This window comes from Pseudomonas lini, from assembly GCF_030812475.1.
GTDB classification, from domain to species: Bacteria; Pseudomonadota; Gammaproteobacteria; order Pseudomonadales; family Pseudomonadaceae; genus Aquipseudomonas; species Aquipseudomonas lini_A.
Genome location: NZ_JAUSSR010000010.1, coordinates 115,344 through 229,940 on the forward strand (window position 1 = coordinate 115,344; position 114,597 = coordinate 229,940).

At 60.3% G+C, this 114,597-nt stretch carries 104 protein-coding genes (2 of these 104 running past the window's edge); 58 read left to right on the top strand and 46 right to left on the bottom strand.

What is annotated here, in order from left to right; translation table 11 throughout:
* From J2W17_RS19845 to J2W17_RS19860, 4 genes are all read left to right on the top strand, one after another.
* On the top strand, positions 1-221 hold the 3' portion of the coding sequence (locus tag J2W17_RS19845; protein WP_033059567.1) for a translation initiation factor Sui1. Its footprint begins 151 nt before the window's first position; the window shows 221 of its 372 coding nt (coding positions 152-372); its start codon lies off the left edge, out of view; it ends in the stop codon at positions 219-221.
* Positions 222-435: 214 nt separating this feature from the next.
* Positions 436-2,349, top strand: coding sequence for an arginine decarboxylase (gene speA, locus J2W17_RS19850; RefSeq protein WP_307337980.1), 1,914 nt, complete (start codon positions 436-438; stop codon positions 2,347-2,349).
* A gap of 231 nt (positions 2,350-2,580) precedes the next feature.
* Positions 2,581-3,891 carry a type VI secretion system Vgr family protein gene (locus tag J2W17_RS19855; protein ID WP_307337983.1) on the top strand — a complete coding sequence of 437 codons (1,311 nt, stop codon included), beginning with the start codon at positions 2,581-2,583 and terminating at the stop codon, positions 3,889-3,891.
* Positions 3,888-4,670 (top strand): DUF4123 domain-containing protein, encoded by a 783-nt coding sequence (locus J2W17_RS19860; RefSeq protein ID WP_307337986.1) that lies wholly within the window; start codon positions 3,888-3,890, stop codon positions 4,668-4,670. The genes J2W17_RS19855 and J2W17_RS19860 overlap by 4 nt, the downstream gene beginning before the upstream one ends.
* 27 nt (positions 4,671-4,697) lie before the next feature.
* Here J2W17_RS19860 and J2W17_RS19865 read toward each other — a convergent pair whose 3' ends face one another.
* Entirely contained in the window at positions 4,698-6,047 is a 1,350-nt protein-coding gene (locus tag J2W17_RS19865; protein WP_307337989.1) for an MATE family efflux transporter, read from the bottom strand.
* Positions 6,048-6,208: 161 nt separating this feature from the next.
* Positions 6,209-6,502 carry a hypothetical protein gene (locus J2W17_RS19870; RefSeq protein WP_307337993.1) on the bottom strand — a complete coding sequence of 98 codons (294 nt, stop codon included), beginning with the start codon at positions 6,500-6,502 and terminating at the stop codon, positions 6,209-6,211.
* Positions 6,503-6,769: 267 nt separating this feature from the next.
* On the opposite strand from J2W17_RS19870, the gene J2W17_RS19875 reads away from it, so the two are divergent.
* Genes J2W17_RS19875 through J2W17_RS19890 form a run of 4 tightly spaced genes read left to right on the top strand, consistent with a single transcriptional unit; the run spans position 6,770 to position 9,065 of the window.
* Positions 6,770-7,072, top strand: a complete 303-nt coding sequence (locus J2W17_RS19875) for a MazG-like family protein (protein ID WP_307337996.1) — start codon at positions 6,770-6,772, stop codon at positions 7,070-7,072.
* Entirely contained in the window at positions 7,072-7,821 is a 750-nt protein-coding gene (locus tag J2W17_RS19880) for a methyltransferase domain-containing protein (protein WP_307337999.1), read from the top strand. The genes J2W17_RS19875 and J2W17_RS19880 overlap by 1 nt, the downstream gene beginning before the upstream one ends.
* Positions 7,822-7,833: 12 nt before the next feature.
* Positions 7,834-8,457, top strand: coding sequence for a DUF4136 domain-containing protein (locus J2W17_RS19885; protein ID WP_307338002.1), 624 nt, complete (start codon positions 7,834-7,836; stop codon positions 8,455-8,457).
* Between the two features lie 53 nt (positions 8,458-8,510).
* Positions 8,511-9,065, top strand: a complete 555-nt coding sequence (locus tag J2W17_RS19890; RefSeq protein ID WP_307338005.1) for a DUF4136 domain-containing protein — start codon at positions 8,511-8,513, stop codon at positions 9,063-9,065.
* A 153-nt stretch (positions 9,066-9,218) separates the two neighbouring features.
* On the opposite strand, the gene J2W17_RS19895 is transcribed toward J2W17_RS19890, so the two are convergent.
* On the bottom strand, positions 9,219-10,073 hold the full coding sequence (locus tag J2W17_RS19895) for a MaoC family dehydratase (protein ID WP_307338008.1): 855 nt from the start codon (positions 10,071-10,073) through the stop codon (positions 9,219-9,221).
* A gap of 2 nt (positions 10,074-10,075) precedes the next feature.
* Positions 10,076-11,428 carry a 3-oxoacyl-ACP reductase gene (locus tag J2W17_RS19900; protein ID WP_307338011.1) on the bottom strand — a complete coding sequence of 451 codons (1,353 nt, stop codon included), beginning with the start codon at positions 11,426-11,428 and terminating at the stop codon, positions 10,076-10,078.
* 299 nt (positions 11,429-11,727) lie between these two features.
* On the opposite strand from J2W17_RS19900, the gene J2W17_RS19905 reads away from it, so the two are divergent.
* On the top strand, positions 11,728-13,005 hold the full coding sequence (locus tag J2W17_RS19905) for an acetyl-CoA C-acetyltransferase (RefSeq protein ID WP_307338014.1): 1,278 nt from the start codon (positions 11,728-11,730) through the stop codon (positions 13,003-13,005).
* A 201-nt stretch (positions 13,006-13,206) separates the two neighbouring features.
* Positions 13,207-13,998: an AraC family transcriptional regulator gene (locus J2W17_RS19910; protein WP_307338017.1), complete on the top strand. Its 792-nt coding sequence runs from the start codon at positions 13,207-13,209 to the stop codon at positions 13,996-13,998.
* A gap of 12 nt (positions 13,999-14,010) precedes the next feature.
* Here J2W17_RS19910 and holA read toward each other — a convergent pair whose 3' ends face one another.
* From holA to leuS, 3 genes are all read right to left on the bottom strand, one after another.
* Positions 14,011-15,048 (bottom strand): DNA polymerase III subunit delta, encoded by a 1,038-nt coding sequence (holA, locus tag J2W17_RS19915; protein ID WP_307338020.1) that lies wholly within the window; start codon positions 15,046-15,048, stop codon positions 14,011-14,013.
* 39 nt (positions 15,049-15,087) lie between these two features.
* Entirely contained in the window at positions 15,088-15,693 is a 606-nt protein-coding gene (locus J2W17_RS19920; RefSeq protein ID WP_307338023.1) for an LPS-assembly lipoprotein LptE, read from the bottom strand.
* Positions 15,694-15,781: 88 nt separating this feature from the next.
* Complete coding sequence (gene leuS, locus J2W17_RS19925; RefSeq protein ID WP_307338027.1) at positions 15,782-18,388, bottom strand: leucine--tRNA ligase; 2,607 nt, start codon at positions 18,386-18,388, stop codon at positions 15,782-15,784.
* Between the two features lie 278 nt (positions 18,389-18,666).
* Here leuS and J2W17_RS19930 point away from each other — a divergent pair, with 278 nt between their 5' ends.
* Together J2W17_RS19930 and J2W17_RS19935 are read left to right on the top strand one after the other, a co-directional pair.
* Complete coding sequence (locus tag J2W17_RS19930) at positions 18,667-19,005, top strand: hypothetical protein (protein ID WP_307338031.1); 339 nt, start codon at positions 18,667-18,669, stop codon at positions 19,003-19,005.
* An 89-nt stretch (positions 19,006-19,094) separates the two neighbouring features.
* Positions 19,095-19,919 carry a YdcF family protein gene (locus tag J2W17_RS19935; protein WP_307338036.1) on the top strand — a complete coding sequence of 275 codons (825 nt, stop codon included), beginning with the start codon at positions 19,095-19,097 and terminating at the stop codon, positions 19,917-19,919.
* 57 nt (positions 19,920-19,976) lie between these two features.
* Here J2W17_RS19935 and lnt read toward each other — a convergent pair whose 3' ends face one another.
* The 5 genes from lnt to miaB form a co-directional block, all read right to left on the bottom strand.
* Positions 19,977-21,500, bottom strand: coding sequence for an apolipoprotein N-acyltransferase (gene lnt, locus J2W17_RS19940; RefSeq protein ID WP_307338039.1), 1,524 nt, complete (start codon positions 21,498-21,500; stop codon positions 19,977-19,979).
* 15 nt (positions 21,501-21,515) lie between these two features.
* Complete coding sequence (locus J2W17_RS19945) at positions 21,516-22,355, bottom strand: HlyC/CorC family transporter (RefSeq protein WP_307338042.1); 840 nt, start codon at positions 22,353-22,355, stop codon at positions 21,516-21,518.
* A 5-nt stretch (positions 22,356-22,360) separates the two neighbouring features.
* Positions 22,361-22,855 carry an rRNA maturation RNase YbeY gene (gene ybeY / locus J2W17_RS19950; protein ID WP_307338045.1) on the bottom strand — a complete coding sequence of 165 codons (495 nt, stop codon included), beginning with the start codon at positions 22,853-22,855 and terminating at the stop codon, positions 22,361-22,363.
* Positions 22,848-23,852 (bottom strand): PhoH family protein, encoded by a 1,005-nt coding sequence (locus tag J2W17_RS19955; RefSeq protein WP_154848066.1) that lies wholly within the window; start codon positions 23,850-23,852, stop codon positions 22,848-22,850. The genes ybeY and J2W17_RS19955 overlap by 8 nt, the downstream gene beginning before the upstream one ends.
* Before the next feature lie 206 nt (positions 23,853-24,058).
* Positions 24,059-25,387, bottom strand: a complete 1,329-nt coding sequence (miaB, locus tag J2W17_RS19960) for a tRNA (N6-isopentenyl adenosine(37)-C2)-methylthiotransferase MiaB (protein WP_307338049.1) — start codon at positions 25,385-25,387, stop codon at positions 24,059-24,061.
* Positions 25,388-25,522: 135 nt separating this feature from the next.
* On the opposite strand from miaB, the gene J2W17_RS19965 reads away from it, so the two are divergent.
* Positions 25,523-25,852, top strand: a complete 330-nt coding sequence (locus J2W17_RS19965; RefSeq protein WP_007894425.1) for a DUF1820 family protein — start codon at positions 25,523-25,525, stop codon at positions 25,850-25,852.
* A gap of 137 nt (positions 25,853-25,989) precedes the next feature.
* Here the strand turns inward: J2W17_RS19965 and J2W17_RS19970 are convergent, their stop codons facing one another.
* From J2W17_RS19970 to J2W17_RS19985, 4 genes are all read right to left on the bottom strand, one after another.
* Positions 25,990-26,544, bottom strand: a complete 555-nt coding sequence (locus J2W17_RS19970; RefSeq protein ID WP_307338053.1) for a tetratricopeptide repeat protein — start codon at positions 26,542-26,544, stop codon at positions 25,990-25,992.
* Between the two features lie 226 nt (positions 26,545-26,770).
* Complete coding sequence (hemL, locus tag J2W17_RS19975) at positions 26,771-28,054, bottom strand: glutamate-1-semialdehyde 2,1-aminomutase (RefSeq protein WP_307338056.1); 1,284 nt, start codon at positions 28,052-28,054, stop codon at positions 26,771-26,773.
* Between the two features lie 17 nt (positions 28,055-28,071).
* Entirely contained in the window at positions 28,072-28,695 is a 624-nt protein-coding gene (thiE, locus tag J2W17_RS19980) for a thiamine phosphate synthase (RefSeq protein WP_307338059.1), read from the bottom strand.
* Positions 28,696-28,727: 32 nt separating this feature from the next.
* Positions 28,728-29,525, bottom strand: a complete 798-nt coding sequence (locus J2W17_RS19985; RefSeq protein ID WP_307338062.1) for a hydroxymethylpyrimidine/phosphomethylpyrimidine kinase — start codon at positions 29,523-29,525, stop codon at positions 28,728-28,730.
* Between the two features lie 301 nt (positions 29,526-29,826).
* Between J2W17_RS19985 and J2W17_RS19990 the strand changes: the two genes are divergently transcribed.
* From J2W17_RS19990 to J2W17_RS20005, 4 genes are all read left to right on the top strand, one after another.
* Complete coding sequence (locus J2W17_RS19990) at positions 29,827-32,211, top strand: hybrid sensor histidine kinase/response regulator (RefSeq protein WP_307338065.1); 2,385 nt, start codon at positions 29,827-29,829, stop codon at positions 32,209-32,211.
* 75 nt (positions 32,212-32,286) lie between these two features.
* The gene (locus tag J2W17_RS19995; RefSeq protein ID WP_307338068.1) at positions 32,287-33,936 is read left to right on the top strand and encodes an acyl-CoA dehydrogenase family protein; all 1,650 of its coding nucleotides are present in this window, start codon (positions 32,287-32,289) and stop codon (positions 33,934-33,936) included.
* A 208-nt stretch (positions 33,937-34,144) separates the two neighbouring features.
* A complete protein-coding gene (gene amn / locus J2W17_RS20000; protein WP_178114332.1) occupies positions 34,145-35,644 on the top strand; it encodes an AMP nucleosidase in 1,500 nt (499 codons plus the stop codon).
* Positions 35,645-35,719: 75 nt separating this feature from the next.
* The gene (locus J2W17_RS20005) at positions 35,720-36,364 is read left to right on the top strand and encodes a pseudouridine synthase (RefSeq protein WP_307338074.1); all 645 of its coding nucleotides are present in this window, start codon (positions 35,720-35,722) and stop codon (positions 36,362-36,364) included.
* On the opposite strand, the gene J2W17_RS20010 is transcribed toward J2W17_RS20005, so the two are convergent.
* Both J2W17_RS20010 and J2W17_RS20015 read right to left on the bottom strand, forming a co-directional pair.
* A complete protein-coding gene (locus tag J2W17_RS20010) occupies positions 36,356-36,565 on the bottom strand; it encodes a DUF2788 domain-containing protein (RefSeq protein ID WP_064675738.1) in 210 nt (69 codons plus the stop codon). The genes J2W17_RS20005 and J2W17_RS20010 overlap by 9 nt on opposite strands.
* Before the next feature lie 306 nt (positions 36,566-36,871).
* On the bottom strand, positions 36,872-37,351 hold the full coding sequence (locus tag J2W17_RS20015) for an Lrp/AsnC family transcriptional regulator (RefSeq protein ID WP_007937367.1): 480 nt from the start codon (positions 37,349-37,351) through the stop codon (positions 36,872-36,874).
* Between the two features lie 594 nt (positions 37,352-37,945).
* On the opposite strand from J2W17_RS20015, the gene J2W17_RS20020 reads away from it, so the two are divergent.
* Positions 37,946-38,968, top strand: a complete 1,023-nt coding sequence (locus J2W17_RS20020) for a DUF6515 family protein (protein WP_307338078.1) — start codon at positions 37,946-37,948, stop codon at positions 38,966-38,968.
* On the opposite strand, the gene J2W17_RS20025 is transcribed toward J2W17_RS20020, so the two are convergent.
* Together J2W17_RS20025 and J2W17_RS20030 are read right to left on the bottom strand one after the other, a co-directional pair.
* Entirely contained in the window at positions 38,962-39,858 is an 897-nt protein-coding gene (locus J2W17_RS20025) for a cation diffusion facilitator family transporter (protein ID WP_307338081.1), read from the bottom strand. The two genes, J2W17_RS20020 and J2W17_RS20025, sit on opposite strands and share 7 nt — an antisense overlap.
* A gap of 30 nt (positions 39,859-39,888) precedes the next feature.
* Positions 39,889-40,308, bottom strand: coding sequence for a hypothetical protein (locus J2W17_RS20030; protein WP_064675741.1), 420 nt, complete (start codon positions 40,306-40,308; stop codon positions 39,889-39,891).
* A 110-nt stretch (positions 40,309-40,418) separates the two neighbouring features.
* Here J2W17_RS20030 and hrpB point away from each other — a divergent pair, with 110 nt between their 5' ends.
* The 5 genes from hrpB (at position 40,419) to argE (ending at position 46,985) form a co-directional block, all read left to right on the top strand.
* A complete protein-coding gene (gene hrpB / locus J2W17_RS20035) occupies positions 40,419-42,941 on the top strand; it encodes an ATP-dependent helicase HrpB (RefSeq protein ID WP_307338086.1) in 2,523 nt (840 codons plus the stop codon).
* 156 nt (positions 42,942-43,097) lie between these two features.
* Positions 43,098-44,117, top strand: a complete 1,020-nt coding sequence (locus J2W17_RS20040; protein WP_307338090.1) for a hypothetical protein — start codon at positions 43,098-43,100, stop codon at positions 44,115-44,117.
* A 557-nt stretch (positions 44,118-44,674) separates the two neighbouring features.
* Positions 44,675-45,034: a DUF6124 family protein gene (locus tag J2W17_RS20045; RefSeq protein WP_307338094.1), complete on the top strand. Its 360-nt coding sequence runs from the start codon at positions 44,675-44,677 to the stop codon at positions 45,032-45,034.
* Positions 45,035-45,151: 117 nt separating this feature from the next.
* Entirely contained in the window at positions 45,152-45,829 is a 678-nt protein-coding gene (locus J2W17_RS20050) for a DUF1028 domain-containing protein (protein WP_307338096.1), read from the top strand.
* The gene (gene argE / locus J2W17_RS20055; protein ID WP_307338099.1) at positions 45,822-46,985 is read left to right on the top strand and encodes an acetylornithine deacetylase; all 1,164 of its coding nucleotides are present in this window, start codon (positions 45,822-45,824) and stop codon (positions 46,983-46,985) included. The genes J2W17_RS20050 and argE overlap by 8 nt, the downstream gene beginning before the upstream one ends.
* Before the next feature lie 344 nt (positions 46,986-47,329).
* Here argE and J2W17_RS20060 read toward each other — a convergent pair whose 3' ends face one another.
* Entirely contained in the window at positions 47,330-48,250 is a 921-nt protein-coding gene (locus tag J2W17_RS20060; RefSeq protein WP_307338101.1) for a LysR family transcriptional regulator, read from the bottom strand.
* 229 nt (positions 48,251-48,479) lie between these two features.
* Here J2W17_RS20060 and J2W17_RS20065 point away from each other — a divergent pair, with 229 nt between their 5' ends.
* From J2W17_RS20065 to J2W17_RS20090, 6 genes are all read left to right on the top strand, one after another.
* Positions 48,480-49,970 carry an aldehyde dehydrogenase gene (locus J2W17_RS20065; RefSeq protein ID WP_307338104.1) on the top strand — a complete coding sequence of 497 codons (1,491 nt, stop codon included), beginning with the start codon at positions 48,480-48,482 and terminating at the stop codon, positions 49,968-49,970.
* A 148-nt stretch (positions 49,971-50,118) separates the two neighbouring features.
* On the top strand, positions 50,119-51,174 hold the full coding sequence (locus J2W17_RS20070; RefSeq protein ID WP_373459999.1) for an ABC transporter substrate-binding protein: 1,056 nt from the start codon (positions 50,119-50,121) through the stop codon (positions 51,172-51,174).
* A 101-nt stretch (positions 51,175-51,275) separates the two neighbouring features.
* Positions 51,276-52,721: an APC family permease gene (locus J2W17_RS20075; RefSeq protein WP_307338107.1), complete on the top strand. Its 1,446-nt coding sequence runs from the start codon at positions 51,276-51,278 to the stop codon at positions 52,719-52,721.
* 28 nt (positions 52,722-52,749) lie between these two features.
* Positions 52,750-54,132: an aspartate aminotransferase family protein gene (locus J2W17_RS20080; RefSeq protein WP_307338110.1), complete on the top strand. Its 1,383-nt coding sequence runs from the start codon at positions 52,750-52,752 to the stop codon at positions 54,130-54,132.
* A gap of 562 nt (positions 54,133-54,694) precedes the next feature.
* Complete coding sequence (locus tag J2W17_RS20085; protein WP_307338114.1) at positions 54,695-55,960, top strand: flavin-containing monooxygenase; 1,266 nt, start codon at positions 54,695-54,697, stop codon at positions 55,958-55,960.
* Between the two features lie 142 nt (positions 55,961-56,102).
* A complete protein-coding gene (locus J2W17_RS20090; protein ID WP_128874422.1) occupies positions 56,103-56,528 on the top strand; it encodes a RidA family protein in 426 nt (141 codons plus the stop codon).
* Positions 56,529-56,655: 127 nt separating this feature from the next.
* Here J2W17_RS20090 and J2W17_RS20095 read toward each other — a convergent pair whose 3' ends face one another.
* Together J2W17_RS20095 and J2W17_RS20100 are read right to left on the bottom strand one after the other, a co-directional pair.
* The gene (locus J2W17_RS20095; protein WP_307338121.1) at positions 56,656-57,732 is read right to left on the bottom strand and encodes an endonuclease/exonuclease/phosphatase family protein; all 1,077 of its coding nucleotides are present in this window, start codon (positions 57,730-57,732) and stop codon (positions 56,656-56,658) included.
* A gap of 75 nt (positions 57,733-57,807) precedes the next feature.
* On the bottom strand, positions 57,808-58,482 hold the full coding sequence (locus tag J2W17_RS20100) for a YciC family protein (RefSeq protein ID WP_307338124.1): 675 nt from the start codon (positions 58,480-58,482) through the stop codon (positions 57,808-57,810).
* 176 nt (positions 58,483-58,658) lie between these two features.
* Here J2W17_RS20100 and J2W17_RS20105 point away from each other — a divergent pair, with 176 nt between their 5' ends.
* The 3 genes from J2W17_RS20105 (at position 58,659) to J2W17_RS20115 (ending at position 60,765) form a co-directional block, all read left to right on the top strand.
* Positions 58,659-59,420, top strand: a complete 762-nt coding sequence (locus J2W17_RS20105; protein ID WP_307338126.1) for a DUF2076 domain-containing protein — start codon at positions 58,659-58,661, stop codon at positions 59,418-59,420.
* 231 nt (positions 59,421-59,651) lie between these two features.
* Positions 59,652-60,131 carry a LabA-like NYN domain-containing protein gene (locus J2W17_RS20110; protein ID WP_064675757.1) on the top strand — a complete coding sequence of 160 codons (480 nt, stop codon included), beginning with the start codon at positions 59,652-59,654 and terminating at the stop codon, positions 60,129-60,131.
* Positions 60,132-60,153: 22 nt separating this feature from the next.
* Entirely contained in the window at positions 60,154-60,765 is a 612-nt protein-coding gene (locus J2W17_RS20115; protein ID WP_307338133.1) for a 3'-5' exonuclease, read from the top strand.
* 257 nt (positions 60,766-61,022) lie between these two features.
* On the opposite strand, the gene J2W17_RS20120 is transcribed toward J2W17_RS20115, so the two are convergent.
* On the bottom strand, positions 61,023-61,478 hold the full coding sequence (locus tag J2W17_RS20120) for an Lrp/AsnC family transcriptional regulator (protein WP_307338136.1): 456 nt from the start codon (positions 61,476-61,478) through the stop codon (positions 61,023-61,025).
* 163 nt (positions 61,479-61,641) lie between these two features.
* Between J2W17_RS20120 and yedA the strand changes: the two genes are divergently transcribed.
* Together yedA and J2W17_RS20130 are read left to right on the top strand one after the other, a co-directional pair.
* On the top strand, positions 61,642-62,568 hold the full coding sequence (yedA, locus tag J2W17_RS20125; protein WP_307338140.1) for a drug/metabolite exporter YedA: 927 nt from the start codon (positions 61,642-61,644) through the stop codon (positions 62,566-62,568).
* A 78-nt stretch (positions 62,569-62,646) separates the two neighbouring features.
* Positions 62,647-63,981: a DEAD/DEAH box helicase gene (locus tag J2W17_RS20130; protein WP_307338143.1), complete on the top strand. Its 1,335-nt coding sequence runs from the start codon at positions 62,647-62,649 to the stop codon at positions 63,979-63,981.
* A gap of 125 nt (positions 63,982-64,106) precedes the next feature.
* On the opposite strand, the gene J2W17_RS20135 is transcribed toward J2W17_RS20130, so the two are convergent.
* On the bottom strand, positions 64,107-65,348 hold the full coding sequence (locus J2W17_RS20135; protein WP_307338146.1) for a TIGR03862 family flavoprotein: 1,242 nt from the start codon (positions 65,346-65,348) through the stop codon (positions 64,107-64,109).
* 281 nt (positions 65,349-65,629) lie between these two features.
* On the bottom strand, positions 65,630-66,550 hold the full coding sequence (locus J2W17_RS20140; protein WP_307338149.1) for a histone deacetylase family protein: 921 nt from the start codon (positions 66,548-66,550) through the stop codon (positions 65,630-65,632).
* A gap of 85 nt (positions 66,551-66,635) precedes the next feature.
* On the opposite strand from J2W17_RS20140, the gene J2W17_RS20145 reads away from it, so the two are divergent.
* From J2W17_RS20145 to J2W17_RS20155, 3 genes are all read left to right on the top strand, one after another.
* The gene (locus tag J2W17_RS20145) at positions 66,636-67,205 is read left to right on the top strand and encodes a GNAT family N-acetyltransferase (RefSeq protein WP_307338152.1); all 570 of its coding nucleotides are present in this window, start codon (positions 66,636-66,638) and stop codon (positions 67,203-67,205) included.
* 104 nt (positions 67,206-67,309) lie between these two features.
* Positions 67,310-68,179 (top strand): acyl-CoA thioesterase II, encoded by an 870-nt coding sequence (gene tesB / locus J2W17_RS20150; protein ID WP_307338154.1) that lies wholly within the window; start codon positions 67,310-67,312, stop codon positions 68,177-68,179.
* On the top strand, positions 68,176-68,769 hold the full coding sequence (locus tag J2W17_RS20155; protein WP_307338157.1) for an HAD family hydrolase: 594 nt from the start codon (positions 68,176-68,178) through the stop codon (positions 68,767-68,769). Before tesB ends, J2W17_RS20155 begins: the two co-directional genes overlap by 4 nt.
* Before the next feature lie 71 nt (positions 68,770-68,840).
* Here J2W17_RS20155 and J2W17_RS20160 read toward each other — a convergent pair whose 3' ends face one another.
* From J2W17_RS20160 to ypfJ (J2W17_RS20170), 3 genes are all read right to left on the bottom strand, one after another.
* Positions 68,841-69,800 carry an alpha/beta hydrolase gene (locus J2W17_RS20160; protein WP_307338162.1) on the bottom strand — a complete coding sequence of 320 codons (960 nt, stop codon included), beginning with the start codon at positions 69,798-69,800 and terminating at the stop codon, positions 68,841-68,843.
* Positions 69,800-70,690 (bottom strand): KPN_02809 family neutral zinc metallopeptidase, encoded by an 891-nt coding sequence (gene ypfJ / locus J2W17_RS20165; RefSeq protein ID WP_307338165.1) that lies wholly within the window; start codon positions 70,688-70,690, stop codon positions 69,800-69,802. Before ypfJ (J2W17_RS20165) ends, J2W17_RS20160 begins: the two co-directional genes overlap by 1 nt.
* Positions 70,691-70,838: 148 nt before the next feature.
* Entirely contained in the window at positions 70,839-71,705 is an 867-nt protein-coding gene (gene ypfJ / locus J2W17_RS20170) for a KPN_02809 family neutral zinc metallopeptidase (RefSeq protein WP_307338168.1), read from the bottom strand.
* A gap of 216 nt (positions 71,706-71,921) precedes the next feature.
* Between ypfJ (J2W17_RS20170) and J2W17_RS20175 the strand changes: the two genes are divergently transcribed.
* Complete coding sequence (locus tag J2W17_RS20175) at positions 71,922-72,698, top strand: IclR family transcriptional regulator (protein WP_307338171.1); 777 nt, start codon at positions 71,922-71,924, stop codon at positions 72,696-72,698.
* Between the two features lie 171 nt (positions 72,699-72,869).
* Positions 72,870-73,748, top strand: a complete 879-nt coding sequence (locus tag J2W17_RS20180; protein ID WP_307338174.1) for a DMT family transporter — start codon at positions 72,870-72,872, stop codon at positions 73,746-73,748.
* 150 nt (positions 73,749-73,898) lie between these two features.
* Here J2W17_RS20180 and J2W17_RS20185 read toward each other — a convergent pair whose 3' ends face one another.
* Positions 73,899-75,233: an MFS transporter gene (locus J2W17_RS20185; protein ID WP_307338177.1), complete on the bottom strand. Its 1,335-nt coding sequence runs from the start codon at positions 75,231-75,233 to the stop codon at positions 73,899-73,901.
* 591 nt (positions 75,234-75,824) lie between these two features.
* Here J2W17_RS20185 and quiC point away from each other — a divergent pair.
* Together quiC and J2W17_RS20195 are read left to right on the top strand one after the other, a co-directional pair.
* Positions 75,825-77,726: a 3-dehydroshikimate dehydratase QuiC gene (gene quiC, locus J2W17_RS20190; protein WP_307338180.1), complete on the top strand. Its 1,902-nt coding sequence runs from the start codon at positions 75,825-75,827 to the stop codon at positions 77,724-77,726.
* Between the two features lie 102 nt (positions 77,727-77,828).
* Positions 77,829-78,506, top strand: a complete 678-nt coding sequence (locus J2W17_RS20195; RefSeq protein ID WP_307338183.1) for a TetR family transcriptional regulator — start codon at positions 77,829-77,831, stop codon at positions 78,504-78,506.
* Between the two features lie 149 nt (positions 78,507-78,655).
* Here the strand turns inward: J2W17_RS20195 and J2W17_RS20200 are convergent, their stop codons facing one another.
* From J2W17_RS20200 to J2W17_RS20210, 3 genes are all read right to left on the bottom strand, one after another.
* Positions 78,656-79,510 carry a shikimate dehydrogenase gene (locus J2W17_RS20200; protein ID WP_307338186.1) on the bottom strand — a complete coding sequence of 285 codons (855 nt, stop codon included), beginning with the start codon at positions 79,508-79,510 and terminating at the stop codon, positions 78,656-78,658.
* Positions 79,511-79,515: 5 nt separating this feature from the next.
* Positions 79,516-79,956, bottom strand: a complete 441-nt coding sequence (aroQ, locus tag J2W17_RS20205) for a type II 3-dehydroquinate dehydratase (protein WP_307338190.1) — start codon at positions 79,954-79,956, stop codon at positions 79,516-79,518.
* A gap of 332 nt (positions 79,957-80,288) precedes the next feature.
* Positions 80,289-81,200 carry a LysR family transcriptional regulator gene (locus J2W17_RS20210; RefSeq protein WP_307338193.1) on the bottom strand — a complete coding sequence of 304 codons (912 nt, stop codon included), beginning with the start codon at positions 81,198-81,200 and terminating at the stop codon, positions 80,289-80,291.
* A 215-nt stretch (positions 81,201-81,415) separates the two neighbouring features.
* Between J2W17_RS20210 and J2W17_RS20215 the strand changes: the two genes are divergently transcribed.
* Complete coding sequence (locus tag J2W17_RS20215; protein ID WP_307338196.1) at positions 81,416-81,844, top strand: DUF4160 domain-containing protein; 429 nt, start codon at positions 81,416-81,418, stop codon at positions 81,842-81,844.
* A complete protein-coding gene (locus tag J2W17_RS20220) occupies positions 81,841-82,287 on the top strand; it encodes a DUF2442 domain-containing protein (protein WP_307338199.1) in 447 nt (148 codons plus the stop codon). Before J2W17_RS20215 ends, J2W17_RS20220 begins: the two co-directional genes overlap by 4 nt.
* Before the next feature lie 54 nt (positions 82,288-82,341).
* Here the strand turns inward: J2W17_RS20220 and trmA are convergent, their stop codons facing one another.
* Entirely contained in the window at positions 82,342-83,421 is a 1,080-nt protein-coding gene (trmA, locus tag J2W17_RS20225) for a tRNA (uridine(54)-C5)-methyltransferase TrmA (RefSeq protein WP_307338202.1), read from the bottom strand.
* A complete protein-coding gene (locus tag J2W17_RS20230; protein WP_307338206.1) occupies positions 83,418-84,713 on the bottom strand; it encodes an NCS2 family permease in 1,296 nt (431 codons plus the stop codon). The genes trmA and J2W17_RS20230 overlap by 4 nt, the downstream gene beginning before the upstream one ends.
* 223 nt (positions 84,714-84,936) lie before the next feature.
* On the opposite strand from J2W17_RS20230, the gene J2W17_RS20235 reads away from it, so the two are divergent.
* From J2W17_RS20235 to J2W17_RS20255, 5 genes are all read left to right on the top strand, one after another.
* Positions 84,937-85,383: a DUF4879 domain-containing protein gene (locus J2W17_RS20235; RefSeq protein ID WP_373460002.1), complete on the top strand. Its 447-nt coding sequence runs from the start codon at positions 84,937-84,939 to the stop codon at positions 85,381-85,383.
* A gap of 66 nt (positions 85,384-85,449) precedes the next feature.
* The gene (locus J2W17_RS20240) at positions 85,450-86,001 is read left to right on the top strand and encodes a DJ-1 family glyoxalase III (protein ID WP_307338212.1); all 552 of its coding nucleotides are present in this window, start codon (positions 85,450-85,452) and stop codon (positions 85,999-86,001) included.
* Between the two features lie 134 nt (positions 86,002-86,135).
* Positions 86,136-86,669 carry a (2Fe-2S)-binding protein gene (locus J2W17_RS20245; protein WP_307338215.1) on the top strand — a complete coding sequence of 178 codons (534 nt, stop codon included), beginning with the start codon at positions 86,136-86,138 and terminating at the stop codon, positions 86,667-86,669.
* Entirely contained in the window at positions 86,666-87,658 is a 993-nt protein-coding gene (locus J2W17_RS20250; RefSeq protein ID WP_307338218.1) for an FAD binding domain-containing protein, read from the top strand. Before J2W17_RS20245 ends, J2W17_RS20250 begins: the two co-directional genes overlap by 4 nt.
* Positions 87,651-89,852, top strand: a complete 2,202-nt coding sequence (locus tag J2W17_RS20255) for a xanthine dehydrogenase family protein molybdopterin-binding subunit (RefSeq protein WP_307338221.1) — start codon at positions 87,651-87,653, stop codon at positions 89,850-89,852. The genes J2W17_RS20250 and J2W17_RS20255 overlap by 8 nt, the downstream gene beginning before the upstream one ends.
* Here the strand turns inward: J2W17_RS20255 and J2W17_RS20260 are convergent.
* Positions 89,849-91,087, bottom strand: coding sequence for an MFS transporter (locus tag J2W17_RS20260; RefSeq protein ID WP_307338225.1), 1,239 nt, complete (start codon positions 91,085-91,087; stop codon positions 89,849-89,851). The two genes, J2W17_RS20255 and J2W17_RS20260, sit on opposite strands and share 4 nt — an antisense overlap.
* A 359-nt stretch (positions 91,088-91,446) precedes the next feature.
* Here J2W17_RS20260 and J2W17_RS20265 point away from each other — a divergent pair, with 359 nt between their 5' ends.
* The 3 genes from J2W17_RS20265 to J2W17_RS20275 all read left to right on the top strand — a co-directional run bounded on the left by J2W17_RS20265 (position 91,447) and on the right by J2W17_RS20275 (position 94,161).
* Positions 91,447-92,889 (top strand): cytochrome ubiquinol oxidase subunit I, encoded by a 1,443-nt coding sequence (locus J2W17_RS20265; protein ID WP_307338227.1) that lies wholly within the window; start codon positions 91,447-91,449, stop codon positions 92,887-92,889.
* A gap of 3 nt (positions 92,890-92,892) precedes the next feature.
* Positions 92,893-93,900 (top strand): cytochrome d ubiquinol oxidase subunit II, encoded by a 1,008-nt coding sequence (gene cydB / locus J2W17_RS20270; protein WP_307338230.1) that lies wholly within the window; start codon positions 92,893-92,895, stop codon positions 93,898-93,900.
* Positions 93,901-93,993: 93 nt separating this feature from the next.
* Positions 93,994-94,161, top strand: coding sequence for a DUF2474 domain-containing protein (locus J2W17_RS20275; RefSeq protein ID WP_307338233.1), 168 nt, complete (start codon positions 93,994-93,996; stop codon positions 94,159-94,161).
* Positions 94,162-94,236: 75 nt separating this feature from the next.
* Here J2W17_RS20275 and J2W17_RS20280 read toward each other — a convergent pair whose 3' ends face one another.
* Positions 94,237-95,361, bottom strand: a complete 1,125-nt coding sequence (locus J2W17_RS20280; RefSeq protein ID WP_307338236.1) for a methyltransferase — start codon at positions 95,359-95,361, stop codon at positions 94,237-94,239.
* 179 nt (positions 95,362-95,540) lie between these two features.
* Entirely contained in the window at positions 95,541-96,272 is a 732-nt protein-coding gene (locus tag J2W17_RS20285; protein WP_307338239.1) for a helix-turn-helix transcriptional regulator, read from the bottom strand.
* Positions 96,273-96,592: 320 nt separating this feature from the next.
* On the opposite strand from J2W17_RS20285, the gene J2W17_RS20290 reads away from it, so the two are divergent.
* Complete coding sequence (locus J2W17_RS20290) at positions 96,593-97,369, top strand: ferredoxin--NADP reductase (protein WP_307338242.1); 777 nt, start codon at positions 96,593-96,595, stop codon at positions 97,367-97,369.
* A gap of 199 nt (positions 97,370-97,568) precedes the next feature.
* On the opposite strand, the gene mscL is transcribed toward J2W17_RS20290, so the two are convergent.
* Both mscL and J2W17_RS20300 read right to left on the bottom strand, forming a co-directional pair.
* Positions 97,569-97,985, bottom strand: a complete 417-nt coding sequence (mscL, locus tag J2W17_RS20295) for a large-conductance mechanosensitive channel protein MscL (protein WP_307338245.1) — start codon at positions 97,983-97,985, stop codon at positions 97,569-97,571.
* 333 nt (positions 97,986-98,318) lie between these two features.
* Positions 98,319-98,672 (bottom strand): hypothetical protein, encoded by a 354-nt coding sequence (locus tag J2W17_RS20300; RefSeq protein WP_307338248.1) that lies wholly within the window; start codon positions 98,670-98,672, stop codon positions 98,319-98,321.
* Here J2W17_RS20300 and radA point away from each other — a divergent pair.
* Entirely contained in the window at positions 98,653-100,020 is a 1,368-nt protein-coding gene (gene radA, locus J2W17_RS20305; protein ID WP_064675792.1) for a DNA repair protein RadA, read from the top strand. The genes J2W17_RS20300 and radA overlap by 20 nt on opposite strands.
* A 130-nt stretch (positions 100,021-100,150) precedes the next feature.
* Here radA and J2W17_RS20310 read toward each other — a convergent pair whose 3' ends face one another.
* Entirely contained in the window at positions 100,151-100,519 is a 369-nt protein-coding gene (locus J2W17_RS20310) for a PilZ domain-containing protein (RefSeq protein ID WP_307338255.1), read from the bottom strand.
* A gap of 158 nt (positions 100,520-100,677) precedes the next feature.
* Between J2W17_RS20310 and J2W17_RS20315 the strand changes: the two genes are divergently transcribed.
* From J2W17_RS20315 to yjiA, 3 genes are all read left to right on the top strand, one after another.
* The gene (locus J2W17_RS20315; RefSeq protein ID WP_307338258.1) at positions 100,678-102,744 is read left to right on the top strand and encodes a carbon starvation CstA family protein; all 2,067 of its coding nucleotides are present in this window, start codon (positions 100,678-100,680) and stop codon (positions 102,742-102,744) included.
* A gap of 15 nt (positions 102,745-102,759) precedes the next feature.
* On the top strand, positions 102,760-102,957 hold the full coding sequence (locus J2W17_RS20320) for a YbdD/YjiX family protein (protein ID WP_054616680.1): 198 nt from the start codon (positions 102,760-102,762) through the stop codon (positions 102,955-102,957).
* A 119-nt stretch (positions 102,958-103,076) separates the two neighbouring features.
* A complete protein-coding gene (gene yjiA, locus J2W17_RS20325; RefSeq protein ID WP_307338262.1) occupies positions 103,077-104,048 on the top strand; it encodes a GTPase in 972 nt (323 codons plus the stop codon).
* Positions 104,049-104,180: 132 nt separating this feature from the next.
* On the opposite strand, the gene glyA is transcribed toward yjiA, so the two are convergent.
* Both glyA and J2W17_RS20335 read right to left on the bottom strand, forming a co-directional pair.
* Positions 104,181-105,434 carry a serine hydroxymethyltransferase gene (gene glyA, locus J2W17_RS20330; protein ID WP_307338265.1) on the bottom strand — a complete coding sequence of 418 codons (1,254 nt, stop codon included), beginning with the start codon at positions 105,432-105,434 and terminating at the stop codon, positions 104,181-104,183.
* Positions 105,435-105,684: 250 nt separating this feature from the next.
* Positions 105,685-109,533: a sensor domain-containing protein gene (locus J2W17_RS20335; RefSeq protein ID WP_307338268.1), complete on the bottom strand. Its 3,849-nt coding sequence runs from the start codon at positions 109,531-109,533 to the stop codon at positions 105,685-105,687.
* Between the two features lie 284 nt (positions 109,534-109,817).
* Between J2W17_RS20335 and ettA the strand changes: the two genes are divergently transcribed.
* Together ettA and gdhA are read left to right on the top strand one after the other, a co-directional pair.
* Complete coding sequence (gene ettA / locus J2W17_RS20340; RefSeq protein ID WP_307338271.1) at positions 109,818-111,482, top strand: energy-dependent translational throttle protein EttA; 1,665 nt, start codon at positions 109,818-109,820, stop codon at positions 111,480-111,482.
* A gap of 415 nt (positions 111,483-111,897) precedes the next feature.
* Positions 111,898-113,235 (top strand): NADP-specific glutamate dehydrogenase, encoded by a 1,338-nt coding sequence (gene gdhA, locus J2W17_RS20345; RefSeq protein WP_307338274.1) that lies wholly within the window; start codon positions 111,898-111,900, stop codon positions 113,233-113,235.
* Here gdhA and J2W17_RS20350 read toward each other — a convergent pair.
* The 3 genes from J2W17_RS20350 to J2W17_RS20360 form a co-directional block, all read right to left on the bottom strand.
* The gene (locus J2W17_RS20350) at positions 113,232-113,726 is read right to left on the bottom strand and encodes a GreA/GreB family elongation factor (RefSeq protein WP_307338277.1); all 495 of its coding nucleotides are present in this window, start codon (positions 113,724-113,726) and stop codon (positions 113,232-113,234) included. The two genes, gdhA and J2W17_RS20350, sit on opposite strands and share 4 nt — an antisense overlap.
* A 70-nt stretch (positions 113,727-113,796) precedes the next feature.
* Positions 113,797-114,153, bottom strand: a complete 357-nt coding sequence (locus J2W17_RS20355; RefSeq protein WP_307338281.1) for a hypothetical protein — start codon at positions 114,151-114,153, stop codon at positions 113,797-113,799.
* Positions 114,154-114,376: 223 nt separating this feature from the next.
* On the bottom strand, positions 114,377-114,597 hold the 3' end of the coding sequence (locus tag J2W17_RS20360) for an Lnb N-terminal periplasmic domain-containing protein (protein ID WP_307338284.1). The gene runs 1,633 nt beyond the window's last position; 221 of the gene's 1,854 nt are visible here — the last part of the coding sequence; the start codon falls outside the window, past its right edge; its stop codon occupies positions 114,377-114,379.

Below are 114,597 nucleotides of genomic sequence, written 5' to 3' on the forward strand. Positions count from 1 at the left end.
GTCGCGAAAGCAAGGGGCGTGGCGGCAAGACGGTGACGACCATCACCGGCGTGCCGTTGGCCGAGGACGCGCTCAAGGACCTGGCGACCACGTTGAAAAAACGTTGCGGGACCGGCGGAGCGTTGAAAGACGGCATCATTGAAATCCAGGGCGACCATGTCGAGCTACTCTTGGCCGAACTGATCAAGCACGGTTTCAAGGCAAAGAAGTCCGGCGGCTAGCAGCTTCTGTGAAAACCACCCTTGGCTGGATCCGGTCCTGACAGCAGGTCTGGCGTCGTCTACATGGTTTTCACAGAGCCTGTTCTGACCGGTTTCTAAACTCACCGCGATCAGCGAGGTCTATCCCCTCGTTGACGAACCGTCATTTTCATTCTTTAGACTGCGCCGGCCTGAACCCAGGCGACGCTCTATGACTTCTTTATAGGGGACTTCAATGTCCGTACGACGCACACGCAAAGACGATGGCAGCCAATGGACAGTTGCGGACAGCCGCAGTGTTTACGGGATTCGCCATTGGGGGGCCGGGTATTTCGCGATCAATGATGCCGGTCGCGTCGAAGTTCGTCCGAACGGTCCGGCCAGTTCGCCTATCGACCTGTTCGAGCAAGTCGACCAGCTGCGTAAAAGCGGCCTGTCCTTGCCGTTGCTGGTGCGTTTTCCTGACATTCTGCAAGACCGCGTGCGTCAGCTGACCGGTGCCTTCGACGCCAATATCGAGCGCCTCGAATACCAGAGCAAGTACACCGCGCTGTACCCGATCAAAGTGAACCAGCAGGAAGCGGTGATCGAAAACATCATTGCCACCCAGAATGTTTCCATCGGCCTTGAAGCCGGCTCCAAGCCCGAGCTGCTGGCGGTGCTGGCGCTCGCACCGAAAGGCGGCACCATCGTCTGCAACGGTTACAAGGACCGCGAGTTCATCCGTCTGGCGCTGATGGGCCAGAAACTCGGTCACAACGTTTTCATCGTCATCGAGAAAGAATCCGAGGTCGAGCTGGTGATCGAAGAGGCCGCCTCTTTGAAGGTCAAGCCTCAAGTCGGCCTGCGTGTACGCCTGTCGTCCCTGGCGTCGAGCAAGTGGGCGGACACCGGCGGCGAAAAATCCAAGTTCGGGCTGTCGGCGGCGCAACTGCTGTCGGTGGTCGAGCGTTTCCGCGCCGCGGGCCTGGATCAGGGCATTCGCCTGCTGCACTTCCACATGGGTTCGCAGATCGCCAACCTGGCGGACTACCAGCACGGCTTCAAGGAAGCGATCCGTTACTACGGCGAGTTGCGCAACCTCGGCCTGCCAGTGGACCACATCGACGTCGGCGGCGGTTTGGGCGTGGACTACGACGGTACCCATTCGCGTAACGCCAGCTCGATCAACTACGACATGGACGATTACGCCGGTGTCGTGGTCGGGATGCTCAAGGAATTCTGCGATGCGCAGAGCCTGCCGCACCCGAACATCTTTTCCGAGAGTGGCCGGTCCCTGACCGCGCACCACGCCATGCTCGTGGTGCAGGTGACCGACGTCGAGAAACACAACGACGACGTGCCGCAGATCGAGAACAAGGAAGCACTGCCGGAAACCGTACAGTGGCTGGTTGACCTCCTGGGGCCGACCGACATCGAGATGGTCACCGAAACCTATTGGCGCGCCACGCACTACATGAGCGACGTCGCCACCCAATACGCCGATGGCAAGCTGACCCTGGCCGAGAAAGCCCTGGCCGAGCAATGCTACTTCGCCGTGTGCCGTCGCCTGCACAACTCGCTGAAGGCCCGTCAGCGTTCGCACCGTCAGGTGCTCGACGAGCTCAACGACAAGCTGGCCGACAAGTACATCTGCAACTTCTCGGTGTTCCAGAGCCTGCCGGACACCTGGGCCATCGGCCAGGTGCTGCCGATTCTGCCGCTGCACCGTCTCGACGAAGAGCCGCTGCGTCGCGCGGTGCTGCAGGATCTGACCTGCGACTCCGACGGCAAGATCAAGCAATACGTCGACGAGCAGAGCATCGAAACCAGCCTGCCGGTTCACGGTTTGAACGAAGGTGAAGACTACCTGCTCGGTATCTTCCTGGTGGGTGCCTATCAGGAAATTCTCGGCGACATGCATAACCTGTTCGGTGACACCGACTCGGTGAACATCTACCAGAACGCCGACGGCAGCGTGTATCACGCGGGTATCGAAACCCACGACACCATCGAAGACATGCTGCGTTACGTGCACTTGTCGCCGGAAGAGTTGATGACCCACTACCGCGACAAGTGCGCCAGCGCCCGCATCACCGCCGCCGAGCGCACTCAGTTTCTCGATGCACTGCGTCTGGGTCTGACCCGTTCGTCTTACCTGTCCTCTTGAGGTAAGTCGTCGTTCTTATCGGGTTGTCTGAAAATGTTCCGCGCGCTGCGGAAATTTCGGATGACCTGGTAGGACGGTTCTTTATCCTCGAAGGAAATTTCCCCGCTTTTGGCTATTAAAGGTATTTGGTCTTCTTTTCGCGTAGGCCATTTCCTAAGTTGTATTTCGCCTCTCTACTCGGCCATGTCTCTCGGCGAGAATCCCCGGCCGCCCTCCTGTAGAGAATCGCCGATGTTCGATCCAGTCAACGAGCCTTCATTTCGTCTGGATGTAGCAGGTCTGTCCGACGCCTTCGAAGTCCTGGCCTTTACCGGTAGAGAAGCCATCAGCGAGCCTTTTGCGTTCGATGTGGACCTGCTGATAGATGACCCGACGCTTGACCTTGCCAGCCTCCTTTACCAACCGGCTTCTCTGCACATCGGGCCAGCGGAACACGCCATCCATGGACAACTGCACGAAATCGTCCAGCGTAACCATGGTCCGGGTGTCCGGCTCTGTCGCGTGCGGCTGGGGCCGAAACTGGCCTGCCTGTCCCAGCGTTTCAGCCAGCGAATTTTCAGCGCCCGCTCGGTGCCGCAGATCCTCAGTCAAATACTCCGGGAGCATGGCATCGCCGACAAGGATCGGCGCTTCGAGCTGAGCGGCGATTACCCGCCCCGTGATTTCTGTACGCAATACCGGGAATCGGACCTGCAGTTTCTCCAGCGTCTGTGCGCGCAGGAACGGCTTAACTATCATTTCGAGCACCATGCGGATGGGCACTGCGTGGTCTTCGGTGATGGTCAGGCGCATTTTCGCCTTGGCGAACTGGCGAATTTTCGCGTCGACAGCGAGCAACCGGCAGTGCGGCAGTTTCAGCTTCAGGGGCAACGAACCGCCCAGGGTGCCGCAGGCCTTACCGACCTGTCGGCGCTGCGCAGTGGTCAACTGATGTCGCTGTCCGGCCACCCGGTCGCCAACTGGAATCAACTGTGGCTATTGACCCACATCGAACATCAGGGAAGCCAGGATCCAGTGGCTCCCTATGGCAATCATTTTCGCGCAATTCACCGGGAAGCGCCCCTGGTGTCGCCCCCTTGCGCGGCGAAACCACGCATGCACAGCCTGCAACGGGCCTGGGTCGTCGATGTCGAAGAGCCTCGACCGGATCCGTCCAGGCCGGTTGCCGTCCAGTTCGATTGGCTTTACCAGGGCGAGGGCGCGATCCCCAACCACTGTTGGCTGCCCTTGGCAAATGAACTGAACGCAACGGATTTGCCGCTGAGCGAGGGGACCGAGGTGGTGGTGAGTTTCATCGAGGGGGACCCGGATCAGCCGCTGATTACCGGTTTTCTTCACCTGCCAAAAGCTGTCGAAGAGTCTCCGCAGCCCCCTGCCACAGAGGACTGTCCGGCCGACGAAGGCTTACTTCGAATGCTTCGCTCCGGCGAGCCCTTGACGCTGCTGTGCCTGCTACCGGGTGGCGGAAGTTTCACGCACTGCGCTGAAGTGTTCTGTACCTGCCGCGTGGCGACGCGATTTGGCCGGAGCGGTGCGGCATGATTGCCGCGAGCCCGCAATGGCTATTGCTGGATGTGCCAGGTGCGCCACTGGCGCGGGCGACACTGCGGCAAACGTTTGGCCACGCGCAGTGGTTCTGGCTGTTCGAAGAGACGGAACTGCACGCATCTCGTGAACAGGGTCCGGTTCTGGTCGACCTGGGCTCATGCCCGGCGCTGACCGAGTTGTGCTACAGCGAAGCGCAAGACTGGCGTGGACTGTTGGTCTTCAGTGGGGCGTCGTCGTCGCCGTTGCTGGCGCATTTGCGTCGTATGCTCACGGTGTCGGTCGGCTTGCATCACCGTGCTTTGTTGAATTACTACAACCCCAACACCGCCAGTTATTTTTTCGATGCCTGCGATGCCCGGGAGCTGAGTCGCTGGCTGGGGCCGATCAGTCAGTTGCACTGGTTCGGCGGAACCTGGGCGGATCGCGCGATCGGCTGTCAGAGTTGGCAACAGCTGCACAACCCAGGGCTCGCCGTCAGCCCTTTAGCTGTAGAAGAAAGCCTCAGCCCCGGTCAACAGGGAAAGCTGCAAACCTGTCTGCTGGAACAGCACGCCTGGCACTGGAGCCAATCCACCGGGACCGATTACCACCACCTGTGGGAGCATATGCAGGACGGGCTGGCGCTGGGTTTCAACGAACGTGCGGTGCTCGATGACTGGTTATGGCTGCGCTTGCAATACCCCCGCGCGGCGCTGGTGCTGCCTTTGTCGGGGCAGACTCAGCGGGAGCGTCTGGACAGCCTGCGCGACCGATGGCAGGCCGATCAACGCTGACCAGGCGTTGGTCATGGCCGCGCCGGATCAGTGAGTCCGGCCCGCAAACCAGCCGTCGTTCTTGCGCAGGAACCAGGCAAAAGCGCCAAGGGTCAAGCTGCGCAAGGCCATGAACCACAGGAACGTTATCCACAGACCATGGTTGCCCAGGTCCTGGAGCGCCCAGGCGAACGGCAGTAACAGGATCATCGTCAACAACATGCCGTTGCGCATTTCCCTGGCGCGGGTGGCACCGATGAACAGGCCGTCGAGCAGGTAACTCCAGACCGCAATCAGCGGCAGGGCGGCAAGGTAAGGCAGATAGATGAACGCGGTGTCACGCACGCTTTGAATGTCGGTTTGCATCTCGATGAACAGATGGCCGGCGAATAGAAACAGCGCGGCGAAACCCAGGCTCGCGAGTAAAGACCAACCACAGGCCACCACCAACGAGCGGCGCAGGGCGTCGCGGTCGCGAGCGCCGATGGCGTGCCCGCAAAGAGCCTCCACGGCGTGGGCCAATCCATCGAGCGCGTGGGCAGTCAGCAGCAGGCCGTTGAGCAATAGCGCATTGGCGGCGACTGTGGCATCGCCCAGTCGCGCGCCTTGCACGGTAATGAGAAAAAATACCGATTGCAGGACCAGGCTGCGGATGAAGATGTCGCGGTTGACCGCCAGCAGCGGTCGCCAGCTCTGCCACAGCGCCAGCGCAGCCCAGGCGATATGGCCAGGGAAGGCGCGCAGGGCGTTTCGGGTCATCAGCAGGCCGACCACTGCGCCAGTCCATTCGGCGATCACCGAGGCTCGCGCAGCGCCGACCACGCCCCATTCCAGCCCCAGGACAAACCACAGGTTCAAGGCGATGTTGACCAGGTTGGTGCTCAGCAGAATCGCCAGTGGCGCCCGGGCGTTCTGGGTGCCGAGGAACCAGCCGACCAGGGCATAACTGGCCAGTGCCGCCGGCAGGCCGAACAGCCGCGTGTGGAAAAATTCGCGGGTCAGCTGATCAAGTTCGGCCGAGGGTTGCATGAAGTGCAGCGCGACGCCGCTCAACGGCACACCCAGCGCTCCCAGGACAATGGCCAGCCCCATGGCCAACAGCAAGCCCTGCAACAGGATTTGCCGCAACGCCGCGCCATCCCCGCGCCCCGCAGCCTGGGCGGCAAAGCCGGTGGAGCCCATGCGCAGGAAGCCCATGGCCCAGGCGAGAACGGTATACAGGCTGGCCCCGACCGCGACGGCGCCCAGTTGATGGGCGTGGGGCAGGTGACCGATGACCGTACTGTCGACCAGTGCCACCAGCGGGACGGAAATGTTCGACAGAATCATGGGGGCGGCGAGCGCCCAGACCTTGCGGTGAGTAGGGCGGTCGCGCCAGTCGGCGATCAGGTTGGACATGCGGGCTCCTTGGGGGAGCGGGCATTGTAGCGATACATTCGGAGTCTGCCGCGATCCATGTGGGAGCGAGCTTGCTCGCGATGAGGTCGGCACATTCAATATCCATGGTGACTGTCACGCCGCCATCGCGAGCAAGCTCGCTCCCACAGGGTTTGGTGGTGTCAGTGGATAATCCAGCTCAACAACCAAAGCCCCAACAGCAACCAGATGATCCCCATGATGATCGATGCGCTCATGAAGGCGCGAATCGCCGCCCACAACAGCATCAACCCCACGATCAATGCGAGGATGCTGATGATCGACGCATCCATGCCCAGCGCCCGGGACAGTCCTTCGACAAAGTTGCTGCCGGCATGGCTTAACAGATTGAACAGCCCGCTGAGGGCATCAACGATGAACCGGATGATCGAACCGAGTACCTGGCCGAGCCATTCGAAAAAGCTTTCTACCTGCATGTCGTGAACGTCCTGTTGAAGTGGTTGAGCCTTGGGCCAGCGATCACAGTGGCGAGTTCCCTGAAGCCGGAATCGTTTGAGTATGACGCAAAGTTTCCAGTCTGTTGATGAACCCCCTTGTAGGAGCTGGCTTGCCAGCGAAAGCGGCCTCAAGCCTTGCACCGCCCATGAAGACGCCTTCGCTGGCAAGCCAGCTCCTACAGGGGGCTAACGCCCCTTGCCATCCCCGGCCATCCACCGGAAGCTATACGCCTTCAGGAGAGCCCGATGAACCTTGTTGAACTGACCGAACGCCTGCACACCATCCGTGACCGCAATGACTGGCGGCAATTTCACAGCCCGAAAAACCTGGCCATGGCCGCGAGCGTGGAGATGTCCGAACTGGTGGAGATCTTCCAGTGGCTGACCGAAGACCAGTCGCGCCAGCTGCCGGCGGACAAACTCGCCCATGCCGGGCAGGAAGTCGGCGATATCGTGCTCTATCTGTTGCTGCTGTGCAGCGAGCTGGGGCTGGACATGAATGAGGTGGTGAGCAGCAAGCTCGCCGACAGCGAACGGAGGTTCAGCTGATGAGTGACCGTCATTTCGATCAACTGGCTACCCGTTTCGCCGAAAAAATCTATGGCGGCGCCAAAGGCGCGATCCGTCTGGCCGTGCTTCAAGCGGACCTGGCCGAAACCCTGCCGGAGCGGCCATTACGGGTGCTCGACATCGGTGCGGGCCTGGGTCACATGTCGTTGTGGCTGGCTCAGCGCGGCCATCAGGTGACGCTCGCCGAACCCGCCGGGCCGATGCTTGAAGGCGCCCGCCAGCGCTTCGCCGACGCCGGGCAGACCGCGACCTTCATTCAGGCTCCCTGGCAGGAGTTGCCCGGACAACTCACCGAGCCCTACGACCTGGTGCTGTGTCACGCCGTACTGGAATGGCTCGCCGAACCCCACGCGATCCTGCCGGTGCTGCATCAGCTGACGCGACCCGAAGGCTGGTTATCCCTGGCGTTCTACAACCGCGATGCGCTGATTTACCGCAATCTGCTCAAAGGGCATTTTCGCAAGATGCGCAAGAACGACATGGCCGGTGAGAAGCAGAGCCTTACCCCGCAGCAGCCCCTCGATCCGCGTGAACTGGCGGCGCAACTTGAAGGCCTGTGGCGGGTCGAAACCCAGAGCGGGGTACGGGTTTTCCACGACTACATGCCGGTGGAATTCCAGGCCCGCGCCGAACTGGTGGACTTGCTGGAGATGGAGCTGGCCCACCGTCGCCACCCAAGCTTCGCCGGGCTTGGGCGCTACTTGCACTGGATCTGTCGGCCGGTCTGATCGGAGCTTGAAATGAAAAGTCGTTCAGGGTTACTGGTGATCTGTCTGGGGTTGGCGGCCTGTCAGGGCAGCAATCCTTATGTGGCGACATCCAACCCCTTGCCGCCGGCGCCGCCCCAAGCGGCCAACACCTTCGACCGCAGCGCTTACCCGGCGCCACCGCGTGACTATGGGCGCTACCGCAGCTGGGCCTGGCTCGATGGGCGACTGCCGCCAGGTACCGCCTGGGCGGACTCGGCGCAGGTGGCCGAAGCCGTCAGCAGCGCCCTCGACCAGCGCGGTCTGCGCCCCTTGCATGACAATCGCCAGGCTGACCTGTTTGTCAGCGCCGATCTGCGCCTGGAAACCCGCTTGCGCCAGGTCCGCGATGACTACGGTTACTACGGCGGCGGGTATGGCGGCTACGGCGGTTACAACCGCTACGGCAGCGGTTATGGCATGTACAACACGGTGCCGATCGTTCGAACGTATCAGGAGCAAGTCGTGGTGGTACGGGTGGATCTGTTCGATGCCCAAAGCGGTCAACCGGTGTGGAGTTCCAGCGCCGAAACCAGCCAGCGCGGCAGCCAGGGTGCGCAGACCGACGCCATACGGGAGGCTGTGGAAAAGGCAATGTCGGCGTATCCTCCTGATTAGCTTCGTCACCAAGAAGCCTTGCGCAGGTTCATGTCTTCAACCGGAGAAATATCATGTTCCGCCGTCTCGCTTTACTGGCCGTGGCCGCGCTGCTCAGCGCCTGCGCCTCCCAGGTCAATCATGACTTCGATGCCAGCCGCGACTTCTCCGCCTATCGCAGCTGGAGCTGGAAAGAACCCGCCCTGCAATATCGGCCCGATGATCCGCGGATCAAGAGCGACCTGACTGAACAACGCGTGCGCCAATCGGTCGCCGATCAGCTCGATCAGCGCGGCTTGCGTCCGGCCGCCCCCGGTACCCGGGGTGACTTGAGCGTGCAGACCTATCTGATCGTCGAAGAGCGCCAGCAACTCGTGACCACCAACTATGGCGGCGCTTGGGGCAACCCATGGAATGGCTACTGGGGCGGGCCGATGTACAACGAAACCCGCAACGTCAGCTACAAGGTGGCGACCATCCAGATCGACCTGCTCGATGGCAAGGACGGCAAGCTGGTGTGGCGCGGCAGTGATGAACAAATGCTCAGCCGTTCACCCAACCCCGCTGATCGCAGCGCGGCGATACGAGAAACGGTTGGACGGGTGCTGGCCAACTATCCGCCCAGATAACCATCACGGCGTTTCCGGGAGGGGGGCGCCTCACGTTGCGCAGGCGCCGCTGTTCACCGATCTGCGTGGCGAGTTGCCGGCGCGCATGGGCGATAGTGGGGGTTCGAGCATCAATCGCCGATGTCCGGCACCTGCATCAGTGCAACGATCGAGTCAGGCAACAGGCCGCCAATGCCCGACCATATGCTCAAGATCCCCCGCACCCACCAGTTGAAAATCGCCACTGGAGCCGGCCGCGCTGGACAGCAGCGTCACCTCGCTCGGCAACCGCACCGGCTTCCTGAACTGCACCGCCAGCTCGACATTCGATGCCGGCAGGTGCTCATTCAGCGCCGCGAGTGTCCGGGCCTTGTTCCACAACCCATGGGCGATGGCGGTCGGGAAGCCGAACAGCCTGGCGCTGACGGCACTCAGGTGAATCGGGTTGTAGTCGCCGGACACCTTGGCGTACTGCCGGCCAATGTCCGCCGGCGCTTGCCACCGGGCCACCTCCATCAATTCCAGCGTCGATGCCAACACTTCCTCGACAGGCTCGCCATCCAGTTTTACGCCCCGGCACAGCATCTGGCTTTGCGCTTCCCACAACACGCCCAACTGATCGTCGAGGGTCGTCACCAGGTCGAACGTTGCACCTTTGGCATGGGGTTGCAGGTTCTGTACCTGCACGCTGACCCGCGCGCGATTGACCCCGCCCATCGGCCGCAGGATGCGGATGCGGTTGCTCAGGTGTATCAACCCCAGCAGTGGAAACGGAAATGCCTTGTCAGTGAGCAATTGCATCTGCAAGGCAAACGCCAGGATGTGTGGGTAGGTGGGGGGCAGCAAACCGTTGTCGGCAAAGCCGCAGACCTTGCGATAGGCCGCCAGGCGCTGCGGATCGACCGTGATCCAGCAGCGCAGACCTGCAGCCGGCAGCGTAGTGCCGGTGATTTTGCGTCGAGTCGCGGCCTTTACATAGAGGTCCGGCAGACTAGGTTCGCGGTTGAGTGTGTGCCATTCGATGATCATGCCTAAGCCCCCAGAACACTTTGGCCACAGACGCGCAATGCTTGCCCGGTGAACGCCCCGGTGCCGGGTTGCGCGAGCCAGGCCACCGCTTCGGCGACGTCTTGCGGCAAGCCGCCCTGGCCGAGGGAACTCATGCGTCGCCCGGCTTCTCGCAGACCGAATGGCAGGTGCGCGGTCATCTGGGTTTCAATGAAGCCTGGCGCCACCGCGTTGATGCTGATGCCGCGCGCCTTCAACAGCGGCGCCCAGGCCTGAGCCAGGCCGATCAGCCCGGCCTTGCTTGCCGCATAGTTGGTTTGCCCGCGATTGCCGGCGATGCCACTGATGGAGGCCAACAGGATCACCCTGCCGTCGTCCTGCAAGGTGCCGCTGTCGAGCAGCGCCTTGGTCAGCACCTGCGGCGCATTGAGATTGACCGCCAGCACGGCATCCCAGAATTCCGGGGTCATGTTGGCCAGGGTTTTGTCCCGGGTGATGCCGGCGTTGTGCACGACAATGTCGATGCCGTCGGGCAATTGCTCGATCAACTGCGCGGCGGCGTCTTCGGCGCAGATGTCCAGCGTGATGCCGCGCCCGCCGAGGCGGGCGGCGAGGGCCTCGAGATCGGTCTTGGCCGTCGGCACGTCCAGCAGAATCACGTCGGCGCCGTCACGGGCGAGGGTTTCGGCAATGGACGCACCAATGCCGCGTGCCGCGCCGGTGACCAGCGCCTTGCGACCCGACAGCGGGCGAGTCCAGTCCGTCACCTGCGTATTGCAGGCGTCCAGGCGAACGACTTGTCCGGAAACGAAAGCGCTTTTGGGCGAGAGGAAAAACCGCAACGGTCCTTCCAGTTGATCCTCGGCACCATCACCGACCTGGATCAGTTGCAAGGTGCCCCCGCCGCGCATTTCCTTGGCCAGCGACCGGCTGAAACCTTCCAGGGCCCGCTGGGCGCTGGCGGCGAACGGGTCGCTCAAAGACTGCGGTGCCCGCCCCAGGATCACCAGATGGGCGCCGTGATCAAGGTTTTTCATCAGCGGCTGGAAGAATTCGCGCAGCTGTTTGAGCTGGTCGGTCTGTATCAGATCGCTGGCATCGAACACCACGGCCTTGAGTTTCGGTCCGTGACCGGGAATCCACGCCGTGGCCATTGAAGGGTCGGTGCCGTAACTGTAAATCGCGTCGGTCAGGCGGTTGGCGAAGGCACCGACTTTTTCCGCCAGCGGCCCGCCGCCGATCAGCAGCGCCCCCTCGATCGGGCGCAGCCGCCCGGCTTGCCAGCGCTCCAGTCGTACCGGCGACGGCAGACCCAGGGCCCCGACCAGACGATGGCCGATGGACGAATTGGCGAACTCGATATAGCGGTCAGACATGGAACGCGCTCCAGCGGCTGGGGTTCAAAATGTGGACCACGAATGGCAATCAGTCGTTCGATCCACGGGATTAGGCCTACGCTTGATCACAGCAGAATAGTTGAAGCTGGGATTAGGTCTCGCGGGTGAATGCAGACAGTGTGGGAGCGGCGGTGCGACGATTCGACTTGCTCGCGAAGACGGAGTGTCAGGCGACTTAGATTGAGAATGTGCCGGCCCCTTCGCGAGCAAGTCGAATCGTCGCACCGCCGCTCCCACAGTGTTCAGTGTTCACCTTGGATATTTTGAAGGAGCTTTTCATGACTCAACCGCGTCGCGTCGCGATTATCGGCGGTAACCGTATCCCTTTCGCCCGCTCCAACGGGCCCTACGCCACCGCCAGTAACCAGGCGATGCTCACCGCCGCGCTCGAGGGCCTGATCGAACGCTACAACCTGCACGGCCTGCGCATCGGTGAAGTGGCAGCCGGGGCGGTGCTCAAGCATTCCCGGGATTTCAACCTGACCCGCGAGTGCGTCCTCGGCTCGCGGCTATCACCGACCACCCCGGCCTACGATATCCAGCAAGCCTGCGGCACCGGCCTTGAGGCGGCGCTGCTGGTGGCGAACAAGATCGCCCTCGGGCAGATCGAATGCGGTATTGCCGGTGGCGTCGACACCACTTCGGACGCGCCGATCGGCGTCAACGAAGGCTTGCGCAAGATTCTGCTGCAGGCCAATCGCGCCAGGACCACGGGCGACAAACTGAAAACCTTTCTACAGGTGCGCCCCCATCATTTGGTCCCTGAACTGCCGCGCAACGGCGAACCGCGAACCCGCCTGTCCATGGGCGAGCACTGCGAGTTGATGGCCCAGACCTGGGAGATTCCACGGGAGGAGCAGGATCAACTGGCCCTCGAAAGCCACCAGAAACTGGCCGCGTCCTACAGCGAAGGCTGGCACAACGATCTGATGACCCCCTTCCTCGGCCTGACTCGCGACAACAACCTGCGCCCGGACCTGACCCTGGAAAAACTCGCCTCGCTCAAACCGGCGTTCGAGAAAAGTGCCAGGGGCACCCTGACCGCGGGCAACTCCACCCCGCTCACCGATGGCGCGTCGCTGGTGCTGTTGGGCAGTGAGGAATGGGCGAAGGAACGTGGGTTGCCGATCCTCGCTTACCTGCGCGATGGCGAAGCGGCGGCGGTGGACTTCGTCAAGGGTGCCGAAGGGCTGTTGATGGCGCCGGCCTATGCCGTGCCGCGTTTGTTGGCGCGCAATGGCCTGAATTTGCAGGACTTCGATTACTACGAAATCCACGAAGCCTTCGCCGCTCAGGTGCTGTGCACATTGAAGGCCTGGGAAGATCCACACTATTGCCAAACCCGCCTTGGCCTCGCCGCGCCGCTCGGTGCCATCGACCGCAGCCGACTCAACGTCAAAGGCAGTTCACTGGCGGCCGGGCATCCGTTTGCCGCCACCGGCGGGCGCATTGTCGCCAACCTGGCGAAATTGCTCGATGCCGCAGGCAAGGGGCGGGGCTTGATCTCGATTTGCGCCGCGGGTGGTCAGGGCGTAACGGCGATTATCGAGCGCTGATGAAGTGTGGGAGCGGGCTTGCTCGCGAAGGCGGTGGGTCAGTCGACATCGATGGCGACTGACCCACCGCCTTCGCGAGCAAGTCGAATTGTCGCACCGCCGCTCCCACATTGTACTGCGACCGACTTAAATGCGTTTGTAAGAAGGTTAGACTTGGCATAACGTTGGCTTTACTACCGTCTTGCGACATAAGGCCAGTCAATGCCGACTAACGGACAGCATACCCTCGAGCGGACGATCCCCACCCTGACAGCATTGCCCCGTCCGCTGTTCGCCCGGGCGGAAAGCCTCAATGCCGGTTCCTGGACTCCGTCCCATCGCCACGACTGGGTGCAGTTTTCCTACGCCATCAGCGGCGTTCTAGGGGTACACACCGCCGAGGGCAGTTTCTTTGCGCCGCCGCAGTGGGGCATCTGGATTCCAGCGGATCTCGAACACCAGGTGGTGACTTCGATGCGCGCCGAAATGCGCAGCCTCTATGTGCGCCGCGAGGATTGCCTATGGGCTCACGGGCGTTGCCGGGTGCTCGAGGTGACGCCGCTGGCCCGGGAGCTGATCAAGCATTTTTGCCTGCTGCCGGTGGAATATCCACAGGGTGACAGCCAGGAAACGCGGTTGGTGAATGTGCTGCTGGATCAGTTGGCGAGTCTGCCGGAAGTGGAGTTCTCTCTGCCGTTGCCGCGCCATCAACGGCTGCTGGGGTTGTGCAACGAGCTGCTTGAAAACCCTGAGCAAAACGTGACCTTGCAAGAATGGGCGCAGCGGTTGGGCACATCGGAGAAAACCCTGATGCGGCTGTTTCAGCGGGAAACCGGGCTGAGCTTTCGAGGGTGGCGCCAGCGGATGCGCTTGCTGTCGTCGTTGAAATGGCTGGAGGAGGGGAATAGCGTGACCAACGCCGCGCTGTCCTGCGGGTATGACTCGACGTCGGCGTTCATTGCGGCATTCAAAGGGTTGTTCGGGTTTACTCCCGGCGAGCTCTTCAAGCAGTGACGATGTTTGAGCTTATTCAGCAGGCAACAACAACCGTTGGCCCGCCATCAACAATGACAACCGACTCAAACTCATCCACGGTGAACCCGCGGCCTGGCCCTTGATCTGCGCATCGATGCGCTGCGCTTCCAGCAACAACTGCGCCCAGCGTTGCGCCGGGTAGCGTTGCAGGGCTTTGCTCATCAGAGGTTTGCGTTTATCCCAGATCGGCGGTCGCGCAGCGCTGAAAGCCTTGTCCAGCGGAACGCCCTGGCTGTATTGCAATGACAGGTTGGCCAGCACGCGCAGCTCCCGGGCCAGGGCCCAGAGAATCACCGGTGGCTCGACGCCTTCACCCCGTAGTCCTTCAAGCATGCGCAAGGCATGTGCCGCTTCACCGTTGAGAATGGCGTCGGTCAGACCGAAGACATCGAAGCGCGCACTGTCGGCCACCGCCGCTTGCACGGTTTCAACGGTGATCTGCCCGCCCTCGGCCATCAGCTTGAGTTTTTCGATTTCCTGGGCGGCCGCCAGCAAGTTGCCCTCGACCCGGGCAGCGATCAGTTCCACTGCGTCCTGGCTGGCGGACAGCCCGGCCTGGGACAACCGTTGACGGATCCAGCTCGGCAGCTGGTTGGCATCCACCGGCCAGATTTGCACGAACTGGGTGTGCTGGCCTTCGACCAGTGCCTTGCCCCACTTGGTTTTCTGTGCACTGCCGTCCAGCTTGGGCAGGCTGATCAACAACACCGTGTCGTCGGCCGGACGCGAGCAGTACTCGATGAACGCAGCGGCCCCTTTGTCACCGGGTTTACCAGATGGCAGGCGCAATTCAAGCAGGCGTTTTTCGGCGAACAGCGACATGCTCGCGCCGGCCTGCAACAACGTCCCCCAGTCGAAACTGGCATCGGCGGCAAAGACTTGACGTTCGTCGAAGCCCTGTTGGCGAGCGGCGGCACGAATGGCGTCGGCGGCTTCCTGACACAGCAAGGGGTCGTCGCCACTGATGATGTAGACCGGCGCGAGGGTGCCTTGCAGGTGCTTGGCGAGTTGGGCGGGAGCGAGTTTCATAGAAGAGGGCGAACGGGGCGCCGGGACGCCCCGTAACGCTTACTGCTGCGGCAGTTCGACAGGCGACTGACGCGGCGTTTGCGCTTCAGCCTTCTGCGCCGCTTCCAATGCCGCGGCTTCAGCCCTGGCGCGGGCCTCGGCGGTCTGTTGCAGCTGCTCCAGTTGGGTCGGGGTCAGCTGCTGCAGGCGCAGCATCATGCGTTGAACCAGTTCACGACGTATGTCCTTGCGAGCGTCATTGGCTTCCTGGTCGGAACCCACCAGGTTGTTGCCGTCGTGGATGAAGACTTTCTGCACTTCGAGCTTGTCGCTCATCAGTGGCAAGTTGCCCTGGCCATTGATGTCATAGCTGAGCACAGTGCTCAGCTGATACTCGCCAGTGCGGCCGGCGCCTGCGTAGCTGAGGATGCGCTGGCTTTCCTGCTCGCCGGTCAGCACCAGTTTGTAAGGGGCGCCGCTGTAGAGCTTGACGCCGCTGCTTTCCAGCACCTGACGCATTTGGGTCACGGTCGGGCCGTAGGCATCGCGGGCGCTCAGGTCGAGTTCCTTGATCGCCAGCTCGGTGGTGCCGGTGCCGCGCAGCTGGAAACCGCAGGCGCTCAGCAGAACGGCGAGGCCCATCACCAGCAAATTGCGTTTGATCATCTTGTTGTTCCCCTTGAAACCAGGTGGGCCGATCATGCGACCCGAAAGGTTTTGTTCGGCGCCAGGCTGGGCCTGGCGCCTGATCCACTTAGCTGGCGACGATATTGACCAGTTTCCCGGGCACTACGATCACTTTACGAATAGTCAGGCCGTCGACGAAGCGCAGCACGTTCTCGTTGGCCCGTGCGGCGGCTTCGACTTCTTCGCGGCTGGCGCTGGCCGGCATTTCGATGTGGCCACGCAACTTGCCATTGACTTGAATGACCAGCTGCAGGCTGTCCTGCACCAGGGCACTGTCGTCCAGCACCGGCCAACCCGCGTCGATCACCGGGTCGGCGTGACCCAGGCGATGCCACAGCTCGTGGCTGATGTGCGGGGTGATCGGTGCCAGCAACAGAACCACGGTTTCCAGGCCTTCGTGAATCAGTGCGCGATCCTGTTCGGTGCCTTGCGGGGCCTTTTCCAGCACGTTCATCAGCGTCATCACCTGGGCGATGGCGGTGTTGAATTTGTGATTCTGGCCCACGTCGTGGCTGGCCTGCTTGATGGCCTGGTGGATCGAACGGCGGATGGCTTTTTGCTCGTCGTTCAGGCCGGCGACGTCCAGTTTGCCCGGCAGGCCTTGCGTGACGTGCGCTTGAGCCAGACGCCAGACGCGCTTGAGGAAGCGGTGTGAACCTTCCACGCCGGAGTCGGACCATTCCGCGCTCATGTCGGGCGGGGAGGCGAACATCATGAACAGGCGGCAGGTGTCTGCGCCGAACTGGTCGATCATCGACTGTGGGTCGACGCCGTTGTTCTTCGACTTGGCCATCTTCTCTGTGCCGCCGATTTCCACCGGCAGGCCGTCCGCGATCAGCTTGGCGCTGATGACCTTGGCCTTGCTGTCGCGTTCGAGTTCGACGTCCGCCGGGTTGAACCAAGTGTAGGCACCGTTGGCTTCGCGACGATAGTAGGTCTCGGCGATCACCATGCCCTGGGTCAGCAGGTTCTTGAATGGCTCGTTGGAACTCACCAGGCCTTCGTCGCGCATCAGCTTGTGGAAGAAGCGCGCGTAGAGCAGGTGCAGGATGGCGTGTTCGATGCCGCCGATGTATTGATCCACCGGCAACCAATGGTCGGCCGCGGATTTTTCCACCAGGCCGCCTTCATAGTGCGGCGAGGCGTAACGGGCGTAGTACCACGAGGACTCGACGAAGGTGTCCATGGTGTCGGTTTCACGCTTGGCAGGCTGGCCGCATGTCGGGCAGCTGCATTCGTAGAACTCGGGCATGCGCGCCAGTGGCGAACCGGCGCCGTCCGGTACGACGTCTTCGGGCAGTACCACAGGCAGTTGATCTTCAGGCACCGGCACATCACCGCAGGTATCGCAGTGGATGATCGGGATCGGGCAGCCCCAGTAGCGCTGGCGGCTGATGCCCCAGTCGCGCAGGCGGAACTGGGTGCGGGAGGCACCGAGGTTTTTCTTTATCAGGGCGACTTCCATGGCATCGAAGGCGCCTGGGAAATCGAGACCGTCAAACTCGCCGGAATTGATCAGCGTGCCATGTTCGCCGTAGGCGTCCTGCCACGGTGCCGGGTTGGTGTCACCGGAACTGGTGCGCACCACGGACTTGATAGGCAGATTGTATTTGGTGGCAAATTCGAAATCGCGCTCGTCGTGCGCCGGAACCGCCATGACCGCGCCGTCGCCGTAATGCATCAGCACGTAGTTGGCGACCCATACCGGGAGTTTTTCGCCGGTCAGCGGGTGTTCGACGAACAGCGAAGTCGGCAGACCTTTCTTCTCCTGGGTGGCGACGTCGGCTTCGGCCACGCTGCCGCCCTTGCATTCAGCGATGAACGCTTGCAGCTCAGGATTGTTCTGTGCGGCCAGGGTCGCCAAGTGGTGTTCGGCGGCCACGGCAACGTAGGTCGCGCCCATCAGGGTGTCCGGACGGGTGGTGAAGACTTTCAGTGCGCCGGTTTCGCCGATGGAGTCGACGTTGTACGGGAACTGCACTTCCATGCCGCGGGATTTGCCGATCCAGTTGCGCTGCATGGTCTTGACCTGTTCAGGCCAGCCAGTCAGGTCGTCGAGGCTTTCCAGCAGCTCATCGGCGTAAGCGGTGATCTTGAAGTAGTACATCGGGATTTCGCGCTTTTCGATCAGCGCGCCGGAACGCCAGCCGCGTCCGTCGATCACCTGTTCGTTGGCCAGCACGGTCTGGTCGACCGGGTCCCAGTTCACGGTGCCGCTTTTCTTGTAGATCACGCCTTTTTCGAACAGGCGAGTGAACAGCCATTGTTCCCAGCGGTAGTAATCCGGCTTGCAGGTCGTCACTTCGCGCGACCAGTCCACCGCCAGGCCCAGGCTGCGTAGCTGGGTTTTCATGTAAGCGATGTTTTCGTAGGTCCACTTGGCGGGCGCTACGTTGTTTTTCATCGCGGCGTTTTCCGCCGGCATGCCGAAGGCGTCCCAACCCATGGGTTGCAGGACGTTCTTGCCTTGCATGCGCTGGTAGCGGGAGATCACGTCGCCAATGGTGTAGTTGCGCACGTGCCCCATGTGTAGCTTGCCGCTGGGGTAAGGGAACATCGACAGGCAGTAGAACGTCTCCTTGCCTGGCTGTTCACTGACTTCAAAGGACTTTTGCTCGTCCCAGAACGACTGGGCGGCGGCTTCGATTTCACGGGGCTGATATTGTTCGTGCATGGCTACTTTTGAACTGAATAGGGGTGGCCTAATCCTCTTCAATACACGCTGGACGGTGATTGCGCCAGATCGGCGCTTCGGTGTCCAGACGAGCTGGAAGTGGAGTTACAGGAAGCGCCGTAGCATACATGACCGCACTCTACCGAGGGAAACCCTGATTACTGCCCAAAGCCTTGCAAAACCCGCTGCGAGGGCCGTTGGTCGCGGCACCCAGCCGGTTTGTCGATGGAAGCTAAGCTCTAAAAGGGGAGCGAGTCTTATCTTCAATGAGGTGAGGGATGGTTGAGTCACGGCAAAAAGTTACAAAACCGGAGCTGTACGAACGACTGATCGATCGTCTGGGAATGGCCCTGGACGCGGCAAAAACCGCCGACCGGCTGCTCGATGAACGTCCCTTGGAGCTGGAACTGCGTGGCCTGAGCCCCGCAGAGTTTGCACTGGTCAAAGCGTATCTGGATCGCAGTGAACGTGAATCACACGGATACTTGTCAGAGGCAGTGAAGCAACTCGACGCACCACGTTCGGCCAAGATCATCTGGCTCAAGGACAAGGCACCCGGCAGGGACGCGGTAAAGGTCCGGTCTTTGCAATTCAGGCAAGGTCACTTGAAGCCATGAAATATGGTTTTTTCGAAGCATAGTCCTTCCGTATTTGTTGTCGCATTGCGTCAACCCACCTAGGCTTCGGGCATCTCTGGAGATGCTCGATGCCTTTTCGTTACTTCGTCAAACAACTGTTGCTGCCTCCCGGCATTTTATTTCTGCTATTGCTGCTTGCCTGGTGGTTGCGCCGCTCGAGGCCGCGACTGGCAGGCCTGTGTTTTGCCTTGGGCGCCGGCGGCTTCTGGCTGATGAGCCTGCCGGTGGTGGTGGAGTGGAGCGCCAGGGCGCTTGAGCGTGAACCGCCGCTGGCTCGCAATGAATGGGCGACATTGGGTCGGCACGCGGATGCGATCGTGGTGCTGGGTTCGGGGCGCGAGCGTGGCGATCCGGCCTGGGGCGCCGACCAGCCGACCGGTATAGGCCTGGAGCGCCAGCGCTATGCGGCGCGGCTGGCCAAGGCGTCGGGCTTGCCGATCCTCACCAGTGGTGGCCTGCATTACGGTACCCCGCCGACGGAAGCCAGGTTGATGGCGGACTCGTTGCTCGATGATTTCGGCGTGACCGTGCGCTGGCAGGAAGGGCGTAGCCGCACGACTTGGGAGAATGCGCAGTTCAGCGCCGAGGTGTTGCTGGCCCAAGGTATCAAGCGTGTCGTACTCGTGTCGCACGCCTCGCACATGCCGCGCGCGGTCTGGAGTTTCCAGCAGGCGGGATTCGAGGTGGTGCCGGCACCGATGGGGTTTCTAGGGGTGGACAACGCCCGGCCACTGGGCGGCTGGCTGCCGGAGTTCAAGGCGCTCTGGCAGAGCGGGCAGTTGATGAATGAGGCGGTGGGGCAGATCGGGTATTCGGTGTTTTATCGAGGGGGGGCGCGGATTAATGCGGTTTCAGTGACGACGCCTTCGCGAGCAGGCTCGCTCCCACAGTGATCGCGTTCTTTCATGGAAACGCGGTCGAATGTGGGAGCGAGCCTGCTCGCGAAGCTTTTAAACGGTTTTTGCCATCCGGCCAGCCACCAGCGCCCAGCCAAACAACAACACGCAAACAACGATCAGCGGCCACGAACGCCATTGCAGGTAAGGCGTCAGGTTGTGCATCGGCACCACTTCACCATACAAAATGCCGCGTTCGAACTGCGGGATCTGCACGGTGATCTGCCCGAACGGGTTGATCAGGCCGGTCACGCCGTTGTTGGTGGCGCGGATCATCCAGCGTCCGGCTTCCAGTGCGCGCATCTGCGCCATCTGCAAATGTTGCAGCGGGCCGATGGAGGTGCCGAACCAGGTGTCGTTGCTGATGGTCAGCAGCAAATCGCTACGGGCCGCGAGGCTGGCGGCGAATTCCGGATAAACCACTTCGTAGCAGATGTACGGCGCGATTTGATAACCCTTCGCCTGCAGCATCGGCTGGTCGGCAGGGCCACGGGCAAAGTCCGACATCGGCAAGTCGAAAAAGGCGATCAGCCCGCGCAGCACTTCCTGCAACGGCACGTATTCGCCAAACGGCACCAGTTTCTGCTTGAGGTAAGTGCCATCGCCTTCGCCGACTACGGTGATGCCGTTGAAAAAGCGTTTCTGTTGATGCATTTCCTGGCGGATCGGTACGCCGGTTATCAGTGCGGAATTACGTTGTGCAGCAAAGTCTCCCATCATGTTCAGGTAGCCCTCGGCGGACTCCTTGAGCACCGGGACCGCGGTTTCCGGCCAGATCAACAGGTCGACCGGTTTGGAGCTGAAGCTCATGTCGCGGTACAGCGCCAGCTGTGCATTGAGCTGTGCCGGGTCCCACTTCATGCTCTGTTCGACATTCCCCTGGATTGCCGCGACGCTCAGCGGTGCCCCCGCGGGGCTGGTCCAGGCATGCCCCTTGAGCGCCATGCCGGCGACCCATGGGCCGATCAACAGCAGCACGCCCGCGGCGATGAAGCCTGTGCGCCGGGCTTTCACCAGGGGCAATGCGTTGTAGAGCAGCGCGGCCGTCAGGGCCAGGGTGAAGGAAATCAGCCACATCCCGCCGACAGGCGCGAGCCCGGACAGGGGGCCATCGAGTTGGCTGTAACCGGAGTAGAGCCACGGGAAACCGGTGAGAAACCAGCCACGAAAGGCTTCCTGGGCGACCCACAGCGCCGCGAAAGCCAGGGCATCGGCCAGTGGCGCTTCGTTGCGGCGCAGCCAGCGCACCCAGATCCAGGCGGGCAGGGCGAAGAACCAGGCGATCGCCGCAGTGAAGATCAGCATCAGGAAGCCGGCCAGCAGCACCGAAGCGCCACCGAAGTGGTGGATGCTGTAGTAAATCCAGCTGGTACCGGCGCCAAACAGGCCGAAACCGAAGCACCAGCCACGGCCCAGGGCCTGGCGAGGATTCAGTTCACGCAAGCCGGCATAGAACAAGCCGACCGCCAGCAACGCCAACAGCCAGATATCGAACGGCGCCAGGGCCAGGGTGGTGATTGCACCGGCCGCCACGGCCAGCAGGTTACCGGGCCAGCCGGGGCGGGTGATCCAATGCATTTCTATCCTTGGTTGTTACCGGGCAATAGGCGTCAGGCGCAGCAAGTGAATCCGACGGCTGTCGGCGTTCAGGATGCGGAAGCGATAAGGGCCGATCTCAGTGATTTCGTTGCGTTTTGGCAGGTGCCCGAACGCACTCATCACCAGACCGCCGACCGTGTCGAACTCGTCATCGGAGAATTGACTGTCGAAGAACTCGTTGAAGTTCTCGATCGGCGTCAGGGCCTTGATCAGGAAGTCACCGCTGGGCAGCGGCTTGATATAGCTGTCTTCTTCGACATCGTGCTCGTCCTCGATGTCGCCGACGATCTGTTCCAGCACGTCTTCGATAGTCACCAGGCCCGCCACTCCGCCATATTCGTCGATGACGATGGCCATGTGGTTATGGTTGGCGCGGAACTCGCGCAACAGCACATTCAGGCGCTTGGACTCGGGCACGAAAGTGGCCGGACGCAACAGATCCCTGATGTTGAAGTTGTCGCCGTTCTCCTTGAGGATCAACGGCAGCAAGTCCTTGGCCAGCAACACGCCCATCACGTCATCGTGGCTTTCGCCGATGACCGGGTAGCGCGAGTGCGCCGAGTCGACCACGGCCGGCAGGAACTCGCGGGGTGTCTGGGTCGCCTTGATGCTGATCATCTGCGAGCGCGGGACCATGATGTCCCGTACCTGCAGGTCTGCAACCTGGATGGCGCCTTCGACGATGGCCAGCGCTTCGCTGTCCAGCAACTTGTTTTGATGTGCATCGCGCAGCAGCTCCAGCAGCTCCTGGCGGTTCTTCGGCTCGTGGGCAAAAGCCTGGGTGAGCTTACCCAGCCATGACTTCTGCCCGTTGCTCGATCGATCTTCGCTCATAGCGATTACTCTGAATCCTTTGTTGTAACGATAGGGGATGCGTCTGTTTCGTCGTCCGCATAAGGGTCCGGATGACCCAACTCTGCAAGCAACGTTCGTTCCAGTGCTTCCATTTCTTCGGCTTCGTCATCATCTATATGGTCGTAACCCAGCAGATGCAAACAGCCGTGAATGACCAGATGGGCCCAGTGGGCCTTGAGATCCTTGCCTTGCTCGGCGGCTTCGCGTTCGACCACCGCCACGCAAATCACCAGATCACCCAACAGCGGAATATCCAGAAATTCGTCGGGGACATCGGCGGGGAACGAAAGAACGTTAGTGGCGTAATCCTTTTGCCGCCAGGTGTGATTCAGCTCGCGACCTTCCTCTTCATCAACCAGGCGAATGGTCATTTCGGAGTCGGCAGTGCGCTGGCGCAGGGCGAGTTCGCACCATTGGCGGAACTCGGTCTCGCTTGGGAAAGAAGCTTCAGTCGCCCGTTGCAGATCAAGCTCAAGCATCGCGGCGACTATCCTTTGGCGTTTCGTCCGCCACACGATTCTCGAAACGCTCGTAGGCTTCGACGATGCGCTGCACCAGTGGATGGCGCACGACATCTTTGGGCATGAAATGGGTAAAGCTGATGCCCGGCACGTCCTTGAGCACTTCGATCACATGGTGCAACCCGGACTTGGTGCCTTTCGGCAGGTCGACCTGGGTGATGTCACCGGTGATGACCGCCGTGGAACCGAAGCCGATCCGGGTCAGGAACATTTTCATCTGCTCGACGGTGGTGTTCTGGCTTTCGTCGAGGATGATGAAGCTGTTGTTCAGCGTACGACCGCGCATGTAGGCCAGCGGTGCGACTTCAATGACCTGGCGCTCGATCAGCTTGGCCACGTGTTCGAAGCCGAGCATCTCATAGAGTGCGTCGTAGAGCGGGCGCAGGTACGGGTCGATCTTCTGCGACAGGTCGCCGGGCAGGAAACCGAGCTTTTCGCCCGCTTCAACCGCCGGACGCACCAGCAGGATGCGGCGAATCTGCTCGCGTTCCAGCGCGTCCACCGCGCAGGCAACGGCCAGGTAGGTCTTGCCGGTACCCGCCGGGCCGATGCCGAAATTGATGTCGTTACCGAGGATTTCCTTCACGTAGCGCAGCTGATTCAAGCCGCGAGGGCGAATCATGCCTTTCTTGGTGCGCAGGGCGACGGACGGTTCGGCGGGGGAGTGGTTGTCCAGCTCTTCCACGGCCGATTCCTGCAGGAACAGGTGAACCATGTCCGGCGACAGCTCGGTACCCTTGGTTTCCCGGTACAGACGCCGCAAGAGGTTTTCCGCGGAGGTGGTGTGTTTGGGCTCGCCGATCAGTTCGAACTGGTCTCCGCGGTTGCGGATCTCGATATTCAGGCGCTGTTCGATCAAGCGCAGATGCTCGTCGAACTGCCCGCACAGATTGGCGAAGCGGCGAGCTTCAAAGGGCTCGAGGATAAAACGATGTGGTTCTATGGGTGCGTTCAAGGTCGTATTTAGCCGCCCTGGGGCAATTGAGATGAAATCAAGGATAACGCCAGTGGGCTGGGTGCGAAAGCTCTTAAATATCTCGACCTCAACCACCATCCCCTGTGGGAGCGAGCCTGCTCGCGAAGGCGGCATGACAGACGACTCATAAGTTGGCTGTCAGATCGCATTCGCGAGCAGGCTCGCTCCCACAGGGTTACTCAGCGTCAGGAGATCAGCGAGCCCCGCAGCGAGTGCGGTTGCGCGGCGTCGATGTGCACGTCGGCGAACTGTCCGATCAAGGTTGGCGTGTCGCAACGGAAGTTGACGATACGGTTATTCTCGGTACGGCCCTGCAGTTCGCCGGGGTCCTTTTTCGAATAATCGGTCACCAGAATCCGCTGAATGGTGCCCACCATTTGTCGGCTGATCTCGAAGCCTTGTTGGTTCAGGCGATGTTGCAGCGCGTTGAGGCGCTCTTTTTTCAGTGCTTGCGGTGTTTCGTCGGCCAGATCGGCTGCCGGAGTGCCCGGGCGCTGGCTGTAGACGAACGAGTAAGAGAAGTCGAAACCGACGTCTTCGATCAGCTTCATGGTCTGTTCGAAGTCCTTTTCGGTCTCGCCGGGGAAGCCGACGATGAAGTCCGAGCTGATGCAGATCCCCGGCACGGCGGCCCGCAGCTTGCGCAGTTTGGATTTGTATTCCAGCGCGGTGTGGTTGCGCTTCATTGCCGACAGAATGCGGTCAGAGCCCGATTGCACCGGCAAGTGCAGGTGCTTCACCAGTTCCGGTACGTCGGCGTGCGCCTGGATCAGGCTGTCGGAGAACTCCAGCGGGTGTGACGTGGTGTAGCGGATGCGGTCGATGCCATCGACGGCGGCCACCACCCGGATCAGTTCGGCCAGATCCGCCAGGCGACCATCGTGGGTGGTGCCGCGATAGCCGTTGACGTTCTGCCCCAGCAAGGTCACTTCACGTACGCCGTTTTCGGCCAGGTGGATGATCTCGGCAATCACGTCGTCGAATGGACGGCTGACTTCTTCACCGCGGGTATAGGGCACTACGCAGAAGGTGCAGTACTTGCTGCACCCTTCCATCACCGATACGTAGGCGCTCGGGCCATCGATCCGTGGTTCGGGCAGGTGGTCGAATTTTTCGATTTCCGGGAACGAGACGTCCACTTGCGGCAACTTGGTGGCGCGGGCGGCGTCGATCATTTCCGGGAGGCGGTGCAGGGTTTGCGGGCCGAACACCACGTCGACGTACGGCGCCCGGTCGCGGATGGCGGCGCCTTCCTGGCTGGCCACGCAACCGCCGACGGCGATCACCATGTCCGGGTTGGCCAGTTTCAGTTCGCGCCAGCGGCCGAGCTGAGAGTACACCCGATCCTGGGCGCGTTCGCGAATGGAGCACGTGTTGAGCAGGATCACGTCGGCGTCTTCGGCGCGGGCAGTGACTTCCAGGGCCTGGTGTTCACCCAGCAGATCGACCATGCGCGAGCTGTCGTACTCGTTCATCTGGCAACCGTGGGTTTCGATGTAAAGCTTCTTGGCCATGGATAGAGTCATCACGTGATTCAAAGAACCGCGCATTATAGGGAACATGTCCCAAGGTTCCTACCGCTGTGCGTCCGGCGGCTATGCTATAGTTCGCGCCCTAATTTTTATCTCCCGATGTGTTGCTCGCCCACCATGACCAAACGTGAAGCTCCAATCTACAAGGTGATTTTCCTCAATCAGGGCCAGGTGTACGAAATGTATGCCAAGCAGATCTATCAAAGCGATCTGTGGGGCTTCCTGGAAGTGGAAGAGTTCGTCTTTGGCGAGCGCACGCAAGTGGTCGTCGACCCGAGCGAAGAGAAGCTCAAGGCTCAGTTCGAAGGCGTTGTGCGCAGTTTTGTGCCGATGCACTCGATCGTGCGAATCGATGAAGTCGAACGCCTGGGCACACCGAAAATCAGCGAAGCCCGCGGCGCGGTCGGCAATGTCATGCCGTTTCCGATGCCGATGCCTGAGAAGTAAGTCTTAAAACCGAGTCGTCCCTTTCGCTGGCAAGCCAGCGCCTACAAGGGATTTATGTGTTCACAAATTGTGTACGCCGAAAATCTACTGTAGGAGCTGGCTTGCCAGCGAAGGGGCCAGTCAGAACAACGCAGAATTCAGGGAAGAGGCGAGAAAGGCGTACGCCCATCCGCGCTCTGCAATTCCATCAAATATTTGCGGAAAATCTGCCCCAGCACCTGCGTCGCCACCTCAAGTTCTTCCCGAGGCATCTTCTCGGCGACTTCATCCGCCGTATCCAGGGCATCTTCAGCACCATTGACCGCCGCCATTTTCAGCACGATATACGCCTGAACGTTATTGGCCGGCACGCCTTCGCCGTGGAAAAACATGGTGCCGAGTTTGAATTGCGCCTGGGCATGGCCTTGCAGCGAGGCTTTTTCAAAATAGCTCAGCGCTTTATTGAGGTCGCGCGGCGCATTTTTGCCCTCGTAGTAGAACTCGCCCAGCTCGTATTGCGCTTGCGCATCCCCTTCATCCGACGCTTTTTGGCAGGCGGCGAGTGCCTGTGCCAGATCTTGCGGCTGAGTATTGAGGGTGCAGCGACCCATCGCTGGGATTAACAACGAGTTGCCGCCTGCCTGTGCGAGCGCGAGCAGGGGCTGAAGGAGCAACAGGCAGCCCAATGCAAGGGTGCGGCCGGTGCGGTTCATGGGAATCGACTTACCTCTGGAGGGCGCGCGGACCCATCGAGGGGGATCCAATAAGCGCGCATTATGAAATAAGCAGGGCCATCCTTACAAAGTCTTTACTCGTTTTTCTGCTGCGCGGGGAATATATCGATCACTTTGCCGGGGATTATTAGCAGCTACGTAGGAAAAAGGCTGCGAGTGTAGGAAAAAGCTGACGCTGGCAATGGCCAACGTCAGCGGCACCGGGTTATTTCAAGGCGGCGAATGCGCGCTCGGCAGCATCCAGCGTCAATTTCAGCTCGGTCTCGCCATGGGCTATCGAGGTGAAACCGGCTTCGAAAGCACTCGGCGCCAGGTACACGCCACCTTCCAGCATCAGATGGAAGAAGCGCTTGAACAGATTGGCGTCGCTGGACATCACGTCATCGAAGGTCACGATGTCATCGGCGCCGCTGAAATACAAACCGAACATGCCGCCGGCCTGGGTGGTCACGAACGGGATGCCTGCTGCATCGGCGCGCTGTTGCAGGCCGTCGAGCAGGCGGCTGGTGTAGTCGGTCAATTCATCGTGGAAGCCAGGACGGCTGATCAGGCGCAGCGTCGTCAGGCCGGCCGCCATCGCCAAAGGATTGCCCGACAAGGTGCCTGCCTGATAGACCGGGCCCAATGGCGCGATGTGCGACATGATTTCGCGTTTGCCGCCGAAGCAACCGACCGGCATGCCGCCACCGATGATCTTGCCAAAGGTACTCAGATCTGGCGTTACGCCGTAGTGGGCCTGGGCGCCGCCGAGGGCAACACGGAAGCCGGTCATCACTTCGTCGAAAATCAGCACCACGCCGTGCTTGTCGCACAGGGTCCGCAGGCCGTCGAGGAAACCCGGTGCGGGCGGTACGCAGTTCATGTTACCGGCCACGGGCTCGACGATGATGCAGGCCACGTCCTGGCCGACTTCGGCGAGCATGGTTTCAACGGCGTCGATGTCGTTGAACGGCAGGGTCAGGGTGTGTTTGGCGAACGCTGCCGGCACGCCGGCGGAGCTCGGCACGCCCTGGGTCAGCGCGCCGGAGCCGGCCTTGACCAGCAGGCTGTCGGAGTGACCGTGGTAGCAACCTTCGAACTTGATGATGCTGTCGCGACCGGTGAAACCACGGGCCAGGCGAATGGCGCTCATGGTCGCTTCGGTACCGGAACTGACCATGCGCACCATTTCCATCGATGGCACGATCGAGCAGACCAGGTCGGCCATCTGGGTTTCCATCTCGGTCGGAGCGCCGTAGGACAGGCCGTGTTCAAGCTGTTTACGCACCGCGTCCAGTACATCCGGGTGGCTGTGGCCGAGAATCATCGGGCCCCAGGAGCCGACGTAATCCACATAACGCTTGTCGTCTTCGTCGGTGACGTAGGCGCCTTCGGCGTGTTTGAAGAACAGCGGCGTGCCGCCAACGCTCTTGAACGCACGAACAGGCGAGTTCACGCCACCGGGAATGTGTTTCTGGGCATTGGCAAACAGCGTTTCGGAACGAGACATGAGTGGGCTCTCAAAAATCAGGATTTGAACAATTCGTTAAAGGCGCGGGCGCGGCGGGTCACTTCAGCCGTGCTCTGGGCACCAAACAGGCCATGGACCACCGCCAGCAGGTCGACCCCATGGGCCACCAACGGGGCGGCGTTGTCGAGGGTGATGCCGCCAATCGCGCAAATCGGCAAGTGCAATTTGCTGCGGGCCTGGTCGAGCAATTCGAGGCTGCAGGTCGGCGCGCCGGGTTTGGTGTTGGAGTTGAAGAAACGACCGAAGGCGACATAACTGGCGCCTTCCTTCGCTGCTTGCTCGGCGAGCTCGAGTTGCCCATGGCAGGTCGAACCAATGATCGCCTGGCGACCGAGCAGGGCGCGGGCCGGCGTCAGCGGTCCATCGGTCTGGCCCAGGTGCACGCCGACGTTCAGGCGTGCGGCCAGTTCGGCGTCGTCATTGATGATCAGCCGGGTCTTGTAGCGCTCGCACAGATCGCGCAGGGCCTGGGCCTCGCGCAGGCGGCGGGCCTCGTCGCTGCTTTTGTCGCGGTATTGCAGCAGGGTGACGCCGCCTTCCAGCGCCGCCTCCACGTACGACAGAAATTTACCTGCCAGCAATTGGCTGTCGGTGATGGCGTAAAGGCCACGTAGTTTCATCGGACAAGCCTCTGCGCTTCACGCATCAAAAGTTACGAACAGAAATCCAGCGGCAGGCGACGCGGTACAAATTGACCTTTGCCCAGTTGCTCCGCGTCACGCAGGGTACGCCAAGTGTAGTCAAGCGCGGTTTTCACGGCGCTGGCGAGGTTTTCACCCAGGGCCAGACGACCGGCCAGGGCGCTGGCCAGGGTGCAACCGGAACCGTGGTAACTGCCGGGCAGGCGCTGGCAGGTAAAGGTTTCGCTACGGCCATCACGGCTGTACAGACGATTGTGGATTTCGTCTTCATCGCCATGACCGCCGGTGATCAGCAGGTGCTTGACGTACGGCAGGAGTTTTTCGGCGCACTGATCCGCAGTGCCTTCGGGCAGTTCGGCGAGAATGCGCGCTTCGGGAAGGTTGGGGGTGGCAATGATAGCCAGCGGCAACAGACGTTCGCGCATGGCGTAACCGACTTCATCCTTGCCCAGGCGTCCGCCGCCGCCGGCGCGCAGCACCGGGTCGCAGACCATCGGCAAATGCGGATGCGCCTGCAGCAGTTCAACCACGGTGTCGACCATTTCCAGGGAACCGAGCATGCCCAGTTTGACTGCCGCGACTTCGGAATCGTTGAGCACGGCATTGGCCTGGGCCAACACCCACTCACGGTCGAGGACGCGGAAATCCGTCACGTTAACAGTGTCTTGCACGGTCAGGGCGGTGACGGCCGGGGCCGCATGACAACCCTGGGCGAGCAGGGCTTCGATATCTGCCTGCAAGCCGGCGCCACCACTTGGGTCGTGGCCGGAGAGACAGAGGACAACGGGGCGAGAGCTGTAGATATTCATGGTGCGCGAGCTTACCACCAAACAGCGTTTTTCGGGTGTAGTCCGGTTAACCTTGCACAAGGACAGCCATGCGCTTTCGAGGCAAGGCCACAAGCTCGCCGGGGCAACGGCTCTAAGTCGGGGGTTGCGGTTGGAATGCCCGTGCTAGAGCCTTTGCAGGAAAAATTTACATGGTGCTCAATAGCCATCAACCGCTATGCTAGAGTGGATCCAAGCCAATACAGGCAATACCGGTTTTACGTCTGCTCAAAGGGAATGAGGGGCTTCCTGAGATAACCGGACTGGCCACGCTGGGGCTTAAATGCGCTATTTGCTGATGTTGCTGTTGTGCCTGCCCCTCATGGCGAGCGCCCTCGAGTTCGATGAATACACCCAAAGCCTTCCCCTGGGCCGAACCCTGCAAGTGTTCGAAGATGCAAGTGGTCAGGCGAGCATTGCCGATGTCCTTGCGCAAGCCGCTGCCGGGCATTTCAAATCCCACGATAAAGACACCCTCAACGCCGGTTATTCCCGTTCGGCATTCTGGCTGAAAATCGACCTGCATTACCGCCCGACCCATCCGGCGGCGCAGCGGACCTGGCTGCTGGAACTGGCCTATCCACCTCTTGATCACCTTGACCTGTACGTGCCCGATACCACCGGGGGCTACCACCTGGCCAGGCAGACCGGCGATGCCTTGCCGTTCGACAGTCGCGAGATTCGCCAGAACAATTACTTGTTCAATCTGGGTTTTACGCCTGATCAATCGCAAACCGTCTATCTACGCCTGGAAAGCGAAGGCTCGATCCAGGCGCCGGTGACCTTGTGGTCGAGCACCGCTTACCTCGAAGACCAGCCGGTGCGCCTTTATGTGCTGGGTGTGATCTATGGTGTTTTACTTGGGATGCTGGTCTACAACCTGTTCATCTACCTCAGCGTACGTGACACCAGTTACCTCTATTACATCTTCTATATTGCTTCGTTCGGCGTGTACCAACTGTCGGTGAACGGCGCGGCGGTGGAGTATTTCTGGCCGAACAATCCCTGGTGGGCCAACGCGGCGACGCCCTTCTTCATCGGTTGTTCCGGGCTGTTCGGCAGCCAGTTCGCCCGCAGCTTCCTGCAGACCGCGACCTGCAGTCGCTGGCTCGATCGCTTGCTGGTGGCGCTGATTGCGTTCGGCGCGGTGGTGGTCGGGTTATCGTTGCTGGCCAGTTATGCCCTGGCCCTGCGCCTGGCAACGGCCCTGGCGCTGACATTCACCCTGGTGATTTTTGCCGCGGCAATTTTCGCCTGGTTGCGTGGCCTGCGAGTGGCGCGGTACTTCATCATCGCCTGGTCGGCGTTTTTGCTCGGGGGCATCATCAATACGCTGATGGTATTGGGGTATCTGCCGAACGTGTTCCTGACCATGTATGCCAGCCAGATCGGCGCGGCGATTGAGGTGGCGCTGTTGTCACTGGCCCTGGCTGACCGCATCAATGCCCTGCGCGAGCAGCAGGCGCAGACGTTGTTTGATGCCGGGCAGTTGCTCGAAGTACTGAACCAGCAACTGGCGCACAGCAACAAGCTCAAGGATGAATTCCTGGCGACCCTGACCCACGAACTGCGCACCCCCATGAACGGTGTGATCGGATCGCTGGAGTTGATGGAAACCGTCGAGATGGACGCCGAGCTGGAGCAATACCAGCAAACGGCGGCGGGCTCGGCGCGGGAGATGATGCGCATGGTCAATGGCATCCTGACCCTGACCGAACTGCAGGCCGGCAAGCTCAAGGCGGTTGCAGCCACCTTCAGTCTGCGCGGTGTGGTCGACGCCTTGCGAGTGCAATTCGAGGGCAATGCCTCGGGCAAATCGCTGGATTTCAAGGTCGATGTGGTGCCGGGGCTGCCGGACCGTCTGCACGGTGACGGTGCCAGATTGACGCAATGCCTGGAATGTCTGTTGGATAACGCCATCAAATTCACGCGGATCGGCGCAGTGGCGCTGCGGGTGACGGGTAAGCCCGTGGGAGCTGACCGCCTGGCGTTATCCTTTGCGGTCATCGACACCGGCATCGGTTTCACAGACTTGGGGGAGGCGACCCTGTATCAGCGGTTTTTCCAGCTCGACGGTTCAATGACCCGTGAATACGGTGGCCTGGGCATCGGCCTGGCGATCTGTCGGCAACTGATCGAATTGCTGGGCGGGCGCTTGACTCACTGCTCCGAGCCCGGCCGTGGCAGCCGCTTTCAGCTCGACGTCGAATTCGAACTGCCCGTGGTGGAGCGGTCATCAGCGCCTTCGATGGCTCGGTCACTCCCTCGCCTGCGACTGCCCCAGGACTGCACCGTGCTGCTGATCGATGACAACAGCCTCAATCAACTGGTGATGCGAGGCATGTTGCTGAAGTTGGGATTCAGGGTGCGCACGGCCGACAACAGTAGCGTTGCGCTCGATCAGTTGCAGGGGGAAGCCTTTGACGCCGTATTGCTCGATAGTCAGTTGCCGTTACTGGATGGCCTGTCCGTGCACTGCCGGATCCGTACAGTGTCCGGTTGCGCCGAACTGCCGGTATTCGTGGTTGCCCTGGGCGCAGATCGGGAACGTTGCCCGAACGGCGCTGCGATCGATTATCTGAGCAAACCGGTGAAGTTCGAAGACCTGCAAGCCGCGCTCTATCGCCGAGTATTGTGTCCGCAGCAAGGCGAAAGCGCCGATATTTAGGCGGATATGACACTTTGATCAGCCGTGGGGCGGTGCTTAACTGAAAATCCCTTGGCTGACCAAAGGAGCCCCGTCATGAACCTGCATCAGTTCGCCGAAACCCACGAAGTCACCAACCAGCCACCCTCGCTGGACGGCACCAACCTGTATCGCATCGACCTGCCCCTGCAGGAGTGGTCGCGGCGTTTTGGCGCCGGTTGGGCAGAGTCGCGGATCGACGCTTACGGCGCACTGGCCGGCGGGCCACTGATGGAAGCGGGCTTCCTGGCCAATGAGAACAAACCGGTGTTCAGCAGTCACGACCGTTACGGGCACCGCATCGATCTGGTGGAATTTCACCCGGCGTATCATCAACTGATGCGCACGGCGGTCGAGCACGGCTTGACCTCATTGCCCTGGGCGCATCCGCAGTCCGGCGCCCATGTCGCCCGCGCCGCCATGACGTATCTGCACAGCCAGGCCGAAGCCGGCAGTGGCTGCCCGTTGACCATGACGTTTGCCAGTGTCCCGGCGATGCGTCTGCAACCGGATCTGGCCGGGCAGTGGTTGCCGAAAATCCTTTCTACCGAGTACGACCCGCGTAATGTCGGCATGGCCCACAAGGCTGGGGTCACCATCGGCATGGCGATGACCGAGAAGCAGGGCGGCACCGATGTGCGGGCCAATACCACCAAGGCCTATCCGGTCGGTGCCAGCGGGCCGGGCCAGGCCTATGAACTGGTGGGCCACAAGTGGTTCTGTTCGGCACCGATGTGCGATGCCTTCCTGACGCTCGCCCAGACTGACAAGGGTTTGACCTGTTTCCTGCTGCCGCGCCATCGCCCGGACGACACACGCAACCAGTTTTACATCCAGCGTCTGAAGAACAAGCTGGGCAATTGCTCCAACGCCTCCAGCGAAGTTGAGTTCCGTGGTGCCCTGGCCTGGATGGTCGGCGAAGAAGGTCGAGGGGTCCCCACCATCATCGAAATGGTCGCCATGACCCGGTTCGATTGCATGGTCGGCTCCAGCGCCTTGATGCGCCAGGCGTTGACCCAGGCCAGCCATCACTGCGCTCATCGCCGGGTAGGTGGCAAGCTGCTCAGCGAACAGCCTTTGATGCAGAACGTATTGGCCGACCTGGCGCTGGAAAGCGAGGCCGCCTTGGCCTTGAGCCTGCGCATGGGCCGGGCGCTGGATCATCTGGATGACAGCCATGAGGCGAAATTCGCCCGGCTGGTCACGGCGGTGGGCAAGTACTGGATCTGCAAGCGCGCGCCCGCCATGATCAATGAAGCCGCCGAATGCATGGGTGGCGCCGGTTATGTCGAAGACAGCATCCTGCCGCGGTTGTACCGCGAGGCGCCGGTCAACTCGACGTGGGAAGGCTCCGGCAACGTGCAGTGCCTCGATGTGCTGCGCGCGTTGTCCAAGGAACCGGGTGTGCTTGATGTGTTGTTCAGCGAATTGGGTGATGGCCATGGCGATAAACGCCTGGCCGCGCATATCAGCCAATTGCAGGCTGCGTTCAAGGACACCGATGACATTCAGTACCGCGCCCGGCAGTTGACCGAAGATATCGCGCTGGGGCTTCAGGCCAGGCTGTTGCTGGAGGCGGGTAATGCAGCGGTAAGCGACGCCTTCATCGCCAGCCGCCTGGGGTCGGCGGGGCGGGTGTATGGCGCGTTGCCACGAGGGCTGGATGTGGAAGCGATTGTGGCGCGGTCGACTCCGCAAGGCTTCTGACCTGATTCCGTAAACGACAAGGAACCCATATTGAGCACTGAGCCAATGTGGGAGCGAGCCTGCTCGCGAATGCGGTAGCACATCCGCCATCAATGTGACCGGCAGACCGCTTTCGCGAGCAGGCTCGCTCCCACAGTGGATTTCTGTGTCTCAGGATTGATGTGTAGCCAACACGCCACTGTTTCCGTCCGGCAGCGATACAGGCAAGATGAAGCTCTGCAAGTCAGAACACAGGATGCTGATCGTGACCGAAGCTTTTATTGTCGTTCAAACCGCCGAGCAAGCCGTGGATCGGCTTGCGCTCTTGCACAATCGTGCAACCACCGCGCTCAACCAGGCGCTCAAGCGTTACCTCAAGGATCGAGTCGAACCGGACGCCGAACAGCGTGCAATGTTTCGTTATCCCGAGCTGCGTCTGACCTACCACTGCCAGGGCGAAGTCCCGCAGACCACGCGCGCTTATGCCAAGGTTCAGTTGCCCGGCACCTACAGCGTCACCGTCACCCACCCGGCCGCTTTCCGCAAATACCTGCTGGAACAACTCGTGCCCCTGATGCACGACTTCACCGTGACCGTGGAAGTCGGCGTCAGCCAACAGAACATTCCTTATCCCTACGTGGTCGAGCAGGGCGATGAGTTGGCCGGCTCCGGCGTCACTGCCGCCGTGCTGGCGCGGGTCTTCCCCAGCACCGACCTGTCGGCCGCGACCGACGGCATCGCCGATGGCCTGTACGACTGGGAAAACACCGACCCGCTGCCGCTGGCGCTGTTCGATGCCGCGCGGGTGGATTTCTCCCTGCGTCGCCTGGTGCATTACACTGGCAGCGACTGGCGTCATGTACAGCCGTGGATTCTGCTGACCAACTACCACCGCTACGTCGACCAGTTCATCGTCCATGGCCTGGAGCAGCTGCGCAGTGATCCGCGTTTCGTGCGCATGGTCTTGCCGGGCAACGTGATCATCGAAAAGAGCATGGACCACGGCGAAGCCTCGGCGATTGCCGCGGGTGTGGTCTGGCACCGTTACCAGATGCCGGCCTACCACCTGATCGCCAGCGATGGCCACGGCGTGACCCTGGTGAACATCGGCGTAGGCCCGTCCAACGCCAAGAACATCACCGACCACCTGGCCGTATTGCGCCCGCATTGCTGGCTGATGATCGGTCACTGCGGCGGCTTGCGTCAGTCCCAGACCATTGGCGACTACGTGCTGGCTCACGCCTACATGCGCCGTGACGGGATTCTGGACCGTGTGGTGCCGCCGAACATTCCGATTCCGGCCCTCGCCGAAGTGCAGATGGCCTTGCAGCAAGCCGCGGCGAATATCACGGGCGAGAAGGGCGACGAGCTGAAGAAACGCCTGCGCACCGGCACCGTCCTCACCTATGACGACCGCAACTGGGAATTGCGCTGGGCGCAGGAACGGCCGCTGATCAACCTGTCCCGCGCCGTGGCGGTGGACATGGAAAGCGGCACCATTGCGGCCCAGGGTTATCGCTTGCGGGTGCCATACGGCACGTTGCTCTGCGTGTCCGACAAACCGCTGCACAGCGAAATCAAGCTACCGGGTTCGGCTAACGCCTTCTATGAACGTGCGGTCAGCCAGCACCTGAAGATCGGCATCGAGGCGGTGGATCTGTTGCGCACCGAGCTCAACTCGCTGCATTCGCGCAAATTGCGCAGCTTCGACGAGCCGCCGTTCCGCTGATAGCGCGTTGTCATGGTCATTTGGCGGTCAGGGCACTAGCATTAGCAGCCCTGACCGTTAGATGTTCACTTCGCCATGTCCCGTCCGCCTCGTCCCGTTTCCCGTCGCCCTGGCGTGAAACCCACGCCATCTCCATCAGCCCCGCGCCGTGTCGCCAAGGTGCCGCCGGCCGAACCGAAGCTGATTCTGTTCAACAAGCCGTTTGATGTGCTGACGCAATTCAGCGACGGCGAGGGGCGGGCAACGCTCAAGGATTTCATCGAGATTCCCGGGATCTACCCCGCAGGGCGGCTGGACCGCGACAGCGAAGGCCTGTTGTTACTGACCAACGACGGACAGCTGCAGGCGCGGATCGCCGACCCGAAACACAAGCTGGCCAAGACCTATTGGGTGCAGGTGGAAGGCGAGCCAAGCGCCGGGCAGTTGCAGCGTTTGCGCGACGGCGTCGAGTTGAACGACGGCATGACCTTGCCCGCTGAAGCGCGGCAGCTGGAAGAGCCGCAGTTATGGCCGCGCAATCCGCCGGTACGCTTTCGCAAGAGCGTGCCCACCAGCTGGATTGAGCTGGTGATACGCGAGGGGCGCAACCGTCAGGTACGCCGCATGACAGCGGCGGTCGGCTTGCCGACGTTGCGCCTGGTGCGGGTCAGGATCGGCGACTGGTCGATCGAAGGGCTCGATCAGGGCCAGTGGAAGGAAGTGCCGGCGCGTTTAAATTGAGCCGGATTCGATCAGGCCGATGACCACGCTTTTGATCACGAACGCGGCCACGCCCAGGCCAAGCACAAAGAACAGGATGAACGAGCCAAAGCGTCCGGCCTTGGATTTTTTCGCCAGATCCCAGACGATGAAACCCATGAAAATGATCAGGATGCTGACCAGTCCGGTCATCATCCACTCTTCGAATACTGCAGGATCCATTGGACATCTCCAGTGCGGGCGGGGCTAAAAGGCGCTGGAGTATACGACATGGGGGAGGGGTGGTGGATTGACCTGCGGCAGTGTGTCGCAGCTATTCGTCGCCTTTGCCGGCCCCTTCGCTGTAGGAGCGAGCTTGCTCGCGAACAACCTGAGAACGCCGTGGGGTGTCAGGTCCACAGCGTTATCGTTGACGACCATCGTCGGAACGCCGCCCGGAGCAAGCTCTCTCCCACAGGGTTCAGTGCCGATCACAATATCGTGAACGATACAGAACCTGTGGGAGCGAGCTTGCCCGCGATGGCGTCCTCAGCTACGCAGATGAGTCAAAGGTAATTCCGTACTATTGAGCACCTGATTCAACACAAAACTCGAGCGCACACTGGTCACCCCTTCAATCCGCGTCAGATGCCCCAGCAGCAGTTTCTGATAGTGATCCATATCCGGCACCACCACCTTGAGCTGGTAGTCCGCATCCATCCCCGTCACCAGGCTGCACTCCAGCACCTGAGGCAACGTCCGGATCGCTGCTTCGAAATTCTCGAACCGCTCCGGCGTATGCCGGTCCATGCCGATCAGTACATAAGCCGTCAGGCTCAGGCCGAGCATTTTTCGGTCCAGCAGCGCCACCTGACGGGAGATATAGCCGTCGTCTTCCAGTTGCTTGACCCGGCGCGAGCAAGGCGAGGGTGACAGGCCGATGCGTTCGGCCAGCTCCTGGTTGGAAATGCGCGCGTCGCGCTGCAATTCCGCCAAAATGCTCAGGTCGTATCGGTCGAGTTTGCTCATCAATCAGGCCTTTGTCATATCAATTGCGGCAGATTATCTATCCAGGGTTAAAAATTGCGCAAGACATGTTTATTTGAGCAATCTTCGCAATCATCTGCCAAGGCCTCCAGCCTATTATTATTACCAGAATCACTGCTCGGACAAACAGTCCACAGCGGCTCGCCCAATCAGGCCAGCCGCGGTCGCCACCCCCACAGGGGATGAGCCGGCCCCCGAGCTGCACACTGTCCAGAAGACGGCGTGAGGTGAGCCGACGTCAAAAGCGTCGAGCACGGACGAAGTTCTCAAGGGGAGGCCGACGGGTCTCCCTTTTCTTTTGCGTGCCATTTACCTTCCGTCCCTCCCCCCTGTAGGAGCTGGCTTACCAGCGAAGGCGTCAGACCAGTCACCACAAGATCGTGCCCCCCTAATGAAATAACTACCCCCGCCGCACCGCAGCGAAAAGCGCCCTAAAGATCAATACAAATTCCCAAGGTACCCTCACCAGCAAGCCAGCAAGCCAGCAAATAAGTCGCGTGACTGATAACCTGTCGCAGAACCGGCCGCTGCTTTCCCAGTCTCATGTACAGGCCCTGACCCGCAGTGAGGAAAAGCATGAAGTCGCGCATCTGGCGTTTGGCCGGGGTTGGTTTGCTGTGTGTCAGTGTTACCGCGCAATCGCTGGCCGATGAGCCGCAAAACCGTGGTCCCGACGGCGGGCAACGGGGTTCGGACGGCCATCAGGGCAACAATCAGGGCCGGGTCGGCAACAATCAGCCTAATCAGCAACAGAATCAGCCGCGTGGGCAAAGCAGCGACATCATTCGAGGCGACAACAGTCGTCAGTTCGAGCACAACGGCCAGAATCGAACAAACCGTCAGCCGCCCGACTACAACAGCCCGGTGCGGCCGCCACCACCGCCGCCGCAGCTACCGGCCAATGACCTGCCGATCCAGGGCCGGCCCGACAGCGTGCACCAGACCCGGCAACCGCAGCGCGGCTACTATCAGGGTGCTCCGCGGTACAACGACAACAACCCGCATTGGCAAAATAACGCTCCGCGCCCCGATGAACGTCGCTGGCCCGGCCGGCCGGACGGACATGGCAACGGCTGGGGCCCGGGTCCGCAATATCGCCCTGGTCATGTGGTCGAACGCTTCCCGGACCGCGACTACCGGGTGCCTTATGGTGGTCGGGACTATTACTATTCCGGTGGCTATTGGTATCGCCCGCAGGGGCCGCGTTATGTCGTGGTGCAACCGCCGCGCGGCATTCGTGTCAGCTACCTGCCCGATTACGCCCGTGAAGTGTGGATCGGCGGTGCGCTGCTGTTTTTGGCGGCCGGTTCCTACTACGCCTATCAGGAAACCACCCAGGATTACGTGGTGGTCGAACCACCTGTGCAGCCGCAACCGCAACCGGTCAGCAATGGTTACGACGTGGAGGCCTATCCCGCCAACGGCCAGTCGCCGGAACAGGTCAACCAGGACGGTTACGAGTGCTACCAATACGCGGTGCAGCAAAGTGGCTTCAATCCCCGGACGGCCACCTACCAACCGGACCCTTCGGTGGTGCAAGACTACCGCCAGGCACAAGGCAATTGCCTCAGCAGCCGCGGTTATCAGGTCAATTACTGAGCCCTGGCTGTCAGCACCACTTCCTGCGGGTCGGCGTGCACCAGCACTTCGGCTCGCGGATAAGCCGCGTGAATTGCATCGGCGGCTTGATCACTGATGCCGTGGGCGACTGACAGTGTCAACTCGCCCGGCAATTCCAGATGCAATTGTACAAACCACTGGTTACCGGACACTCGTGTGCGCAGGTCATGCGCACCCAAAACACCCGGCACGCTGCAAGCCAGTTCGAGCATGTGCTGGCTGACATCCGGCGGCAGTTCCTCATCCATCAGCACTGTAAAACTTTCCCGGGCGATCTTGACCGCGCTCCAGAAAATGTAGGCGGCGATACCCAGGCCGAACCAGGGGTCAACCTGATGCCAGCCAAACCCGGCCAGCACCAATGCCACCAGAATGCTGCCGTTGAGCAACAGGTCAGAGCGGTAATGCAGGGAGTCGGCACGCACCGCGTTGGAACCGGTGGCCTTGACCACCCGATGTTGCAGCATCAGCAGCGCCAGGGTCAGCGCCAGGGAAAACACGATAACCCCGATGCTGATCCACGGCGCGCCCACCGGTTCCGGATGTTTCAAGCGGTCGACGGCCTGCAAGGCAATCAGCACCGCGCTACCGCCGATGAACAGCGCCTGTGCCATCCCCGCCAGCGACTCGGCCTTGCCATGCCCGTATCGATGATCCTCATCGGCGGGTCGCAAGGCGTAGTGCACGGCCAGCAGATTGAGCAACGAAGTGACACCGTCAAGTGCCGAGTCGGTCAGCCCGGCGAGCATGCTCACTGAACCGCTCAACCACCAGGCGATGGCCTTGGCGACCATCAACGTACAGGCCACCGCCACCGAGGCACGGGTCGCCAGCCTTAGCAGGCGGGCGTGTTCGGAGCTGGAGATCATAGGTGCGGCGTGTCCTTTCAATGCGCGAATTTACGCGGCGGGTTGCAGGCCGAACATCGCCAATTGCTGCGCGCTGCCCTTGTGCTGGATCAGACGCGGGTCGTCCAGCGGGAAGCTGCGGCCCAGTTCGGTTTCGAGAATGGTCTGCAACTTGTGGTTATCGACCTTGCCGTCGGCACCGATGGCTTCCTGGAGTTTTTCCGGGGCCACTTGGGCGGTCTTGCCTGGCTCGAAATAAATCGCGCCGGTGGCGAAGTCAACGGCAAAGGCGATCAGGCCGGGGATGATGTAGAACAGCAGGCCCACGGCATCCAGCGCGGCGATGGCCGGGTCGATCTTGCCGTCGATCTGGCCACGACGGTCAGGGTAGAAAATCGAACCGCAGGCGGTGACCTGGGTCAGCAACGTCGCGATCAGTACACCGCCAATCAAGCGAAAGGGAGCACGCATAAGGAAATCTCCTGGGTAATTACACAACGAAAAGGCGCCTATATGAATTAGGACCCTGATAAACGCCGGGCAGTTCGCCGTTATACTCGGCCCTCTGTTTGGGAGCCAGCATGATTTCTTTGCCGATCGATGAAGTTTTACCCGCCCTGCGTGAAGCCTTGGCTACACGCCACGAAGCCGTGCTCGAAGCACCGCCCGGTGCCGGTAAGACCACCCGCGTGCCCCTGGCCTTGCTCAACGAGCCCTGGCTGGCCGGGCAGACCATCCTGATGCTCGAACCGCGTCGGTTGGCCGCGCGGGCGGCGGCGGAGCGGCTGGCCAGTGAGCTGGGTGAGAAAGTCGGTGAAACCGTCGGTTATCGTATTCGGCTGGACAGCAAAGTCGGGCCCAAGACCCGCATTGAAGTGGTCACTGAAGGCATTCTGACCCGCCGTTTGCAAGACGATCCGGCGCTTGAAGGCGTGGGCTTGCTGATCTTCGACGAATTCCACGAGCGCAGTCTCGATGCCGATCTGGCGTTGGCCCTGAGCCTGAATGGCCGGGAATTGTTTCGCGACGATCAGCCGCTGAAGATCCTCTTGATGTCGGCCACCCTGGAAGGCGAACGCCTGGCCGGACTGCTCGATGACGCGCCGATCCTGCGCAGCGAAGGCCGCATGTACCCGGTGGCGATGCGCTGGGGGCGGCCGTTCCAGCCCGGTGAATTCATCGAGCCACGCCTGGTGCAAACCATTCTCGATGCCTTGAACGATGAAACCGGCAGTGTGCTGGTGTTTCTGCCGGGCCAGGCGGAAATCCGTCGAGTGCATCAGCAACTGGCCGATGCGCTGGGTGAGAGCACGCAGGTGTTGCTCTGCCCATTGCACGGTGAACTGGACCTGGCGGCCCAGCGCGCTGCAATCGATCCCGCCCCCGCAGGCCAACGCAAGGTGGTACTGGCGACCAACATCGCCGAGACCAGCCTGACCATCGACGGCGTGCGCGTGGTGATCGATGCCGGGCTGGCGCGGGTGCCGCGTTTCGATCCCGGCAGCGGCATGACCCGGCTCGACACCCAGCGCATCTCCCGTGCCAGCGCCACGCAACGCGCCGGCCGGGCAGGGCGGTTGGAGCCGGGGGTGTGTTATCGGTTGTGGTCGCAGGATCAGCATGAACAATTGGCGGCCTATGCCAGTGCGGAAATTCTCTCGGCGGACCTCGCCGGCCTGGCCTTGCAACTGGGTCGTTGGGGCGTGGCACCGGGGCAGCTGGTGTGGCTCGATGTGCCGCCGGCCGCCGCTTATGCCCAGGCTCAGGATTTGCTTGAGCGCCTGGGCGCCCTCGACGGAGAAGCCCTGACCCGTCACGGCCAGGCCATGGCCGAACTGCCGGCGCATCCGCGCATCGCGCATTTGCTGTTGCGCGGTCAGGCACTCGGCCTGGCGGACATGGCGTGCGATGTCGCGGCACTGCTCGGCGAGCGGGATATCTTGCGCGGCGCCGGGGCGGATCTGCACAGCCGGTTGGCGCTGTTGTCCGGCGAAGAACGCGCCGCACGCGGCGCCCAGGGCGGGGTGCAACGGGCCCGGCAACTGGCGCGGCAGTATCGCGGTTACCTGCGGGGCAAAGCAGCGGAGCCGGTCAGCGATCCGGACCATCCGCGCTGGCTTGGCGCGCTGCTGGCGCTGGCTTATCCCGACCGCGTCGCTCAACAGCGTCGTGCTGGCGGCGCCGAGTATCGCTTGGCCAACGGTCGCGCCGCATTGTTCGCTGAAGCAGACAGCCTGATGAAGCAACCGTGGCTGGTGATCGCCGATCTCGGAAGTCGTCAGGGCCAGCGTGAGGAGCGGATTTACCTGGCGGCAGATTTCGATCCGGCGCTGTTCGATTCGGTGCTGGCCGAGCAGGTGCGTTGCGTCGATCAGCTTGATTGGGACGAGCGCGAAGGCGTGTTGCGCGCCGAGCGACAGCGCAAGGTCGGTGAATTGATCCTCAGCCGTGAACCGCTGACCGGTCTCGATGAAACCGCTCGCAGCCAGGCGCTGGTGAATCTGGTGCGACGTAAAGGTCTGGAGCTGTTGCCGTGGACGCCGGAGCTGCGGCAGTGGCAAGCGCGGGTGGAGCTGCTTCGTCAGCAGGAGATCCAGAATAGCCAGACCTGCAGTAAATGGCCTGATCTGAGCGATGCAAACCTGCTGGCAACCCTTGAGGAATGGCTCTCGCCGTACTTGGGCAAGGTCACCAGGCTCAGTCACTTCAGCCAGTTGGATCTGTCTTCGATAGTCAGGAATCTGCTCCCTTGGCCGCTTCCGCAGGAATTGGAAGCCCAAGCACCGCAGACGATCCAGGTGCCGTCCGGTTCGAGCATTCGTGTCGACTATTCGCAGTACCCTCCTGTTCTCGCAGTGAGACTTCAAGAGCTGTTTGGCCTGTCTGAAACACCTCGTATTGCTCAAGGCAAGCAGTTGCTCACGTTACATCTCTTGTCACCAGCTCGGAGGCCAGTGCAGGTCACTCAGGATCTGGCCAATTTCTGGCGGAGTACCTATGCGGAGGTGAAGAAGGATCTCAAAGGGAGATACCCCAAGCACTACTGGCCAGATGACCCTCTAGTTGCCGAGGCCACGGCCCGAGCCAAGCCAAGAAAGAGCTGATTTTTTTCAGGATTGTGCTGCAGTCACCCTATCGCGAAAAGTGGAATATGATGGCACCGCTCCGCCGTTGGTGGCGGACAGGGGCCCCTCTTCTGCAGTCTGGTAACTGTGGCTTGGATCCGGGCACGCCATAGACATACAGCTACGGGATGTTTAATGCAGACGATCATTGTTCGGTACTTCGAGACCGTGATCGATCAGGCGTCAGGGAATGAGGTTTCCAGACTGCTTGGAGGTGAATCCTACGAAGGTATTCGTGAGGCACTCATCCCTGGCATACCCACGGCGAAGACAGGGAAGACGCCGCCTCCAGTCTTCGTCACCAAGTGCTTCTCAACCTCCCCATGCCACCGCTGGGAACTGGTGTCGGTTGCCAGTACGCCGGCTACTGGCTCCGAGCCGGCTGTTTTCACGATCTTCCTCAAGTCTGTCGATGTTTCCAACGAGGTGTTCCTCTACCAGACGCTGAAGAAGGACAAGAACCAGACGTTGAATAGGCTGTTGTGGCCTGGCACTTTGGTCGAGGTCGATTACGGCTTCGTTCAGCACACGGGTCGGACGGATGCGAGCACGAAGACCAACAAGCGATACAGCGATACCCTCCTGGCCGGAGAGATGTACAAGCGTCGATTGGCTGTCGTAGTGAAAGTGGTGTCGAGCAATCTGGTTCAGGTTGCTCCCGTGACATCCGTCGCTCCGCCGCCAGGTGACAAATCGATCTTCCAAATATCACAGGCCACTTTGGATCGGATGCCGCGCTATAAATTTAGCGGTAAGTCCAGCTACGTGTTGTGTGGCAGGACGGAGGCTGTGTCGATCCAGCGTCTGTTGCCGCCTGTGAGCTTCGGCACGAGTATCCCTACGCGGAACGTGCGTTACACAGTCAAGCTTGCGAGAGGCGAGGAAAAGCTTCTCAAAGCAGCACTGATGCACGCGGTGGGCGTCACTAACCATGTGCCTCACAACCAGTTCCTTCAGGAAAAAATCAAGACCGATCAGCTCCAACAGGATGTTGAACGTCTCAATCGAGAGCTCGAGAGATCTCGTGCTGCCCTGGCAGCGCTGAAGACAGTCGAGAACATGGCAAAACGGTGGGCGTCGGAGTGGGAGCTGGACTTTGACCAAGATCTCGATATCCAGCGGGAGCTGGACGCAGGAGTGATGGCAGAAGCGTAAGGAAAGGTTTTGTCAACCGATTCAGGTTGACACCTGTGCCACGACTTCCCTAAGATTACTCCACATGGTCGAGCTAAGAGTGCAGGACTCCACCTCGGCGACACGGCTAAAACCGTCTCCTGTGAAAGTAACATGTTCAAAAAAACCGCCCCCAAAGGCGGTTTTTTTGTGCCTGTCGTTCAGGCTCGCTCCCACAGGATTTACCTGCAGAGGGCGTGTGTTTAAAGGTGTTTAAGGATACTTCCTGCAAGCTACAAGACCTTGCGCCGTTGCCTACGGGTACGCCAGAATCCGCCGGCTTGTGCGCTTTGGAGGCCATCGGTAACTTGATTCTTGTCACTGCTCATCAGTGATCGGGTTTAGTCGCTCGAGGGTATATCAACGCGCATATGCGATCAGACAGTCAGGTTCATGCCTGCACTCCATGGTAGCTGTGCGCAGGGCGCCTTCGGGCGCGCCGGTTTGATACTCCCCCGGTCGACTAACCTGCGTACAGCTGCCACCCCCTGTTTAGTCGCAGGTCGGTGACGGCTCCATATATTTGGGAGTTTCAGTCTATGATCAAGCCTTCACCTAATCCGCCGGACACCGATCCGGCATCCCCATACGAACCCTATTCCAAAAAACTCAACGAGGCCGCCGAACGCGCCCTCAACTTCCACTTCCCCTCGATGGCCGACATCAAAGCCACGCCGCGCACACCCAACAACCTGTTTACCGTCGACCCAGAGGCCACAACCGAAACCCTTGTGGTGTATCTGGTCGAAACCCTGGCCTCGGTGGATGTGATGGTCCATCAATTGGTCGATCACCTCGACGGCGGATCGCGCAATGCGCTGCTGGGTATTTCCAACAGCGTGATGCTGGCGGAGATCACGGCGAATCGGGTACTGGATCAGATTGATCCACCCGGGTAAGCCTGCGGGGCTGACCAGTTTTTTCCTTCCCCAAAGCCACAAAAAACCTGCTTTCTCCGATTCCAGTGCATGCACAGAATGCAATGGCGCGTGCATTGGAATTTTAAGGAGTGAGTCATGACGTTCTCGATTATCGGACGCTGCCCTGAAACCGGGCAGCTCGGTATTGCCATCAGTTCTTCGAGCATTGCGGTCGGCGCACGCTGCCCTTGGGCGAGGGCGGGTGTGGGTGCGGTGTCCACGCAGAACATTACGCTGCCGGCGTTAGGCCCGCAGATCCTGGACCTGCTGGAGCATCAGCATCTGGAACCTGACGCGGCACTGGACAAGGCACTCACGTCCAACGGCTGGAGCCAGTACCGACAGGTCACGGTGATCGATGCGTCAGGCCGGATTGCGCTGTTCAGCGGCAAGGAGTCGTTGGGCGTGCACAGCGCAGTGAAAGGCGAGCAATGTGTCGCGGCGGGTAACCTGCTCAGCGATGTGCGAGTCATCGAGGCCATGGTCGAGGCGTTCGAGGCCGAGCCGGGTCAGTTGGCGGACCGTTTGCTGGCGGCCATGCACGCGGCCATGGCGGCCGGTGGCGAGGCGGGACCGGTTCACTCAGCCGCGCTGAAAGTGGTGGGTGACCACACCTGGCCGATCATCGACTTGCGGGTGGACTGGGCCGAGGAAGATCCCCTCGGGCAACTCGCTGGTCTCTGGCAGGCGTACCGGCCACAAATGCAGGACTACCTGACTCGCGCGCTCAACCCGACGACGGCGCCGAGCTACGGAGTGCCTGGGGATGAGTGATGCATCCAGTCGCGAGCTGCTGGAGCGCCTGATTGGTTTTGCCACTGTCAGCCGCGATTCCAACCTTGAGTTGATTCGTTTCATCGAGGCTTATCTGGCCGACCACGGGGTTCAGAGTGAGCTCTTCTTCAACGAAGAAGGCACCAAGGCGAATCTGTTTGCGACCATCGGCCCGCTTGCCTCGGGTGGCGTGGTGCTCTCCGGTCACACCGATGTGGTGCCGGTTGACGGGCAGGCGTGGACGGTCGATCCGTTCCGGCTGACTGAAAAGGATGGGCGCCTGTACGGACGTGGCACCGCAGACATGAAAGGCTTTATCGCCTCGGTCCTCGCGGCGGTCCCGACCTTTGTGCAGCGTGCGCTTCTGACGCCGGTGCACCTGGCCTTTTCCTATGATGAAGAAGTCGGTTGCCTGGGTGTCAGGCCGATGCTGGCCGAGCTGGAGAAGCGGCCATTTAAACCCCGATTGTGCCTGATCGGCGAACCGACAGAGCTCAAGCCTGTGCTCGGCCACAAGGGCAAACTGGCGATGCGCTGCGAAGTGCTCGGTGCGGCGTGCCATTCGGCGTATGCGCCTTACGGGGTGAACGCGATCGAATATGCGGCACAGTTGATTGGCCGGCTGGGTGTGATCGGTGAGCAGCTGGCGCATCCCGACAACCACGATCAGCGTTTTGATCCGCCGTTTTCTACGGTGCAAACGGGTGTGATCAAAGGTGGCCGGGCGCTGAACATTGTTCCCGCAGAATGTGAGTTCGATTTCGAGGTCAGGGCGCTGCCGGACTTCGATGCTCAGGACGTGGCGGATCAGTTGCAAGCGTTCGCCCACGAGCATGTGTTGCCCAAGATGCGCGCGGTGCAGGCGGACACCGACATTCGCCTGCGGCCACTGAGCGCTTATCCCGGCTTGGCAACCCCGCCCGAGAGTGAAGCGGCGCGGCTGCTGGCGCTGTTAAGCAACTCTTCAGCGTTTGGAACGGTCGCGTTTGGCACCGAGGGTGGGCTGTTTGATCAGGCTGGCATTCCCACGGTGGTCTGCGGTCCGGGCAGCATGGATCAAGGGCATAAGCCTGACGAGTTCATTGCGCTGGATCAGTTGAATGGCTGCGATGGGATGCTGCTGCGCTTGGCCGACTACTTGTGTGGCGACATCTAACTGTAGGAGCGAGCTTGCTCGCGATGGTCGTTAACGATAACGCGTGCTGTCTGAATAAACGCGGCGCCTGCAGGTTTTTCGCGAGCAAGCTCGCTCCTACAATCTGTGCGCCGACGCGAACTAACTGTAGGAGCGAGCTTGCTCCCAATGGTCGTTAACGATAACGCGTGCTGTCTGAATAAACGCAGCGCCTGCAGGTTTTTCGCGAGCAAGCTCGCTCCTACAATCTGTGCGCCGACGCGAACTAACTGTAGGAGCGAGCTTGCTCGCGATGGTCGTTAACGATGACGCGTGCTGTCTGAATGAACGCGGTGCCTGCAGGTTTTTCGCGAGCAAGCTCGCTCCTACAGGGGGGCTGCGACTTTCTGGCTCAGTTGTTCGCGGCAGAAGTCCACGAACAACTGCGCGGGCTTGGTCAGTTGACTGCGTTTTAGATGGGCCGACGCCAGGCCGGACATTGTGACCGGCTCTTTGATGTTCACCGAGATCACCTTCTTTCCATCGTAAGTGCACTCCGAATGCGGTCGGGTGACCAGGATCGAGAAGCCGAACCCCTGGCCGACCATGCCGCGCACCATTTCGATCGAGGGCGAGCTGAACACGATGTTGGGCGTCAGCTCCAGTTCGTGGAACAGGCTGACAAAGTAGGTCCGGCTAGGTTGCACATCCAGAAGAATCATCGGCTCGCTGCACAGGTCCCGTAGCGATACCTCCTTCTGGTCGGCAAAGCGATGCCCTTCAGGCAACAGGACGTAAGGCTTCTGCGGTGGCATCAGCGGCGTGGTCTGGATGGTGCCGTCCAGCCCGTGATCGTAGAGGAACGCCACATCGAAAGTGCCAGCGGTCAAGCCCTGCACCAGCTCCTGTTGCTCGCCATCGCGAATACGAATGTCCACGCCCGGGTAAAGCTTGCGAAAGCCGGCGATCAGTTGCGGCAGGTACAGCGGGGCGACGGTCTCGAAGCAGCCGATATCGATCTGCCCGGACACCGTGTCGTTATCGGCCAGCGCATTCTGTTCAAACTCCCTGGCCATGCGCAGCAGCTCTTGCGCCTTGTGATAGAAGCGCGTGCCGGTGGGCGTCAGCGAAACGCCCTGGGCGTGGTGGCGGATGAACAGCTGGACGTTGAACGACTCTTCCAGACCCTTGATCGCCGTCGAAACCGAGGGCTGCGCGATATACAGCTGCCGCGAGGCCTCAGCGACGCTACCGGCTTCTACCGTTGTGACGAAATACTTGAGTTGCCGCAATGTATAGGAAGCCACACGCACCTCGTTCTGCTCTGTTTTGCGCTGAAAGACCGGATGGCCATCGCACAGATTGTTGACTGAACCTTACCCTATGCGGGATCCGGACTGGGTTAGCGCTTACCCAGTTTTTTCTTATACCCCGAGCACATTTTTAATAATTTTCCTCTGCGCACGGTTGCCGCACTATCTCTACAACCTCTGATAACAACCCCGACCACCCTGGCGGTCGTAAAGGGAGCGTAGCGTGTTCGACCTCGACTATTGGCAGCAACGAGCTGCCCGGCAAACCTTCCCTGACAACGCCTTGATCGATGGCCGGCAGGTGGCTGCGTCTTCGGGCGCGACATTCGACTCGATGAACCCGGCGACCAATCAGCTGCTTGCCCGTGTCGCCGCGTGTGGCGAAGTGGAAGTGGAACTGGCCGTGCGCAGTGCGCGTCGTGCTTTCAACGAAGGCCCTTGGGCGCGGATGGCACCGATTGAGCGCAAGCGGGTGATGCTGCGTCTGTCCGAACTGGTGCTGACCCATCGCGAAGAGCTAGCCTTGCTCGACTCGCTGAACATGGGCAAACCGGTGATGGATGCCTACAACATCGACGTCCCCGGCGCCGCCCATGTGTTCGCCTGGTACGGCGAATCGCTGGACAAGCTTTACGATCAAGTCGCGCCGACGGCGTCCTCGGCGCTGGCGACCATTACCCGTGAAGCGCTGGGCGTGGTGGCGGCCGTGGTGCCGTGGAACTTTCCGCTCGACATGGCGGCCTGGAAACTGGCACCGGCCCTGGCGGCCGGCAATAGCGTGGTGCTCAAGCCCGCCGAGCAATCACCCTTTTCAGCACTGCGTCTGGCCGAGTTGGCGCTGGAAGCCGGTTTGCCGCCCGGCGTGCTGAACGTACTGCCCGGACTCGGCGAGTCCGCCGGCAAGGCGCTGGGCCTGCATCCTGATGTCGATTGCCTGGTGTTCACCGGTTCCACTCAGGTGGGCAAATATTTCATGCAATACGCCGCGCAATCGAACCTCAAGCAGGTCTGGCTTGAGTGCGGCGGCAAGAGCCCGAGCCTGGTGTTCGACGATTGCCGGGATCTTGATCTGGCGGCGGAGAAAGCGGCATTCGGCATCTTCTTCAATCAGGGCGAGGTCTGCTCGGCCAACTCACGGCTGTATGTGCAGCGTTCGATCAAGGATGAATTTATCGAGCGTCTGTTGGAAAAAGCCAAAGCCTGGATGCCCGGCGATCCACTGAATCCCGCGAGCGCCGCTGGCGCCATTGTCGATTCGGCACAGGCCTCGCGGGTGATGAGCTTTATCGAACGCGCCCACGCAGACGGGGCCCGACTGCTCACCGGCGGCCGTCGCTTGAGCTTCAACGGTTCCGACAACTTTATCGAGCCGACCATTTTTGCCGACGTCGATCATGATTCGCACCTGTCGCGCGAAGAGGTGTTCGGGCCGGTGCTGGCGATTTCCACGTTCGACACTGAAGAGCAAGCGGTGCGGCTGGCCAACGACAGCATCTATGGGCTGGCCGCCTCAGTGTGGAGCGATGACCTGAATCGCGCGCACCGGGTTGCACGGGCGCTGAAGGCCGGCACCGTTTCGGTGAATACCGTGGATGCCCTCGATGTCAGCGTGCCCTTCGGTGGCGGCAAGCAATCGGGTTTTGGCCGGGACCTGTCGTTGCACTCGTTAGATAAATACACCCAATTGAAAACCACCTGGTTTCAATTGCGTTGAGCGTCTCCTGAACAATTAACCGCATGCCAATAGTGTGCGGTTTAAGAATAAAAAGATGTCACCACGCGGAGAGTCTTCCGCGTACTTGCGGCTGCGTGGCCGTGACTGCCTCAGTAACTAACCACAATTAAAAAGTGAGGGAGCTTTCATGTTCAGATATTCGTCTTCGAGTGTTACAGCAGCGGCGGGTTTAACGGCGCTTCTGGTATTGACCGTGCCCGTTGTTGCGCACTCCGAAAGTCTTACGGTCATTTCGTTCGGCGGTGCCACCAAGGCAGCACAAGAGGGGGCTTATTTCAAACCCTTTGAACAAAGTGGCGCCGGCAAAGTTGTCGTTGGCGAGTACAGCGGAGAACTGTCCAAAGTCAAAGCCATGGTCGATGTGGGCCAGGTCAGTTGGGATGTGGTCGAAGTCGAAAGCCCTGAGCTGCTGCGAGGCTGTGAAGAAGGGCTGTTCGAACGGCTGGATCCGGCACTGATCGGCGATTCAAAAAACTACCTGCCTGGCGCAGTCAGCGAGTGCGGCGTGGCCAGTTATGTCTGGTCGATGGTGCTCGCCTACAACTCGAACAAGGTGAGCGCGGCGCCAACCTCCTGGGCGGACATGTGGAACCTGCAGCAATTTCCTGGCAAGCGCGGCCTGCGCAAGGGCGCCAAGTACACGCTGGAAGTGGCGCTGCTCGCCGACGGGGTCAAACAGGATGACCTGTACACCGTGCTGGGCACCAAGGCAGGCGTGGATCGGGCGTTTCACAAGCTCGACCAGATCAAGCCCTCGATCCAGTGGTGGGAAGCCGGAGCGCAACCACCGCAATGGCTCGCGGCAGGCGACGTCGTGATGTCGGCGGCCTACAACGGCCGGATTGCCGTGGCGCAAAAGGAAGGTTCGAAACTGGCCATTTCATGGAACGGCCACCTCTACGATCCCGATCACTGGGCCATCGTTCGCGGCAGTCCGAACAAGGCGCTGGCGGAGCGTTTTATCAAGTTTGCCAGCCAGGCGAGTGGGCAGAAGTCGTTCTCCACGCAGATTCCCTACGGACCGATCCGCAAGGATGTGCTGGCGCAGTTACCGGCCGACACGCTCGCCCAATTGCCCACGGCTCAGGCCAATCTGGCTGAAGGTCAGCTGGTCGATGCCACGTTCTGGGTCGATCACGGTGAAGAACTCGAGGAACGTTTCAACGCCTGGGCGGCCCGCTAAGCCGCTGCTGTCGACAATCGCCACTCAAGGATGAGTCGCGATGTTTATCCCTGCCTTCCAGGTGAAGGCGATCAACAAAAAGAAAACACGGGGAGTTTGTCATGAGTTCAAGTACAACCGCGTCCACCCAGGGACAGTCCGGCGGATTGCGCCGGGTCCTGGGGCTGGGTTCATTGCTGGCCGTTGCGGTAGGCGTCGTGGTCTCGCAGGGCGTCATGGTGCTGATGCTGCAAGGCGCGGGCATCGCCGGTTTCGGTTTTATCATTCCGTTGGCCATCGCGTATGTGCTGGCAATCACCTACGCCTGGTCGTTCTCCGAACTGGCCCTGATGATTCCGAAGGCGGGCAGCCTCAGCAGTTACACGGAAGTGGCGATCGGGCATTTCCCGGCCATTCTGGCGACCTTCTCGGGGTACATGGTGGTGGCGATGTTCGCGCTTTCTGCCGAGCTGCTGTTGCTGGATTTGGTGATCAGCAAGGTCTACCCGGATGTCATTCCGCACATGCTGGTGGCCTACGGGGTGTTGGGGCTGTTCACCGTTTTGAATTTGTTCGGCATTGATGTGTTCGCCAAGCTGCAGAACGTGCTGGCGCTGGTGATGGTGGTGATCCTCGTCGCCATGGGGCTGGCTTCGCTGAGCAACGGTCAGGCCAGTCTGCAGTTGCCGCTCGATCAGGGTTGGAACCCATTGGAATTCGGCGCAATCACCCTGGCGGCCATGGCGGTGTGGGGATTTGTCGGGGCTGAGTTCGTTTGTCCGCTGGTGGAAGAAACCCGCAATCCCGAGCGCAATATTCCGCGTTCGATGATCATCGGTTTGACCGTGATCTTCGGCGTGATCGCGCTGTACTGCTTTGGCGCGCTGCTGTGCATTCCACGTGAGCAACTGGCCAGTGATGCGCTGCCTCACTACCTGCTCGCCACCACGGTTTTCGGTGAGGCAGGCAAGTTGTTCCTCGTCGTCGCCGCCATTACCGCCACTTGCAGCACCGTGAACTCGTCCTTGGCGGCGTTGCCGCGCATGCTCTACGGCATGGCGCAAAACGGCCAGGCCTTCCCGCAATTCAAGAAACTCACCGCTCGTGGCCGTACGCCTTGGGTGGCGGTGCTTTTTGTTGCTGCGATCACCGGCCTGCCGATTCTCATTCTGGGGCACGACGCGGCAGCCATCAGCCTGCTGCTGTTGGCCGCCGCACTGGCCTGGCTGCTGGCCTACATCATCGTGCACATCGATGTGATCGCCTTGCGCCGCCGCTATCCCCATCTGGCCCGTCCATTCCGCTCACCGTTCTATCCTTGGCCACAAGTCATTGGCATCGCCGGCATGCTGTTTGCGATCTACCACGTGTCGCCAACTCCGGAGATGACCGCCAGTATTTTTGGCTGTGCCGGCGTGGTGCTGGGCGTGATTTCGCTGATTGCCGTCGTATGGGTCAAGTTCGTGATGCGCAAACCGCTGTTTACGCCGGAGCCGCTCATTCAAAACGAATCGCAAGGCAATGACGTGCCGAAGATGACGCCGATCGTTACGGTGTCCGGGAACTGAACCTTTTTTCACTTCAGGAGAATAAGAAATGACAACAGACTACAAACCTCAGCGCGAAACCAAGGATTACCAGGCGGCCGATGCCGCCCACCACATCCACGCATTCCTCGATCAGAAGGCGTTGAACGAAGAGGGGCCGCGCGTGATTGTCGGTGGCGACCGCCTGCATCTGTGGGATAACGACGGCAATCGTTACCTCGATGGCATGTCTGGTCTGTGGTGCACCAACCTCGGCTACGGACGCAAGGATCTCGCCGCGGCGGCGACCCGTCAGTTGGAGCAATTGCCGTACTACAACATGTTCTTCCACACCACTCACCCGGCGGTGGTAGAGCTGTCCGAGCTGCTGTTCAGCTTGCTGCCCAGGCACTACAGCCACGCGATCTACACCAACTCCGGCTCTGAAGCCAACGAGGTACTGATCCGTACCGTACGCCGTTACTGGCAGGTGCTCGGCAAGCCGCAGAAGAAGATCATGATCGGTCGCTGGAACGGATACCACGGCTCTACCCTGGCCGCCAGCGCGATGGGCGGCATGAAGTTCATGCACGAAATGGGCGGTGTGATTCCGGATGTCGCGCACATCGATGAACCGTACTGGTTTGGCCATGAAGGTAATCTGACGCCCGCCGAATTCGGCTTGCGCGCGGCCCGGCAGCTGGAGACCAAGATTCTCGAACTGGGCGCGGAGAACGTCGCTGCCTTCATCGCCGAGCCGTTCCAGGGCGCTGGCGGCATGATCTTCCCGCCAGAGAGCTACTGGCCGCAAATCCAGCGCATCTGCCGCAAGTACGACGTGCTGCTGTGTGCGGACGAGGTGATCGGTGGCTTCGGGCGTACCGGTGAATGGTTCGCGCACCAACACTTTGATTTCGAGCCGGACACCCTGTCGATCGCCAAGGGCCTGACCTCGGGTTACATCCCGATGGGCGGCCTGATTCTCAGCCGGCGCATGGCCGAGGTGCTGGTGGAGCAGGGCGGCGTGTTTGCCCACGGCCTGACCTATTCCGGTCACCCGGTAGCGGCCGCGGTCGCTATCGCCAACCTCACGGCGCTGCGTGATGAGGGCGTGGTCGCCCAAGTGAAAAATGACACCGGCCCGTACCTGCAACAGTGCCTGCGGGAGGTGTTTGGCAATCACCCGCTGGTGGGTGAGATTCAGGGTGTCGGCCTGGTGGCGGCGTTGCAGTTTGCCCAGGACAAGGCGACCCGCAAGCGCTTTGCCAACGAAGGCGACATCACCTGGCGCTGCCGCACGATCGGTTTTGAAGAAGGCGTGATTATTCGCTCGACCCTGGGCCGCATGATCATGGCGCCGGCACTGATCGCCACGCGCGGTGAAATTGATGAACTGGTTGGCAAGACGAAGATTGCTGTTGATAGAACTGCTCAGGAAATTGGCGTGCTTTAAGTAATTATTATAGGCACGCCTTAACTTTGTAGGAGCGAGCTTGCTCGCGAAAAACCAGAGGACGCCCCTGGCTGTCTGGTTTTACGCGTTATCGCTCACGACCATCGCGAGCGAGCTCGCTCCTACAACACCGTAACTTTGTAGGAGCGAGCTTGCTCGCGAAAAACCAGAGGACGCCACTGGGTGTCTGGTTTTGCGCGTTATCGTTCACGACCATCGCGAGCGAGCTCGCTCCTACAATACCGTAACTTTGTAGGAGCGAGCTTGCTCGCGAAAAACCAGAGGACGCCACTGGGTGTCTGGTTTTACGCGTTATCGTTCACGACCATCGCGAGCGAGCTCGCTCCTACAGGGTTTTGCGTTTATCCAGTTAATACCGAGTTGAGTTTTTAGTTAGTTTTTTCATGGGCAACAACTACAAAAATCATATTTTCGCTATTGGCATTCGCCAAGCAAAATAAAACGACCCCGCCAGCAAAGTTGTCTACGCGGAATTAATTGTTGAAACAGCTGAACTGTCGCGACTTGCCGCGCCATAGTCGCCTCTCTGAAGGACACAAGCATGAATGATAAAAAGATAGAAATAGATACGCTTGTCGTTGGGGCCGGCCAGGCTGGCGTCGCCATGAGCGAACACCTGAGCAAACTCGGGGTGCCGCACCTGGTGCTGGAGCGTAACCGCATCGCTGAAGCGTGGCGCACCGGGCGTTGGGATTCGCTGGTGGCCAACGGCCCGGTCTGGCATGACCGCTTTCCCGGACTGGCCTTCGAAGACCTGGAGCCCGATGCCTTCGCTTCTAAGGATCGCGTAGCGGCTTACTTCGAAGCCTACGCCGAGAAGTTCGAAGCGCCGATTCGTACCGGCGTGGAAGTCAGGAAAGTGGTGCGCAACAGCGATCGTCCAGGCTTCACCATCGAAACCTCCGATGGCGTGATTCAGGCCAATCGCGTGGTGGCCGCGACCGGTCCTTTCCAGCGTCCGGTCATTCCGCCGATTGCGCCGAAAGACAGCACGATCTTGCAGATTCACTCGGCCGAGTATTTCAACCCGCAACAGCTGCCCGAGGGCGGAGTGCTGGTGGTCGGTGCAGGCTCTTCCGGTGTGCAGATCGCCGATGAATTGCAGCGTGCAGGTAAACAAGTCTACCTGTCGGTCGGCCAGCATGACCGTCCGCCTCGCGCCTATCGCAACCGTGACTTTTGCTGGTGGCTGGGGGTGCTGGGGCTTTGGGATGCCGAAGTGATGGAGCCGGGACGTGAGCACGTCACCATCGCAGTGAGCGGTGCGCGTGGCGGGCAGACCGTCGATTTTCGTGGGCTCGCCAAACAAGGCGTGACCCTGGTGGGGCTGACCCGATCGTTCAACGACGGGGTGGTGACTTTTCAGCAGGATCTGGCGCGCAACATCGCTGCGGGCGACGCGAATTACCTGTCGCTGCTGGACGCGGCGGATGCCTACATCGCACGCAACGGACTCGACCTCCCGGAAGAACCCGAAGCCAGGTTCATGCTTCCCGATCCAGAGTGCGTCAGCAACCCGATTCTCGAACTGAATCTGGCCGAGGCGGGCATCACCTCAATCATTTGGGCCACCGGCTACGCCGTCGATTACAGCTGGCTGCAAGTCGACACCTTTGACGAGAAGGGCAAGCCGCGTCATCAGCGTGGGGTCTCGAACGAGCCAGGTGTCTACTTTGTGGGGCTGCCGTGGCTGTCGCGTCGCGGATCGAGCTTTATCTGGGGCGTTTGGCATGACGCCAAACATGTCGCTGGCCACATTGCCACCCAGCGCCAGTACCTCGAATACCGCGACCCGTCACAGCGTTAAAGGTGGGCGCGAGACCGGCTTGTCGGCGAAAGCAATAGAACAGACAACAACGAACTCAAGGCAAGGGAATCGATCGAGGGAATGGTCCCTTGGCCATTCCCGATCCAAACCTTCATCACTCAAGTTTCAGGGGACTCAGTTGATGCCTACTCACACCCGCATTCGCATGTTCAATACCAAGGACACCTATCCCAACCAGTCGCTGGACAATGATCTTTGCCAGGCTGTACGGGCCGGCAACACGGTGTATGTGCGCGGCCAGATCGGCACCGATTTCGATGGCAACCTGGTGGGGCTTGGCGACCCGGGTGCACAAGCCGAACAGGCGATGAAAAACGTCAAACAGCTGCTGGAAGAGGCGGGGAGCGACCTTTCCCATATCGTCAAAACCACCACTTACATCATCGACCCGCGTTACCGCGAGCCGGTTTATCAGGTCGTGGGCAAGTGGCTGAAAGGTGTGTTCCCGATCTCGACCGGATTGGTGATTTCCGGGCTCGGCCAACCGCAGTGGCTGATGGAAATCGATGTGATCGCCGTCATCCCGGACGACTGGCAAGCGAAGTAAACCCCGCTCTCTGTGGGAGCGAGCCTGCTCGCGAAAAACGTCCAGGCAACGCGTTCATTCAGACAGGGCACGTATTCGTTGACGACCTTCGCGAGCTGGCTCGCTCCCACAGGTTATGAGGTGGTTGTTATGGCGCAGCGGGCAGGAGGAACCGCGCAATCACCGGCAAATGATCGGAAATGCGCAACGTGTCATCCTGCCTCACCGTTGCCTCGACCCGTTTGAGCCGCGGGCTGTAGAACAGGTAATCGACCGTGCGGTCCGGGCCGTTCAAGCCCGGATCATTCGGATAATGGGTCAGCCAGCGCGCCCGGTCGACACCGCTGGCTTCGTTGTTGGTCGGGATCATCGGGTACTTGTCCCACAACACATGCAGCGCGCTGTCGGCGGAGTAGACCGTGCGTTGCGCGTCGGGCAGGCGTCGATATTGCCCCAGCGGCAACAGGTCGAAGTCACCGCCAATCAGCCATGGCGTACCGCGGCTTTCGAGCTTGTCGAGGACTTTGGCCACGGCGCTCACCTGGGCTTGCAATGTATCGTCGGGGGGGATGACACGGTCCAGATGGGTATTGAGCACCGCAACCTGATTACCATCGCTCAACGGCAGATACGCGAGCAACATGGCGTTTTTCGGCTTGAACTGGCGGCTGATCAGGTTGGCTGGCACCACGGGCAGTTGCAGGCGTTCGGCGTGTCCGATCCGGTAGCGGCTGAGGGTCGCCAGTTGCCGGCCGACACTGCCGAAGATGTGCGGTTCAGGCACGAATTCGGCCTTCCAGTCGAAGGCATGCGTGCTGCATGGATACAGGTCGGCGAGCCGTTCCTGGAGCAGTTTGAGCTGGTTCTGGTAGTCGGTGGCCTTGGCGCCGTCGTCGAGCTCTTGCAACAGCACGATGTCTGGCTGCTCGTCACGGATCACCCGTGCCACCTCATCGAGACTGAAGGCCATGTCTTCGGCGGTGGGGCTTTCGTCGTTGCCGGCGGCCAGGTCATTCCAGAACACATAACGCTTGCCCGCCAGAAACTGAACGTTCCAGGTCATCACCTTCAGCGCCTGGCCGGGGACCAGGGATGGCGCGTTGGCGCTGCAATTGATCGGCAGCGCTTCCCTGGCTTCGGGGCGCCAGGTCAGGCTGTAGATCAATACGCCCATCAGGCAGGCGAGCAGCAGGGCCAGCAGGGTGTAGCGCAGTAGACGGGTCATGGCTCGGCTTATCGCGTTACAAAAGTTGCCCCGAGCATAACCGAGAGCCGGGGCCAAGCCCATGGGGTAGAGCGGTCAGAGTGGCCCGTCGGTTTTCTCTGGCACGACGCTGATCAGCATGAACAAGCGGAACAGCACCACGCTGGTGAACAGTTGCAAAAAGCTGTGGGCACTGTCGATCAGCACGGCAACCGCCAGGTTCTGTGGTTCCGGATAGACCTCCAACGTCACGCCCTTGAGCAGCCACAACGGGGCCATCACACACAGAATGCAAGCCAGGATGCGCAGGAAATTGCCGCGGGTCAGACGCAGGCTTTCCTTCATCGCCGCCAGCGGGGCCATGCCGCGCAACACCAGCAGGTATTCGCCGAACGCCAGCGTCACCATCAGCCAGATGCCCGGCAGGAAATACAGCGACAGGCCGATCAGTATCAGCAGGGTATTGAGCGCGGTGAGCAGGGCGAAACGCGGCCACAAGGTCGCGGACATGGCCAGCAGGTCACGGTTGCGCGGGGACTCGCCACGGCTGCGGGCATCGAGAAACAGAATCAGCGCGGCGGTGTACAGTGGATAGACCAGCAAGCCGACCATCACGCCGATCCCGGGGAAACTGTCCGGCCCGGTGGAATGGTCGACCACTTGTTGCAGCAGCGCTTCGAAGATCACCAGCGGCAGGCACAGTTGAACGATCTGGCCCAGATTGCGCTTGAAGAAATACAGGGAGTCACGCAGTACATCTAACGGATTCATCAGTCGGTATCGCAGGTTGAAAGCAGTGCTCCACTTTAACCGATGAAGCCCTTCGGGGCGCAAACGTAAACGTTCGGTAAAGGTCATTGAAACATCCTGTATCAGCCTCCATTACGGAAGGGCACCTTTTCCGAAGCGGAAAAGGGCGACGAAATCCCGGCAATCTAGAGGTCGCCATGAACAGCGAAGAACAAACCCTGATCGATGGACTGTTTTCCCGGCTGCAACAGGCCGAAACGGACTCAGCCCCGCGCGATGCCCAGGCCGAGGCGCGGATCAAGGAACACCTGACTCGCCAGCCAGCGGCAGGCTATTTCATGACCCAGGCGATTCTGGTGCAAGAGGCAGCCATCAAGAGCCTCGACGACCAGAACAAGCAACTCGCCGGACAAATCCGGCAATTGCAGGCAGAACTGCAATCGGCCAAGACGCAGCCGGCAACGCCGGCAACCAGCGGTGGTGGTTTTCTGTCGAGCATTTTCGGTGGCGGTTCCCGCGATCCTCAACCTGCGCCAACCCAAAGTCCCCCGGCATCGAGCGGGGGTGGCTGGCGTGAACCGGCGCGGCCGTCATTCAACTCGCAGCCGCCGCAGCAAAACTTCGGCGCCGCACCAGGTCAGCAGAACTATGCGCCGCAACAACAGCCCGGCAGCGGTTTTCTCGGCGGGGCGCTGAAAACGGCGGCTGGCGTGGCGGGTGGCGTGATGCTGGCACAAGGCATCAGCAGTCTGTTCCACCACGAACAACAGCCGGAAGTGGTTGAGGTCATCAAGGAAGAGCCGGCCCAGGTCAACGATCAAGGCGACAGTGGCAATGGCTGGGGCGACGACCAGCGGGTGGCTGACAACAACGCCAACGACCAGGGCGGCTTTGCCGATGCCGACTACAGCGATGACAGCTCATCGTTCTTCGGCGGCGACGACGATTCCTTCGTATGACTCCCTGTGGTGAGGAAGCTTGCTCCCGCTGGGCCGGGATGGCGCTCCAGTGCGAAGCGCCCCTCCTTACTTCAGTACCCAAGGGGCCTGCTGCGCAGTCCAGCGGGAGCAAGCTCCCTCGCCACAGGGCCGATTATTCGCGGAACACTCCTTCAGGCTGGCATACTGGTCATCTTTTCGGGCCTGGTGCCCGGTCCTGTCCGCGCGCCAGCGCCCCAATGAGGATGCACGGTGAAAAAGATCGCAGTATTCGCCGATGTCCAGAACCTCTATTACACCGTGCGTCAGGCCTATGGTTGCCACTTCAACTATGCCGCGCTGTGGGCTGACATCAGCAAGCAGGGGGAGATCGTCGAGGCCTATGCCTACGCGATCGATCGCGGCGACAGCAAGCAGCAGCAGTTCCAGCAGATCCTGCGCAACCTCGGTTTCACCGTGAAGCTCAAGCCCTACATCCAGCGCAGCGACGGCTCCGCCAAGGGCGACTGGGACGTGGGCATCACCCTCGATATCATGGACGCCGCCGATCATGTCGACGAAGTGGTGCTGGCCTCCGGTGACGGTGATTTCGACATGCTGCTGGAGCGCATCATCGCCAAACACGGGGTGCAAGCGGTGGCCTACGGCGTGCCGGGCCTGACAGCCAACTCGCTGATCCGCGCCGCCAGCCGTTATGTGCCGATCGAAGGCGCGTTGTTGCTCAAGAATTGATTTTTACGGAGTTGAAACAGGTTTGGAACGCATAGCAGTCATCGACTTTGAAACCACCGGGATCTCCCCGAGCAGCAGTTGCCGGGCCACGGAAATCGCCGTGGTGATTCTTGAACAGGGGCGCATCGTCGAGCGTTACCAGAGCCTGATGAACGCCGGCGTGCGTGTGCCGGCCTTCATCGAGCAGCTCACCGGCATCAGCAATGCCATGTTGCGCACCGCGCCATCGGCCGAACAGGTGATGAACGAGGTCAACGAGTTCGTCGGCATCACCCCGCTGCTGGCCCACAACGCCGCGTTCGACCAGAAGTTCTGGGACTTCGAGCTGGGGCGGATCAAACGTACGCGTTTGCAGAACTTTGCCTGCTCGCTGCTCCTCGCCCGTCGCCTGATGCCCGCTGCGCCGAACCACAAACTCGGCACCCTCACCACCTTCGCCAAGCTGCCCCACACCGGCCAGGCTCACCGGGCCATGGCCGATGCCGAAATGGCGGCCAACCTGACGGCGCACCTGGCCCAGGAGTTGCGGCAGAAACATGGGTTGCGCAAGTTGTCCCATGAGCTGCTGGTGAGCCTGCAGAAAGTGCCGGCGGCGAAGATCAACGAGCACCTCAAGCGCCATCGCGGATTTTGAATCGCACATCAACCCTGTAGGAGCCGGCTTGCTGGCGATAGCGGTTCATCATTCAAAAGTGATGTCGACTGACACGCCGCTATCGCCAGCAAGCCGGCCCCTACAAGGTCGGTGTTCAATCTCAAACCTTGTGTTTAACGATTTATGTGGCTGTGTACGGGGTGACCTTCGGGTCTGCCGGGGTTATCTTTCGACATTAATGTTGAATGGTAAATCGCCTTCGCTGGCAAGCCAGCTCCTACAGGGACCGTGTTCTATCAAGCCTTGCCATTCCCTTCCAGCTGCCCCAACGGCACCCGCTTCTCTATCGCGCTCGACAATACGATCGACGTTTTGCTGAAGCCGAACTTGGCAATCCGGTTGATCAACTCCTCCAGTTCCGGCATCGACCCCACCGCCGCCTGCATGATCACGCACGGATCGCCTGTCACCCGGTGGCACTCCGTCAGTTGCGGGATTTTGATCAGCTCGTCGTAGGCCTTCTGGTTGCCGTGCTGGTTCAGGCGCAGTTCGATGACGCACTGGATCGGCAGGCCGAGCTTGGACATGTCGACTTTTGCCTGGTAACCGGTGATCACCCCGCAGGCTTCGAGTTTGGCCACGCGTTCGGCCACCGCCGGGGCGGACAGGTTGACCTTGCGCGCGAGGTCGGCGTAGGACGCACGACCATTTTCCAGTAGGGCACTGAGGAGCATGCGGTCGTATTTATCCATCATCTTGCTCCTGAAAAATGCGCGACTTTCGAAAGCACGGTTTATAGCGCTGATCTCCGTGTTTTGAAAAGTGTACCGGCGCTATAAAAAGGTTTTGTAACTTATTTTCTGCTGTTTGCCTTTCTAGAATAGCTGTTCACTTGTCTTGCCTGCGAGCTGCCCAATGCCTGGCCTACGTCGTTTTCCCTTACCGCTGATCGCCGCCTTTTTTGCGTTGTACGTGATTTGGGGCTCGACTTACCTGGTGATTCGCATCGGCGTGGAGTACTGGCCGCCGTTGCTGCTTGCCGGTATTCGTTTTGTGATCGCCGGTTCGCTGATGTATGCCTTCCTGCGCTGGCGCGGGGCACCGGCACCGACCTGGGCGCAATGGAAAGCCGCGGGGATCATCGGGATTTTGCTGCTGACCTGCGGCAACGGCGGGGTCAGTGTGGCGGAACACATGGGCGTGGCCTCTGGCGTGGCCGCGCTGGCGGTGGCGACGGTGCCATTGTTTACCTTGCTCTGCGGCTATTTCTGGGGCGCGCGTAACACCCGTCTCGAATGGGCCGGGATTGCGCTCGGCCTCATCGGTATTGCCATGCTCAACCTCGGCTCTAACCTGCAATCCAGCCCGCTGGGCGCCGCCTTGCTGATCTTCGCGGCCGCGTCCTGGGCCTTTGGGTCGGTGTGGAGCAAACACTTGCCGTTGCCCCAGGGCGCAATGGCCAGTGCCGTGGAAATGCTGGTCGGCGGCGTGGCGCTGCTGATCGGCAGCGCACTGAGCGGTGAGCATCTGCAAGCCATGCCGCCGATCGAAGGTTGGGCAGCCTTGGCCTATTTGACGTTCTTCGGTTCGATCATCGCCTTCAACGCTTATATGTACCTGTTGAAAAACGTGCGTCCGGCGGCAGCCACCAGTTATGCCTATGTCAACCCGGCGGTGGCGGTGTTGTTGGGGATCGTGTTTGTGGGCGAGACCATTGGTATCGAAGAAGCCCTGGCCATGTTGGTGATCATCAGTGCCGTGGTGTTGATCGGTTTGCCGCAGTGGCGCCGGGCTCCCGAAAGGCCTGCTGCCGTAGTGCAGGCAGAATCGAGCGTGAATTAGGGTAAACTGCGCGCCATTGCATCTTGTTTTGCACACTTTTTTTGAAAAACCCGCGCTGAATTTTCCTACGGTAATCCCATGACTTTCGCCTCCCTTGGCCTGATCGAACCCTTGCTGCGCTCTCTCGAGACGCTCGGCTACCAGACTCCGACCCCGGTTCAGGCGCAAGCCATTCCGGCGGTGCTGGCGGGTCGCGACCTGATGGCCGCTGCCCAGACCGGCACTGGCAAGACCGCCGGTTTCGCGTTGCCGCTCCTGCAGTTGCTGGCCATGGAGGGGCCGAAAGTCACCGCCAATTCGGTGCGCGCCTTGATCCTGGTGCCCACTCGCGAGCTGGCGGAACAGGTACACGAGGCCGTGCGTCAATACGCCGAGAACCTGCCGTTGAGCACCTATGCGGTGTACGGCGGCGTCAGCATCAATCCGCAAATGATGAAGCTGCGCAAAGGTGTCGACCTGTTGGTGGCGACCCCTGGCCGCTTGCTTGACCTGTTCCGCCAGAACGCGCTGAAGTTCAACCAGCTGCAAACCCTGGTGCTGGACGAAGCCGATCGGATGCTCGACCTGGGCTTTTCCGAGGAGCTGGGGAATATTTACCGGGTGCTGCCGAAGAAACGTCAGACGCTGCTGTTCTCCGCGACCTTCTCTGATGCGATTCGTCTGCTGGCCGGGCAAATGCTCAACGATCCGCTGAGCATCGAAGTCAGCCCGCGCAACGTTGCGGCCAACACTGTTAAACAGTGGGTGGTCACGGTGGACAAGAAGCGCAAGCCGGAGCTGTTCGTGCACTTGATGCGCAAGGGCAAGTGGAAGCAGGTGCTGGTGTTCGCCAAGACCCGCAACGGCGTGGACGCCTTGGTGGAAAAACTCCAGGGCCTGGGCATCAATGCCGATGGCATCCATGGCGACAAACCCCAGGCAACCCGCCAACGCGCACTGGATCGCTTCAAACTCAGCGAAGTGCAGATACTGGTAGCCACCGACGTCGCGGCCCGTGGCCTGGATATCGAAGACTTGCCGTTGGTGGTCAATTTCGACCTGCCGATCGTGGCCGAAGACTATATCCACCGGATCGGCCGGACTGGTCGCGCGGGTGCCACCGGGGAGGCCATTTCCCTGGTGTGCGCCGATGAAGTGAATCTGCTGTCGGCCATCGAGACCTTGACCCGTCAGACGCTGACTCGCCAGATGGAACAGGATTTCGAGCCCGAGCACCGCGTGCCGGACACCGATGCCAGCGGTCAGGTGGTCAAGAAGCCGAAAAAACCGAAAAAGCCAAAGACCTCAAGCGGCGGCAAGCGCAACCTGGGTAAATGGGTCGAGAGCGGTGATGCGTCGGCGCCGGAACCTTCGATCAAGCCTGTGCGAAAAGTGCCGGTGTTCAACACTGGGCCGCGTAAGCGTAAGCCTTGAGTTAATGCGGCATCAGTTATGCCGCCTTCGCGAGCAAGCTTGCTCCTACAGGTGACCGAATTCTCTTTGGAAGAACTCGGCCACCTGTAGGAGCAAGCTTGCTCGCGAAGGAGGCGCCTCGGTCTTCAGCCCTTGCGCTGCAACCACTCCACCATCCCCAACCCAGCCGCTCGCCCACTGGCGAAACACGCGGTCAGCAGATAGCCGCCCGTCGGCGCCTCCCAATCCAGCATCTCCCCGGCGCAGAACACGCCAGGCAGTTGCTTGAGCATCAAACGCTCATCCATCGATTCGAACATCACCCCACCGGCGGTGCTGATGGCCTCGTCCAGCGGGCGGGTTTTCACCAAAGTCAGGGGCAATGCCTTGATCGCTCCGGCCAGCAATGCCGGATCAGCGAAGCTTTCGGTCGCCGTCACCTCCCGTAGCAACGCCGCTTTCACGCCATCGAGCCCAAGCTGACTGTGCAGGTGTTTGGCCATGGAGCGCGAACCCCGAGGCTTGCGCAGCGCCGCTTCAATCTTATCCACAGGCTTGCCCGGCATGAGGTCGAGATGAACAGTCGCCGAGCCCTGCAGGTTGATGGCTTCGCGGATCGGCGCTGACAGGGCATAGACCAGGCTGCCTTCAATACCCGTCGCGGTAATCACGCATTCCCCGAGCCGCGGAACGTCGTCATTAAGCCCGATCGCGATATTTTTCAATGGAGCACCGGCGAACTTACTCACCATCAACTCGCTCCAGGCCTGCACTTCGAAGCCGCAGTTGCTTGGTTGTAGAGGCGCCAGTTCCACGCCGCGCTGCTCCAGTGGCAACATCCAGGCACCGTCCGAACCGAGGCGCGACCAGCTGCCGCCGCCGAGGGCCAACAAGGTCGCGGCCGGTTGAAGGTTTTTTTCACCGTCGGGGCAGGACACTTTCAGACTGCCATCGCTGTTCCAGCCGAGCCAGCGATGGCGGGTGTGGATAACTACTCCGGCGTCTCGCAGGCGTTTGAGCCAGGCGCGCAGCAGCGGCGCGGCTTTCATGTCGGTCGGAAACACCCGGCCGGAGCTACCGACGAAGGTGTCGATGCCCAGGTCATGAATCCATTGGCACAGTGCGTCGGCGCCGAATGAGCGCAACAGCGGCGCAATCTGTGGTGCCCGTTCGGCGTAGCGCGAAAGAAACGCCGGGTAGGCTTCGGAGTGGGTGATGTTCATGCCACCGACCCCGGCCAGGAGGAATTTTCGCCCGACCGAAGGCATGCCGTCGTACAGGTCGACCTTTATCCCGGCCTGGCTCAACACTTCAGCCGCCATCAGGCCGGCGGGGCCGCCGCCGATGATGGCGACTTGAGGGGGGAGGGAAGTCGAGGGTTGGGTCATGGAATGCGCTGCGGTTCGGCGGAATGAAGCCGGGCATTCTACCAGCACAGATCCCTGTGGGAGCGAGCCTGCTCGCGAAAGCGGTGGATCAGTCGACATCGGCTTTGGATCTGAAGGCCTCTTCGCGAGCAGGCTCGCTCCCACAGGGTCGGTGTGTCGATTCAAACCCTGATCAAAAAACAACCACCACTTTGAAGCCTATACCCAGCCTGGCCTGCAGCCCCTTTCACTCAGGTTATCCACAGGCGGTTCCACAGCCATTGTGGGTAAAGGCCCACACCTCAATGACAACCTGATGACTGCCAGACCTTTTGCGCGCTGTGATGCAGGATTCCATGCCGCCGCGCCAAAGCCTTGCGGTCCTTGCTGTAGCCACCACCTATTACCCCCACCACCGGAATATCCCGGCCCAGGCAATGACGCATCACGCTTTCATCGCGGGCGGCGACGCCTTCGTCCGTCAGCTTCAGGTAGCCGAGTGCGTCATCTTTATGCACATCGACACCGGCGTCATACAGCACCAGGTCAGGCTGGTACAACGGCAGCAAATAGTTGAGCGCATCGTCCACGACCTTCAGGTAATCGGCATCGCCCATGCCCATCGGCAGGGGAATGTCCCAGTCGCTTTCGGCCTTGCGTGCAGGAAAATTCTTTTCGCAGTGCAGGGAAACAGTGATGGCCTCCGGCGTGTTGTGCAGGATTCGAGCAGTGCCGTCACCCTGATGCACATCGCAGTCGAAGATCAGCACCCGATTCACACGGCCACTTTCCAGCAGAAAATGGCTGATCACCGCCAGGTCATTGAAGATGCAGAAGCCGGCGGGATGATCGTAGTGCGCATGGTGGGTGCCGCCCGCCAGATGACAGGCCAAGCCATGTTCCAGCGCCTGCTCGGCCGCCAGCAGGGAGCCGCCAACCGCCCGCACCGTACGCCGGGCCAGGGCTTCGCTCCAGGGCAGGCCGAGACGCCGCTGGTCTTCGCGGGACAACTCGCCGCCCATGTAGCGTTCGATATACGCAGGGTCATGCGCGAGGGCGAGAATCTCTGGCGGGCAGAGGTCCGGGCGCAGCAGGTCGGTGTCCCGGGTCAGTCCGCTGTCCACCAGGTGATCGCGCAGCAGGCGAAACTTGTCCATGGGGAAACGGTGATCCGCCGGGAACTCGGGGCTGTAGTCTTCGTGGTAGATCAACGGCAGGGGCATGACTGAGTTATCTGGGAAGGCATGTAGGAATGAATGAAGGATCCTACCAGCGATCTAGACTTGCGGCATGGGAAAGGGAGATGCGATGGAGCCGATACTGCAACTCGAGAGCGCGCGACTGTTGTTGCGGCAATGGCGTGACGAAGATTTGCCAGCGTTTGCGGCGATGTGCGCCGATCCGCAGGTGATGCGCTATTTTCCGGCACCCTTGAGCCGACTGCAAAGTGCTGCGCTGATCGGACGGATTCGGGGGCACTTTGCCGAGCATGGTTTCGGTCTCTGGGCGCTGGAGCGCAAGGACACCGGCGCCTTTATCGGGTTTACCGGCTTGGGCGTAGTCGGCTTCGACGCGCCATTTACCCCGGCCACCGAAATCGGCTGGCGCCTGGCCCGGGAGCATTGGGGCCTGGGCTACGCCAGTGAAGCGGCGTGGACCGCTCTGCGCTGCGGCTTTGACCGATTGGCGCTGGATGAAGTCGTGTCCTTCACCACTGATACGAATATGCCTTCGCAAAAGGTCATGCAGGCTATCGGCATGCACCATGATTCAGCCGATGATTTCGACCATCCGAAACTCGCATGCGATCATCCCCTGCGTCACCATGTGCTGTACCGCATCACTCGTGGACAATGGCTGCAAACCTTGCATGGATAAGCTGACACGGACGTTTACAATGGCTCTCATGGGCCCTGGCCGGAAATTGAATCGACCGCCGCAGCCAAGACTGCGCGGCATTGCGTTGTGTGAGGAGCGTCTGAATGAGCCAAGTATTGGATGATCTGGTCGACTTGCTGACCCTGGAACCGATCGAAGAAAACCTGTTCCGCGGTCGCAGCCAGGACCTGGGTTTTCGGCAGCTGTTCGGTGGACAGGTGCTCGGCCAGTCCCTGTCGGCAGCCAGCCAGACCGTCGAAGAGGCGCGCCATGTGCATTCGATGCACGGTTATTTCCTGCGTCCAGGGGATGCCGGGTTGCCGGTGGTCTACCAGGTTGACCGGGTGCGTGACGGCGGCAGCTTCAGTACGCGGCGGGTCACGGCCATCCAGAAGGGCAACCCGATCTTCACCTGCAGCGCGTCATTTCAGTATGACGAAGAAGGTTTTCAGCACCAGACCGAGATGCCGACAGTGGTCGGTCCGGAAAACCTGCCGACAGAACTTGAGCTCATCCAACAGCGCGCGCACTTGATCCCGGAGCACATGCGCGAAAAATTGCTGTGTCCGAAACCGATCGAATTCCGACCGGTGACCGAGGACGATCCCTACAACCCGAATCCGTCCGATCCGATCAGGTACATCTGGTTTCGCGCCGACGGTGCGCTGGCCGATTCCCCTGCGCTGCATAAATACCTGCTGGCCTACGCCTCGGACTTCAATCTGTTGACCACCTCGATGCAACCCCATGGCAAATCGGTCTGGCATAAGGACATGCAGGTCGCCAGCCTGGATCACGCCCTGTGGTTCCATGCCGACCTGCGCGCCGATGACTGGTTGCTATACGCGATGGACAGCCCGTGGGCCGGTAATTCCCGTGGCTTCTCCCGCGGCAGCGTGTTCAATCGCGCCGGGCAACTGGTGGCTTCGGTCACCCAGGAAGGCTTGATTCGTCACCGCAAGGACTGGGTATGAGCCTGGCCGGGGTGCGGCACTGGGTGTTCGACATGGACGGCACCCTGACGGTGGCTGTGCATGACTTTGCGGCAATCCGCGTGGCGTTGGCGATCCCAGCCGAAGACGACATCCTGACTCACCTCGCCGCGCTGCCAGCCGAAGAAGCGGCGGCCAAGCACGCCTGGTTGCTGGAACACGAACGCGACCTGGCGCTGGGTTCGAAAGCGGCGCCGGGTGCGGTGGAGCTGGTGCGTGAGCTGGCCGGACGTGGTTATCGCCTGGGCATTCTCACGCGCAATGCCCGTGAGCTGGCGCACGTCACGCTGGAGGCGATCGGTCTGGCCGACTGCTTCGCGGTGGAGGATGTCCTGGGCCGCGATGAAGCGCCACCCAAACCTCATCCGGGCGGTTTGCTGAAACTGGCCAAGGCCTGGAACGTACCGGCGAGCGAGATGGTGATGGTCGGGGATTATCGCTTCGATCTGGATTGCGGTCGCGCGGCCGGGGCACGGACGGTGCTGGTGAATCTGCCGGATAATCCGTGGCCGGAGTTGACGGACTGGCATGCGGTGGATTGTGGGGTGTTGCGGCAGATGCTTTTGGCTTGAGGAAATGGGTGCCTGATCCACCGCCATCGCGGGCTTGCCCGCGAAGGCGTCAGATCAGACACCACAAAAACTCACTGACCGAATAATGCCTTCTGCCCCTCAGGCGAATTAAACATCCCATCCCCATCATGCCCGACCCCGGGCACTTCGATCAGCCGCTGATTCATCCCTTGAGGATACAGCCGCTTCAGATAATCAAAATAATAGCGCCCGCGAGCCAATCGATTCGACCCCTGGGCTTTTGCCTCACACCGTTTATCCAGCGCCGGATGATTGGGGTCGGTGTCCTGCTGCCCCAGCAGATAAACGATGTCACGCTGGGCGTAGCTTTCCTGCAACTGTGCGGGCGTTCGCCCCTCGGCATAGGCGGGCAGATCCGCCAGCCCGTACTTCCAGCGATTGAAATCCGGGCAACCGGCATGACTGAACGCCACGGGCCGACGTTCATCGAAATAGGCGTAAGAAGACGGATTGGCGACAACGTAACGCACCTGCACGCCAGCCGCCTTGAGCTCGGGCTGATCGTGACCCAGCAACGCATAGCGCTGAACGACCTGGGCGCCACCGGAGTGACCGACGATAACGACCTGCTTCACATCTGGAAACTGTAGACGATCGCCGATTCGGGCCACGACTTCGTCGAGTGCAGCGTAAGAGCTCAGGTTAAACGGAGCGGTGGACACGCCGCCGGCCATCCAGTCATTGCCTTGCCAGCGCAATACGCTGTCAGCCACAGGGTGCAGCGCGATGTCGGCCTCATTGAGAAACTGCGGAGCAATCACCAGGGTGGTCGCGTTTTGTCCTGCCTGTTCAGCCGCGTGTTCCGCCGTCTGGCGATAGGTTTCGGCATTGCGCAGGCGGCCATGGATGATGATCACCACCCGTTCGATTTTAGTCGGCGCCGGGCCGATGCCCACCGCGATCTCACCCGAGGTCAACAGCAGGCGACCGGGGCTCAGTTCCTTGACCCCATGCTCGGCAGCCTGGGTGCTTGCGCAGGTGAACAGCAGAGCCAGCAACCACGTTTTCATCACAGGTTTTTCGCCGCAAAGGTATCGCACTGGCCGACCTGGCCCTGGGCGAATCCGGTCTTGAACCAGCGCACCCTTTGCGCCGACGTGCCATGGGTAAACGAGTCCGGCACCACGCGACCCTGGCCTTGCTGTTGCAGCCGATCGTCACCAATGGCGTTGGCGGCGTTCAAGGCTTCTTCGATGTCACCCGGTTCCAGCCAGTTCAGGCGCTGCTGGGCATTATGGGCCCAGACCCCGGCCAGGCAATCGGCCTGGAGTTCCTGGCGCACCAGCAAACCGCCGTCGCCTTCCATTGGCCGGCCCTGTTGGCGAGCGGTCTCGAGTTTTGCCGAAACGCCAAGCAAGGTCTGCACGTGATGCCCGACTTCGTGAGCGATCACGTAGGCCTGCGCGAAATCGCCCGCAGCAGCGAAGCGTTGGGACATCTCCTGGAAGAAACTCATGTCCAGGTACACCTTCTGGTCGGGCGGGCAATAGAACGGACCGGTCGCCGAAGTCGCCAGGCCGCATGCCGAGTTGACGCGGTTGCTGAACAGCACCAGGGTCGGGTCCTTATATTGACGGTCGGCCTGCTGGAAAATCTGTCTCCAGGTGTCTTCGGTATCGCCAAGGATCGAGCGCACGAATTCGGCCCCTTCGTCATTGGCAGGCGGCGCCTTGCGGGTTTGCGTCGGAGCCGGCGCCGATTGTTCGCTCATCTGCCCGGTAAGCTGCCCGAGGATCTGCAAGGGATCCTGACCCGTGAGCCAGCCGATCCCGACGATCAGCACGATCGCCGTCAGGCTCAGGCCCTTGCCGCCGCCGAAACGCATCCCGCCACCGCCACCGACGTCATCGCCTCGAGCATCGACCACGTTGTCGCTGCGTCGGCCTTTTTTCCATAGCATGTGGGGGATCCTCTTTTCTAACTTGATGAAGACGCGTGGTGGTGAGTGTTGCTGGTGTGTGAGAGCGGCGCCAGTCCGGTCGTCAGACAGCCTTGAGCGGCGCCGGTTCTATACAGGGGCGACATTGACCTGTTCATAGACGGATGGGTCAAAGATCCCCGGCGGCGAAGGTGTTGCAAGCGTCGGTCCGGCCGGTGGCGAAACCGGATTTGAACCATTTCACGCGCTGCTGCGAAGTGCCGTGACTGAACGTCTCTGGCCGGGGTCCGTCATTGGCGGAGCGCTGCAGATTGTCGTCGCCGAACACTGCCGCGGCATGCAAGGCGGCTTCGATATCGCCCGGCTCCATCCAGTCCAGGCGTTGTTGCGCATGGTGCGCCCAGACGCCGGCCAGGCAATCGGCCTGCAGCTCCCCACGCACTTCCAGGCCGCCATCGCCGGTGACGGGTTGCTGGGCCAGCAAGGCTTTTTCCAAGGGTTCGGACAGTCCCAGTTCGAGTTGCACGTGATGGCCGATTTCGTGGGCGATGACGTAAGCCCGAGCGAAGTCGCCGACCACTGAAAATTGCTGCTCCAGCTTGGCGAAGAACGCCAGGTCGAGGTACACCTGCTGGTTGTCGGGGCAATAGAACGGGCCGCTGGCGGAGCTGGCGTACCCGCATCCCGAGACCACGCCATTGTGGAACAGCGTCAGCGTGGGCTCCGGATAATGCTGTCCCGTCTGGGCAAAAAGTTGTTTCCAGGTGTCTTCGGTGTCGCCCAGTATTGACTGAACAAACTTCAGTTGCCGGTCCTCGCTGTCGATCGAAAGGGTAACGTCGGGCGGATTCAGGGTGTTCGAGGAAGTGAGGGGAGCCTCGTCCGGTGTCGTACCCTGTGTCGAATAAAGTCCCGCGCTTGCCAGTGCGACGACGGCCAGTCCGGCGCCCAGCGTTTTCCCTGTCAGTGTGCGGGCATCCGTGCCCTTGCGAGTGTCGTTTACGTTGTCACTGCGTCTTGCCTTGTTCCATAACATGGTTGCGGTCTCTCATTGATTGTGGGGCGCGTGTCGCCGAATCCATGAATAACCGCACTTGCAAAGAAGTGTGGGTGAATTGTGTAAGGATTAGTAAAGGCCGCTGGCAGCCAACCATCAGGTCGTCCAAAGGAGGGATCATCAGACACGGGTTCCAGATTTTGTATTGAGCACTTTGTCTTTTAGAATCGGGCAAATTTTTGCGTGGAGTCTCCAATGGCCGGCAGTCAGATCGAACGTGTGTTCAATGTGCTGGAAAATCTCACCAGCGTTCCCCGCGGTCTGCCGATGCAGACGCTGGCCGAGCAGCTCGATATCCCGAAAAGTGCGACCCATCGCCTGCTCGCCGAACTGATTCGGTTGGGTTACGTACGGCAGAACCCGGAGAATTTGCGTTATCACCTGTCCACCAAGCTGGTGGCCCTGGGGTTCCGTTATCTGTCGAGCAGCGGCGCCGATATCGTGCAGCCGGTGCTCGATCGCCTGGCCCGGGAAAGCGGCGAGCTGGTGCGTCTGGGGGTGATCGAAGGCGAGCGACAGACCTGGATTGCCAAATCCCAGGGTGCCCGCTCCGGTCTGCGCTACGATCCGGATATGGGCCGCGACGCGCCCTTGTTCTATACCGCTTCGGGGCATGCGTGGCTGGCGAGCATGAGCGATGCCGAAGCCTTGTCGCTGGTGGAACGTCAAGCCAGTGACCGCCCGGAGGACTTGGGGCCGAATGCTCCGCGCTCAAACATCGAGTTGCTGGAACGCCTGCGGTTGGCGCGGGAGCAGGGCTATGCCTGGGTCGAGGAGAGCTCGGCGGTGGGGACCTCAGCGATTGCGGCGGTGATACGGCATCCGGGTGATGGCCGGGTGGTCGGGGTACTCAGTATTGCCGGCCCGAGCGCGCGGATGCCGGGGGTGAGGTTGCATGAGTTGGCACCGTTGTTGTTGAAGTACACCGAGGAATTATCCGCGGCGAGTCAGGCATCGCAATTGTTGGGTTAACCTCGGAACACGGTCACCTCTTCAAATCGCTCAAATGTGTGCGTTGTTCGAACACTTTCGATCCTTGTTTGTGTAAGAATCTGGAACTGGGTTCTAAATTGTTTAGGGTTGCGACAGGCGCAGATGGCGTTAGATAAACCGTGAAGTTTTGACTTTAAGTAAGGAAACCCAATGACCGTCAGCACTCCGCTTTCCGGCGTCAATCAGCCCTTCAAGGGAATCATGCTGATCGTCGTCGCGACCTTTCTGTTTTCCAGTCATGACGCGTTGTCGAAATTTCTTTCTGGGTTCTACCCGATCATCATGGTGGTCTGGGCCCGATACCTGATTCACACCTTGTTGATGGCCGGGATTTTTCTGCCCCAATCCGGGCTGAGCGTCCTGCGAACCAGGCGGCCGTTACTGCAGTTGCTCAGGGCATTGTGCCTGCTGGGCACCAGTTTGTTCTTCACCACCGGTTTGCAGTACATCCCGCTGGCCGAAGCCACGGCAGTCAACTTTCTCGCCCCGGTCCTGGTGACCGCGCTGTCGGTGCCGTTGCTGGGCGAGCACGTCACCCGTGGCCAATGGATCGCGGTGATTTGCGGATTTATCGGTGTCGTGATCATTGTTCACCCCGGCGGCGACCTGTTCACCCCAGCCGTGTTGCTGCCGCTCTGCTCGGCCCTGTTTTTCTGCTTCTATCAATTGCTCACCCGCAAGCTCAGTAATATCGACAGCCCTACCACCAGCAACTTCTTCGCCGGTCTGTGCAACACCCTGGTGATGAGCGCGCTGGTGCCGTTCTTCTGGCAAGTGCCGAGCCTTGGGCATGGTTTCATGATGGTGGCGCTGGGGGCTTGCGGGATGACGGCGCATCTGTTTTTGACCCAGGCTTTCCGTTACGCCGCACCCGCCCTGCTGGCACCGTTCGGTTATTGCCAGATTGTCTTTGCCGGTCTGCTGGGCTGGCTGCTGTTTGCCCACACGCCGACCCTGACCACAGTGGTCGGGATCGCGGTGATTTGCTGCAGCGGGTTGGCGGCGGCCTGGCAACAAAGCCGTCGGTAAAAACGCTGACCGATTTGTGTAGGAGCGAGCTCGCTCGCGATGGACTTGAGAACGCTGCGGGGTGTCAGGCTTGCAGCGTTATCGTTGACGACCATCGTCGGAACGCCGCCCGGAGCAAGCTCGCTCCTACAGGGGGATTGCGTCGGACTTTTAATCGGTGATGGTAGGAATCTTGCGCGGTGCCATGAAGTACATCCAGATCAGCGCGATGAAATACATCGCCGGAATCATGGTGAACAGTACCGTGTAATTGTTGTTGGTGATGGTCAGGATGTGTCCGACCAACTGGGTCATGAACATCCCCCCGATGGCGGCGCACATGCCGCCGAAACCGAACACCGTACTCATCATGTGCTTGGGCGTGTAGTCCATGACCAGGCTCCAGATGTTCGCCGTCCAGGCCTGGTGCGCACCGATGGCCAGGGAGATGGCGGCCACGGCGACCCACAGATTGCTGGAGCCTGCCGCCATGATCACGCCGATGATGCAGCAGGCGAACAGGAACATGGACAGCAGTCGCGCCTTGATCGGGTTCATTCCGCGCCCGATCAGGAACGAGGACAGGATGCCGCCACCCACGCTGCCGAAGTCGGCGGTCAGGTAGATGATGATCAGCGGGATACCCATCTGGGTCACGTTGATCCCCAGGTTGTATTGCTGATTCAGGAACGGTGGCAGCCAGTAGAGGTAGAACCAGAAGACCGGCGCGGTCATCGAATAAGCGAGGGCGAAAGCCCAGGTGCCACGCATGCGCAGGATTTTCGAGAACGGCACGCGGGTCTGTTCCGGTTCGACTTCATTCTGGATGTAGTCCAGTTCCGATTGTTTAACGCTTGGGTGATCCTCCGGGTTGAAGTATTTCAAGCCCCAGAACAGCAACCAGATCCCGCCCAGTGCCGACATGCACAGGAACGCGGCCTGCCAGCCCCACACGTGGAGGATCAGCGGCAGCAGCATTGGCGTGAACATCGCCCCGACGTTGGTGCCGGCATTGAAGATGCCGGTAGCGACGGCACGTTCGCCGGCCGGGAACCACAATCGCGTGGTTTTCACGCAGGCCGGATAGTTGGCAGCTTCGGTCAGGCCCAGGATGAAGCGGCAGACCATGAAACCGACCGCCGATGTGGCCAGGCCGTGGGCGCCTGTGGCCAGGCTCCAGAGCAGTACCGCGCAGAAGAACACCCGCTTCACGCCGACCCGGTCGATCAGCCGGCCCTGCAGCACGAAACCGATGGCGTAGCCGACCTGGAACCAGAAGTTGATGTTGGCGTAGTCCATCGCCGTCCAGCTCATTTCCTTGGCGAGGATTGGCTGCATCACGCCCAGTGCGGCACGGTCGATGTAGTTCAGGGTGGTGGCGAAAAACACCAGCGCCAGCATGCCCCAACGGGTTTTGCCGACCGCCATGGCGCCGCGGATCTTGTCGCCGATGCCGCCGGCGGTGCCGATGGCCGGAGCCATGCGTGAACTCTGAGAAGGAATCATCTGTGCCATCCGTTCAATGAGTGACAAGCGAAGCTCGTCGGGACTTCAAGGGCGCGTGATCAATCGGTGGCGCTGGACGCGGGGCGATTGATCGGCTGAGGTGCTTTGGTCAGCTGAAGAAAGCGCGTTTTTCAGCGAGCGGCACGGTTCGGCCTGAGGCACGAGACGTTTGGATGGACGCCAGGCAGGGTGTATGAGAATTCGAGCGAGGGAACAAGGCGTTGAATGAGTGCATGAGCGGCTACCCGTTTTTTTGAAATTTTTATGTGGTGTTCTGGGTCTTCTGGTGACCGAGACCGGTTCATGACCGGACTCAATGTGATGTCGATGTTGCGCAGTGGACGAAAAATCGTCAATTCGCTAACCGCCATTGTGTTCGATAATCGCACGCAAAACTAACTGGATAGTACACTTTGAATTGCTGTGTGAGATTACGCAGCCAATAATTCACTCAAAGCTAAACGCGATCCCTGTAGGAGCCCGGCTTGCCGGCGATAGCGGCCGCGAGATCGCCATCGCCGGCAAGCCGGGCTCCTGCAAAAAGCGTGAGATGCCACTAACAAAACTGTCTCCACCACCGGGAGTCGACATATGCAGCGTTCCATTGCCACCGTGTCCTTGAGCGGTACCCTACCGGAAAAACTCGAAGCCATTGCCGCCGCCGGTTTTGATGGTGTGGAGATTTTCGAGAACGACCTTCTTTACTACGACGGCAGCCCGCGGGAAATCAAACAGATGTGCGCCGATCTCGGGATCGCCATCACCCTGTTTCAACCGTTCCGTGATTTCGAAGGCTGCCGCCGCGACCGGCTGCCGCGTAATCTGGAACGGGCCGAGCGCAAGTTCGACTTGATGCAGGAACTGGGTACCGACCTGGTGCTGGTGTGCAGCAACGCCTCGGCCGACTCCATCGGTGATGAACAGATCCTCATCGACGACTTGCGTCTGCTGGCTGAACGCGCCGGTGCCCGTGGCCTGCGGATCGGTTACGAAGCACTGGCCTGGGGCCGGCATGTGAACACCTGGCAACAGGTGTGGAACATCGTCCGTCAGGCGGATCACCCGAGTCTGGGCGTGTTGCTGGACAGTTTCCATACGCTTTCGCTGAAGGGCGATCCGAGCGCTATCGCCGACATTCCCGGCGACAAGATTTTCTTTGTGCAAATGGCCGACGCACCGATCCTGGCCATGGACGTGCTGGAGTGGAGCCGGCATTTCCGTTGTTTCCCAGGGCAGGGCGAGTTCGACTTGCCAGGTTTCCTCGCTCCGATCATCAAGAGTGGCTACACCGGGCCGTTGTCGCTGGAGATCTTCAACGATGGTTTTCGCGCTGCCCCGCCCCGGGCCAACGCCGCCGACGGTCTGCGTTCCTTGCTGTACCTGGAGGAGAAAACCCGCGAGCGTCTGGCCCAGGAAGCCACAATCCCGGCCAACGTCGATATCCTGTTCGAGACACCCACAGCCTGCGAATACAACGGAATCGAGTTTCTCGAGTTCGCGGTAGACGAAAGCCTTGGGGCCAAGCTTTCCCATTGGCTTGAGCGGCTCGGCTTCGTCAAGGCCGGGCAACACCGCTCCAAGAGTGTCAGCCTGTTGCGCCAGGGCGATATCAACCTGATCCTCAACTCCGAGCCTTATTCGTTCGCCCACAGCTTTTTCGAAGCTCATGGTCCATCGCTGTGCGCTACCGCTGTTCGGGTCAAGGACAGCGCGAGCGCGCTGGCCCGGGCCGTGGCTTACAAAGGTCAGCCCTATCGCGGACTGGTCGGGCCCAACGAACTGGAGCTGGCCGCCGTACGCGCACCGGATGGCAGCCTGATTTATCTGGTGGACCAGGACGCCGACGTCTATGGCACCGATTTCAATTTGCAACCTGCCTCCGTGGCCAGCGGGGGGCTCAAGCGCATCGACCACATGGCCATGGCGTTGCCGGCCGACAGCCTCGACAGCTGGGTGCTGTTCTATAAGAGCCTGCTGGATTTCGAAGCGGATGATGAAGTGGTGCTGCCCGACCCCTATGGCCTGGTGAAGAGCCGGGCGTTGCGTAGCCGCTGCAGCTCGATCCGCTTGCCGCTGAACATTTCCGAAAACCGCAATACCGCGATTTCACACGCGCTGTCGAGTTATCGCGGCTCCGGTGTGCATCACATCGCCTTTGATTGCGACGATATCTTTGCCGAGGTCAGCCGTGCCAAAGAAGCAGGTGTGCCGCTGCTGGATATCCCGCTCAATTATTACGATGACCTGGCGGCGCGCTTCGATTTCGACGACGAGTTCCTCAGCGAACTGGCGTACTACAACGTGCTTTACGATCGCGACGCCCAGGGTGGTGAGCTGTTCCATGTGTACACCGAACCTTTTGAAGGACGGTTCTTTTTTGAAATCATCCAGCGCAAGAATGGCTACGCCGGTTACGGTGCGGCCAATGTGGCGGTCCGGCTGGCAGCCATGGCCAAATCGCGCAGCGGTGCCATCCGTCAGGCAAAGTTGTAGGAAATTCGTAAACGCGGGGTTAAACCGCTGCCGCGCGGCTTCCTTCACTGTGCGGCGCGGCCCATAATCGCCAGCCTGTGCAGTGACGGCCGTGAGCCCGCAATGACAATAACTTCAGAACTCTCAGCAGCGCCCGACGAACCTATTGCAGAGCCTCGCAAGAGCCGCAAGAACAATCCGGAAAAGACCCGCGAGAACATCCTGCAAGAAGCCATTGTAGAGTTCGTTCAGCAGGGGCTTTCCGGCGCTCGGGTCGATGCGATCGCCGAGCGTATCAAAACCTCCAAGCGCATGATCTATTACTACTTCCACAGTAAGGAACAGCTCTACGTCGAGGTGCTGGAGAAACTCTACGGCGATATTCGCTGCACAGAAAACCGTCTGCACCTGGCGGAGCTGGCGCCGGTGGAGGCGATTCGCCGGCTGGTCGAATTCACCTTCGATCATCATGATCGCAACGTCGATTTCGTGCGTATCGTCTGCATCGAGAACATTCACAACGCCGACTATGTGAAACGCTCCGATGCGATAAAGGCGATGAACAACACCATCCTCGATTCACTGGGCGAGATTTTGCGTCGCGGGGCCGAGGAGGGGGTGTTCCGCGCGGGGCTCGATCCGCTGGATGTCCACCTGCTGATCAGTTCGTTCTGCTTCTATCGTGTGTCGAACCGCCATACGTTCGGTGAGATTTTCCAGATCGACTTGCCGGACGAAAGCATCAAGCAACGTCATCGGGAGATGATCTGCGAGTCGGTGTTGCGCTACCTGCAGGCCTGACTGTAGCGAGCGAGCTTGCTTGCAGTGGGCTGCGCAGCGGCCCAAAAATGCTGGGCAGAGTCAGCTATTTTGTAAGTGCTGCGCACTCAAGCGTCGGATCGCCGCCCGGAGCAAGCTCGCTCGCCACAGAATAGTTTCCGCCTCAGGTCTCAACCATTCATACACTGAAAATGCGCCAGCATCCGCTGCGCATCCGGCACTACGCCGCTGAACAATTCAAACGCCTTCACCGCCTGAAACACTGCCATGTTGCCGCCATCCAGTGTCCGGCAGCCCAAGGCGCGGGCGCTGCGCAGCAGTTCGGTTTCCAGCGGGAAATAGACGATCTCCGCCACCCACAGCTCTGCTCGCAACATCTCCACAGGAACCGGCGTGCCCGGCAGTTTTTTCATGCCCATGGGCGTGGTGTTCACCAGACCGTCGGCCTCGGCCAGGGTGCTCTGCAGATCTTGCCCGGCGACCGCGCGGCCAGCACCGAAGTGTTGATTGAGGTTGTTCGCCAGCGATTGCGCGCGGCGAGTATCCACATCAAAAATGCTCAGCAGCTTTACGCCTTCGCTCAATAACGCATGGGCCACCGCTGCGCCTGCACCGCCTGCACCCATTTGCACCACCCGTTCAACGGCAACGCCCTGCAGGCCACGGCGAAAACCTTCGGCAAAGCCCAGGCAATCGGTGTTGTGGCCAATGCGTTTGCCGTCCTTGAGTACCACTGTGTTGACTGCCCCGATGCCGCGCGCTTCCGGCGACAGTTCGTCGAGCAGCGGGATGATGGTCTGTTTGCACGGAAAAGTGATGTTCAGACCGGTGAAGTTCATTCGCTCGGCTGCCAACAGCAGGTCGGGCAAGGCACTGCTGTCGAGTCTCAGCGGGTCGAGATCGATCAGGCGATAGAGGTAACGCAAACCCTGGGCATCGCCTTCTTGTTCGTGCAGTGCCGGGGTGCGGGAAGCCTGGATGCCGGCACCGATCAGTCCGGCCAATACGGTCTTGTTCTGGATCATGGCGTTCACCCCTTCAACCGCAGGCTGAAATGTTCCAGCTCCAGGCGGTAACCATGGCTGCCGAAACCGGCCATTACGGCGGTGGCAATGGCTGAAACGAAGGAGTGGTGCCGGAACGGCTCTCGGGCATGGACGTTGGAGAGGTGGACTTCGATCACCGGCAGTTCGCTGGCGACCAGGGCATCGCGGATTGCCACCGAGGTGTGTGTCCAGGCCGCCGGGTTAATGACGATCCCCGCACAACGGCCGCGGGCGGCGTGAATCCAGTCGAGCAGTTCGCCTTCATGATTGGTCTGGCGAAACTCCACCGCCAGTCCGAACTCTTCAGCGGCACGTGCGCACAATGCCGAAACGTCGGCCAGGGTTTCGTGACCGTATGTCGCCGGTTCCCGGGTGCCGAGCATGTTCAGGTTGGGGCCGTTAAGCACCAGGACGATAGGGGGCATCGCTATTCTCCACTTATTATTTTTGGAACCGGCCAAGCGTTTCGGCCTGTAGAGATAAAATGTACCAGATGGTTAATTTGGTCAATTGCAGAGCAGACGTCTGCAGTTTTTGTGTGCGGTGATCGAACATACGCAAAAGAACGCAGCCTGCGGCACAGGGATCTTCAGTGAACGCCAGATCGGTGAACGCCACCGATCTGTGTAGGAGCCGGCTTGCCGGCGAAGGCGGCGGCACGTTTGGCAGAGGTGCTGGCTGACAGACTGCTTTCGCTGGCAAGCCAGCTCCTACAGGTCTTGCGCGACACCTCAATCCCGAACACCCTGCGATCTTCTCAGCGCGGCAGATGCTCGACCAGAAAATCGATGAAAGCCCTCAATCGCAGCGGTACATGGCGACTCTGCGGATAGAGCAGGGTGAACGGCCGCGAACGCCCGCCATAAGGCTTGAGTACTTCCACCAGCGAACCATCGGCCAGTTCGTTTTCGACGATGAAGCGATAAGTCTGAAACAGACCCGCCCCATGTTTGGCCAGGGTCACGCCACCGAGCACGTCGTCGGAACAACTGAGGCTGCCCTCGGCAAGAATCTCTCGCTGTACGCCGTCGTCGTTGAACAACCACGCAATGCGCCGGCCGCTGCTGGGCAGTTCGTACTGAATGCATTCATGCTGCGCCAGGTCGTCGAGGGTTTGCGGAATGCCGGCACGTTTCAGGTAGGCGGGACTGGCGATCATCACCAACCCTGCGTCTTCCAGGTGACGGGCGATCAGGCCGGAATCCGGGATCGCCCGCACGCGGATGGCCATGTCATAGCCTTCGTCCACGAAATCGATGTTGCGATTGCTGATGTGCGACTCGACTTTCACCGCCGGGAAGCGTTCCCGAAACGCCGGCAGCAACGGCAGGATGCGGTGATGGGCATACGTGGTGGGGATACTGATGCGCAAGGTGCCGGAAGGCTCCTGTTGCTGGCCCATGACCTCACGTTGGGCCTCGACCAGTTGCGCCAGCGCCTGACGACACTCTTCGTAATAGCGTCGGCCACTGTCGGTCATTTTTACGCTACGAGTGGTGCGCGCAAACAGCCGCACACCGAGGCGCTCCTCCATGCGCGACACCGATCGGCTCACGGCTGCCGGCGTCACGCCCGCCACCAGCGCGGCAGCGGTGAAGCTACCGGCCTCGGCGGCCAGGCAAAACAGCTCGATGCTGCCCAATTGAAGATCGTCGAATTGTCGCTGCATGATTGATTACACCAGGGATCAAATGGAGTGGCTAATTCTGTATTTATCAAATTGGCGAAAGGATTGCTTACCATTTTTCCCTGTGATCCGGGTACTCAGAACGACTTTGCGCGCTAGCCTCAAAATTCGAGTATTGGACGTGAGTCTGTACCGGTGGTCGGATTCTTCAAGGATTGGTGAGCCGTTGAGCTCAATAACCTAACGGATGGGTTAGCATGAGAGTATGCAGCTACAAAGGATTTTCTTTGGTGATCCTGTTGCGTGACGAGCATTGCCCGCCTCATGTGCATGTGGACGCGAGCACATGGAGCGCGCGCTTCAAGTTCAGCTTTTGGCACAACGGCGTAGAGCTTTGGGATGTTATTCCTCATGCGCGACGACCACCTGTAGCGGTGCTTGAGGGCTTGCGTCAGACGCTCAGGCAATCTGCCCATTTACGGCGAGCTCGCGGCATTTGGTGGAACAAATTGCAGACGGTTTGTCTCGACCGTCAATTATGGGATTGGCGCAACAACGAAGTCGTCGTGGTTAAGCAGATCGCAAGTACCACCCAGATGATTGACTCGGCTTGTTATGAGCCTCTGGAGAACAGGACCCGGTTGACCCTGATGGGGACAATGGAGGGTGTGGAGATTGAATTATGAAAGCAGTAAAGGCCAAAAATCATGGGGATCGACCCGTCACAGAGTCAGTGCTGGATGAAGCGATCGAGCGAGGCCGGTCGCGCCGCAATAGCGGTTTGCAGGCGACGGCTGTGACGTTTCTGGAACCGTGCCTGGCCGTCAGCTTTGAGGATGGCAGTGGCGTATTGCTTCCAGTGAAGTGCTACCCGGAATTCGAGGATTTCAGGAGCGAGGATTACGCCGGATTGAAAGTCGGTTTTGCCGGCACCGCCCTGTGTCATGAAGGTAAGGACTTGCAGATATCCATTGCCGGGATGATTTCGGCGAGCAAGCCGCTGATGGACATGGCCGCCTCGGTCATCGCCTCGCGCAACGGTCGCCAAAGCACTGCCGCCAAGGCAGAGGCCGCGCGGACCAACGGCAGGAAGGGCGGGCGCCCGCGCAAGGTCGAAGTCGCTCTTTGAATGTCCACAAAAAAGCCGTCGTGATGACGGCTGATTCGTAGGCGGCAACTGCGATCAACGACGGGTCAACAACACCCCGGATTCCATGTGATGTGTCCATGGGAACTGGTCGAACATCGCGCAACGGGTGATGCGATGGGTGTCGTGCAGTTGGGCGATGTTGGCCGCCAGGGTTTGTGGATTGCAGGAAATATAGAGGATGTTGTCGAAGCGCCGGGTGAGCTCGCAGGTGTCCGGATCCATGCCGGCACGCGGCGGGTCGACGAAGACGCTGCCGAATTCGTAGCTTTTCAGATCGATGCCGTGCAGACGACGGAACGGGCGCACTTCGTTCAACGCCTCGGTCAGTTCCTCGGCGGACAGGCGCACCAGGGTGACGTTATCCAGCGCGTTATCGCTGAGATTGCTCAATGCCGCATTGACCGAAGACTTGCTGATTTCGGTGGCAAGCACCTTGCGCACGCGGGTCGCGAGGGGGAGGGTGAAGTTGCCGTTGCCGCAGTACAGTTCAAGCAAATCGTCGGAACGATCGCCCAGTGATTCGTAGGCCCAGTTGAGCATCTTCTGGTTCACCGTGCCGTTGGGCTGGGTAAACGCGCCTTCCGGCTGGCGGTAGCTGAACGTGCGGCCGCCGACCTCCAGTTTCTCTATCACGTAATCTTGACCGATGACTTCGCGCTTGCCCTTGGAGCGGCCAATGACGCTGACATTCAGCTCGGCTGCCAGTGTCGAGGCGGCGGCGTGCCAATGCTCGTCCAGCGGACGGTGGTAGCACAGCGTGATCATGGCATCGCCCGCCAAGGTGGTCAGGAACTCCACCTGGAACAACTTGTGACTCAGGGCTGCGCTGGCCTGCCAGGCTGCCTTGAGCTGCGGCATCAACTGATTGATGCGCAGGCTTGCGATGGGAAATTCTTCGATCAGGATCGGCGTGCGTTTGTCTTCCTGGGAAAACATCGCGTAGTGACGCTCGCCGGCTTCGCGCCACAGGCGAAACTCTGCGCGCAGGCGGAAGTTTTTCAGCGGTGAGTCGAACACGGCAGGTTCTGGCGCATCGAACGGGGCCAGCAGATCACGCAGGCGCGTGACCTTTTCTTCGAGTTGAATGGCGTAAGCCTGGGTATCAAAAGTCATGCGTTGAACCAACCCAATTTGATCACGAACAGAATCGACAGGATCACCAGCGCCGAATTCAGTTCACGGGCGCGGCCGGACAGCAGCTTGATCGCGGTCCAGGAAATGAAACCGAAGGCGATGCCGTTGGCGATGGAATAAGTGAATGGCATGGCCAGGGCGGTGACCACGACCGGTGCAGCAACGGTGATGTCGTCCCAGTCTATTTCGGCCAGGCCGGATGTCATCAGTACTGCGACGAACAGCAAGGCAGGTGCCGTGGCGAATGCCGGAACGCTGGCAGCCAGTGGCGAGAAAAACAACGCCAGCAGGAACAGGATCGCAACCACGACAGCGGTCAGGCCGGTGCGGCCGCCAGCACTCACGCCAGCGGCGGATTCAATGTAGCTGGTCGTGGTTGAAGTCCCCAGCAAGGAACCGGCCATGGCCGCGGTACTGTCGGCGATCAGGGCACGACCCATTTTTGGCATGTGGCCATCCTTGCTCATCAGGCCGGCGCGCTTGGCCACACCAATCAGGGTGCCAGAGTTGTCGAACAGATCGACGAACAGGAAAGCGAAAATCACGCTGACCAGACCGATGTCCAGTGCGCCTTTTATGTCCAGTTGCAGGAAGGTTGGCGCCAGCGACGGTGGCATCGACATGACGCCGCCGAAGGGGGTGAACCCCATGACGATGGAGGCGACAGTCACGGCCAGAATGCCGATCAGCACGGCGCCGCGAACCTTCAGGGCTTCGAGGGCGACGATCAGGGCAAAGCCCAGGGTGGCGAGGATCGGGGCCGGTTGCTTGAGGTCGCCGAGGCCGAGCATGGTAGCAGGGTTGCTGACGACGATGCCGGCGTTGTGCAGGGCGATCAGCGCCAGGAACAGGCCGATACCAGCGGCAATGGCCGAACGCAGGGGCAACGGGATACTGTTGACGATCCATTCCCGGATACGGAAGATCGAGAGCAGGAAGAACATCACCGCCGAGATGAACACCGCACCCAGTGCCACCTGCCAGGTGTGACCCATGTTCAGGACCACGGTATAGGTGAAGAAGGCGTTCAAGCCCATGCCCGGCGCGAGCGCGATCGGGTAGTTGGCGATCAGGCCCATCACGGTGGAGCCGATGGCGGCCGCCAGGCAGGTCGCGACGAACACCGCCCCCTTGTCCATCCCGGTCTCGCCGAGGATGCTCGGGTTGACGAACAGAATGTAGGCCATGGCCAAAAACGTCGTGACGCCCGCCAGAATCTCGGTCCGCACGTTGGTGTCGTGTGCCTTGAGTTGAAACAGCCTTTCCAGCATGTCTGCTCCCCGTGGCGCGCCAGGCGCCGTGAATGTATCGACTTCAACAGCAAAGCACAGGCCACCGCAGGCGCCCGATAATTTGCTGCAGGTCGGAAAAAGCCGCGCATCATACCAGCAGCGTGGGGTTATGACTGCTTATGGCGGCGATCGTCGTCGATGTTTTGCGTGAAAGCCAAGTGAGCCATACTGCGCGCCGGTGTGGGGGGGACTTATGTATTGCATGGGAAAACAGCTGGTGAATGGATTCGGACTCTCGATGGCCCTGTTGGCAGGGGCACAGATCGCCTCGGCTGCATCGGCGCCGCCTTTGAGTCAGGTGAAGGTGCTCCGGGTCGAGTCGCCGGGCTGTGGTTTTGAGAGCATTGCCCAGGGACAGGAACAGACACGCTGCAATCACAGTGGTGCGAACATCAGGGTCTACGTGCTGGAAGTCGGCTACGGTCGTGGGGCGCATGTCGGGCTGGACGGCTTCGAGATCAACGGCACCCGGACCCCGATCTGTGCCTTTGATAATGGCAACCTGACTGAATGCACCGTAGGGAAACACACGGTCGGCTATATGTATGTCTTCGATCTGGCAGGCAAACAGGAGGGAACCTTCACCTTTAGCAATACCTCGACCAATGCGCCTGGCAATACCCTGTCGACGCAGCTGTACATCAAGTAACGGCAGACGCGAACGAAAGGCGGGAAAGCTGACTACGCTTTAAGGATCATTCAGTGGACTGCGCCCATGACCTTTAGAGCTCTGATTACCCTCGCCGAGGGCATCGATGACCTGCAAGCAGTGACCCTGATCGATGTCCTGCGCCGTGCCAAAGTCGAGGTGGTGGTGGCGAGTATCGAGGGACGGCGCATGCTCACCTGTGCCCGTGGCACCCGAGTGACGTCCGATGCGATGCTGGTGGACTTGCTGGCCCAGCCGTTCGATCTGATCGTACTCCCGGGTGGGGACGTGGGGGCGCAACATCTGGCGGCGCATCAACCCTTGCAACAATTGGTCAAGGATCAGGCGGCGGCCGGGCGTTTGTTCGCCGGCATCGCCGAGGCCCCGGCACTCGCGCTGCAGGCCTTTGGCGTCCTGCGCCAACGACGAATGACCTGCCTGCCATCGGCCAGCCATCAACTGTCGGGTTGCAACTTCGTCGACCAGCCAGTGGTCGTCGACGGCAACTGCATCACCGCCCAGGGCTCGGGTGCTGCACTGGAGTTTGCCCTGGCGCTGGTGGAGCAACTCTGTGGCAAGCCCACGCGGACCGCGGTGGCAGGGGAATTGGCGGGCTAGCGCTGCGCTTGTGGCGAGCAAGCTTCTCGCCACAAATCAATTCCCTTGAACACTCTCACCTTCCCCGAAGTCGTACCCCATATGACGGCGGTTTGCGAAAACGCCGCGAACGTACGACCAACCGTGAGGTGTTTATGAGCGCGACCACTCCCGACGCTGCGCAACCGTCATTCGCCCGACTCCCGCTGGGCCTGACCCTTAACGGTCAGGAGCGTCAGCTTGAGATCTTGCCCTGGACCACATTGCTGGATTTGTTGCGTGAGCAACTGGACCTGGTCGGCACAAAAAAAGGTTGCGACCACGGTCAATGTGGCGCCTGCACGGTGTTGCTCAATGGCAAGCGAGTGAACGCCTGCCTGACGCTGGCGGTGATGTGCGACGGTGCCGACCTGGTCACGGTCGAAGGCCTGGCCAACGGCGAGGAACTGCATCCGATGCAGCGTGCCTTCATCAAGCATGATGCCTTTCAATGCGGCTACTGCACGCCAGGGCAGATTTGCTCGGCGGTGGGACTGGCTAATGAAGGCCGGGCGCAGACCTCCGAGCAGATTCGAGAAGGGATGAGCGGTAACCTCTGCCGCTGCGGTGCCTACAACAACATCCGCGATGCCATCGAGGAAGCGCTTCCCGCTTGTATGCAAGGTGTCGGGCAAGGAGGTGGCCAATGAATCCTTTCCACTACAGCAAGCCGGATTCGGTGCAGGATGCCGTGCATCTCGCAGGTCCCGCCTCGCGTTTCATCGCGGGCGGTACGAATCTGCTGGATCTGATGAAGGAAAACGTCACCCGACCCGAGCACCTGATCGATATCACCGGCCTGCCTCTGCGTGAAGTCAGCGAAACGGCCAGGGGCGGACTGATGATCGGCGCCCTGGTCAGCAACGCCGACCTCGCCTGGCACCCCTTGATCGAGCAACGTTACCCGCTGTTGTCCCAAGCCATTCTGGCGGGCGCATCGCCGCAATTGCGCAATATGGCGAGCACGGGTGGCAATCTGTTGCAACGTACCCGTTGCTATTACTTCTACGACGCCAGCGTGCCGTGCAATAAACGCGAGCCGGGCAGCGGTTGCCCGGCTCGCGATGGTCTGAATCGAATCCACGCCATCTTTGGCGCCAGTGCGCAGTGTGTCGCCACGCATCCCTCAGACATGTGCGTGGCCCTGGCTGCGCTGGAGGCGGTGGTACACGTGCAGGGTCGTGGTGGTGCGCGCAGCATCGAGTTTGCCGATTTCCACCGTTTGCCCGGCGAGGCTCCGGAGCGTGACAACCAACTGGCCGACGATGAGCTGATCACGGCCATCGAGCTGCCCGCTGCCGGTTTCGCCGACTGCAGCCATTACCTGAAGATACGCGATCGCGCATCCTATGCCTTTGCGCTGGTCTCGGTGGCCGCAGCGCTCAAGGTGGTCGGGCCCATCATTCGCGAAGCGCGGCTGGTCCTCGGTGGCGTGGCGCACAAACCCTGGCGTGACAAGGCCGTCGAAAGCTGGCTGACGGGCAAGGCACCCAGCCGTGAAACCTTCACTGCCGCCGCCGATACCCTGCTGCAAAACGCCGAACCGCTCGAACACAACGCGTTTAAAGTCAAACTGGCGCGGCGGGCCATTGTCCGCGCCCTGAGCGATGCCGCGCAGGGAGGGCAGCCCGATGAATAATTTCACTCAACCCTTGGGCCAGCCGCTGGACCGGGTCGACGGTCAGCTCAAAGTGACCGGTCAGGCACGATACGCCGGCGAATTCACCGAAGAAGGCCTGCTTCACGGCAGCGTCGTTTCCAGCAACATCGCCAGTGGTCGGGTAGTCCGGATTGATGCATCGAAGGCATTGGCGCTGCCTGGTGTGATCGCGATCATCGATCACACGAACCGGTCGAAAATCGCCAGTTACGACGAGCCATACGAGGACGCCGACTCGGCCGAGGGCTCGCCGTTCCGCCCCTTGTACAACGACCGGGTTCTGTACAGTGGCCAACCGCTGGCGCTGGTGGTCGCCGACAATCTTGAATTGGCGCGGTATGCCGGTTCACTGGTGGTGATCGAATACGAAACCGCAGAGCATCAGACCGATTTGCTGAAGCTGCAAGGCGAAGCCCGGGAGGCACCCGTCGATCTGCCCAAACCCCGTGGGCATTTTCAGGAGGAATTTGCCGGCGCAGCCATCAGCCTGGACCTGAACTACAGCACGCCGATCGAACATCACAATCCGATGGAGCCCCATGCCAGCACGGTCCTGTATCAGGGCGATGGCAGCCTGCACATCCACGACAAGACCCAGGGTACGCAGAACTGTCAGTCCTATGTGCAAAAGGTCTTTGGACTCGAGAAACAGCACGTCAGAATTTTCGCGGCTTATGTCGGCGGTGCATTCGGCTCGGGCTTGCGCCCGCAATATCAGCTCGTACTGGCCGTCATGGCGGCGCTATCGCTCAAGCGCTCGGTGCGGGTGACGCTGACCCGGCAGCAGATGTTTACGTTCGGTTACCGACCCCGCACATTGCAGCGTCTGCAAATAGGGGCGGCGGCCAATGGTCGTTTGCTGGCGATCGCCCATACCGCCATTGGCCAGACCTCCAGATTCGAAGATTTCACCGAGCATGTGGTGGAGTGGAGCGGCATGCTCTATCACTGCGACAACGTGCAGCTGACCTACAAATTGTTGCCGCTGGATGTGTTCACGCCATTGGACATGCGCGCCCCGGGTGCCGCGCTGGGGCTGATCGGCCTGGAGTGTGCCCTGGATGAAATGGCCTGCGCCCTGGCGATCGACCCGCTGCAGTTGCGCCTGATCAATTTTGCCGAACGCAATCAGAACGAAGACAAACCCTATTCCAGCAAGGCATTGCGCGAGTGTTATGCCCAGGGCGCCAAGCGCTTCGGTTGGGAACAACGCAATGCCGAACCCCGCAGCATGCGCCAGGGCCGGCAGCTGGTTGGCTGGGGCATGGCCGGTGGCGTCTGGGAGGCCATGCAGCAGAAGGCCAGTGCCAAAGCCCGTCTCGATCACCACGGCAAACTGACGGTCAGCAGCGCAACGACAGACATCGGCACCGGCACTTACACGGTGATGACGCAAATCGCCGCACAGGCGTCGGGCGTTTCGGTGAAGGATGTCACCTTTATCCTCGGCGACTCGTCCTTACCGACCGCGCCGTTGCAGGGAGGATCATTCACTGTCTCGTCAGTGGGCACCGCGGTGCAGCAAGCCTGTGAAGCCTTGAAGGAAAAACTGCTTGCCGTCGCGCGGCAGACGTCTGCGGCATTCGCTGGCGTGACCGCTGAACAGGCCGTTTTCGAAGAAGGGCATTTGACCTTCGGCGAGGCGCGGGTGGCATTGGCCGCGCTGGCCAGGGACAGCGGGGAAGAGGCGATCGAGGTTCAGGTGGATGCCGAGCCCGACAAGAAACGCGAAGCCTATGCCACCGCTACTCACTCGGCAGTGTTCGTCGAGGTATTGGTCGATGAGGACTTGGGTATCGTCAAGGTCAACCGTGTGGTCAGTGCGATCGCTGCGGGCCGGGTAGTCAACCCGAAAATGGCCCGCAGCCAGATCCTTGGCGGTGTTGTCTGGGGCATCGGCATGGCGTTGCACGAAGAGACTCAAACCGACCACGCCCTGGGCCGTCACATGAACCACAACCTGGCCGAATACCACATCCCGGTAAACGCTGACATCGGCGACATTGACGTACTGTTTGTCGAAGAACACGACGAGATCGTCAATGCCCTGGGTTCCAAGGGCGTGGGCGAAATAGGCATCGTCGGGGTGGCGGCAGCCGTGGCCAATGCCATCTACCACGCCACCGGCACACGGGTGCGGGATTTTCCGATCACCTTGGACAAACTGCTTTAAACCCGGACTTCTTCAACCGGCATATGCATGCGGTCGCGGTGGGCCAGGGTCGGGAACAGCTTGATCCAGACCCCGGTCACCACCAGCGTGCCGATGCCGCCCATGACCACCGCCGGCACAGTGCCGAACCAATGGGCGGTCAGGCCGGATTCAAACTCGCCCAACTGGTTCGAGGCGCCGATGAACAGACCGTTCACCGCGCTGACACGGCCGCGCATTTCGTCCGGGGTTTCCAGTTGCACGAACGAGGCGCGGATCACCATGCTGATCATGTCCGCCGCACCCAGCACCACCAGTACGGCAAGGGAAAACCAGAAGGAGGTGGACAGGCCGAACGCGATAGTCGCCACGCCAAACACGCCCACCGCGGTGAACATCACTCGCCCGACCTTGCGATCCACGGAAAACCGCGCCAGCCATAGCGACATCAGCAACGCCCCCACCGCCGGGGCCGAACGCAACAGGCCAAGGCCCCAGGGACCCGTCAACAGAATGTCCTTGGCGAATACGGGCAACAGCGCTGTCGCGCCACCGAGCAGGACCGCAAACAGATCCAGGGAAATCGCCCCGAGGATATCCGGACGGCTGCGAATGAAGCGGATGCCCGCCAGCAACGAATCGAGGGTGGCCTTGCCCTTGTTCAGCGGTGTCTGTCGACCGGGCAAGTTGAGCATCAAGCCACAGGCGATGACGTAGAGAATCACGGTCGGGCCATACACCCAGACACTGCCGAAGGCGTAGAGCAAGCCACCGAGTGCCGGAGCGACGATGGTCGCCGATTGTTGGGCTGACTGAGCGGCGGCGACGGCGCGCGGGAACAGCGCACTGGGCACGATGCTCGGCAGCAGGGCCTGGGTGGTCGGCATTTCGAAGGAACGGGCGGCACCCAGCAGGAACGCGAGGATGAAAATCATTTCCCGGGTGACATGGTCGGTCGCACTGCCGATGGCCAGGGACAGGGCGATCAAGGCTTGCAGGGACTGGCAGATTGCCGCGACCTTGCGTCGGTCATAACGGTCCGCCACGTGCCCGGTATGCAGCATGAACAGCACCCGCGGGGCAAATTCCACCAGTCCCACCAGACCCAGGTCGAGCACATTGCCGGTCAGCTGATACAGGTTCCAGCCGATGGCCACGGTGAGCATCTGAAAGCCGCTGGCGGTAAATACCCGAGCCAGCCAGAACGCGATGAAAGGGCGGTGATGACGTAGCAGCAGTGGCGCTTGGTCAGGCATTTGATGACGAATCCGGGCGAGGGAGGTGTCGAGATTATCATCAACCTGTAACTAGAAGTTGCGGAGCCAAGGGATTTAGTTAGCTAGACACCGATCTTAAGGGCGACGTCAGTGAGGCAACCTGTCACGCGGCAAAAGACCACAGCGTCCATCGTCAAAAACCGGACTACTCTTTCAGCGTTACTTGATCCAGATCAAGACCCTTGGTGGAAATGATCCGGCGGCCAGATGGCCAGACTCCCTACGTCGTGATGTTTGCAGAAAAAGAACGAATTCGAATTCGCCACACTCCATATCCGTGGGGGCAGTGGGTGCAGGCCGCAGGCCTTCAGCCGGTATTACCTGACAGAGGAAGACTTATGTTCGGTTTGGAGGCACTTGATCTCGCCCGAATCCAATTCGCGTTCACTATCTCGTTCCATATCCTGTTCCCGGCCATCACCATCGGCCTGGCGAGTTACCTGGCGGTGCTCGAAGGGCTGTGGCTGAAAACCAACAACAACACCTATCGCGACCTGTATCACTTCTGGTCGAAGATCTTTGCCGTCAACTTCGGCATGGGGGTGGTCTCCGGACTGGTCATGGCCTATCAGTTCGGCACCAACTGGAGCCGCTTCTCGGACTTCGCCGGTGCCGTGACCGGGCCGTTGCTGACGTACGAGGTGCTGACAGCGTTCTTCCTCGAAGCCGGTTTCCTGGGCGTCATGCTGTTCGGCTGGAACAAGGTGGGGCGCAACCTGCACTTCTTCTCGACGGTCATGGTCGCCATTGGCACCCTGATCTCGACCTTCTGGATTCTTGCCTCCAACAGCTGGATGCAAACGCCGCAGGGTTACGAAATCGTCAATGGCCAGGTGATTCCAGTGGACTGGCTGGCGGTGATCTTCAACCCGTCGTTCCCCTACCGCCTGATGCACATGGCGACGGCGGCATTCGTTGCGACCGCATTCTTCGTCGGCTCCTCGGCGGCCTGGCACCTGCTGCGGGGCAAGGACAATCCGGCGATCCGCACCATGCTCTCGATGGCCATGTGGATGGCCTTGATCGTGGCGCCTATCCAGGCGGTCATCGGTGATTTCCACGGGCTCAACACGCTCAAGCATCAGCCGGCGAAAATTGCCGCGATCGAAGGTCACTGGGAAAACCATGGCGATGAGCCGACCCCGCTGATCCTGTTCGGCTGGCCGGACATGAAGGAAGAGCGGACCAAATTCGCCGTCGAGATTCCGTACCTGGGCAGCCTGATCCTGACTCACTCCCTGGATAAACAGGTGCCGGCGCTCAAGGAATTCCCGCCTGAGGATCGACCGAATTCGACCATTGTGTTCTGGTCGTTCCGGATCATGGTCGGCCTGGGTTTGCTGATGATCTTCACCGGTTTGTGGAGCCTGTGGCTGCGCAAACGCGACAAGCTGTATACCTCGCGACCGTTTCTGTATCTGGCGTTGTGGATGGGGCCGTCCGGTCTGATCGCGATCCTCGCCGGTTGGTTCACCACTGAAATCGGCCGTCAGCCTTGGGTGGTCTACGGCCTGATGCGCACGGCGGATGCGTCCTCCAATCACAGCTTCATGCAGATGAGCATCACCCTGGTCCTGTTCGTCGTAGTGTATTTCGCGCTGTTCGGTGCCGGTCTGGGCTACATGATGCGCCTGGTGCGCAAAGGGCCGAAGATCGACGAAGGCAAGGAAACCAACGAAGGCGGGCCCGGCCAGCAACGCACGCCGGCCCGTCCGCTGTCCGCTGCCGACGAAGACAACGATGACACTGATAACCGCCCCAGCCTGACCAAGGAGATTTGAATCATGGGTATCGATCTTCCGCTGATCTGGGCCGTGATCATCATCTTCGGCATCATGATGTACGTGGTCATGGACGGCTTCGATCTGGGCATCGGCATTCTCTTTCCATTCATCAAGGGCAAGACCGACCGAGACGTGATGATGAACACCGTCGCGCCGGTCTGGGACGGCAACGAAACCTGGCTGGTCCTGGGGGGCGCGGCATTGTTTGGCGCGTTCCCGCTGGCCTATTCGGTGGTGCTCTCGGCCTTGTACCTGCCGCTGATTTTCATGCTGATGGGCCTGATCTTCCGTGGCGTGGCCTTCGAGTTCCGTTTCAAGGCCAAGGACCATAAGCGCCACCTCTGGGACAAGGCGTTCATCGGCGGTTCGATTGCCGCCACGTTCTTCCAGGGCGTGGCGCTCGGTGCGTTCATTGACGGATTCCCGGTGGAAAATCGTCAATTCGCCGGTGGCTCGCTGGACTGGCTGACGCCGTTCACGATGTTCTGTGGCGCGGCGCTGGTGGTGGCTTATGCGCTGCTCGGTTGCACCTGGCTGATCATGAAAACCGAAGGCAAGTTGCAAGAACAGATGCATGACCTGGCGCGGCCGCTGGCGTTTGTCCTGCTGGCAGTGATCGGTATCGTCAGCATCTGGACGCCATTGGCTCACACCGACATCGCCGCTCGCTGGTTCAGCCTGCCCAACCTGTTCTGGTTCCTGCCGGTGCCGATCCTGGTGCTGGTGACCCTGTACGGACTGATTCGCGCCGTGGCCCGCAATGCGAATTACACGCCGTTCCTGCTGACGCTGGTGCTGATTTTCCTCGGCTACAGCGGTCTGGGCATCAGCTTGTGGCCGAACATCGTGCCGCCCTCGATCTCGATCTGGGACGCGGCGGCGCCGCCGCAAAGCCAGGGCTTCATGCTGGTGGGGACGTTATTCATCATCCCGTTCATCCTGGGTTACACCTTCTGGAGCTACTACGTGTTCCGCGGCAAGGTTACCCACGAAGATGGCTACCACTAGTTTCAATTAATCTGTGGGAGCGGGCTTGCCCCGGGCGGCGCTCCCGCGATGGCGTCGTTAAAGACGCCGTCGATCTAACGGAGGATCGAAGCAATGACCGGCAAACATTCCTTGCGGGAAATCGAAGCAGCAGAGAAAAAACCGCTGTGGCAGCGACTGGGCTGGCTGGCAATGATCTGGACCGGCAGCGTCGTGGCGCTGTTCATCGTCGCGAGCCTGATGCGCATGTTCATGAACGCCGCGGGCTTGTCGACTCACTGATTGCGCAACATCCCATCCCTTGCCTGTGGCATGGGTTTGCAACCCTCCACGATCGCAGGGTTTTTTTACCCGAGATTATTTTCGGGCTTTGAGGATCACGAACTTGGGTGTGGCGGCGACTTGTTCGACGCCGCGAAACAAGCGTGCGAGCTTGCTGTGATACCCCAGGTGACGGTTGCCGACGATGTACAACGCGCCGCCCACCACCAAGGCTTCTCGTGCCTGCTGAAACATCCGCCAGGCCAGGAAGTCGCCGATCACTTGTTGCTGGTGAAACGGCGGGTTGCACAGCACCACGTCCAGAGACTGTGGTTCCTGCCCGGCCAGCCCATCGCCGGCACGCACGGTGACTGGCCGATCACCCAGCGCCTTCTGCCAGTTTTCTGCAGCAGATTGCACCGCCATGTAAGACTCGTCCACCAACGTGTAAAGAGCTTCAGGGTTTTGCAGAGCGCTGGCGATGGCCAGAACGCCGTTTCCGCAACCGAGGTCGGCAACCCTCGCCGCGCCGAGGTTCCTGGGCAAGTGCGGCAGAAATGCCCGGGTGCCGATATCCAACCCTTCACGGCAGAATACGTTGGCATGGTTAAGCAGTTCGATCGCAGGCTCGTCGAGTCGATAGCGCGTGGGGTAGGGAGAAATAGCCGCCGCTTTGGCTTCAGCGTCAGCGATCAACAGCCGTGCTTTCTTCACCGCCAGCGAGGCGTGCACCGGCCCGATGTAACGCTCCAGCAGATCGCCCGCGGCGCGGGGCAGGTGCTTGATCATGGCGCCGGCAATCACTTGGGCGCCCGGTGCCAGCTGGCCCTGGATGCGGATCAGTTGCTCCTCCAGCAAGGCCAGGGTTTTCGGCACCCGGATCAACACCCGGTCGAAGGGCCCCGTGAGTGCTTCGCTGGCAGGTACGCTCGGCACCGCATCAAATGCCTGGCCGTTACGGATCAGGTTCTTTTCCAAGCCTTGAAAGGCCAGGAACGAATCGCCGCTGCTGATCACCCGGACCTTGCCCTGCAAGCTGGCGGCCAACGCGCCGAAGCTGTCGTTAAGCACCAGTACTCGAGAGTCCGCGCCCGGTTGTTGTTCGGCCAGATAATTGAGCAGGTATTCATCCGCGGCATCAAACGCCTGCAGTGGTTCGTTCTGCTGTTCGGGCTGGCGGATCAGGTCAAGTCGGGCGAAGGGTGTTTCGAGCAATGGCATGGCGCGGGGACTCTGGGGAAATCAACAGGGACAATCAACAGGTTTCCCGCGGCCCGGGGGCATTGGTTGCGCGCGAGACCATCCGAGCGTACTGCGTCGTGAAGCTTCACACGTCATCACTCAGGAAGGACCGCAAATGGTACGTTTTTTTCTTCTGGATTACCCGCAGGTTTTATCTATCAACGCGTCGCGTCGCTGCTGAGGTAGCCCTCCTTGGCCGCGGTGATGACTGCCGCAGTCTTGTTGTTGACGCCGAGTTTCACAATCGCGCTCTGCACATGAAAATTGATGGTGCGCGGGCTGAGGTTGAGAATTCTGGCGCTCTCATACGCGGTCTTGCCATCGGCTGCCAGTTTCAATACGTCGATTTCCCTGGCGGTTAGATGCGAAGCGGGTAGTGTCTCGGCTTTTTTTGGCAAGGTCTGCGCGATCAAGGCATGCAGATGGCGGCCCATGAAGACTGAAAAGCCAAGATGTTCATACAGCTCGAATGCGGTGATCGGGCAGTGGCTTCTCGCCAGGCTCAGAATGCTGCAAAACTCGTTGCCCTCATCATGGATGGCGTGAGACCAACCGTGTTGCAGGCCTTGTGCTTCAAGCGATTCCCAGAGCGTTGGTACAGGGGCGAATAGCTCTTCACTCCATAGAATAGGCAACATGGATTGATTGCAATGAGCCACTACCGGGTCGATTACGCTCATTTGCTTCTGTTCATATTCCTTGTTCCAGGCAGCAGGGTAGTTGTTGAACCTGATAGTCTCGTATTGATCGAGATTGGTTTTATAAGTTGTTGAAAACGCGAAAAATTTGAACCCTATGTTTTTCGCGAAGCCAAGTGCGATACGGTAGGCGGTATCTATCTCTGTTGTGCACGACAGTTTGTTTAGTTGTGACTCCATCCACCTTTCCATCCTGGGTCTCCATTCTCTTTCCGTTTGGCGCTAAATTGGATCCGAGATCCGGCACGTCCCGAGTGTAGGACGAATCCTACATCGTTGTGAGAATTTTTAGCTTGTCAGTGCGCTGAAATCTAAATATCCAGTTCTAATACAACTCGGAGTTTGAATGTCGGGTTTAATTCTGATTTGTCTGTATGGAATGGATGGCGGTAGTTGTGAAAAAAATGCGAAATGAAGTAGCGGGTATCCTTCGTAAAGGCACTACAAATCGTCGGTGTTAAGTTCCCTTGCTTTGCGGGACACTGGGCATTATCAGTTGTATGGAGCGACCCATGACCGCCAGTGTAGAAAAATTCACGCGCCAGACCTTGCTCGACGTTCAGCCATTGACTTCCAACCTGTTTACCTTGCGGACCACCAGGGATCCGGGGTTTCGCTTTCGAGCAGGGCAATTCGCCCGGTTGGGCGTGACCAAGGCTGATGGCAGCACGGTGTGGCGCGCTTACTCCATGGTTTCGTCACCCTATGATGAATTCCTCGAGTTCTTCTCAATCGTGGTGCCGGGAGGGGAATTCACCAGTGAACTGAGCCGGCTGGAAGTCGGCGACACGCTGCTGGTCGACCGTCAGGCCTTCGGTTACCTGACACTGGATCGCTTTATCGACGGCCGTGACCTCTGGTTGTTGTCCACAGGCACCGGCGTGGCACCGTTCCTGTCGATTCTGCAGGATTTCGAGGTCTGGGAAAAATTCGAGCGAATCATCCTGGTCTACAGCGTGCGCGAAGCCCGGGAACTGGCTTACCAGCAGCTGGTTGCGGGCCTGGCCCAGCGTGACTATTTGGCGGAGCACGCACACAAGTTGCGGTTCATCGCCACTGTCACGCGCGAACAACATCCTGGCGCCTTGAATGGCCGGATCACCACCCTGATTGAAAACGGTGAGTTGGAGCAGGCGGCCGGGGTGACACTGGCAGCCGAGCATTCCCGAGTCATGCTTTGCGGCAATCCGCAGATGATCGATGACACGCGAAAGCTGCTTAAACAGCGTCACATGCATTTGAGTCTGACCCGGCGGCCCGGCCAGGTTGCGGTGGAAAACTACTGGTAAAAAAAATGGCGCCCCGAGGGCCAATGCCATTTACTGAAGCGAATGCAGCCCCCTGTAGGAGCGAGCTTGCTCGCGATGGTCGTAAACGATAACGCGAGTTTGCTGGTTAAACGCGGCGTTCTTGCGTCCATCGCGAGCGAGCTCGCTCCTACAGGGTAAAAAAATGGCGCCCCGAAGGCGCAATTTTTGAATGCACAGATCACGAAGGTCGATTGTTCTGGGCCTTCAGCAGGTCGCGGATCTCGCCCAGCAGCTCTTCTTCCTTGGTGGGAACCGGTGGCAGGGTTGGCGCAACGGCTTCTTCGCGCTTCAGGCGATTGATGGCTTTTACGCCAAGGAAGATCGCGAAGGCGACGATGATGAAGTCGATCATGCTCTGGATGAATTTACCATACGCCAGCACCACCGCCGGGGCGTCCCCGTTGGCGGCCTTGAGCGTGATGGCCAGGTCGGTGAAATCTACCCCGCCGATCAACAGGCCGATAGGTGGCATGATCACGTCGCCGACGAACGACGAAACGATCTTGCCGAAGGCGGCACCGATGATGATACCGACGGCCATGTCAACCACATTGCCTTTGACCGCGAAGGCTTTGAACTCACTGATCACGCCCATGGGTTATTTCCTTGTTACAGATGAGGTAGGTGCCAGCAGTGTAAATCAGCAAAAAGCGTTTTGCTCGAAGCATCTGCTAACAGTGTTCGCTTGCTATCGACCGGAACGTCGGTAAAAAGTTTACAAAAACGCCCTCATTTGTGCACGTGCTGAATCCGTGGACATCGGGTCGTCCCCAGTTGGTTTTCGCTAGCCCACGCGGTCATTTTCCATCGCCCGATGGCTTCTATTGGTTTGCCACGGATGCTGATGGACCCGTTAAAAACAGGCGGTATCTGAACGGTCGAAGTCAGTGCAAGTGATGTATCGATAATTGGCTTGCACGGTTCAGATTCAGGCTTTCTCGACCTGTTCACGGGGCGAGATCAAAGTTGTAATCGTACGCCCAGTAATATTTATTAATTCGATATGTTTGGGCGAGCTTGTACATTCATAAATGAATGCTGTAAGGGTTTGTATAAGTTTGATTGGTGTTGTAGGGATAAAGCCCTCATTTATATTCAGCGTTGGCGTAACGCTGTACAGGTTTTTCCAGGTTGTAATCGAAATGTAATACGGAACATGCATCCAGGATGCCTGCAACTTTCCGTAGCCAATCCGCTGGGCAACTGCATCGCGCTGTTCCAGTCCAGCTGAGCTATCATCGCGGTTTTTGCCGGGAGTTCCGATGGCCAAGGCCAAGCGCATGTATGGCTGCACCGAGTGTGGCTCAACCTTTCCCAAATGGGCCGGCCAGTGCGGTGAGTGCGGAGCCTGGAATACCCTGACGGAAACCATGGTCGAGAGCGGCGGCGCCGCGGCTCCCAGCGGTCGCACCGGCTGGACGGGTCAGCAGGCGCAGATCAGGACCCTGGCCGAAGTCAGTGTCGAAGAAATTCCACGCTTCTCCACCGCTTCCGGCGAACTTGATCGGGTCCTGGGCGGGGGCCTGGTGGACGGTTCGGTGGTCTTGATCGGCGGCGACCCCGGCATAGGTAAATCGACCATTCTGCTGCAGACCTTGTGCAATCTCGCCAAGAGCATGCCCGCCCTGTACGTCACAGGCGAAGAATCCCAGCAACAAGTGGCCATGCGTGCCCGACGTCTGGGCTTGCCTCAGGATCAATTGCGGGTCATGACCGAAACCTGCATCGAAACCATCATCGCCACGGCCCGGCAGGAAAAGCCCAAGGTCATGGTGATCGATTCGATCCAGACGATTTTCACCGAACAATTGCAATCGGCGCCGGGTGGCGTCTCCCAGGTTCGCGAAAGCGCAGCCTTGCTGGTGCGCTATGCCAAGCAGAGCGGTACGGCGATTTTCCTTGTCGGCCACGTGACCAAGGAGGGGGCGTTGGCCGGGCCGCGCGTGCTGGAGCATATGGTCGACACTGTGTTGTATTTCGAAGGCGAATCCGACGGGCGCTTGCGTCTGCTGCGGGCGGTGAAGAACCGGTTCGGCGCGGTCAACGAGCTGGGGGTGTTCGGCATGACCGACAAGGGCTTGAAGGAAGTCTCCAACCCGTCGGCGATTTTCCTGACTCGTGCCCAGGAAGAAGTGCCTGGTAGTGTGGTCATGGCGACGTGGGAAGGGACCCGGCCGATGCTGGTGGAAGTCCAGGCCCTGGTGGATGACAGTCACCTGGCTAACCCGCGTCGGGTAACGCTGGGGCTGGATCAGAATCGCCTGGCGATGTTGCTGGCGGTATTGCACCGTCACGGCGGCATTCCGACCCACGATCAGGACGTGTTCCTCAATGTGGTCGGTGGGGTGAAGGTGCTGGAAACGGCCTCCGACCTGGCGCTGATGGCGGCGGTCATGTCCAGTTTGCGCAATCGGCCGCTGCCCCATGATTTGCTTGTGTTCGGTGAGGTGGGGCTGTCGGGCGAAGTGCGTCCGGTGCCGAGCGGCCAGGAGCGCTTGAAGGAAGCAGCCAAGCACGGCTTCAAGCGTGCCATCGTGCCCAAGGGCAATGCGCCGAAGGAGGCGCCGCCAGGGTTGCAGATTATTGCCGTCACTCGCCTGGAGCAGGCCCTCGACGCGTTGTTCGAATAGCTGGCTGGTTGAACACAGTCCCTGTAGGAGCGGGCTTGCTCGCGAAGGCGTCGGATCAGACGACATCAATGTTCAATGGAGGACCGTTTTCGCGAGCGAGCCCGCTCCCACCTTGGGCTGTCGTAGGCCGTTAGATTTCGATCAGCACGCCCAATTCCCGCTCGAGCTCCTGCGGATCGCCCAGATTGAGTTCGATCAAGCGCCGCAGCTGCTCCACTGATTCCAGGCTGATGTGCTGGCAGACAAACCCGAGCCGGCCGTAATCGTCGTGGGTCAGCTGCACATCCATCCTGATTTCGACGTCATCGCTCAGATGAATGTCGACGAAAAAATCCTGTTCCCGATTTCCCAGCCACGGCTCCGGCTTTTCGATCAACAGACCCTTCAGTGACAAGTCGATCAGCTTCACAGGCCAGATAAATTCCCCCTGACCCAATTCGGTTCGGGCATCGAATGCAATACGTTTAAAGTGGCGGCGATCGGCAGGGTGCTCGCTCATGGCGCAATCCTCGAAATGTCCGCTGACTATAGACCGGTAAAGCTAAAGCCTGCGAGCCAGGCAGGCGTCCAGTCCACCATCGGGGTATGGCCTTTGCTGTCAGGCGAGCTAAACTCGGGATGGCTGTCTTTCTTGTCCACCCTGGCTGGAATCATAAAATGAAAAATAATAATGGCCTGCTACGCCACATACCCTGGCTGCTGCTGGCAATTGTGGGAGCGTGCGCCCTTGGTGTCGTGGCATTGCGCCGAGGCGAGGCGATCAACGCCTTGTGGATTGTGGTCGCCGCCGTGGCTATTTATTTGGTTGCGTACCGTTACTACAGTTTGTTCATCGCTAACAATGTGATGCAACTCGATCCGCGACGGGCCACCCCCGCCGTGCTCAACAATGACGGTCTGGACTACGTGCCGACCAACAAACACATCCTGTTCGGTCACCACTTCGCGGCCATCGCGGGTGCGGGGCCGCTGGTGGGTCCGGTCCTGGCCGCGCAGATGGGCTACCTGCCCGGTACGCTGTGGCTGATTGCCGGGGTGGTGCTGGCCGGTGCGGTGCAGGATTTCATGGTCCTGTTCCTGTCGACCCGGCGCAACGGTCGCTCCCTGGGCGACATGGTCCGCGAAGAAATGGGCCGCATCCCCGGCACCATCGCCTTGTTCGGCTGCTTCCTGATCATGATCATCATCCTCGCGGTGCTGGCGCTGATCGTGGTCAAGGCCCTGGCCGAAAGTCCGTGGGGCATTTTCACGGTGATGGCGACCATCCCGATCGCGATGTTCATGGGCATCTACATGCGCTACATCCGCCCGGGCCGCATCGGTGAAATCTCCGTGGTCGGTGTGGCGCTGCTGCTCGGTTCGATCTGGCTGGGCGGGCAGATTGCCGCCGATCCGGTCTGGGCCAAGGCGTTCAGCTTCACCGGTGTGCAGATTACCTGGATGCTGGTCGGTTACGGTTTTGTGGCCGCCTCGTTACCGGTCTGGCTGATTCTGGCGCCGCGCGACTACCTGTCGACCTTCCTCAAGATCGGTACCATCGTCGCCCTGGCGATCGGCATCCTGGTCACCATGCCCGAGCTGAAAATGCCGGCATTGACCCAGTTCACCGACGGCACCGGGCCGGTGTGGAAGGGCGGTCTGTTCCCGTTCCTGTTCATCACCATCGCCTGTGGCGCGGTTTCCGGTTTCCACGCGTTGATCTCCTCCGGCACCACACCGAAGTTGCTGGATAACGAGGTCAACTCCCGTTACATCGGTTACGGCGCCATGCTGATGGAATCCTTCGTCGCCATCATGGCCATGGTGGCCGCTTCGGTGATCGAGCCGGGTGTGTACTTCGCCATGAACAGCCCGGCGGCGATCGTCGGAAGTGATGTGGTGTCTGTAGCTCAGACCGTCAGCAGCTGGGGTTTTGCAATTACTCCGGAAGCGCTGCAAGCGGTGGCCAAGGACATCGGCGAGACCACCATCCTGGCCCGTGCCGGCGGTGCGCCGACCCTGGCGGTCGGCATCGCGCAGATCCTGCACAGTGTCCTGCCGGGTGAAAACACCATGGCGTTCTGGTACCACTTCGCGATCCTGTTCGAAGCATTGTTTATCCTGACCGCGGTAGACGCCGGTACCCGTGCCGGTCGCTTCATGCTCCAGGACTTGCTCGGCTCCTTCGTGCCAGCGCTGAAACGCACCGAGTCCTGGACCGCCAACCTGATCGCCACCGCCGGTTGCGTGACCATGTGGGGTTGGCTGCTGTATCAGGGCGTGATAGATCCGCTGGGCGGCATCAACACTTTGTGGCCGCTGTTCGGTATCTCCAACCAGATGCTGGCGGGGATCGCGCTGATGCTGGCGACGGTGGTGCTGATCAAGATGAAGCGTCAACGCTACGTCTGGGTCACCATGCTGCCCGCGGTCTGGCTGCTGATCTGCACCACCACGGCCGGCTTCATCAAGCTGTTCGACGCCAACCCGGCGATCGGCTTCCTGTCGCTGGCGAAGAAATACAGCGATGCCCTGGCCAATGGCCAGATCCTCGCCCCGGCCAAGGACATCACCCAAATGCAGCACGTGATTTTCAATGCCTACACCAACGCCACGCTGACGGCGCTGTTCCTGTTCGTGGTGTTCAGCATCCTGTTCTATGCGCTCAAGGTCGGTATTGCCGCCTGGGGCACCAAGGAACGCACGGATAAAGAAGCACCGTTCCAGGCCCTGCCGGATGCGTGATCGAGGAGTGCAAACATGTTCAATGACTTGAGTCGCCTGGGTAAATACCTCGGTCAGGCCGCGCGCCTGATGGTCGGCATGCCCGACTACGACAACTACGTCGAGCATATGCAGAACAAACACCCGGACAAACCGGTGATGAGCTATGAGATGTTCTTCCGTGAACGTCAAGAAGCGCGTTACGGTGGCAAGGGTGGGCCCAAGTGCTGTTGATGCAGCACTAGGCAACACGAACCTGTAGGAGCCGGCTTGCTGGCGATAGCGATCTCACGGACGCCATCGCCGGCAAGCCGGGCTCCTACAGTTCTTTTAGCGCATGGGAGATTTTTGTTTTGCTCACACCAATCCCGGTCACGATCCTCAGCGGCTTCCTCGGCGCGGGAAAAACCACACTGTTACGCCACCTGCTCAAAGCCGAACACGGCCTGAAAATCGCCGTGATCGAAAACGAATTCAGCGACGCCGGTATCGACACCCAACTGTTGGGCGATGAGCCGGTGCAAGTGATGACACTGTCCAACGGCTGCGTCTGCTGCACCATTCACACCGACCTGACCAAAGCGCTGTACCTGCTGCTGGAACGCCTGGACAGCGGCGAAATCGCCTTCGACCGCCTGGTGATCGAATGCACCGGCCTGGCCGATCCGGCACCGGTGGCGCAAACTTTTTTCATCGACGAAGAGCTGCGCGAGCGTTATATCCTCGACGGCATCATTACCCTGGTGGACGCGGCACATGCCGACACCCACCTGACCCAGACCATCGCCCAGGCCCAGATCGGTTTCGCCGACCGCCTGCTGGTGAGCAAGCGCGATCTGGTGGACGAGGCGACCTTCACTGCGTTGAGTGAACGCCTGACCCGGATCAATCGTCGCGCGCCGATCCGGATAGTCGACCACGGCAAGATCGACCTGGCCGAATTGCTCGATGTGCGTGGATTCAATCTCAATGCCGACCTCGGTGGCGGTGTGAGTTTGCGGCCCGTGAGCAAGGCGCCTTCCGTCGACCGCATTTCCAGCCTGGTGCTGCGTACAGACAAGCCGCTGGATATCGACAGGCTCAGCGAGTTCATGAACGAACTGCTGGAAGAGCATGGCAAGCAATTGCTGCGCTACAAAGGTGTATTGAACATCCTTGGCGAGCCGCGGCGCATGGTGTTCCAGGGCGTACTGAAGTTGTACGGATTCGATTGGGATACGGAGTGGGCGGAAGGTGAGGCGCGGGAAAGCGTGATTGTGTTTATTGCCGATGATTTGCCTGAAGAGAAAATTCGTGAGGGGTTTGCGCGGGTGGCTGCAGAGTAAGGCCTGAAATTTTCAGCGGGTCCGATACCGCTTTCGCCGGCAAGCCGGTCTCGCTCCCACAGGGACCGGTTTACAGACGAAAAAAAACCGGCCATCGCTGGCCGGTTTTCTTATTGCGGTTCAGCTATGCAATCACGCGCCGTACACCGGCAGCTTCTTGCAAATGGCCTTGACCTTCTCACGAACGGCGTCGATCACCGCTTCGTTGTTCAGGTCCGCCAGGATGTCGCAGATCCAGCCAGCCAGTTCCTTGCACTCTGCTTCCTTGAAGCCGCGAGTGGTCACGGCCGGGGTGCCGAAGCGCAGGCCGGAGGTGACGAACGGGGAGCGTGGATCGTTTGGCACGGAGTTCTTGTTCACGGTGATGAAAGCCTTGCCCAGCGCGGCGTCGGCGTCCTTGCCAGAGATCTCTTGCTTGATCAGCGACAGCAGGAACAGGTGGTTTTCAGTACCGCCGGAGACGATGTCGAAGCCACGCTCGATGAACACGCTGGCCATGGTCTGGGCGTTTTTCACCACTTGTTGCTGGTAAGCCTTGAACTCAGGCTGCAGGGCTTCCTTGAAGCAGATCGCTTTAGCGGCGATCACGTGCTCCAGCGGGCCGCCCTGGGCGCCCGGGAATACCGCGGAGTTCAGCTTCTTCTCGATGTCGGCGTTGGCGCGAGCCAGGATCAGGCCGCCACGTGGACCGCGCAGGGTCTTGTGGGTGGTAGTGGTCACGACGTCAGCGAATGGCACCGGGTTCGGGTAGACGCCAGCGGCAACCAGCCCCGCAACGTGAGCCATATCAACAAAGAGGTAAGCGCCGACCTTGTCAGCGATTTCGCGGAAACGAGGGAAATCGAGGATCTGCGAGTAGGCAGAGAAACCGGCCACGATCATTTTCGGCTTGTGCTCGACCGCCAGGCGCTCGACTTCGTCGTAGTCGATCAGGCCGTTGCCGTCGATGCCGTATTGAACGGCGTTGTACAGCTTGCCGGAAGACGAAACGCTGGCACCGTGGGTCAAGTGACCACCGTGGGCCAGGCTCATGCCCAGGATGGTGTCGCCCGCTTGCAGCAGGGCCAGGTACACGGCGCTGTTGGCTTGGGAGCCGGCGTGTGGTTGAACGTTGGCGTAATCAGCGCCGAACAGTTCCTTGGCGCGGTCGATCGCAAGCTGCTCGACCACGTCGACGAACTCGCAACCACCGTAGTAGCGCTTGCCCGGATAGCCTTCGGCGTACTTGTTGGTCAGTACCGAGCCTTGAGCTTCCATCACCGCAGGGCTGGTGTAGTTTTCCGAAGCGATCAGCTCAATGTGCTCTTCCTGGCGCTGAGCTTCTTGCTCCATGGCGGCAAAGAGATCGGCGTCGTACTTGGCAATAGTCAAATCACGGCTGAACATGGCGGTCCTCAAGGATCGGGGGCAGAAAAGGGGAGCATTCTAACCCAATGGGTTTTAGATGACATATGAAAGGACATCATGTCGCAGACAAGTGGGCTTCATGTCGGGATCAGCGGCGATCATGCCGGCCTCATCGCGAGCAAGCTCGCTCCCACAGTGATTCTTTGAGGTTCACAAATTGTGTGTACACCCGAAAACCCTGTGGGAGCGAGCTTGCTCGCGATGAGGCCATCAGCCCCACCGCAAGATTTCAGTCGAACACGAAAAGCGCATCATTTCTGAACTGCGCTTCAAATTGCCCTGCCGGCATCGGACGCCCGAACAGGTACCCCTGAACCTCATCGCACCCATGTTCACGCAGGAAGTCGAGCTGTTCATGGGTTTCCACCCCCTCGGCAATCACCGCCAGATTCAGGCTGTGGGCCATGGCGATGATCGCCCGGGCAATCTGCGCATCCTGCTCGCCCGACGGCAGGCCGTCGACGAAGGTGCGGTCGATCTTGAGCACGTCGATCGGGAATTGCTTGAGGTAGTTGAGCGATGAGTAACCGGTGCCGAAATCGTCGACTGCGATGCTCAGGCCGAGGTTTTTCAGCCCGGCGAGAATCTGCATCGCTTCGCTGACTTCGCGCATCAGGATACTTTCGGTCAGTTCCAGCTCCAGGCACGCCGGTGGCAGGCCGGTTTCCTTGAGGATGGTGGCGATCCGCGTGCCGAGCAGACCATCGGAGAATTGCCGGGCGGAAATGTTCACCGAAACTTTTGGCACCCCAACCTTGGCCTGATGCCAGGTCTTGAGCTGACGGCAGGCCTCTCGGATCACCCAGTCGCCGACATCCACCACCAGACCCAGCTCTTCGAGCACCGGAATGAAATCCCCCGGCGGTACCAGGCCGCGTCGCGGGTGACGCCAGCGCAGCAGTGCTTCGGCGCCGGTCAGGCGTTTGCCGTCGCCACTGAACTGCGGCTGGTAGTACAAGACGAATTCGTTTTGCTCCAGGGCGTGGCGCAAATCGCTTTCCAGTTCCAGGCGCTCCAGGGCGCTGGCGTTCATCTCCGCCTGGTAGAACTGGAAGTTGTTCTTGCCGCGTTCCTTGGCGTGATACATCGCGGTGTCGGCGTTTTTCATCAGCTGACTGAGCTCGTTGCCATCCTGCGGGCTCAAGGCGATGCCGATACTGGCCGTAACGAAGAACTCGCGGCCCTCGAGGACGAAGGGTTTCACCAGGCTGGCAAGAATCTGTTCCGCCACATGAATCGCCCGGTTCAGCGCGGTTTCGCGGTTGACGCGCGGCTGCAGCAGCAAGGTGAATTCATCACCGCCCATGCGTGCCACAGTGTCGTCATCGTCGACGCAACCGAGCAGACGCGTGGCCATTTCCTTGAGCATGCGATCGCCGGCGGCGTGGCCCAGGGAGTCGTTGATCGGCTTGAAACGGTCCAGGTCGAGGAACATCAGCACCACCCAGGACTTCTGTCGCTCCGCCGATTGCAGTGCCGTGTGCAGGCGATCCTGGAACAGTGTGCGGTTGGGCAGGTGGGTCAGGGCGTCGTAGTAGGCGAGGCGGTGAATCCGCTGCTCACTGGCCTTGCGCTCGCTGATGTCGCTGAAGAAGCACACATAGCTGGCCAGGTCGCCTTCGTCATCCAGCACGGCGGTAATCCCGACCCAGGCGGGGTAGTGTTCGCCATTGCGACGTTTGAGCCAGACTTCACCTTCCCAGGTGCTGTGCTGGTGCAATTGCTTGATCACGTAACGCAGATGGGCTTCCTGCTGTTCATCGACGGTCAGCATGTTCGGCAGCTGATCGAGCACCTGCTCCACGGCATACCCGCTGACGCGGCTGAACGCTTCATTGGCCTGGACGATATAACCGGCCGGGTCGGTGATCAGGATCGCCGAAGTCGAGTGCTCGAATACCGTTGCGGCCATGCGCAGGTCCTTTTCGGCCCGGCGTCGCTGGCTGATGTCGCGACCCACGCCCAGCACCCCTTCGAAGCCGCCGAGTTCATCCCAGACCAGCACCAGCCTCAGTTCGATCGGAATCTTGCGTCCGTCGGCCCGCAGGCAATCGAACAGGAACAACTGGGTCTGCACCTGATTGCGCAACAAGGCCAGTTGCTCAGGTTTGTCCAGCGCCTTGCTGAGCCGGTCCATCAGGCTGTGAATGCCGCTCAGCTGTTGCGGGTTGGCGATGGTCGATTGCCAGCCGTTCCGGAAAATCCAGTCGACGTCGTAACCCAACACAACGTGGACCGACGGGCTGACGTAGTTAAGGGCCATCTTGCTGTCGGTGGAGAAAATCACGTCGCTGATGCTTTCAGCGAGCATTCGATAGCGTTGCTCGCTGTCGCGCAGGGATTCGCTGGCTTCGATCTGCTCGGTGACGTCCTTGGCAACGCCAATGATTCGGGTGACCTGGCCTTGCGCATCCCGCGCCAGGACCTGTTCGCGAATCTCGAACCGTCGCCATTTGCCGTCCCGGTGGTGGAAACGCAATTGGCACTGCAGCAATTGTCTGTAACCGGCCTGTCGCTGGATCTGACGGGAGCGGTGATAGACATCGGCATCTTCGGGGTGCAGCAGGATTTCCCAGAAATACTCGCCCATCTGATGCAATTCGGTACGGTTGTAACCGAGTGTCTGCCCCAGGTGATGGTTGCTGAAGATCATTCGCTGGCTGAGCACGTCCTGGACGTACAGGTGGTCCGGCACGGTGCGCACCACGTCGGACCAGAAACCTTCGCGCTCCAGCAATGACAGCTCGACGAGCTTGCGGCGGGTAATGTCGGTGATGCTCAGGATCAGCGCGTTGCAGTCGTCCTGGTCTTCCGGCAGGCGCAGCACCAGCCAGAGATGTTGATCGCAGCCATTGGCGTCCTGAAGCTTGATTTCCAGTTCAAGCTGCTTGTCCTGACTGAGCACCGCCTCTAGTACTTGATCACCGATGGCATTAGCCTCTGACGGATCGCCGTCGATCAGCAGCTTCCAGGCGTGTTCGGTGGAATTTACGTTGAGCAGTTGCAGGGCGACCTGATTGACCTCGGTGATGCGCAATTCCCGCAGCAGTTGCTGACGTTGCTCCGGGATCTCCAGCCAGGCCTGCAATTGTTCGGTGCTGTTTACCCGGGCTTTGTCGAAGAAGCTCTTGAGCCCGGACACATCGAGTACGCACAGGGCGACACCGGTGCCTTCGAAAATATCCTGATAGCGTCGGCGGCCTTCATGCAACTGACGCTGGCGGCGACGCGAGTTCATCAGTGCGATGAACGGCAGCAGAGAGAGGGCCAGACCCAAGAGGCATTTGCCGACGAATGCTGGCAGCAGTTGTTCAATCGCTCGTTGTCGATCGAACAGCCCGCGCAGTTGCCAATCGCTGCTGCTGAGGGGAATGGTCAATACGCTGTTGGCCATCTCGTCCTGGGTCAGCGCGCCGGGCTTGGCCATGGGCAGCGTCTGATCGCGGCTGATGACTTGGTGATTGACGCGGTTTTCCACCAGCCAGAGAGGGCGGTTGCCGGTTTCGTTCTGTTTGGTCAGTGCCGTGAAAAATGTTGGCGCCAGGCGCAAGGCCCAGTAGCCACGTGAGCTGCCGGTGGCTTGATGCAACAACAGATGCACCACTGAGCCATCATCGGCATTACTGAAAAAGTGCGCCTGGGCGCGGCTGCGACGGACCAGATCGTTCAGGTAATTGGCGTCCTGACTGTCGACGGCACTGTCGCTGAGGATTTTCCCTGAGGGGCTGAGCAGAACCAGACTTCGCAGGTCGGGCATGGACTGTTGCAGTTTGCGCAGCAGGGCCTGCAGCTCGTCGGCGCTATGCGGCTGTTCGACGATCGGTAGCAGGTTGAGGGCGATCTGCGCATTGAGCCCCATGTTCAAGCTGACTTGCGCAGCCAGGTCGGCGGTATGGTCAATCGTATACTGACGCTGGTTTTTCTGGGTTTCGCGAAGCTGATCCAGCAATTGCCAGAACAGCAGAGCGAGCAGCAAAAGAACCAGTGTCGCCAATGCGCCCTTCAAGGTTCCGCGCAGGGGCGATGCGGTCGCAGGATCGAGTGTGCTCACGGACGCTGGCGGGCTGGCATTAGGCAAACTGTAATCCTGCGGTTTGGCTGGACTGACGCGACGTGCACTATAAGCCGGACGCCCGAAGGGCGGCTAGCATGCCTTGAGTTGTGGCAAAGTGCCAGTCCCGCCCGGCTGGACTGCCTCCCGTCATTCAGGTAGCTTTGCCGGTTACGCGGGAGCGTTCCAGCTCCTAGAATCAGACTTTTCCAGCGCGCACGCATTGGTCCCGATCAAGCGGCATCGCGCACAGTCTGGCCGGGCATCGCCTGCCCTCCAATCATTCATCAGTCACTGACCCAAGGTTCTCCATGGCTCAATACGTATTCACCATGCATCGGCTGGGTAAAGTTGTTCCGCCGAAGCGGGAAATCCTGAAAAACATTTCTCTGTCGTTCTTCCCGGGCGCCAAGATCGGCGTACTCGGCCTCAACGGTTCGGGTAAGTCCACGCTGCTGAAGATCATGGCTGGCGTCGACACCGAATTCGAAGGCGAAGCCCGTCCGATGCCGGAGCTGAACATCGGCTACCTGCCCCAGGAACCGATCCTGGATCCGACCAAGACCGTGCGTGAAGTGGTCGAGGAAGCAGTCAGCGTGATCAAGAACGCCCAGGCGCGCCTGGACGAGGTCTACGCCGCTTACGCCGATGAAGACGCCGACTTCGACAAGCTGGCGGCAGAGCAGGCCAAGCTCGAAGCCATCCTGCAAGCCAGCGACGGTCACAACCTGGATCGCCAACTGGAAGTCGCCGCCGATGCGCTGCGTCTGCCAGCCTGGGATGCCAAGGTCGAATTCCTGTCGGGTGGTGAAAAGCGTCGTGTGGCCCTTTGCCGCCTGCTGCTGTCCGCACCCGACATGCTGCTGCTCGACGAACCAACCAACCACCTGGATGCCGACTCCGTCGCCTGGCTGGAGCACTTCCTGCACGATTTCCCGGGCACCGTGGTTGCGATCACGCACGACCGGTACTTCCTGGACAACGTTGCCGGCTGGATCCTCGAGCTCGACCGTGGCGCCGGTATCCCTTACGAGGGCAACTATTCGGGTTGGCTCGAAGCCAAGTCCGATCGTCTGGCTGCCGAATCCAAGCAGCAGTCAGCCCACGAAAAAGCCATGAAGGAAGAGCTGGAGTGGGTGCGCAAAGGCGCCAAGGCCCGCCAGTCCAAATCCAAGGCTCGTCTGCAACGCTTCGAAGAAATGCAATCGCAGGAATTCCAGAAGCGCAGCGAAACCAACGAGATCTACATCCCGGCCGGTCCACGCCTGGGCGACAAGGTCATCGAATTCAAGAACGTTTCCAAGGGCTACGGCGATCGCGTATTGATCGACAACCTGTCGTTCTCCATGCCTAAAGGTGCCATCGTTGGCGTGATCGGCGGTAACGGCGCGGGTAAATCGACCCTGTTCCGCATGCTGATGGGCAAGGAAACACCGGATTCGGGCACCATTGAAGTCGGCGAAACCGTGCAGCTTGCCTGTGTGGATCAGAGCCGCGACGACCTGGATGGCAGTAAAACTGTGTTCCAGCAAATCTCCGACGGTTCCGATCAGATCCGCATCGGCAACTACGAGATCCCGTCGCGCACCTACGTCGGTCGCTTCAACTTCAAGGGTGGCGATCAGCAGAAGTTCGTCAAGGACCTGTCCGGTGGTGAGCGCGGTCGCTTGCACCTGGCCCTGACCCTGAAAGAGGGCGGCAACGTCCTGCTGCTCGACGAACCGTCCAACGACCTCGACGTTGAAACCCTGCGTTCCCTGGAAGAAGCCCTGCTGGACTTCCCGGGCGCCGCCATTGTGATCTCTCACGATCGGTGGTTCCTTGACCGTGTCGCGACCCACATCCTGGCGTACGAAGACGACTCGCAAGCGGTGTTCTTCGAAGGCAACTACACCGAGTACGAAGCCGATCGCCGCAAGCGCCTTGGCGAAGCGGCTACCCAGCCACATCGCGTACGGCACAAGAAACTGGCCTGATTCGGGTTGGTTGCAAGAAAAACGGAGCCTTCGGGCTCCGTTTTTTTTGTATTTTTTCAGGTGCCCCGAGGTGAATTCATCGCAGGCAAGCCAGCTCCCACAGGGATCTGCAGTGAATGCAGGATTGCCGAACACTACAGATCCCTGTGGGAGCTGCAGTGAATGCCGGATTGCCGAACTCTGCATATCCCTGTGGGAGCGGTCTCGCCCGCGTAAGCGATCTCCATAGCAGTGCAAACCTCAACTCGACACTCCCTATTTGGGTGCGGATAAAGCGCTAAATCAGCAATAATTTATATCCTGCGCACCATTTAATTTCACAAATGCGACATCTTGCTCTGTTCCTGTGCGCGATTCGTTTGTTACAGTCCGGCCCAATCTCTCCCAACGACAACAAATTTGCCGAGACTTCACCATGATCGAATCCGTCGAATCCTTCCTGGCCCGCCTGAAAAAGCGCGACCCTGACCAGCCCGAATTCCATCAGGCCGTGGAAGAAGTCCTGCGCAGCCTCTGGCCGTTTCTTGAAGCCAATCCGCACTATCTGACCTCCGGCATCCTGGAGCGCATGTGCGAGCCGGAGCGGGCGATTGTGTTCCGGGTATCCTGGGTCGATGATCAGGGCAAGGTCCAGGTCAATCGCGGTTTTCGTATCCAGATGAACAGCGCCATCGGCCCTTACAAGGGCGGCTTGCGCTTCCATCCTTCAGTGAACCTCGGCGTATTGAAGTTCCTCGCATTCGAACAAACCTTCAAAAACTCGCTGACTTCGTTGCCCATGGGTGGCGGCAAGGGCGGTTCGGACTTCGACCCCAAAGGCAAAAGCGACGCTGAAGTCATGCGTTTCTGCCAGGCCTTCATGAGCGAGTTGTACCGTCACATCGGTGCGGACGTTGACGTTCCCGCCGGTGATATCGGCGTCGGTGCCCGGGAGATCGGTTTCCTCTTCGGCCAGTACAAGCGCCTGAGCAACCAGTTCACCAGCGTGTTGACCGGCAAGGGCCCGAGCTACGGCGGCAGCCTGATCCGCCCGGAAGCCACCGGGTTCGGCTGTGTGTACTTTGCTGAAGAAATGCTCAAGCGCAGCGGTGAAACCGTCGAAGGCAAACGCGTCGCCATCTCGGGTTCCGGCAACGTTGCCCAATACGCAGCGCGCAAGGTCATGGATCTGGGCGGCAAGGTGATCTCCCTGTCGGACTCCGAAGGCACCTTGTACTGCGAGGCTGGCTTGACCGAGGAACAATGGCTGGCGTTGCTGGAGTTGAAGAACGTCAAGCGTGGACGGATCAGCGAATTGGCCACGGGTTTTGGCCTGGAGTTCCGTGCCGGCCAGTGCCCGTGGGAGCTGGCCTGCGATATCGCGCTGCCGTGCGCCACCCAGAACGAGCTCGACCTCGAGGCGGCCCGCGCGCTGTTGCGCAACGGTTGTGGCTGTGTGGCAGAAGGCGCGAACATGCCGACCACCCTGGAAGCGGTGGATCTGTTCATCGAGGCGGGTATCTTGTTTGCGCCGGGCAAGGCCTCCAACGCCGGCGGCGTCGCGGTGAGCGGGCTGGAGATGTCACAGAACGCCATGCGCCTGCTGTGGACCGGTGGTGAGGTGGACAGCAAGCTCCACGCCATCATGCAATCGATCCACCACGCGTGCGTGCATTACGGCGAAGAAAACGGCCGGATCAACTACGTCAAGGGCGCGAATATCGCCGGCTTCGTCAAAGTCGCCGACGCCATGCTCGCCCAGGGCGTGGTTTAAGCCGGTTCGATGCGGGTGATCTCGATCAACTGATCGCCCGCCGGACGCAGCCACAGCACCTCGTCACCGAGTTGCGCACCGAGCAACGCCCGGCCAAGAGGCGAACCCCAGTTGATCAGGCCTGCCGCGGCGTCGGCCTGATCCTCACCCACCAGTTGCACCGTCTGTTGACTATCGTTTTCATCGGCGAACGTCACTCGGCTGCCGATCTGCACTTTTTCTGTCGAGCTGGCGGCGGCCACCACCTGGGCGCTTTGCAGCCGCTGCTTGAAATACCTCAAATCCCGCTCAAGGTCGGCCAGGCGCTGCTTGTCTGCCTGCTCGCCTTTGGCCGATTGCTCGCTGTGCAGCTGTTGCAGTTCAGCAACTTTCCTCTGCAACTGAACAAGACCCGCGGGCGTGACGTAATTGGGCTGATCGCTGACCTGCCGTTCGACCGGCTGGTCAGCTTGCGCTGCGGCGTTATCTTCATTGACGAAGGCACGACTCATGGTTTTCTCCCGTTATAGGGTTTGGGCCATGGTCACCGGTATTTAGTTTCGACGGATGTCTGTCAGCGACTCATTGCGAGCGATAGGCACGGGCGGCGTCCTGGTCTTTCTGCTGTTGCCAGGCTTTTTCCCGTTCGTCCCAGTGATGGCTGCGATAATCCTCCCGGTCCTCGCTTTCGCGCATGGCCTGGCACTGGCGGAAGCCATCGCTCCAGCCTTCGGCGTAGTGCTTGTCCTTGAGGTAGCGCGGGACGTTCTTGCGGAACTCACCAGTGATTGCCCCTGCCGCTTGCCGGCCACTGCTGCAGCCGTCATCGAAACCATCGGCGAATGCCGGTGGATACCCCTTGGCGATCAGGTCCTCGTGGGTCGTCTGGCAACCCGCGATCAACATCAACAAACCCGCTACACCCACGCAACGCCACATCTCGCACTCCCGGGCCGTTCAACGGCCGATGAGCAAAGTCTAGGAGTGGACTCGTGAGGCGATCGTGGAAGGACTGTGAAAAATCCATTGAACGCCATAAAACCCTGTAGGAGCGAGCTTGCTCGCGAAGGACGTGAGCGCACCACGTTCATCCAGGCAGCCCGCGTCATCGTTAACGTCCATCGCGAGCAAGCTCGCTCCTACAGGGGGATGGTGTGTCAGGTCAGTAGTGATACCACTTCAGCTCGAGCATCACTTCGTTCTCGGGTGAGGCCAGGTGGCTGAATTCGCGTTGGGCACTCAGGCGCACACCCAGGTTGCGCGACAATTCCCACTGTTGATTCAGACTGACGCTACGACGCACTTCACCATTGGTAAAGAAATCTCCCTTGGCTTCCAGGCTGAAGTTGCCCAGCGGGTTGTTCCACAGCAAACCGCTGTTGA

Coding starts and splice junctions, on each gene's coding strand:
- J2W17_RS20135 (WP_307338146.1), bottom strand. CDS start 65,348: ATGACCCAACCCTCGACTTCCCTCCCCCCTCAAGTCGCCATCATCGGC.
- gdhA (WP_307338274.1), top strand. CDS start 111,898: ATGATCGAATCCGTCGAATCCTTCCTGGCCCGCCTGAAAAAGCGCGAC.
- J2W17_RS20255 (WP_307338221.1), top strand. CDS start 87,651: ATGAATAATTTCACTCAACCCTTGGGCCAGCCGCTGGACCGGGTCGAC.
- J2W17_RS19930 (WP_307338031.1), top strand. CDS start 18,667: ATGGTTGAGTCACGGCAAAAAGTTACAAAACCGGAGCTGTACGAACGA.
- J2W17_RS20080 (WP_307338110.1), top strand. CDS start 52,750: ATGACAACAGACTACAAACCTCAGCGCGAAACCAAGGATTACCAGGCG.
- J2W17_RS19945 (WP_307338042.1), bottom strand. CDS start 22,355: ATGAGCGAAGATCGATCGAGCAACGGGCAGAAGTCATGGCTGGGTAAG.
- J2W17_RS20355 (WP_307338281.1), bottom strand. CDS start 114,153: ATGTGGCGTTGCGTGGGTGTAGCGGGTTTGTTGATGTTGATCGCGGGT.
- J2W17_RS19905 (WP_307338014.1), top strand. CDS start 11,728: ATGACTCAACCGCGTCGCGTCGCGATTATCGGCGGTAACCGTATCCCT.
- J2W17_RS19885 (WP_307338002.1), top strand. CDS start 7,834: ATGAAAAGTCGTTCAGGGTTACTGGTGATCTGTCTGGGGTTGGCGGCC.
- amn (WP_178114332.1), top strand. CDS start 34,145: ATGAAGCTCTGCAAGTCAGAACACAGGATGCTGATCGTGACCGAAGCT.
- J2W17_RS20200 (WP_307338186.1), bottom strand. CDS start 79,510: ATGATCCAGAACAAGACCGTATTGGCCGGACTGATCGGTGCCGGCATC.
- J2W17_RS20070 (WP_373459999.1), top strand. CDS start 50,119: ATGTTCAGATATTCGTCTTCGAGTGTTACAGCAGCGGCGGGTTTAACG.
- J2W17_RS20310 (WP_307338255.1), bottom strand. CDS start 100,519: ATGAGCGAGCACCCTGCCGATCGCCGCCACTTTAAACGTATTGCATTC.
- aroQ (WP_307338190.1), bottom strand. CDS start 79,956: ATGCCCCCTATCGTCCTGGTGCTTAACGGCCCCAACCTGAACATGCTC.
- speA (WP_307337980.1), top strand. CDS start 436: ATGTCCGTACGACGCACACGCAAAGACGATGGCAGCCAATGGACAGTT.
- J2W17_RS20290 (WP_307338242.1), top strand. CDS start 96,593: ATGACCGCCAGTGTAGAAAAATTCACGCGCCAGACCTTGCTCGACGTT.
- J2W17_RS20045 (WP_307338094.1), top strand. CDS start 44,675: ATGATCAAGCCTTCACCTAATCCGCCGGACACCGATCCGGCATCCCCA.
- glyA (WP_307338265.1), bottom strand. CDS start 105,434: ATGTTCAGCCGTGATTTGACTATTGCCAAGTACGACGCCGATCTCTTT.
- J2W17_RS20195 (WP_307338183.1), top strand. CDS start 77,829: ATGACAATAACTTCAGAACTCTCAGCAGCGCCCGACGAACCTATTGCA.
- J2W17_RS19900 (WP_307338011.1), bottom strand. CDS start 11,428: ATGTCTGACCGCTATATCGAGTTCGCCAATTCGTCCATCGGCCATCGT.
- J2W17_RS20180 (WP_307338174.1), top strand. CDS start 72,870: ATGACCGTCAGCACTCCGCTTTCCGGCGTCAATCAGCCCTTCAAGGGA.
- J2W17_RS20185 (WP_307338177.1), bottom strand. CDS start 75,233: ATGATTCCTTCTCAGAGTTCACGCATGGCTCCGGCCATCGGCACCGCC.
- thiE (WP_307338059.1), bottom strand. CDS start 28,695: ATGAAACTACGTGGCCTTTACGCCATCACCGACAGCCAATTGCTGGCA.
- J2W17_RS20265 (WP_307338227.1), top strand. CDS start 91,447: ATGTTCGGTTTGGAGGCACTTGATCTCGCCCGAATCCAATTCGCGTTC.
- J2W17_RS20235 (WP_373460002.1), top strand. CDS start 84,937: ATGGGAAAACAGCTGGTGAATGGATTCGGACTCTCGATGGCCCTGTTG.
- J2W17_RS20155 (WP_307338157.1), top strand. CDS start 68,176: ATGAGCCTGGCCGGGGTGCGGCACTGGGTGTTCGACATGGACGGCACC.
- J2W17_RS19985 (WP_307338062.1), bottom strand. CDS start 29,525: ATGAATATCTACAGCTCTCGCCCCGTTGTCCTCTGTCTCTCCGGCCAC.
- J2W17_RS20275 (WP_307338233.1), top strand. CDS start 93,994: ATGACCGGCAAACATTCCTTGCGGGAAATCGAAGCAGCAGAGAAAAAA.
- J2W17_RS20040 (WP_307338090.1), top strand. CDS start 43,098: ATGCAGACGATCATTGTTCGGTACTTCGAGACCGTGATCGATCAGGCG.
- radA (WP_064675792.1), top strand. CDS start 98,653: ATGGCCAAGGCCAAGCGCATGTATGGCTGCACCGAGTGTGGCTCAACC.
- J2W17_RS20315 (WP_307338258.1), top strand. CDS start 100,678: ATGAAAAATAATAATGGCCTGCTACGCCACATACCCTGGCTGCTGCTG.
- J2W17_RS20210 (WP_307338193.1), bottom strand. CDS start 81,200: ATGCAGCGACAATTCGACGATCTTCAATTGGGCAGCATCGAGCTGTTT.
- J2W17_RS20025 (WP_307338081.1), bottom strand. CDS start 39,858: ATGATCTCCAGCTCCGAACACGCCCGCCTGCTAAGGCTGGCGACCCGT.
- J2W17_RS20030 (WP_064675741.1), bottom strand. CDS start 40,308: ATGCGTGCTCCCTTTCGCTTGATTGGCGGTGTACTGATCGCGACGTTG.
- J2W17_RS20220 (WP_307338199.1), top strand. CDS start 81,841: ATGAAAGCAGTAAAGGCCAAAAATCATGGGGATCGACCCGTCACAGAG.
- J2W17_RS19895 (WP_307338008.1), bottom strand. CDS start 10,073: ATGATCATCGAATGGCACACACTCAACCGCGAACCTAGTCTGCCGGAC.
- J2W17_RS20085 (WP_307338114.1), top strand. CDS start 54,695: ATGAATGATAAAAAGATAGAAATAGATACGCTTGTCGTTGGGGCCGGC.
- J2W17_RS19870 (WP_307337993.1), bottom strand. CDS start 6,502: ATGCAGGTAGAAAGCTTTTTCGAATGGCTCGGCCAGGTACTCGGTTCG.
- J2W17_RS20095 (WP_307338121.1), bottom strand. CDS start 57,732: ATGACCCGTCTACTGCGCTACACCCTGCTGGCCCTGCTGCTCGCCTGC.
- J2W17_RS19920 (WP_307338023.1), bottom strand. CDS start 15,693: ATGATCAAACGCAATTTGCTGGTGATGGGCCTCGCCGTTCTGCTGAGC.
- ettA (WP_307338271.1), top strand. CDS start 109,818: ATGGCTCAATACGTATTCACCATGCATCGGCTGGGTAAAGTTGTTCCG.
- leuS (WP_307338027.1), bottom strand. CDS start 18,388: ATGCACGAACAATATCAGCCCCGTGAAATCGAAGCCGCCGCCCAGTCG.
- J2W17_RS20280 (WP_307338236.1), bottom strand. CDS start 95,361: ATGCCATTGCTCGAAACACCCTTCGCCCGACTTGACCTGATCCGCCAG.
- J2W17_RS19875 (WP_307337996.1), top strand. CDS start 6,770: ATGAACCTTGTTGAACTGACCGAACGCCTGCACACCATCCGTGACCGC.
- J2W17_RS20010 (WP_064675738.1), bottom strand. CDS start 36,565: ATGGATCCTGCAGTATTCGAAGAGTGGATGATGACCGGACTGGTCAGC.
- tesB (WP_307338154.1), top strand. CDS start 67,310: ATGAGCCAAGTATTGGATGATCTGGTCGACTTGCTGACCCTGGAACCG.
- J2W17_RS20245 (WP_307338215.1), top strand. CDS start 86,136: ATGAGCGCGACCACTCCCGACGCTGCGCAACCGTCATTCGCCCGACTC.
- J2W17_RS20175 (WP_307338171.1), top strand. CDS start 71,922: ATGGCCGGCAGTCAGATCGAACGTGTGTTCAATGTGCTGGAAAATCTC.
- J2W17_RS19855 (WP_307337983.1), top strand. CDS start 2,581: ATGTTCGATCCAGTCAACGAGCCTTCATTTCGTCTGGATGTAGCAGGT.
- J2W17_RS20300 (WP_307338248.1), bottom strand. CDS start 98,672: ATGCGCTTGGCCTTGGCCATCGGAACTCCCGGCAAAAACCGCGATGAT.
- J2W17_RS19995 (WP_307338068.1), top strand. CDS start 32,287: ATGAACCTGCATCAGTTCGCCGAAACCCACGAAGTCACCAACCAGCCA.
- ypfJ (WP_307338168.1), bottom strand. CDS start 71,705: ATGTTATGGAACAAGGCAAGACGCAGTGACAACGTAAACGACACTCGC.
- J2W17_RS19880 (WP_307337999.1), top strand. CDS start 7,072: ATGAGTGACCGTCATTTCGATCAACTGGCTACCCGTTTCGCCGAAAAA.
- J2W17_RS20005 (WP_307338074.1), top strand. CDS start 35,720: ATGTCCCGTCCGCCTCGTCCCGTTTCCCGTCGCCCTGGCGTGAAACCC.
- J2W17_RS20090 (WP_128874422.1), top strand. CDS start 56,103: ATGCCTACTCACACCCGCATTCGCATGTTCAATACCAAGGACACCTAT.
- J2W17_RS20285 (WP_307338239.1), bottom strand. CDS start 96,272: ATGGAAAGGTGGATGGAGTCACAACTAAACAAACTGTCGTGCACAACA.
- J2W17_RS20240 (WP_307338212.1), top strand. CDS start 85,450: ATGACCTTTAGAGCTCTGATTACCCTCGCCGAGGGCATCGATGACCTG.
- J2W17_RS20015 (WP_007937367.1), bottom strand. CDS start 37,351: ATGAGCAAACTCGACCGATACGACCTGAGCATTTTGGCGGAATTGCAG.
- J2W17_RS20160 (WP_307338162.1), bottom strand. CDS start 69,800: ATGAAAACGTGGTTGCTGGCTCTGCTGTTCACCTGCGCAAGCACCCAG.
- J2W17_RS20145 (WP_307338152.1), top strand. CDS start 66,636: ATGGAGCCGATACTGCAACTCGAGAGCGCGCGACTGTTGTTGCGGCAA.
- holA (WP_307338020.1), bottom strand. CDS start 15,048: ATGAAACTCGCTCCCGCCCAACTCGCCAAGCACCTGCAAGGCACCCTC.
- quiC (WP_307338180.1), top strand. CDS start 75,825: ATGCAGCGTTCCATTGCCACCGTGTCCTTGAGCGGTACCCTACCGGAA.
- J2W17_RS19890 (WP_307338005.1), top strand. CDS start 8,511: ATGTTCCGCCGTCTCGCTTTACTGGCCGTGGCCGCGCTGCTCAGCGCC.
- hemL (WP_307338056.1), bottom strand. CDS start 28,054: ATGTCTCGTTCCGAAACGCTGTTTGCCAATGCCCAGAAACACATTCCC.
- J2W17_RS20105 (WP_307338126.1), top strand. CDS start 58,659: ATGAACAGCGAAGAACAAACCCTGATCGATGGACTGTTTTCCCGGCTG.
- J2W17_RS20320 (WP_054616680.1), top strand. CDS start 102,760: ATGTTCAATGACTTGAGTCGCCTGGGTAAATACCTCGGTCAGGCCGCG.
- J2W17_RS19860 (WP_307337986.1), top strand. CDS start 3,888: ATGATTGCCGCGAGCCCGCAATGGCTATTGCTGGATGTGCCAGGTGCG.
- miaB (WP_307338049.1), bottom strand. CDS start 25,387: ATGGCCAAGAAGCTTTACATCGAAACCCACGGTTGCCAGATGAACGAG.
- J2W17_RS20230 (WP_307338206.1), bottom strand. CDS start 84,713: ATGCTGGAAAGGCTGTTTCAACTCAAGGCACACGACACCAACGTGCGG.
- ybeY (WP_307338045.1), bottom strand. CDS start 22,855: ATGCTTGAGCTTGATCTGCAACGGGCGACTGAAGCTTCTTTCCCAAGC.
- J2W17_RS19990 (WP_307338065.1), top strand. CDS start 29,827: ATGCGCTATTTGCTGATGTTGCTGTTGTGCCTGCCCCTCATGGCGAGC.
- argE (WP_307338099.1), top strand. CDS start 45,822: ATGAGTGATGCATCCAGTCGCGAGCTGCTGGAGCGCCTGATTGGTTTT.
- J2W17_RS20250 (WP_307338218.1), top strand. CDS start 86,666: ATGAATCCTTTCCACTACAGCAAGCCGGATTCGGTGCAGGATGCCGTG.
- J2W17_RS19965 (WP_007894425.1), top strand. CDS start 25,523: ATGACCAAACGTGAAGCTCCAATCTACAAGGTGATTTTCCTCAATCAG.
- J2W17_RS19935 (WP_307338036.1), top strand. CDS start 19,095: ATGCCTTTTCGTTACTTCGTCAAACAACTGTTGCTGCCTCCCGGCATT.
- J2W17_RS20100 (WP_307338124.1), bottom strand. CDS start 58,482: ATGAATCCGTTAGATGTACTGCGTGACTCCCTGTATTTCTTCAAGCGC.
- trmA (WP_307338202.1), bottom strand. CDS start 83,421: ATGACTTTTGATACCCAGGCTTACGCCATTCAACTCGAAGAAAAGGTC.
- J2W17_RS19865 (WP_307337989.1), bottom strand. CDS start 6,047: ATGTCCAACCTGATCGCCGACTGGCGCGACCGCCCTACTCACCGCAAG.
- J2W17_RS19910 (WP_307338017.1), top strand. CDS start 13,207: ATGCCGACTAACGGACAGCATACCCTCGAGCGGACGATCCCCACCCTG.
- J2W17_RS20050 (WP_307338096.1), top strand. CDS start 45,152: ATGACGTTCTCGATTATCGGACGCTGCCCTGAAACCGGGCAGCTCGGT.
- J2W17_RS20260 (WP_307338225.1), bottom strand. CDS start 91,087: ATGCCTGACCAAGCGCCACTGCTGCTACGTCATCACCGCCCTTTCATC.
- J2W17_RS20140 (WP_307338149.1), bottom strand. CDS start 66,550: ATGCCCCTGCCGTTGATCTACCACGAAGACTACAGCCCCGAGTTCCCG.
- J2W17_RS20120 (WP_307338136.1), bottom strand. CDS start 61,478: ATGGATAAATACGACCGCATGCTCCTCAGTGCCCTACTGGAAAATGGT.
- lnt (WP_307338039.1), bottom strand. CDS start 21,500: ATGCATTGGATCACCCGCCCCGGCTGGCCCGGTAACCTGCTGGCCGTG.
- J2W17_RS20020 (WP_307338078.1), top strand. CDS start 37,946: ATGAAGTCGCGCATCTGGCGTTTGGCCGGGGTTGGTTTGCTGTGTGTC.
- ypfJ (WP_307338165.1), bottom strand. CDS start 70,690: ATGCTATGGAAAAAAGGCCGACGCAGCGACAACGTGGTCGATGCTCGA.
- yedA (WP_307338140.1), top strand. CDS start 61,642: ATGCCTGGCCTACGTCGTTTTCCCTTACCGCTGATCGCCGCCTTTTTT.
- J2W17_RS20075 (WP_307338107.1), top strand. CDS start 51,276: ATGAGTTCAAGTACAACCGCGTCCACCCAGGGACAGTCCGGCGGATTG.
- J2W17_RS19970 (WP_307338053.1), bottom strand. CDS start 26,544: ATGAACCGCACCGGCCGCACCCTTGCATTGGGCTGCCTGTTGCTCCTT.
- hrpB (WP_307338086.1), top strand. CDS start 40,419: ATGATTTCTTTGCCGATCGATGAAGTTTTACCCGCCCTGCGTGAAGCC.
- mscL (WP_307338245.1), bottom strand. CDS start 97,985: ATGGGCGTGATCAGTGAGTTCAAAGCCTTCGCGGTCAAAGGCAATGTG.
- J2W17_RS20215 (WP_307338196.1), top strand. CDS start 81,416: ATGAGAGTATGCAGCTACAAAGGATTTTCTTTGGTGATCCTGTTGCGT.
- J2W17_RS20130 (WP_307338143.1), top strand. CDS start 62,647: ATGACTTTCGCCTCCCTTGGCCTGATCGAACCCTTGCTGCGCTCTCTC.
- J2W17_RS20350 (WP_307338277.1), bottom strand. CDS start 113,726: ATGAGTCGTGCCTTCGTCAATGAAGATAACGCCGCAGCGCAAGCTGAC.
- cydB (WP_307338230.1), top strand. CDS start 92,893: ATGGGTATCGATCTTCCGCTGATCTGGGCCGTGATCATCATCTTCGGC.